The organism is Stenotrophomonas sp. YJH_SMC_58 (assembly GCF_059369635.1).
Map to the genome: position 1 here is coordinate 1 of NZ_JCAFSW010000013.1, position 94,952 is coordinate 94,952.

At 67.6% G+C, this 94,952-nt stretch carries 86 protein-coding genes; 50 read left to right on the top strand and 36 right to left on the bottom strand.

Annotated elements, in window-relative coordinates:
- From AC5P68_RS15740 to AC5P68_RS15750, 3 genes are all read left to right on the top strand, one after another.
- Positions 1 to 4,260 (top strand): hemagglutinin (locus tag AC5P68_RS15740; RefSeq protein ID WP_495217110.1); only part of this gene is annotated, 4,260 nt, incomplete at its 5' end.
- A gap of 63 nt (positions 4,261 to 4,323) precedes the next feature.
- The gene (locus AC5P68_RS15745; RefSeq protein WP_005409988.1) at positions 4,324 to 5,160 is read left to right on the top strand and encodes an OmpA family protein; all 837 of its coding nucleotides are present in this window, start codon (positions 4,324 to 4,326) and stop codon (positions 5,158 to 5,160) included.
- 121 nt (positions 5,161 to 5,281) lie between these two features.
- Positions 5,282 to 5,572: a DUF6959 family protein gene (locus AC5P68_RS15750; protein WP_019659952.1), complete on the top strand. Its 291-nt coding sequence runs from the start codon at positions 5,282 to 5,284 to the stop codon at positions 5,570 to 5,572.
- Positions 5,573 to 5,651: 79 nt separating this feature from the next.
- Here AC5P68_RS15750 and AC5P68_RS15755 read toward each other — a convergent pair whose 3' ends face one another.
- Positions 5,652 to 6,479 carry a class I SAM-dependent methyltransferase gene (locus AC5P68_RS15755; protein WP_231522957.1) on the bottom strand — a complete coding sequence of 276 codons (828 nt, stop codon included), beginning with the start codon at positions 6,477 to 6,479 and terminating at the stop codon, positions 5,652 to 5,654.
- Positions 6,480 to 6,542: 63 nt separating this feature from the next.
- Between AC5P68_RS15755 and AC5P68_RS15760 the strand changes: the two genes are divergently transcribed.
- Entirely contained in the window at positions 6,543 to 6,950 is a 408-nt protein-coding gene (locus AC5P68_RS15760) for a MerR family transcriptional regulator (protein ID WP_231522956.1), read from the top strand.
- Between the two features lie 71 nt (positions 6,951 to 7,021).
- On the opposite strand, the gene AC5P68_RS15765 is transcribed toward AC5P68_RS15760, so the two are convergent.
- From AC5P68_RS15765 to AC5P68_RS15775, 3 genes are all read right to left on the bottom strand, one after another.
- Positions 7,022 to 7,738, bottom strand: coding sequence for an MgtC/SapB family protein (locus tag AC5P68_RS15765; protein ID WP_005409984.1), 717 nt, complete (start codon positions 7,736 to 7,738; stop codon positions 7,022 to 7,024).
- Positions 7,739 to 7,865: 127 nt separating this feature from the next.
- Positions 7,866 to 9,638 carry a chloride channel protein gene (locus tag AC5P68_RS15770; RefSeq protein ID WP_231522955.1) on the bottom strand — a complete coding sequence of 591 codons (1,773 nt, stop codon included), beginning with the start codon at positions 9,636 to 9,638 and terminating at the stop codon, positions 7,866 to 7,868.
- Positions 9,639 to 9,700: 62 nt separating this feature from the next.
- Positions 9,701 to 11,782, bottom strand: coding sequence for a TonB-dependent receptor family protein (locus tag AC5P68_RS15775; protein WP_231522954.1), 2,082 nt, complete (start codon positions 11,780 to 11,782; stop codon positions 9,701 to 9,703).
- Between the two features lie 131 nt (positions 11,783 to 11,913).
- Between AC5P68_RS15775 and AC5P68_RS15780 the strand changes: the two genes are divergently transcribed.
- Complete coding sequence (locus tag AC5P68_RS15780; protein WP_231522953.1) at positions 11,914 to 12,834, top strand: M14 family metallopeptidase; 921 nt, start codon at positions 11,914 to 11,916, stop codon at positions 12,832 to 12,834.
- A gap of 68 nt (positions 12,835 to 12,902) precedes the next feature.
- Here the strand turns inward: AC5P68_RS15780 and AC5P68_RS15785 are convergent, their stop codons facing one another.
- A complete protein-coding gene (locus AC5P68_RS15785) occupies positions 12,903 to 13,754 on the bottom strand; it encodes a LysR family transcriptional regulator (protein WP_111108725.1) in 852 nt (283 codons plus the stop codon).
- A 160-nt stretch (positions 13,755 to 13,914) separates the two neighbouring features.
- Here AC5P68_RS15785 and AC5P68_RS15790 point away from each other — a divergent pair, with 160 nt between their 5' ends.
- The 4 genes from AC5P68_RS15790 to betT all read left to right on the top strand — a co-directional run bounded on the left by AC5P68_RS15790 (position 13,915) and on the right by betT (position 17,244).
- The gene (locus tag AC5P68_RS15790; RefSeq protein WP_231522952.1) at positions 13,915 to 14,268 is read left to right on the top strand and encodes an SMR family transporter; all 354 of its coding nucleotides are present in this window, start codon (positions 13,915 to 13,917) and stop codon (positions 14,266 to 14,268) included.
- Complete coding sequence (locus AC5P68_RS15795; protein ID WP_049432057.1) at positions 14,268 to 14,591, top strand: DMT family transporter; 324 nt, start codon at positions 14,268 to 14,270, stop codon at positions 14,589 to 14,591. Before AC5P68_RS15790 ends, AC5P68_RS15795 begins: the two co-directional genes overlap by 1 nt.
- A gap of 96 nt (positions 14,592 to 14,687) precedes the next feature.
- A complete protein-coding gene (locus tag AC5P68_RS15800) occupies positions 14,688 to 15,068 on the top strand; it encodes a VOC family protein (protein WP_021204273.1) in 381 nt (126 codons plus the stop codon).
- A 196-nt stretch (positions 15,069 to 15,264) separates the two neighbouring features.
- Positions 15,265 to 17,244, top strand: a complete 1,980-nt coding sequence (gene betT, locus AC5P68_RS15805) for a choline BCCT transporter BetT (protein WP_231522951.1) — start codon at positions 15,265 to 15,267, stop codon at positions 17,242 to 17,244.
- Between the two features lie 66 nt (positions 17,245 to 17,310).
- Here the strand turns inward: betT and AC5P68_RS15810 are convergent, their stop codons facing one another.
- Together AC5P68_RS15810 and AC5P68_RS15815 are read right to left on the bottom strand one after the other, a co-directional pair.
- Positions 17,311 to 19,938, bottom strand: a complete 2,628-nt coding sequence (locus AC5P68_RS15810; RefSeq protein ID WP_231522950.1) for a TonB-dependent receptor — start codon at positions 19,936 to 19,938, stop codon at positions 17,311 to 17,313.
- A 350-nt stretch (positions 19,939 to 20,288) separates the two neighbouring features.
- On the bottom strand, positions 20,289 to 21,266 hold the full coding sequence (locus AC5P68_RS15815) for a zinc-binding dehydrogenase (protein ID WP_049452563.1): 978 nt from the start codon (positions 21,264 to 21,266) through the stop codon (positions 20,289 to 20,291).
- Between the two features lie 430 nt (positions 21,267 to 21,696).
- Here AC5P68_RS15815 and AC5P68_RS15820 point away from each other — a divergent pair, with 430 nt between their 5' ends.
- From AC5P68_RS15820 to AC5P68_RS15835, 4 genes are all read left to right on the top strand, one after another.
- Entirely contained in the window at positions 21,697 to 24,060 is a 2,364-nt protein-coding gene (locus AC5P68_RS15820) for a ribonucleoside-diphosphate reductase subunit alpha (protein WP_049432066.1), read from the top strand.
- 109 nt (positions 24,061 to 24,169) lie between these two features.
- The gene (locus tag AC5P68_RS15825) at positions 24,170 to 25,210 is read left to right on the top strand and encodes a ribonucleotide-diphosphate reductase subunit beta (protein WP_049432068.1); all 1,041 of its coding nucleotides are present in this window, start codon (positions 24,170 to 24,172) and stop codon (positions 25,208 to 25,210) included.
- Positions 25,211 to 25,235: 25 nt separating this feature from the next.
- Complete coding sequence (locus AC5P68_RS15830) at positions 25,236 to 25,703, top strand: flavodoxin (protein ID WP_080240911.1); 468 nt, start codon at positions 25,236 to 25,238, stop codon at positions 25,701 to 25,703.
- Positions 25,675 to 26,001, top strand: a complete 327-nt coding sequence (locus AC5P68_RS15835) for a thioredoxin family protein (protein ID WP_033833202.1) — start codon at positions 25,675 to 25,677, stop codon at positions 25,999 to 26,001. Before AC5P68_RS15830 ends, AC5P68_RS15835 begins: the two co-directional genes overlap by 29 nt.
- A gap of 86 nt (positions 26,002 to 26,087) precedes the next feature.
- On the opposite strand, the gene AC5P68_RS15840 is transcribed toward AC5P68_RS15835, so the two are convergent.
- Positions 26,088 to 27,419 carry an Nramp family divalent metal transporter gene (locus AC5P68_RS15840; RefSeq protein WP_231522949.1) on the bottom strand — a complete coding sequence of 444 codons (1,332 nt, stop codon included), beginning with the start codon at positions 27,417 to 27,419 and terminating at the stop codon, positions 26,088 to 26,090.
- Positions 27,420 to 27,536: 117 nt separating this feature from the next.
- On the opposite strand from AC5P68_RS15840, the gene mntR reads away from it, so the two are divergent.
- Positions 27,537 to 28,007 carry a manganese-binding transcriptional regulator MntR gene (mntR, locus tag AC5P68_RS15845; RefSeq protein ID WP_005413716.1) on the top strand — a complete coding sequence of 157 codons (471 nt, stop codon included), beginning with the start codon at positions 27,537 to 27,539 and terminating at the stop codon, positions 28,005 to 28,007.
- A 39-nt stretch (positions 28,008 to 28,046) separates the two neighbouring features.
- Here mntR and AC5P68_RS15850 read toward each other — a convergent pair whose 3' ends face one another.
- From AC5P68_RS15850 to fabR, 3 genes are all read right to left on the bottom strand, one after another.
- A complete protein-coding gene (locus tag AC5P68_RS15850) occupies positions 28,047 to 28,595 on the bottom strand; it encodes a thioredoxin-like domain-containing protein (protein ID WP_033833199.1) in 549 nt (182 codons plus the stop codon).
- The gene (locus AC5P68_RS15855; RefSeq protein WP_231522948.1) at positions 28,585 to 30,744 is read right to left on the bottom strand and encodes a TonB-dependent receptor plug domain-containing protein; all 2,160 of its coding nucleotides are present in this window, start codon (positions 30,742 to 30,744) and stop codon (positions 28,585 to 28,587) included. The genes AC5P68_RS15850 and AC5P68_RS15855 overlap by 11 nt, the downstream gene beginning before the upstream one ends.
- 237 nt (positions 30,745 to 30,981) lie before the next feature.
- Positions 30,982 to 31,638, bottom strand: a complete 657-nt coding sequence (fabR, locus tag AC5P68_RS15860; RefSeq protein WP_005409961.1) for an HTH-type transcriptional repressor FabR — start codon at positions 31,636 to 31,638, stop codon at positions 30,982 to 30,984.
- A gap of 92 nt (positions 31,639 to 31,730) precedes the next feature.
- Here fabR and AC5P68_RS15865 point away from each other — a divergent pair, with 92 nt between their 5' ends.
- Together AC5P68_RS15865 and AC5P68_RS15870 are read left to right on the top strand one after the other, a co-directional pair.
- Positions 31,731 to 32,801: a ferredoxin reductase gene (locus AC5P68_RS15865; protein ID WP_231522947.1), complete on the top strand. Its 1,071-nt coding sequence runs from the start codon at positions 31,731 to 31,733 to the stop codon at positions 32,799 to 32,801.
- An 11-nt stretch (positions 32,802 to 32,812) separates the two neighbouring features.
- Positions 32,813 to 33,961: a fatty acid desaturase family protein gene (locus tag AC5P68_RS15870; RefSeq protein WP_005413710.1), complete on the top strand. Its 1,149-nt coding sequence runs from the start codon at positions 32,813 to 32,815 to the stop codon at positions 33,959 to 33,961.
- A gap of 5 nt (positions 33,962 to 33,966) precedes the next feature.
- On the opposite strand, the gene AC5P68_RS15875 is transcribed toward AC5P68_RS15870, so the two are convergent.
- The 5 genes from AC5P68_RS15875 to AC5P68_RS15895 form a co-directional block, all read right to left on the bottom strand.
- Entirely contained in the window at positions 33,967 to 34,302 is a 336-nt protein-coding gene (locus tag AC5P68_RS15875) for a tetratricopeptide repeat protein (protein ID WP_005409958.1), read from the bottom strand.
- The gene (locus AC5P68_RS15880; protein WP_033833194.1) at positions 34,302 to 34,877 is read right to left on the bottom strand and encodes a flavin reductase family protein; all 576 of its coding nucleotides are present in this window, start codon (positions 34,875 to 34,877) and stop codon (positions 34,302 to 34,304) included. Before AC5P68_RS15880 ends, AC5P68_RS15875 begins: the two co-directional genes overlap by 1 nt.
- Entirely contained in the window at positions 34,874 to 35,503 is a 630-nt protein-coding gene (locus tag AC5P68_RS15885; protein WP_288418550.1) for a superoxide dismutase, read from the bottom strand. Before AC5P68_RS15885 ends, AC5P68_RS15880 begins: the two co-directional genes overlap by 4 nt.
- 245 nt (positions 35,504 to 35,748) lie before the next feature.
- Complete coding sequence (locus tag AC5P68_RS15890; protein ID WP_231522959.1) at positions 35,749 to 37,269, bottom strand: thioredoxin family protein; 1,521 nt, start codon at positions 37,267 to 37,269, stop codon at positions 35,749 to 35,751.
- A 129-nt stretch (positions 37,270 to 37,398) separates the two neighbouring features.
- Positions 37,399 to 37,848, bottom strand: a complete 450-nt coding sequence (locus AC5P68_RS15895; protein WP_288418547.1) for a GNAT family N-acetyltransferase — start codon at positions 37,846 to 37,848, stop codon at positions 37,399 to 37,401.
- 66 nt (positions 37,849 to 37,914) lie between these two features.
- Between AC5P68_RS15895 and AC5P68_RS15900 the strand changes: the two genes are divergently transcribed.
- The 10 genes from AC5P68_RS15900 (at position 37,915) to AC5P68_RS15945 (ending at position 49,617) form a co-directional block, all read left to right on the top strand.
- Complete coding sequence (locus AC5P68_RS15900; protein WP_231523041.1) at positions 37,915 to 38,850, top strand: TIGR03571 family LLM class oxidoreductase; 936 nt, start codon at positions 37,915 to 37,917, stop codon at positions 38,848 to 38,850.
- 125 nt (positions 38,851 to 38,975) lie between these two features.
- Positions 38,976 to 39,287, top strand: coding sequence for a DUF3817 domain-containing protein (locus AC5P68_RS15905; RefSeq protein ID WP_231523042.1), 312 nt, complete (start codon positions 38,976 to 38,978; stop codon positions 39,285 to 39,287).
- Positions 39,288 to 39,440: 153 nt separating this feature from the next.
- Positions 39,441 to 40,637, top strand: coding sequence for an MFS transporter (locus AC5P68_RS15910; protein ID WP_231523040.1), 1,197 nt, complete (start codon positions 39,441 to 39,443; stop codon positions 40,635 to 40,637).
- Positions 40,634 to 41,827, top strand: a complete 1,194-nt coding sequence (locus AC5P68_RS15915) for an isochorismate synthase (protein ID WP_231523039.1) — start codon at positions 40,634 to 40,636, stop codon at positions 41,825 to 41,827. The genes AC5P68_RS15910 and AC5P68_RS15915 overlap by 4 nt, the downstream gene beginning before the upstream one ends.
- The gene (locus AC5P68_RS15920; protein ID WP_231523038.1) at positions 41,824 to 43,476 is read left to right on the top strand and encodes a (2,3-dihydroxybenzoyl)adenylate synthase; all 1,653 of its coding nucleotides are present in this window, start codon (positions 41,824 to 41,826) and stop codon (positions 43,474 to 43,476) included. The genes AC5P68_RS15915 and AC5P68_RS15920 overlap by 4 nt, the downstream gene beginning before the upstream one ends.
- Positions 43,476 to 44,108: an isochorismatase family protein gene (locus AC5P68_RS15925; RefSeq protein WP_231523037.1), complete on the top strand. Its 633-nt coding sequence runs from the start codon at positions 43,476 to 43,478 to the stop codon at positions 44,106 to 44,108. Before AC5P68_RS15920 ends, AC5P68_RS15925 begins: the two co-directional genes overlap by 1 nt.
- A complete protein-coding gene (locus AC5P68_RS15930) occupies positions 44,108 to 44,365 on the top strand; it encodes a phosphopantetheine-binding protein (RefSeq protein ID WP_049452224.1) in 258 nt (85 codons plus the stop codon). The genes AC5P68_RS15925 and AC5P68_RS15930 overlap by 1 nt, the downstream gene beginning before the upstream one ends.
- Positions 44,362 to 48,252 carry an enterobactin synthase subunit F gene (locus AC5P68_RS15935; RefSeq protein ID WP_414497963.1) on the top strand — a complete coding sequence of 1,297 codons (3,891 nt, stop codon included), beginning with the start codon at positions 44,362 to 44,364 and terminating at the stop codon, positions 48,250 to 48,252. Before AC5P68_RS15930 ends, AC5P68_RS15935 begins: the two co-directional genes overlap by 4 nt.
- Positions 48,243 to 49,001 (top strand): 2,3-dihydro-2,3-dihydroxybenzoate dehydrogenase, encoded by a 759-nt coding sequence (locus AC5P68_RS15940; RefSeq protein ID WP_231523035.1) that lies wholly within the window; start codon positions 48,243 to 48,245, stop codon positions 48,999 to 49,001. Before AC5P68_RS15935 ends, AC5P68_RS15940 begins: the two co-directional genes overlap by 10 nt.
- Before the next feature lie 169 nt (positions 49,002 to 49,170).
- Positions 49,171 to 49,617: an REP-associated tyrosine transposase gene (locus AC5P68_RS15945; protein WP_231523034.1), complete on the top strand. Its 447-nt coding sequence runs from the start codon at positions 49,171 to 49,173 to the stop codon at positions 49,615 to 49,617.
- Between the two features lie 260 nt (positions 49,618 to 49,877).
- Here AC5P68_RS15945 and AC5P68_RS15950 read toward each other — a convergent pair whose 3' ends face one another.
- The 4 genes from AC5P68_RS15950 to AC5P68_RS15965 are packed head-to-tail and all read right to left on the bottom strand — an operon-like array spanning position 49,878 to position 53,799.
- On the bottom strand, positions 49,878 to 50,318 hold the full coding sequence (locus AC5P68_RS15950) for a DUF2894 domain-containing protein (RefSeq protein WP_414497964.1): 441 nt from the start codon (positions 50,316 to 50,318) through the stop codon (positions 49,878 to 49,880).
- Entirely contained in the window at positions 50,236 to 50,874 is a 639-nt protein-coding gene (locus tag AC5P68_RS15955; protein WP_005409939.1) for an OmpA family protein, read from the bottom strand. Before AC5P68_RS15955 ends, AC5P68_RS15950 begins: the two co-directional genes overlap by 83 nt.
- Positions 50,871 to 53,135, bottom strand: coding sequence for a DUF802 domain-containing protein (locus AC5P68_RS15960; RefSeq protein ID WP_288418531.1), 2,265 nt, complete (start codon positions 53,133 to 53,135; stop codon positions 50,871 to 50,873). The genes AC5P68_RS15955 and AC5P68_RS15960 overlap by 4 nt, the downstream gene beginning before the upstream one ends.
- 10 nt (positions 53,136 to 53,145) lie before the next feature.
- Entirely contained in the window at positions 53,146 to 53,799 is a 654-nt protein-coding gene (locus tag AC5P68_RS15965) for a DUF3348 family protein (protein ID WP_010485248.1), read from the bottom strand.
- 146 nt (positions 53,800 to 53,945) lie between these two features.
- Here AC5P68_RS15965 and AC5P68_RS15970 point away from each other — a divergent pair, with 146 nt between their 5' ends.
- On the top strand, positions 53,946 to 54,866 hold the full coding sequence (locus tag AC5P68_RS15970) for a M14 family metallopeptidase (protein WP_043396360.1): 921 nt from the start codon (positions 53,946 to 53,948) through the stop codon (positions 54,864 to 54,866).
- Here the strand turns inward: AC5P68_RS15970 and eptA are convergent.
- From eptA to AC5P68_RS16020, 10 genes are all read right to left on the bottom strand, one after another.
- Positions 54,770 to 56,578 carry a phosphoethanolamine transferase EptA gene (gene eptA, locus AC5P68_RS15975; RefSeq protein ID WP_495217111.1) on the bottom strand — a complete coding sequence of 603 codons (1,809 nt, stop codon included), beginning with the start codon at positions 56,576 to 56,578 and terminating at the stop codon, positions 54,770 to 54,772. The genes AC5P68_RS15970 and eptA overlap by 97 nt on opposite strands.
- A 73-nt stretch (positions 56,579 to 56,651) precedes the next feature.
- Positions 56,652 to 57,038: a diacylglycerol kinase gene (locus AC5P68_RS15980; RefSeq protein WP_005409934.1), complete on the bottom strand. Its 387-nt coding sequence runs from the start codon at positions 57,036 to 57,038 to the stop codon at positions 56,652 to 56,654.
- Positions 57,039 to 57,098: 60 nt separating this feature from the next.
- Positions 57,099 to 58,331: a sensor histidine kinase gene (locus AC5P68_RS15985; RefSeq protein ID WP_288418526.1), complete on the bottom strand. Its 1,233-nt coding sequence runs from the start codon at positions 58,329 to 58,331 to the stop codon at positions 57,099 to 57,101.
- Entirely contained in the window at positions 58,328 to 59,002 is a 675-nt protein-coding gene (locus tag AC5P68_RS15990) for a response regulator transcription factor (protein WP_032962486.1), read from the bottom strand. The genes AC5P68_RS15985 and AC5P68_RS15990 overlap by 4 nt, the downstream gene beginning before the upstream one ends.
- A gap of 104 nt (positions 59,003 to 59,106) precedes the next feature.
- Positions 59,107 to 59,640, bottom strand: coding sequence for a Cif family virulence factor (locus AC5P68_RS15995; protein WP_414497965.1), 534 nt, complete (start codon positions 59,638 to 59,640; stop codon positions 59,107 to 59,109).
- A gap of 68 nt (positions 59,641 to 59,708) precedes the next feature.
- Complete coding sequence (locus AC5P68_RS16000) at positions 59,709 to 60,056, bottom strand: RcnB family protein (protein WP_049432801.1); 348 nt, start codon at positions 60,054 to 60,056, stop codon at positions 59,709 to 59,711.
- A gap of 134 nt (positions 60,057 to 60,190) precedes the next feature.
- Positions 60,191 to 61,627: an efflux transporter outer membrane subunit gene (locus tag AC5P68_RS16005; protein WP_288418525.1), complete on the bottom strand. Its 1,437-nt coding sequence runs from the start codon at positions 61,625 to 61,627 to the stop codon at positions 60,191 to 60,193.
- Positions 61,624 to 62,508, bottom strand: a complete 885-nt coding sequence (locus AC5P68_RS16010) for an HlyD family secretion protein (protein ID WP_049403418.1) — start codon at positions 62,506 to 62,508, stop codon at positions 61,624 to 61,626. The genes AC5P68_RS16005 and AC5P68_RS16010 overlap by 4 nt, the downstream gene beginning before the upstream one ends.
- A gap of 1 nt (position 62,509) precedes the next feature.
- On the bottom strand, positions 62,510 to 62,719 hold the full coding sequence (locus tag AC5P68_RS16015; RefSeq protein ID WP_049403417.1) for a DUF1656 domain-containing protein: 210 nt from the start codon (positions 62,717 to 62,719) through the stop codon (positions 62,510 to 62,512).
- A gap of 4 nt (positions 62,720 to 62,723) precedes the next feature.
- Positions 62,724 to 64,598 (bottom strand): FUSC family protein, encoded by a 1,875-nt coding sequence (locus AC5P68_RS16020; protein ID WP_288418517.1) that lies wholly within the window; start codon positions 64,596 to 64,598, stop codon positions 62,724 to 62,726.
- A gap of 166 nt (positions 64,599 to 64,764) precedes the next feature.
- Here AC5P68_RS16020 and AC5P68_RS16025 point away from each other — a divergent pair, with 166 nt between their 5' ends.
- Complete coding sequence (locus AC5P68_RS16025; protein WP_014647399.1) at positions 64,765 to 65,559, top strand: AraC family transcriptional regulator; 795 nt, start codon at positions 64,765 to 64,767, stop codon at positions 65,557 to 65,559.
- 35 nt (positions 65,560 to 65,594) lie between these two features.
- Here AC5P68_RS16025 and AC5P68_RS16030 read toward each other — a convergent pair whose 3' ends face one another.
- Entirely contained in the window at positions 65,595 to 66,416 is an 822-nt protein-coding gene (locus AC5P68_RS16030) for an alpha/beta fold hydrolase (protein ID WP_231522983.1), read from the bottom strand.
- Between the two features lie 1,124 nt (positions 66,417 to 67,540).
- Between AC5P68_RS16030 and AC5P68_RS16035 the strand changes: the two genes are divergently transcribed.
- A complete protein-coding gene (locus tag AC5P68_RS16035) occupies positions 67,541 to 67,930 on the top strand; it encodes a hypothetical protein (protein ID WP_495217112.1) in 390 nt (129 codons plus the stop codon).
- A gap of 10 nt (positions 67,931 to 67,940) precedes the next feature.
- Entirely contained in the window at positions 67,941 to 68,276 is a 336-nt protein-coding gene (locus tag AC5P68_RS16040; protein ID WP_231522985.1) for a DUF6984 family protein, read from the top strand.
- Between the two features lie 45 nt (positions 68,277 to 68,321).
- Here AC5P68_RS16040 and AC5P68_RS16045 read toward each other — a convergent pair whose 3' ends face one another.
- Positions 68,322 to 68,696, bottom strand: coding sequence for a hypothetical protein (locus tag AC5P68_RS16045; protein WP_044570359.1), 375 nt, complete (start codon positions 68,694 to 68,696; stop codon positions 68,322 to 68,324).
- 566 nt (positions 68,697 to 69,262) lie between these two features.
- Between AC5P68_RS16045 and moaA the strand changes: the two genes are divergently transcribed.
- The 11 genes from moaA (at position 69,263) to AC5P68_RS16100 (ending at position 77,231) form a co-directional block, all read left to right on the top strand.
- Positions 69,263 to 70,243, top strand: coding sequence for a GTP 3',8-cyclase MoaA (gene moaA / locus AC5P68_RS16050; RefSeq protein WP_231522986.1), 981 nt, complete (start codon positions 69,263 to 69,265; stop codon positions 70,241 to 70,243).
- An 8-nt stretch (positions 70,244 to 70,251) separates the two neighbouring features.
- Complete coding sequence (moaCB, locus tag AC5P68_RS16055; RefSeq protein ID WP_049452505.1) at positions 70,252 to 71,250, top strand: bifunctional molybdenum cofactor biosynthesis protein MoaC/MoaB; 999 nt, start codon at positions 70,252 to 70,254, stop codon at positions 71,248 to 71,250.
- On the top strand, positions 71,247 to 72,500 hold the full coding sequence (locus AC5P68_RS16060; protein WP_231522987.1) for a molybdopterin molybdotransferase MoeA: 1,254 nt from the start codon (positions 71,247 to 71,249) through the stop codon (positions 72,498 to 72,500). The genes moaCB and AC5P68_RS16060 overlap by 4 nt, the downstream gene beginning before the upstream one ends.
- Positions 72,500 to 72,760: a MoaD/ThiS family protein gene (locus AC5P68_RS16065; protein WP_123958652.1), complete on the top strand. Its 261-nt coding sequence runs from the start codon at positions 72,500 to 72,502 to the stop codon at positions 72,758 to 72,760. The genes AC5P68_RS16060 and AC5P68_RS16065 overlap by 1 nt, the downstream gene beginning before the upstream one ends.
- Positions 72,761 to 72,763: 3 nt before the next feature.
- A complete protein-coding gene (locus AC5P68_RS16070) occupies positions 72,764 to 73,264 on the top strand; it encodes a molybdenum cofactor biosynthesis protein MoaE (protein ID WP_111687368.1) in 501 nt (166 codons plus the stop codon).
- A gap of 105 nt (positions 73,265 to 73,369) precedes the next feature.
- Entirely contained in the window at positions 73,370 to 73,912 is a 543-nt protein-coding gene (gene mobA / locus AC5P68_RS16075) for a molybdenum cofactor guanylyltransferase (RefSeq protein ID WP_231522988.1), read from the top strand.
- Positions 73,909 to 74,274 (top strand): hypothetical protein, encoded by a 366-nt coding sequence (locus AC5P68_RS16080; protein WP_231522989.1) that lies wholly within the window; start codon positions 73,909 to 73,911, stop codon positions 74,272 to 74,274. Before mobA ends, AC5P68_RS16080 begins: the two co-directional genes overlap by 4 nt.
- 68 nt (positions 74,275 to 74,342) lie before the next feature.
- A complete protein-coding gene (locus AC5P68_RS16085; protein ID WP_005409910.1) occupies positions 74,343 to 75,119 on the top strand; it encodes a helix-turn-helix domain-containing protein in 777 nt (258 codons plus the stop codon).
- Between the two features lie 23 nt (positions 75,120 to 75,142).
- Positions 75,143 to 75,886, top strand: a complete 744-nt coding sequence (modA, locus tag AC5P68_RS16090) for a molybdate ABC transporter substrate-binding protein (protein WP_288419908.1) — start codon at positions 75,143 to 75,145, stop codon at positions 75,884 to 75,886.
- Between the two features lie 3 nt (positions 75,887 to 75,889).
- Positions 75,890 to 76,573 (top strand): molybdate ABC transporter permease subunit, encoded by a 684-nt coding sequence (gene modB / locus AC5P68_RS16095; RefSeq protein WP_005409908.1) that lies wholly within the window; start codon positions 75,890 to 75,892, stop codon positions 76,571 to 76,573.
- Positions 76,563 to 77,231, top strand: coding sequence for a sulfate/molybdate ABC transporter ATP-binding protein (locus AC5P68_RS16100; RefSeq protein WP_049403403.1), 669 nt, complete (start codon positions 76,563 to 76,565; stop codon positions 77,229 to 77,231). The genes modB and AC5P68_RS16100 overlap by 11 nt, the downstream gene beginning before the upstream one ends.
- A gap of 297 nt (positions 77,232 to 77,528) precedes the next feature.
- On the opposite strand, the gene AC5P68_RS16105 is transcribed toward AC5P68_RS16100, so the two are convergent.
- Entirely contained in the window at positions 77,529 to 79,058 is a 1,530-nt protein-coding gene (locus AC5P68_RS16105) for a diflavin oxidoreductase (RefSeq protein ID WP_231522991.1), read from the bottom strand.
- The gene (locus AC5P68_RS16110; RefSeq protein ID WP_049403401.1) at positions 79,055 to 79,483 is read right to left on the bottom strand and encodes a PAS domain-containing protein; all 429 of its coding nucleotides are present in this window, start codon (positions 79,481 to 79,483) and stop codon (positions 79,055 to 79,057) included. The genes AC5P68_RS16105 and AC5P68_RS16110 overlap by 4 nt, the downstream gene beginning before the upstream one ends.
- 442 nt (positions 79,484 to 79,925) lie before the next feature.
- Between AC5P68_RS16110 and glgA the strand changes: the two genes are divergently transcribed.
- From glgA to glgX, 7 genes are read left to right on the top strand one after another with little or no spacing between them, the layout of a single operon-like run.
- The gene (gene glgA / locus AC5P68_RS16115) at positions 79,926 to 81,452 is read left to right on the top strand and encodes a glycogen synthase GlgA (protein WP_080356455.1); all 1,527 of its coding nucleotides are present in this window, start codon (positions 79,926 to 79,928) and stop codon (positions 81,450 to 81,452) included.
- Positions 81,449 to 83,683 (top strand): 1,4-alpha-glucan branching enzyme, encoded by a 2,235-nt coding sequence (locus AC5P68_RS16120; RefSeq protein WP_288417194.1) that lies wholly within the window; start codon positions 81,449 to 81,451, stop codon positions 83,681 to 83,683. The genes glgA and AC5P68_RS16120 overlap by 4 nt, the downstream gene beginning before the upstream one ends.
- Entirely contained in the window at positions 83,680 to 85,398 is a 1,719-nt protein-coding gene (treZ, locus tag AC5P68_RS16125) for a malto-oligosyltrehalose trehalohydrolase (protein ID WP_231523047.1), read from the top strand. The genes AC5P68_RS16120 and treZ overlap by 4 nt, the downstream gene beginning before the upstream one ends.
- Complete coding sequence (locus AC5P68_RS16130) at positions 85,395 to 87,239, top strand: 4-alpha-glucanotransferase (protein WP_231523046.1); 1,845 nt, start codon at positions 85,395 to 85,397, stop codon at positions 87,237 to 87,239. The genes treZ and AC5P68_RS16130 overlap by 4 nt, the downstream gene beginning before the upstream one ends.
- Positions 87,236 to 89,809, top strand: a complete 2,574-nt coding sequence (treY, locus tag AC5P68_RS16135) for a malto-oligosyltrehalose synthase (RefSeq protein ID WP_231523045.1) — start codon at positions 87,236 to 87,238, stop codon at positions 89,807 to 89,809. The genes AC5P68_RS16130 and treY overlap by 4 nt, the downstream gene beginning before the upstream one ends.
- On the top strand, positions 89,778 to 89,948 hold the full coding sequence (locus AC5P68_RS16140; RefSeq protein ID WP_005413658.1) for a DUF2934 domain-containing protein: 171 nt from the start codon (positions 89,778 to 89,780) through the stop codon (positions 89,946 to 89,948). Before treY ends, AC5P68_RS16140 begins: the two co-directional genes overlap by 32 nt.
- A complete protein-coding gene (gene glgX, locus AC5P68_RS16145; protein WP_049454377.1) occupies positions 89,935 to 92,055 on the top strand; it encodes a glycogen debranching protein GlgX in 2,121 nt (706 codons plus the stop codon). The genes AC5P68_RS16140 and glgX overlap by 14 nt, the downstream gene beginning before the upstream one ends.
- Positions 92,056 to 92,110: 55 nt before the next feature.
- Here the strand turns inward: glgX and AC5P68_RS16150 are convergent, their stop codons facing one another.
- Entirely contained in the window at positions 92,111 to 92,425 is a 315-nt protein-coding gene (locus tag AC5P68_RS16150) for an AzlD family protein (RefSeq protein WP_005409898.1), read from the bottom strand.
- Positions 92,422 to 93,150, bottom strand: coding sequence for an AzlC family ABC transporter permease (locus AC5P68_RS16155; protein ID WP_049403395.1), 729 nt, complete (start codon positions 93,148 to 93,150; stop codon positions 92,422 to 92,424). The genes AC5P68_RS16150 and AC5P68_RS16155 overlap by 4 nt, the downstream gene beginning before the upstream one ends.
- A gap of 127 nt (positions 93,151 to 93,277) precedes the next feature.
- Here AC5P68_RS16155 and AC5P68_RS16160 point away from each other — a divergent pair, with 127 nt between their 5' ends.
- Both AC5P68_RS16160 and AC5P68_RS16165 read left to right on the top strand, forming a co-directional pair.
- On the top strand, positions 93,278 to 93,742 hold the full coding sequence (locus tag AC5P68_RS16160; protein ID WP_049403394.1) for an Lrp/AsnC family transcriptional regulator: 465 nt from the start codon (positions 93,278 to 93,280) through the stop codon (positions 93,740 to 93,742).
- Positions 93,743 to 94,215: 473 nt separating this feature from the next.
- Positions 94,216 to 94,896 carry a TonB C-terminal domain-containing protein gene (locus tag AC5P68_RS16165; RefSeq protein WP_049454580.1) on the top strand — a complete coding sequence of 227 codons (681 nt, stop codon included), beginning with the start codon at positions 94,216 to 94,218 and terminating at the stop codon, positions 94,894 to 94,896.
- Positions 94,897 to 94,952 lie beyond the last annotated feature (56 nt).

Below are 94,952 nucleotides of genomic sequence, written 5' to 3' on the forward strand. Positions count from 1 at the left end.
CTGAACGGCGCCGTAGGCAGCGTCGGTGGTACGGTCGGTGGTGCGCTTAATGGCACGGTCGGCAGCGTGGGCGGTGCCGCGGGCGGCACGCTCAACAACACCGTGGGCGCCGTAGGCGGCGCACTGAACGGCGCCGTAGGCGGCGTCGGTGGCGCGGTCGGCGGCGCCCTCAATGGCACGGTCGGCAGCGTCGGCAGTGCCGTGGGCGGCGCGCTCAACAACACTGTAGGCGCCGTGGGTGGCGCGCTGAATGGCACCGTCGGCAGCGTGGGCGGCGTCGTTGGCGGCACGCTCAACAACACTGCAGGCGCCGTGGGCGGCGCACTGAACGGCGCCGTAGGCAGCGTCGGTGGTACGGTCGGTGGTGCCCTGAATGGCACGGTTGGCAGCGTGGGCGGCGCCGTGGGCGGCACGCTCAACAACACCGTGGGCGCCGTAGGCGGGGCACTGAACGGCGCCGTGGGCAGCGTCGGTGATGCGGTCGGCGGCGCCCTCAATGGCACCGTCGGCAGCGTGGGTGGCGCAGTCGGCGGCACGGTTGGCAGCGTCGGCACCGCGGTCGGCGGCACGCTTAACAACACCGTCGGTTCCGTCGGCGGTCTGCTCAATGGCGCCACCGGCTCCGGCACTGGCCTGGGTGGCCTGCTGGGCAACACGCTCGGCAACGTCGGCAGTGCCGTGGGCAACCTGCTCAACGGCAACCTCAATGGCACCCTCGGCAATCTGGGCAGCGCGGTCGGCGGCCTGGTCGGCGGCACGCTCGGCGGCCTCGGCCTGACCAAGCCCTCGGCGATCCCGCCCACCAGCCCGAAGGCGCCGGCTCCGGCCGATCCGAACGCGGGCCTGATCATCGGCACCGGCGGCCTGGTCGGCAATGTCGGGCAACTGATCGGCCCGACCACCACCAGCCTGTTCGGTGGCGATGGCTACCTGAGCAACGGCAACCTCAAGCTCAGCAATGCCAACGTGATGCAGACCTACTCGACGGTCAATGTGCTGGGCCTGCCGGTGGTCAACCTGTCGCCGGTCGGCAGCACCCTCAACGGGCTGGGCGGTGCCGCTACCGGTGGCAGCTCGCACCTGACCCTGATCGGTGGCGTCACCTCCGACAGCTACATCTACAACATCAACAACGGCAATCCGGGTGGCCTGCTGGGCCTGCTGCTGCCGAAGGACTCGCCGGCGTGGGCCGCCAAGTGCCTGGACGTCGCCCTGGCTGACATCTCGTGCTGGGCCGTGAACGCCGCGCAGGACTACCAGGTGCTGATGGGCGATGGCGCCTTCGCCAACGGTTCGAAGGAAGTGGTGATCGGTGCCAATGCACGGCACGAACTGCCGAAGGTCGATGCCAACGTCGCCTTCCCGGGTGATGGGGTCAACGACCCGAGCAATCCGACCGGTGTGCCGACCGCCGACTACGCTGCGCGCATGGGCCATTCGGTGATCGTCGGCGACAGTGCCGTCGGTACCGCAAACGGGCAGACCCTGCTCGGTGCTGAAGCCACCTCCAACCAGGCCAACTCGGTCGCACTGGGTTACCGCTCGGCCGCACTGCGCGGCGCGCAGGCCAGCTACAGTGCTTACGGCCTGACTGCTCCGCAGGTTTCGGCGGGCGAAGTGTCGGTGGGCACCGCCGGTGGTGGCGAGCGCCAGATCACCAACGTGGCTGCCGGTAGCGTCAACACCGATGCGGTCAACGTAGCCCAGTTGAAGGGCGCGATCAGCCTGATCAACGGCGTGGCCGATGCCGCCGTCACCTACGACCTGGATGCTGGCGGCAATCCGAACTACCGTCGTGTCACGCTTGGCGCGGGCACCGGCACCACCACCATCGGCAACCTGGCCGGCGGTGCGGTCACGGCCGGCAGCCTGGAAGCGGTCAATGGCGGCCAGCTGGCGGCGACCAATGCTGCCATCGCCAGCTTCTTCGGCGGCCGCGTGGCCTTCGACCCGGCCAGCGGCGCGTTCACTGCACCGCTGTTCGAGATCAGCACCATCTCCACCGGCGGCGCCATCGCCAAGGGCCTGTATGAGAACGCCACCGATGCTTTCGCCGCGGTCGACGGCTCGCTGGTCAATCTCAACACGCAGATCACCGATATCCGCAACGGTGGCACCAAGTACCTGCGGGTGAACTCGACCGGTACCGAGGCGCTGGCCACCGGCGCCGACTCGATCGCGGTCGGTACCAACGCCCGCGCCACCGCCGCCAACAGTATCGCGGTGGGTGCCGGCAGCCTGGCCGACCGTGCCAACAGCGTGTCCATTGGTGCGGCGGGTGCCGAACGCCAGGTCACCAACATGGCCGCCGGTACCGCCGCGACCGATGCGGTCAACCTGGGCCAGCTGCAGGCGTCGGAGCAGGGCGCCCTGCGCTATGACCTCAACGGCGACGGCAGCGTCAACTACGCCAGTGCCACGCTGGGCCAGAGCGGCACCGCCACCACGCTGCGCAACCTGGGCCCGGGCCAGGTCAGTGCCACCAGCAGCGAGGCCATCAACGGTGCCCAGCTGTTTGCGGCCAACCAGGCCGTTGCCACCCACCTCGGAGGTGGCGCGGCGGTCAACGCCAGCGGCGTGCTGACCGCACCGACCTACTCGATCAACAACGTCGCCGCCAACGGCACGATTACCAAGGGCAACTACAACGACGTCGGTACCGCCTTCGACGCGGTCAGCAATTCGCTGGCCAACGTTGCCGACCAGACCGGCGAGATTGACAAGCTGGCCGTGAAGTACGACGTTGACGCCAGCGGTAACGTGCTCAACAGCGTGACGCTGACCGGCACCGGCACCGGCGCAGTGAAGATCACCAACGTCGCCGCCGGCAGCATCCTGGCTGGCAGCAGCGATGCCATCACCGGCGACCAGCTGTTCAGCACCCACAGCACCATCGCCAACTACTTCGGTGGCACCACCGCGTATAACGGCACCACCAACGTGTGGACCGCGCCGAAGTTCAGCATCTCCAGCATCGCCACCGATGGCACTTTCACCAGCGGCGACTACAACAATGTCACCGCCGCCTTCACTGCGGTGGACGGCTCGCTGAAGGTCCTCAACCAGCGCATCACCAACGGCGGCGGTGGCAGTGCCTACCTGGCGGTGAACTCGACGGCAGCGGCCGCAACGGCGGCCGGGGCGGAGGCGGTGGCGGTCGGCCCGCAGGCCAGTGCGGCCGGTGCCAACAGCGTGGCGGTCGGCAACGGCGCCAGCGCCAGTGCCGGCAACAGCGTGGCACTGGGTGCAGGTTCGGTGGCCAGCGTCGGTGCGCAGAGCGGCTACACCGGTGCCTACGGCCAGACCGGTGCCAGCAACTCGGCCGGTGAGGTCTCGGTCGGCAGTACTGGCAGTGAGCGCAAGATCACGCATGTCGCCGACGGTTCCGATACGTACGACGCAACCAATGTCGGCCAGCTGAAGAACGGCGTGAACTACGCCATCGACGAATCGAAGAAGTACACCGACCAGAAGATCCAGAACATCACCAACGTGGCCGGCAGCTTCCGCGCCAACAATACCAACAACCTGGCCGACCCGTCCGCCAGCGGTGCCAACTCGGCCGCCGGTGGTGCAGGCTCAACCGCAGCCGGCGCCAACTCGACCGCGCTCGGCAATGGTTCGCAGGCGCAGGCCGACAACTCGGTGGCGCTGGGTGCGGGTTCGGTGGCGAACCGGGCCAACACCGTCTCGGTGGGTGCCGCTGGTGCCGAACGCCAGGTGGTCAACGTGGCCGACGGTTCGCAGGCCACCGATGCGGTCAACGTACGCCAGCTGCAGGCCTCGCAGCAGGGCACGATCCGCTACGACACCACGGTGAACGGTGCGACCAACTACAACAGCGTCACCCTGGGCAGCACCAGCAGCGGCCCGACCACGGTGCGCAACGTCGCCGCCGGCACCGCCGGTACCGACGCGGTCAACGTGGACCAGCTGAAGTCGGGCATGGCGCAGACCCTGGATTGGTCGAAGGCGTACACCGACGAGCGCATGGGCGGCTTCGAGCGCGACCTGCGCAAGACCGACAACCGCGCCTCGGCCGGTATCGCTTCGGCGATGGCCACCGCAGCGCTGCCGCAGCCCAGCGAAGCGGGCCGCAGCATGGCCTCGGTCGCCGCTGGCAGCTACAACGGCGAGTCGGGCGTGGCGATCGGTATCTCCGGTGTCTCTGAAGGTGGTCGCTGGATCTACAAGTTCAGCGGCTCCACCAACAGCCGTGGCGAGGCCGGTGTGGCCGTCGGTGCCGGCATCCAGTGGTGATCCCCGCGGCCGGGCCGCACGTGCGGCCCGGCATCGCGGAAACGTCCAAAGGGGGGGAATGACATGAAACAGCATCGCATCGCCCGCACCGGCCAGATGGCCGCAGTGCTGGGCCTGGTCCTGGGGATGGGCCTGCTGGCCGCCTGCCGCAGCCATGCGCCGGCCGCCGACCGTCCTGCCGACACCACCGCCGTGCAGTTCCCGGAGGCGTCGAAGGCTTCGTTGAAGGAGGGCATCTATCCCGACGTCGCCGACCTGCGCAGATTCGCGCCGGGCATGAGCAAGCGGCAGCTGTATACCTTGCTGGGCACGCCGCACTTCAACGAAGGCATGTGGGGCGTGCGCGAGTGGAACTACCTGTTCAACTTCCGCACCGCGCAGGGCGCGGAGTATTTCACCTGCCAGTTCCAGGTGCGCTTCGACAGCAAGGGCATCGCCCAGGGGGGCTACTGGAAGCCGGAATCGTGCGCGGCGGTGATCGAACCGCCACGGCCACCGGCGCCGCCTGCACCGGCACCGCTGCCGGAGCAACCCCTGCGGCTGTCGGCCGACGCGCTGTTCGGATTCGACAGCGCGGTACTCAGTGCCGAAGGCCAGCAGGCGGTGCAGGGCATCCTGGCGCAGGTGCGCGAGGCCGCGCAGGTGCAGTCGATCCGGGTGACCGGGTACACCGACCGTATCGGCAGTGCCAGCTACAACCAGACCCTGTCGCAGCGACGTGCCGAGGCCGTACGCAGCGCGCTGGTGCAGGGCGGGGTGCCTGCGGCCAGCATCAGCGCCGAAGGGCGGGGCGCAGCCGAGCCGATCGTGCAGTGCGAGCAGCGCAATCGGCGCGAGCTGATCGCCTGCCTGGCGCCGAACCGTCGCGTGCAGATCGCTGGGATCGCCCAACCGCGCTGAGAGTCCCGCACCGGGGCCATGCCCCGGTATCCCGAGTCCCCCCTGACCGTCGGCAGGACGTGGTTACGTCTCCCCCGTTGACCACGCCTGCCGGCGGCTCAGGTTTCCAATGGTGCACACGATGAACGCTCAATTCCTGCCTCTTTCCATGAAGACGGAAACCACACTCAGCGTGTACGGCCAGCTCGGCAACCATGCCGTGGTACGCATTCCCGGGCGGCGTCTGCCGGGGCTGATCCTGCAGGCAGACACCGTGGCCGGGTTCCTGGCCCAGCTGCAGGAAGCCCAGGCCTGCCTGCGCAGTGGCCGCGCACAGCGTACCGACGCCGAGCTGGACATGCTGATCGACGTGCTGCAGCAGTGGTATGCGCTGATAGAATCGCGCCTGGCCGACGCCGGCGAGGCGCTGTAGGGAAAAGGGGACGGAGGGGATTAAGTCGTTTCCGGCACACTCCGGGCAAGAGCGACTTAATCCCCTCCGTCCCCTTTTCCTAGGCGCGGGCGCGGACCAGCCAGCAGGCGGAATCCACGCGTACGCGGTCGCCCTCGATGAACGGGGTGAATGCCGCTACCGCCTTGTTCCGGAGCGAGGTGGCCCGGTCTTCCGGCATCGCGCGCAGCGCCAGGCCCAACGGGCCCAGCTGGTCGACGTAGGTCGGCAGGTCTTCGCGGGCGAGCGAGCAGGGCAGGTCGACCGCAACAACCTCCACGTCATTCCAGCCGGCGGCCTGCAGCAGGTGCTGCACGCGCTCGCCATCGGCAAAGGCGAACTGGCCCGGTGCGCCGGGCGCGCGGGGCGGAAGATCCAGTGCATCGCCGATGGCGCGCTCGGCCGTTGTCATGAACGGGTTCTCCGCTGCGCTGCGCCAGGCGATGAAACGCAGGCCGGCACCCGGTCGCGCGGCACGGTGCAGGTTGGCGAAGGCGGCCTGGCTGTCTTCGAAGAACATCACACCCAGCCGCGATTGGATCCAGTCGAAGTGCGCGGTGGGCAGCGGATGCTGCTGTGCGTCGGCGACGATGAAGTCTGCGTCCAGTCCTGCCGCCTCGGCGCGTTGACGGGCCAGCGCCAGCATCGGCGCGGAGATGTCCAGGCCGGTGCAGTGCGCCGACGGGCGTGCGGCGGCTGAGGCCAGCAGGCTGGCACCGGTCCCGCAGCCTACATCCAGCAGTTGCGTGACGGTGTCGGGCAGTTCGTCGACCAGCAGGTCGGCCAGGGGTTGGAACAGGCCGTCGAGGATGGCCTGCTGCGCAACCCAGATCTGACCGCCGGGGCCGTTCCACAGCGCGTTCTGATCAACGGGGGATGTACTGGTCATGGTCTTGCCTTGCGGGGAAGTCGCCCATAGGTTGACGCTTGAAGGTCACTTGAGGTCAAGCCCGTGCGTGAACTGGATATCGGCGAGGTGGTCAAGCGCAGTGGCGTGCCGGCCTCGACCCTGCGCTACTACGAACAGCTTGGGCTGCTGCAGGCACTGGGCCGTCGCGGCCTGCGCCGGCAGTACGACGAGCGCGTGCTGCAACCGCTGGCGCTGATCGGTCTTGGCCAGGCGGCCGGGTTGTCGCTGCAGCAGATCGGGTTGTCGCTGCCGCCGCAGGATGGATGTATCTCGCTGGACCGTGAGGCGCTGCTGGCACAGGCCGATGTGCTCCAGCGGCAGATCACCCAGTTGCAGCGGGTGCGCCGGCACCTGCAGCGCGCGGCGGCCTGCCAGGAAGCGCAGGACGCGCGGCAGTGCGGTTCATTCCGCAAGCTGCTGCGCGCACAGCAGCGCATGGCGGGTGGGTGAGAGAAGCATCCACGCATGGCGTGGATCTACTTCACCGCGACCTCGGTAGATCCACGCCATGCGTGGATGAATCAATCGCGGGTGCTGACTTCCCAGGTGGCGTGCAGCACGCCCGGCACGTGTTCCATCCGCGCCAGCACCACATCCAGCTCATCGGCACTCACGGCGGTACTGACCAGCACCGCGATCACATCGGTGGGTGCATCGGCATGCTCGACCACCTGCACGTCGCCGACCGGATACTGCGCAGCCTCCAGCGCATCGACGAGGCGCTCGCGCACCCGCGGCACGGCTTCGGCATCCACGCTCAGGCGCACTTCGTAGGTGGCTTCGGTGGCGGCCTCGTTGATCGGGATGCGGTTGATCGCATTGACCAGCGGCCGCAGCAGGGTGTTGCCGGCGATGATCAGCACGGTCAGCAGCACGCCTTCGGCCAGCATGTCCGCGCCGGTGCAGCTGCCCACCGCCGCCGAGCACCACAGGGTGGCGGCGGTGTTGAGGCCGCGAACGTTCATGCCTTCCTTCATGATCACGCCGGCACCTAGGAAGCCGACGCCGGAGACCACGTAGGAGATCACCCGCACCGCCTCGGCGCTGCCGGCGATGCGCATGCCCAGGTCGACGAAGGCCGCGGCGCCGACGGCGACCAGCACGTTGGTGCGCAGGCCGGCGGTGCGTTGCCGGTACTGGCGCTCGGCGCCGATCAGCGTGCCCAGCACGAAGGCGGCCAGCAGGCTCACCACGGTGTCGGCGAAGGGACCGGCCTGGAAGGTCTCAATGAAGCGCATGGCCGGAGTCTACCCGGTCATGGTGACAGTAGATCCACGCCACGCGTGGATTTCCAGCGGTCCACGCCACGCGTGGTTAGTCAGGTGCCAGAAACGACTTAATCCCCTCCGTCCCCTTTTTGCGGGATCAGTCGGTGTCCTCGACGCGCTCGCCCATCAGTTCGCGCTGGCGCTTGTCCAGTTCCTCGGCGTAGCGCTTGCGTACGAAGGCTTCAGAGACCACGCCCAGCACCTGGCCGTCGGCGGCGACCACGGCCAGTTCGTCGGCCTGGGTCTGGTCGAAGCGCTGCATCACGCTGACCACGTCCGCGGCCGGCGACAGCGACACACCACGGTTCTCGGCCAGCTCGCCAATCGTGGTCTCCGGCTTCACGCCGTCGCCGTAGACGCGCGGAATCTGCACGATGCCGGCGTAGTGGCCTTCGCTGTCGATCAGGATCACCCGGCTGCCCGAGCCCAGCGGGAAGCGCTGGCGGAACGCGGCGGCATCGAGATCGGCCGGCGCGGTGGCCACGCCCTTGCGCATCAGCCGGCCGGCGTTGAGGTTCTGCACCCAGCCGACGTCGCGGGCGCTCTTGATGGTCTCGCCGCGCAGGTGCATGCGCCAGGTCGAGAACGAGTAGCCGAACCACTGCCGTACCAGCGTGCTGGACACCAGCACCGCGCTCATCACCACGCTGGTCAGCAGGAAGTCGTGGGTGCCTTCCAGCACCAGCATGGCCATGGTCATGGGCGCGCCGACCACCGCCGCAGCCAACGCTGCCATGCCGGCCAGCGCAGCGGACGTGGCGTCGACCACCGGCACGCCGGTGGCCATCGCCAGCAGGCCGGCGAACAGGGCGCCGACCAGGGTGCCCATGAACAGCGAGGCGAAGAACAGGCCGCCACGGAAACCAAACCCGAGAGAGATGCCGGAGGCCAGGCACTTCAGGGTCAGCAGGCCGCCGATCCAGATCAACGGCAGGTGGGTAGTCAGGTCCAGGTGCAGCGCGCCATGGCCGGACGAGAGCACCTGCGGGCTGGCCAGGGCCAGCGGGATCAGCAGCAGGCCGCCCACCACCGGGCGACCCCACGGCGGCAATGGACTGCGCTTGACCGTGCCTTCGATCGAAGCGATCAGGCGCATGATGACAATGCCGACCATCGCGCAGCAGCAGCCGAGCAGGCCGTAGATGGCGTAGTCGGCGGCACGCACGTCGATGGTAGAGGCAGCGGGCAGCAGGTAGGCCTCGATGCCAGCCTGGTCGGCCACGAACGCACCGGCCAGCGCGGCGACGGCCACCGGTGCCAGTGCGGCCGGGGTGTAGGCGCCAATGACGATCTCGAAGGCATAGAACGCACCAGCCAATGGCGCACCGAAGGCGGCGGCGATGGCACCGGCGGCACCGGCACCGACCAGGATGCGGACGTCGTTGCGACGCAGGCGCATCACCCGGCCCAGCTGCGAGCCGCTGCCGGCACCCATCTGCGTATACGAAGCCTCCAACCCGACCGAGGCGCCGCAGCCATTGGACAGCAGGGTCTGGGTCAGCACGATCAGATTGTCGCGCATCGACATGCGGCCGCCATGCAGGGCATTGGCTTCCACCGCATCGAGCAGGGGGCGCTTGAGCCGCGTCGCGGCCAGGCTGACCAGGCCGACCAGCAGGCCGCCCAGTGGCAGCACCAGCAGCGCGGTCCAGGTCAGCGAGGGCAGGGAGCTCAGGCGCATGCCTTCGTCCAGCCCATACAGCGTGCCCTGCAACCAGCGCGCGATGCCCGACTGCAGCAGGGTCAGGTAGCCGGCGATCAGGCCGACCAGCAGCGCGAGTGCGATGAACCACAGATCACTGCCACGCAGCCGCAGGCGCAGGCCCTGGAAGGCCAGATGCAGGCGCGATGGCAAAGCAGACGGTGACATGGTGGCGGCATGATACGCCGCCACCGTGATCGCCACCGTCACTGCATCGGGCGATTACCGCTTCAGAAGCGGTAGTGGCCCTGCACGTAGAAGGTACGCGGCGCGGCCACCATGCGGCCGGCGTTGCCATCGACATTGCGGGTGTACCAGCGCTTGTCGGCCAGGTTGTTCACGCCCAGCGCGATCTCGCTGTCACCCAGTCCCGGCACCTGCCAGGCCACCTGCGCGTTCCACAGGCGAACACCCGGCACGCGGCCCACGCGCGCATCGGCGCTCTCGGCCCAGGTGTTGGCGGCGTCGGCGTACTGGCCGCTCTGGTGGGTGCTGGAGACATTGAAGGTCCAGCCGGCCAGTGCGTAGCGGGCGCCGACGCTGTCGGTGTCGCGCGCGTAGAAGGGCACGTCCAGGCCACGGTTGTCGCCGGACTGCTGGATCGCCTTGGTCCAGGTGTAGTTGGCGTACAGCTCCAGCCCGGCCAGCGCGCTGTCCTCGGCGAAGCGGTATTCCAGTGCGCTCTCCACACCCTTGTGATCGGTGGCGCCGATGTTCTGGAAAGTCGGCGGAGTGATCCCCGGCACCTGCAGGATCTGGTTGTCGAAGCGCATCTTGAACACGGTTACTTCCGCGCGCAGTGCACCGTCCTGCCAGCGCGCACCGAGTTCGGTGGTCTTGGCGATTTCCGGGTTCAGCGGATTGCTGGCGGTCTGCGAATTCAGCTGGATGTTCTGCACCGGCCCGAACGAGGTGGTGTAGTTGCCGAACACGGTCAGCTGCGGGGTCAGCAGGTAGGCGATGTTGAGCGAGGGCAGGGCCTTGTCGTTGCGGCTGCTGAAGGTCGCCGTGCCACCGGCCTGGCGGCGGTCCATGTCGATCCATTCCATGCGCACGCCCGGGGTGATCCGCCACTGGCCGATCGCAATGCGGTCGTCGATGTAGAACGCGTGGGCGTCGGTGGCGTTGTCGAAGCGGTTGGTGGCGCTTGCCACGCCGGTGCGGCGGGTGACGGTGTAGCTGCGGTCGTTGCCACGTTCGCGCAGGAAGCGGTAGCCGGCGGTGATGTCGTGCACGCTGGCGCCCCAGTGCAGGCGCTGGGTGTAGCGGGGCTCGATGCCGAGCACGCGGTAGTCACGCGGCTGCACGGTCAGCTGGGTGTTGGCGGCGTTGATCAGCGAGCTGGCGCGGCTGCTTTCGTTGTAATAGGCCAGCACCTCGAACTCGCTGTTGGCCGACAGCGTATTGGTGTAGCCCAGGTCGATGCCGGTGCGGTGGCCCTTCCAGAAATCGGTGGGGCGGGTGTTCCGGAACGGATCGGCCTCGTACTGGGCGCGGGTCAGGCCGCCCGGGGTCAGCGAACGCACATCGTAGTAGGACAGTTTGGCGCGCAGTTCCTGCTGTTCGTCGATGGCATAGGCGAACTTCAGCGCGAGGTCGTTGAAGCGGTCATCGCTGCCCTGGCGCCAGCCACGCCCGTCCTGGCCGGAGTAGAGCAGCGCCGCGCCGAGGCCGTTGCCGCCGGTGCCGCCGAGGAAGGCGTTGTACTGGGTGCTGTCACCGCCGCCATGGTCGTAGGCGCTGTAGCGCACACCCGCTTCGCCGTGCAGGCCCGCGCCGGTCGGAATGGCGCGGGTGCTGAAGTTGATGATGCCGCCCACGTTCTGTGGGCCGTAGCGCACCGCGCCGCCGCCGCGCACCACGTCGATCGATTCGATGTTGGACAGGCTGGTCGGTGCGAACGACAGCTGTGGCTGGCCATACGGCGCCACCGCCAGCGGCACGCCGTCCAGCAGTACGGTCGAGCGTGGCGAGTAGCGCCCGGTCAGGCCGCGCACGCCGATGTTCAGCGAGACCGAGCTGCCGGCCGTGCCGGAGTTGTCGGTGACCTGCACGCCGGGGATGCGGCGCATGGCATCGCCGATGCTGGCTGCGCCACTGGCCTCGATGCGCTGGCGGTCGACCACCGTGCGCGCGCCGGCGAAGCTCTTGACGCTGTCATGCAGGCCGGTGCCCAGCCAGCTGCCGGAAACCTGGATGCTGTCCAGCGTGGTGGCGCCGTCCTGGGCGAAGGCACGGGTGGCCGGGAGCAGGCACAAGGCGAGGGCGGCAGCCAGGGGCAGGCGGGCCGGTTGCAGGGCGTGGATGGGCATCGGTGCGGGTTGTGGAAGGTCGTAAATGAGAATTATTGCTGATTCCATTCGCTATTGGAATGCGCCTCCGGTTCATGCCGATGCCCCGGTGGTAGAGTGGGCGATTGCTTCCTGACCCGCTGAGATCCGCCATGTCCCAAGCTGCTTTCTACCCCGTCGGAACCCCTGGCCAGCCGTGGGGAACGGCGGAGCGGGAGGCGTGGCGTGGCCGCCAGCAGCGCCTGCGTCGCTATGACGAAGAGGTGCTGCCGCGCATCGAAGCGCTGGCCTCGCGCTTCGACACGGTGGCCTATGGCCAGCTCGACTACGCTGGCGAGACCTACACCCTGTTCGCCCTGCGCAGCCGCGACTGGAACCCGGCGTTGCCGGCCGCGCTGGTCACCGGTGGCGTGCACGGCTACGAAACCAGCGGCGTGATGGGCGCGCTGGAGTTCCTTGAGAAGCACGCCGCCGACTATGCCGGCAAGGCCAACCTGCTGGTGGCGCCATGCGTGAACCCGTGGGGTTTCGAGCGCATCAACCGCTGGAACTTCGATGCGATCGATCCGAACCGCAACTTCCGCGCCGATGGCCCGGCGCGTGAATCGACCGCCGTCATCGACCTGATCGCGCCGTACAAGGGCCAGTTCGTGCTGCACATCGACCTGCACGAAACCACCGACAGTGACGAGAGCGAGTTCCGCCCGGCGCTGGCCGCGCGCGACGGCAAGCCGTTCGAACCGGGCCTGATTCCCGATGGCTTCTATCTGGTGGACGACAGCGAGAACCCGCAGCCGGCCTTCCAGCAGGCGGTGATCGCCGCGGTGGAGAAGGTGACCCATATCGCCCCGGCCGACGACAAGGGCGAGATCATCGGTTCGCCGGTGGTGGCCCACGGCGTGATCGAGTACCCGTTGGTGAAGCTGCGCCTGTGTGCCGGCATTACCGGTGCAACGTACACCACCACCACCGAGGTCTACCCGGACAGCCCGCGCGCCACCCCGCAGCAGTGCAATGACGCACAGGTGGCGGCGGTGTGCTCGGCGCTGGATTACGCGCTCGCCCATCGTTGATCGGTAGTGCCGGCCGCTGGCCGGCAACCACGGGACACTGGGATTGCCGGCCAGCGGCCGGCACTACCTCATCCAAGCGCGTCGGCCCACCACAGTGCGGCCGGTCCGGGCGGCGTGTCGCGGCGCCACAGCAGGTCGCTGTGGATGCGCCGCGGCCACCCGGGCAGCGTCAGTTCCACCAGTTGCCCGCGGTCGTAGCGTTGCACCAGCGCGCGGGGCAGTTCGGCCCAGCCGATGCCGTCCTCGGCCATCTCCATCACCATCAGGTAGTCGGTGGCGGTCCAGGCCAGGCCGGTGACCACGCGGGACTGATCGACTTCCGCGCTCAGGCGCACCTGCCGATGCCGCGCCAGTTGTGCGGCGGCGCGACGCCCGGCGCTGGCCAGCGGATGTTCGCGCGCCACATATACCGACAGTTCGCTGTGATGGGCCAGCGGCCGAGCCATCAGGCCATCTGGATAGTGTTCCTGCCGTGGCAGCAGACCGAGCGCGGCGCGTCCGTTGCTCACCAGTTCCAGCACGTCCTCGCCCTCGGCATCCAGCCATTCCAGTTCGATCTCCGGGAACGCCTCGGAGAAGCGCTGCAGGATCCGCTGTTCGGGATCAAGCTGGTAGACATCGGAGAACACCACGGTCAGTCGCGCTTCGACCGGTGCGGCCAGGCGCACGCTCAACTGTTGCAGGCGTGCATCGGCAGCCAGGATCTCCTGCGCGTGCCCCAGCACCTGGCGCCCGGCCTCGGTCAGCTGGGGGTAGCGCCCGCTGCGATCGAACAGGCTCACGCCCAGGTCGGTTTCCAGGTGGGCAATGGCGGTACTGACCGTCGACTGGGTCTTGCGCAGCCGTCGCGCGGCGGCCGAGAACGAGCCCAGCGCCGCGGCTTCCACGAAGGCCTGCAGGGATTCAGGGGAGTAGGGCATTTATCCATCGCTCCTGTCGATGGAATCCATTTTGATCCCACCGTAAAAGGCGATGATACTAGTCGCCGTCGCCCCTGTCTGCTGGGCGTTCCGGATCCTCCACGCTCGGCGTGGATCCATTGATGAGGCGGCGTGGTCCCCGCCCTGCAAGGAGCTTCACATGTCCCGTACTGTTCCCGCCCGTGGCGCGCTGGTCGCCTGGGCCTGCCTGACCGCGGCGATCGTCGCCGAAGTGGTCGGCACCTCGTTCATGGCCCACGCCGCCCGCGATGGCGGCTGGACCGGCTATCTGGTCATGGCCGGCGCGCTGGCGCTGTCCTATTTCTTCCTGGCGCAGTCGGTGCGCCGCATCGCGGTGGGCGTGGCCTACGCGGTATGGGAAGGCCTGGGCCTGACCCTGCTGACCGTGGTCGGCCTCACCGTCTTCGGTGAAAGCCTGTCGCTGCAGCAGCTGGCCGGCCTGGTGCTGGCGGTGGTCGGCATCGTCTGCGTCACTCTCGGGGAGGCACACTGATGAACACCCTGGCCCTGTTTTTCGTGATCTGTTCGGCGCTGATCGACGTCGCCGCCAACATGATGGTGGCCAAGTCGGAGGGATTCCGCCGCTGGCGCTGGGGCGTCGGTGCGATCGTCATGGTCTGGATCGCCTTCGCCCTGCTGGGCCAGGCCGTACGCTACATGGATCTGGCCACGGCCTATGCGATGTGGGGGGCGATCGGCGTGATCGGCACCGCCACCTGCGGCCGCCTGTTGTTCGGTAACCGCCTGCGGCCGATCGGCTGGGTTGGCATCGCCCTGGTCACGGCAGCGGTACTGCTGCTCAGCACCGCTAAGTAGCAGCACGCCCGGTCGCGAGCGGGGCGGCGATGATGCAGCGATTTGCGAAGTCGCCCGCGCTCATCGACACTGCGGTTTTCCACATGGAGTGCCCGCATGTTCAGCCACATCACCGTAGGAACGAACGACATGGATGCCGCGCGTCGCTTCTACGACGCCCTGTTCGCTGCGATGGCCGCGCGTGCGGGCGTATTCGACGAGAAGGGACGGCTGCTGTACTTCAAGGATGGACGGATGTTCGGTGTAACCGCGCCGATCGATGGGCAGCCAGCGTGCCATGCCAACGGTGGCACCATCGGTTTCAGTCTGGGCAGTGCAGAGGCCGTGCGTGCCTGGCAGGAAGCTGGAGTGGCTCACGGTGGTACCGCCATCGAAGATCCGCCCGGCGTCCGCAACATGTCCGGTCGGCAGGTGTTCCTGGCCTATCTGCGTGACCCGGATGGCAACAAGCTGTGTGCGGTGCATGTAATGTCGTGATCGGACAGGATGCGCGTGGCCGCGCCGCAGGCGGTGCGCGCGGCCCGCGCAAGCAAGGGTGCGTCGCAGCGCGCGCGTGATACCACGGAATGAGCGGACGGGCCTGCGACCACAGGCCGCAACTTCATGCTCTGTCCACTGCGGTTCAGCCAGAATCGGTCGGCTAACCCATTGATCTACCGGAGAACGCCGCCCCATGGATGTACTGGAGCCGCAACAATCCCCGGTGCGCACCCTTCGGCCTGTGTTCGCCTTCGCGGCGATCGTTGTCGTGGCGTTCGCGCTGTTCGTCAGCCTGTTCCCGCTTGGTGCGGGCCGCCTTCTGCTGAAGGCACAGGACTGGGCCGCACTCAATGTCGGCTGGTATTACCTGCTGGCGATGACCCTCTACCTGGTGTTCGTGGTCGGCGTGGCGCTGTCCAAGTACGGTGGCATCAAGCTCGGCGCCGACCATGACGAGCCGGAGTTCAGCTACCTTTCCTGGGCCGGCATGCTGTTCGCTGCCGGCATCAGCATCACCCTGTTCTTCTTCTGCGTTTCCGAACCGCTGACCCACTACCTGCAGCCGCCGCAGGGAGATCCGGCCGCGGGCGAGGCCGGCGCGCGCCAGGCCATGCAGCTGCTGTTCCTGCACTGGGGCCTGCACGGCTGGGGTGTGTTCGCGCTGGCGGCGATGGCGATGGCCTACTTCGCCTACCGCCACAACCTGCCGCTGGCGCTGCGCTCGGCGCTGTACCCGCTGATCGGCAAGCGCATCAATGGCCCGATCGGCTACACCGTGGATGCGCTGGGCATCGTCGCCACCGTGTTCGGCATCGGTGCGGACATGGGCTTCGGCGTGCTGCACCTCAACGCCGGCCTGTCGCACCTGTTCAACATCCCGCACTCCAATCTGGTGCAGATCATCCTGGTGGTCAGCATGATGGGCGCGGCGGTGGCCGTGGCCGTCTCCGGCGTGGAGAAGGGCGTGCGCTGGATGGCCAACATCAACATGCTGCTGGCGATCGCGCTGGTGCTGTTCATGCTGTGCGCCGGCCCCACCCAGTACCTGCTCAGCACGTTGATGCAGAACCTGGGCGACTACCTGGGCAGCGTGGTCGGCAAGAGTTTCGATGTGTACGCCTATGGCGGCCGGCCGGAATGGCTGGGTGGCTGGACGGTGTTCTACTGGGCCTGGTGGATCGGCTGGGCGCCGTTCGTCGGCCTGTTCATCGCGCGCATCTCGCGTGGCCGCACCATCCGCGAATTCGTGTTCGGCGTGCTGCTGATCCCGCTCGGCTTCACCCTGGCCTGGCTGTCGATCTTCGGCAACAGCGCGCTGGACCAGGTGCTGCACCACGGCCAGCAGCAACTGGCGCAGCTGGCGGTGGATGATCCACCGACGGTGCTGTATGCGTTGCTGGACGGCTACCCCTGGAGCCGCGCGGTGATCACGGTGACGGTACTGGTCAGCTTCATCTTCTTCGTGACCTCGGCCGACTCGGGCGCGGTGGTGTTGTCCACGTTGTCCTCGCATGGCGGCGCACCTGAGGACGACGGCCCACGTTGGCTGCGGGTGTTCTGGGGCACCGTGATCGCAGTGCTGACGGCGGGCCTGCTGCTGGCCGGCAGCATCGACGCACTGAAATCCGCGGTGGTGCTGGCGTCGCTGCCGTTCTCGGCGATCCTGTTGTTGATGATGTGGGGGCTGACCCGCGCCTTCAGTGACGAGTCGCACCGCAAGCGCGCGCTGCAGTACCGGCCGTCGCCGTTGATCGGAGACGATCGCCACCACCAGGGCTGGCGCCAGCGCCTGAGCCAGGCCATGCACTTCCCGGTACGCGACCAGGTCTACCGCTTCATGGATGACACGGTGAAGCCGGCGATGGAGGCGGTGGCCGAGCAGCTGCGTGGGCAGGGCTGGGATGTGGCGACGCGCTTCGAAGCGGGCGACATGGAGCTGACGGTCAACCATGGCGAGCAGCAGGACTTCCTGTACCGGGTGATCCTCAGCGGCTACCTGACCCCGTCGTTCGCCGCGCAGCAGCTGCGCAACCAGCGCTACTACCGCGCCGAGGTGCACCTGTTCGAAGGCAGCCAGGATTACGACCTGGTCGGCTACAGCCGCAAGCAGATCATCAACGACATCATCAGCCAGTACGAACGGCACCTGCAGTTCCTGCACCTGAGCCGGTGATGGTAGTGCCGGCCGCTGGCCGGCAACGCGAACGGGGCGGCCCATCACCGCCGCCCTGTTGGCGCATCAGAACCGGTAGCGCGCCCCCAGCGAAATGAACTGCCCGCGCAGGTTGTACTGGCTGATGTCGAAACCATTGGAGCCACCGGCCGGGTCGAACGGCGGGTCCTTGTCGGTCAGGTTCAGCACCGACAGCGACAGCGTGGTGTTGGGAATCCCTTCGTAGGCCACGTACAGGTCCAGCTGGTGATACGGCTTGATGCGATCACGCAGGCCGGGGTTGCTGGTCGCTGTCGCCACGCGCTGGTCGTAGCCGCTCACGTACTGCAGGCTCAGCGTGCTGCTCCAGTCGCCCACTGCCCAGTTCAACGACGTGGTGCCGCGGGTGCGCGGCAGTGCGCCGTGGCGGTTGTTGCCGGCCCCTTCATACGGTGCCTGACCGGCCACCAGCGGCCGCTTGAAGCTGAGCAGGTGGGTCCAGCTGCCGGCCACGGTGAAGTTGCCCCAGCCCTCGGTGCGGAAGGTGCGGTTGGCTTCCAGATCCAGACCCGAGGTGGTCAGCTCGCCCTGGTTGGCGTACTGGTTGGTGATGAACTGGATGCGCCCCTGTGCATCACGCTGCACGCGTCCGGGGAACAGTGTCGGGTTGTCGACGATGAACTGCGCGCTGTCCGGCTTGACCAGGTTGTCCTGCTCGATGCGGTACCAGTCCAGGCCGATGCTGGTATCGCCATCGGGCGACCACACCGCGCCCACGTTGAAGTTGCGCGAGCGTTCGGCCTTCAGGTCCGGATTGCCGGTGCGGATGTTGGTCACGCCACGGCTGCCACCGGGCTGCAACGGATCCAGCGGATCGATCACCGAGCCGTAGCTGACGGTCTGGCCCGGCGCGATCTCCGGCAGCGACGGTGCACGGAAGCCACGCGAGAACGAACCACGCAGCAGCAGGCTGTCCAGCGGCTGCCAGCGCAGCGCTACTTTCGGCGAGAACGCGTTGCCGAAGTCGTCATAGTGGTCGCCACGACCGGCCACCTGCAGCTCCAGCGTGCGGTGCAGCGGCACGCTCAGTTCGGCGTAGGCGGCGCTGACCTGGCGCTCGCCGTTGACCACGTTGATGGCCGGGCGCAGTTCGGTGCCCGACAGCACCTGCGCACTGGTGCGCGCGTCCAGTGATTCCTTGCGGAACTCGGCACCCCAGGCGAAGCCGACCGCACCGGCCGGCAGCTCCCACAGCGAGGTCGAGGCCTTCACGTTCAACGAATGCAGCTTGTACCAGCCCGGACGCTTGGTCTGCAGGCGCAGTGCATCCAGTGCCCCCGGCGTGGCGGACGGGTTGAGGAAGTTGTAACTGCCATCGCGCAGGATCTGCTCGAACGCGTAGCGGTTGACGAAGTTGTCGACGTATTCGCGCTGCGCGCTCTGCGAGGTCAGCGCCGCCACTTCCCAGTCCCATCGCTCGCCGCTCCCGCGCACGCCGGCCAGCGCACGGTAGAACACCTGGGTGTTGTCCTTCAGGCGCGGGCCGAGATCGAAGAAGGTGTACTCGAACGGCAGCGGCGCGCTGCCCGGGTTGTTCGGGTGGCCGACCGGCAGCACCGCCGGCACGTCGATCAGGGTGCCGGTGGCCGGGTTGTAGGCACGCAGGCCCGGGCCGACGGTCAGCGGCGCGCTGAAGATCTGGTCGGCCTTGTTGTGGCTGTACAGCACATCGGCGAACGCCTCTACGCTGTCGTTGAAGCGGTAGGTCGCGCTCAACGACGCCTGCAGGCGCTCGGCGCCGGGCTGCAGGGTCTTGAACGGCTGCGCGTTGAAGGCGCAGGCCTGGCCGGGCAGGGTGCTGCCGAAATCGCTGTACGGGCGCAGCTGGCTGCCATCCGGGCAGTTGGCGAACGGTTGCGGTGCGCGCGGGTTGGACAGCCAGTTGCCACCGGCGGTGGACCAACCGGCCAGGCGACCGCCGGGCTTGTCGCGGAAATCGCCGCTGCGGGTGTAGGCACGCTGGTCGGCGTCGAGGCGATCACGCTTGAGCAGGTCCAGCCCGAACAGCACGTTCCAGCCCTGCTGCTCGAGGTCACCGAAGCCAGCCAGCAGGTTGGCCTTGCGCTCGTTCAGGCCGCCCTGGGTGGCGGTACCGAAGCCGCCGCCGACTTCCACGCCCTGGAAGTTCTTGCGCAGGATGATGTTGATGACGCCGGCGATGGCATCGGAACCGTACACCGCCGAGGCGCCATCCTTCAGCACTTCGATGCGTTCGACCGCGCTGATCGGCAGCGCGTTGAGGTCGACGAAGGTGTCCTGGGTGTTGAGCGCGAAACCGAAGTTGGAGACGCGGTAGCCGTTGACCAGCACCAGCGTGTTCTTCGGGGACAGGCCACGCAGGCCGATCGAGGCCGAGCCGGCGGCGAAACTGCCGGTGTACTGCTCGTCGAAGCTGTTGCCGGCATTGGCCGACAGGTTGCGCAGCACGTCGGTGAGGGTGGAGCGGCCGGTCTGCTCGATCTGTTCGCGGCTGACGATCTGCACCGGGTTCGGCCCGGCGGTATCGCTGCGCTTGATGTTGGAGCCGGTCACCAGCACGGCGCCCAAGGTGGTGCTGTCCTTGCCGGTATCGGCGGTTTCAGCGGCGCCGGCAGCGCCGGCGGTGAGGCCCAGCGCGATCGCGCCGGCAAGCAGGTTCAGGGTGGTGCGGTACATGGAAGCGACAACGCCGAACGGGGGAGGAGCCGTCAGTACCGCACGCAGGCACGTGCGCCTTCCAATGACGAAAGCGCATTCAGTTATACATCACAGGTTCTTAACGAAAGTCGGTGCCTCCGTTGGAGCAGACCCACTCGGTGGGTGCGGGACCGATCTTTGGTGGGTGCGGACCGTTGGTCCGCACACCCTGCAGGGGCAGAGCCCTTTCCCTGTGGAAAGAAGCCTCATCCCCCCGCGCTACGCGCGAGAGTCGACTGACAGTCGACTCTACCGGGACTGCGCCACTACCGGGACTGCGCCACCACCGGGACTGCGCCACCACCGGGACAGCGCAATCCGCTGAGGCATCAAGGCCGCAGCAGCACCTTGCCGTTACGGCCCGAACCGGCGCCAGCCTTCGCTGCCTGGGCGATGTCGTCCAGTGCGAAGATCTGCTCCACCGGCAGGGTCAGTTCGCCGCTCGCCGCACGCTTCAGCAGTTCGCCGACCAGCCGGCGCTTGTCCTCCACCGCCATCGCCTGGCTGACCTTGCTGCCCCAGAAACCCTTCACCGTGGCTTCCTTGTAGATCAGGCCGCCGGCGGGAATGCGCATCGGTTCGCCGCTCATCACTCCGAACGACACCAGCGTGCCGTGGTGGCCGAGCAGGTCGACCAGGTCACCGCTGGCGTCGCCGCCGATGGAATCCACCGCGGCCGCAGCCTGTGCTTCGCCGGTCGCCTCACGCACGCGATCCTTCCAGCCGCCCAGCGAGGTGTCGAATACATGAGCGATGCCCAGCGCCTGCAGCTGCGCGACCGCATCGGCATTGCGCACCAGGTTGGCCACATGCACGCCACGCGCCCGCGCCAGCATCGCCAGCGACTTGCCCACCGCGCCGTTGGCGGTGTTCTGCACGATCCACTGGCCCGGCTCGACGTGCAGGAACTCCAGCAGCATCAACGCGCTCAGCGGCATGGCAATCAGCTGCGCGGCCATTTCGTCCGGGATCGCCTCCGGCATCGGAATCACCATGCGTGCCGGCGCAATGAACGCTTCGGCCCAGGTGCCGTGCACCGAGGCAGCGGCCACCCGCTGGCCGACCTGAAGGCCGTCGACGCCATCGCCGAGTGCATCGATCACGCCCAGTGCTTCACTGCCACCGATCGCCGGCAGGGTCGGCTTGTAGCCGTACAGGCCGCGCACGGTCAGCAGGTCGTGGTTGTGGATCGAGGCCAGCACGGTGCGGATGCGCACCTCGCCGGGGCCGGGCTCGGGCAGGGCGGCGTCGGCGATGGCAAGGACGTCGGCCGGATCGCCGAAGGAGGGGTACTGGGCAGCGCGCATGGGCGGTGTTCCGGGGAAAGTTGATGTTGTACCGAACTGGGGACGCAGGCGCTGTCGACAAGGCGCCGCAGGTGCAACACGGCATCCTGCGACTGATCGTCGCGACATGTGTTGATTACCGCATCTTGTGTTGACGGGTTTGGATATCCCCACTATGTTGTGGCTGTCACTCCCGGTCAGCCGCCGCCGCCGGACATGCAGCAAACGTCCCGCGGCCCGCCCCTGAGGCTTGCCGTGTCGACGCGGCCGCCATCGTGCGGACGCAGGTCGCCCCCACGGCCCGGATACCGGCCGCAGGCGCAGGCAGATGCCGACGACCTACGTTCCCGTGCCCTGGCAATCCACCCGTTCGCCCCGTGCGCCGGTATCGCGTTCAGGGCCGCCATGGCATCGACCGCCAACGCGCGCGCGAGCCTGGAGTTTCACCACCATGACCGACAGTACCTTCCGCGTGGCCGATCTGGCCGGCGCTGGCGACGCCTTGCGCGCCGGTGGCGAGCGTGTGCCGACCTGGATCACCAAGGAGGCCGGCAACCGCCGCCTGCCGTTCGAGGCCGAGCGCCTGCAGCGCAGCATCGACGCCGTGCATGCCGAGTTCCCGCAGCTGGACGTGAGCGACTACCGCCGCGTGGTGCAGGCGATGGTCGAGCGCAAGCCCAGCATCAGCGCCGATGACCTGGTCGATCTGCTGATCCGCGAGGCCGAGTCGCGGGTGGACCTGGTCGCACCCGAGTGGGAACAGTTTGCCGCGCGCATCTACCTGCGCCGCCTGTACAAGCGTGCCAGCCGCAACCGCTTCTACGACGTCGGCCTGAAGTACGGCTCGTATGTGGGCCTGCAGGAAAGCCTGGCCGACCGCGGCATCTACAGCAACGACATCCTGCGCTGCTATTCGAAGGAAGAGCTGCAGCAGGCCGGCGAGATGATCGATCCGGAACGCGACCGCCTGTTCGCCTACAACGGCCTGTACCTGCTGGCCACGCGCTATCTGGCCAGCGATCGCAGCCGCGAGGTCTACGAGCTGCCACAGGAGCGTTGGCTGACCATCGCGCTGTACCTGATGCAGGAGGAAAAGCCACGTGAGCGGCGCATGCAGCTGGTCGGCGAGGCGTACTGGGCGCTGTCCAACCTGTACATGACCGTGGCCACACCGACCCTGGCCAATGCCGGCAAGGTGGGGGGGCAACTGTCCAGCTGCTTCATCGACACGGTGGACGACAGCCTGCAGGGCATCTATGACTCCAACACCGATATCGCCCGCGTGTCCAAGCATGGCGGCGGCGTTGGCGCCTACCTGGGCTATGTGCGCAGCAGCGGCGCACCGATCCGTGGCGTGGCCAATTCGTCCGGCGGCGTCGTGCCGTGGATCAAGCAGCTCAACAACACCGCGGTGTCGGTTGATCAGCTTGGCCAGCGCAAGGGCGCGGTGGCGGTTTACCTGGACATCTGGCACCGCGACATCGAAGCGTTCATGGACCTGCGCCTCAACAACGGCGACCAGCGCCTGCGCGCGCACGATGTGTTCACCTCGGTGTGCGTGCCCGACCTGTTCATGGAGGCGGTGGAGCGCCGCGCCGACTGGTACCTGTTCGACCCGCACGAGGTGAAGCAGGCCAAGGGCTGGTACCTGCAGGACTTCTACGACGAGAAGCGCGGCGCGGGCAGCTTCCGCGACCGCTACGCCGAACTGGTGGCCGACGAGCGCATCAGCCGCCGCACGGTGAAGGCCATCGATCTGTTCAAGCGGATCATGCTCAGCCAGCTGGAGACCGGCAACCCGTTCCTGTTCTACCGCGACGAGGTCAACCGCCGGAACCCGAACAAGCACGCGGGCATGATCTATTCCAGCAACCTGTGCACCGAGATCCTGCAGAACATGAGCCCGACGCGGATGATCCAGGAGATCGTCAGCGGCGACCAGATCGTCACCACACGCCGTGCCGGTGATTTCGTGGTCTGCAACCTGTCCTCGATCAACCTCGGCCGGGCGATCAGCGCACCGGATGACCTGCTGGCCACCGATGTACTGGAGCGCCTGATCCCGATCCAGGTGCGCATGCTCGACAACGTGATCGACCTCAATGCGTTGCCGGTGCCGCAGGCCACGATCACCAATCGCAAGTATCGCGCCATCGGCCTGGGCACGTTCGGTTGGCACCACCTGCTGGCGCAGCAGGCAATCCAATGGGAATCACCGGATGCCGAGGCGTTGGCCGACCGGCTCTACGAACGCATCAATTTCCTGACCATCCAGGCCAGCGCGCAGCTGGCGAAGGAGAAGGGCAGCTACCCGATGTTCGCGGGTAGTGACTGGCACAACGGGCGTTACTTCCGTGACCGCGACTACAGTGGCGCCGCGTGGGACAGCCTGGCCCACGAGGTGGCCACGCACGGCCTGCGCAACGGCTGGCTGCTGGCGGTGGCGCCGAACATGAGCACCGCGCAGATTGCAGGCTCCACGGCCTCGATCGACCCGATCTACAGCGCGTTCTACTACGAGGAAAAGAAGGACTTCCGGCGGCCGGTGGCGGCGCCGGGCCTGTCGCTGGAAACCTGGCCGTACTACGAGAAGGGTGCCTACAAGGTCGACCAGTTCGCCAGCGTGCGCCAGAACGCGCGCCGCCAGCGCCATGTCGACCAGTCGATCAGCTTCAACCTGTACGTGCCCAGCACCATCCGCGCGAGCACCCTGCTGGAGCTGCACCTGAGCGCCTGGCGCGAAGGCCTGAAGACCACCTACTACGTGCGCTCCAACGACATCGACATCAGCGAATGCGAGTGGTGCTCCAGCTGATCACCGGCGACCCACGGTAGTGCCGGCCGCTGGCCGGCAACCCCGCGATCTTCGGTAGTGCCGGCCGCTGGCCGGCAACACGATAGAAAGAGAACGAAGGCAGAAAACCATGGCAACTCCCCTCGACCGCATCAAGATCCTCGAGCCGCGCCATCCCAACCGCAGCACCGGCATCATCAACGGCCGCACCAGCGGCATCCTCAACTGGAACGACATCCCGTACCCGTCGTTCTATCGGGCCTATAAGGAGCTGTCGACCAACTTCTGGATTCCCGACGAGGTCGACATGAAGCTGGACGCCCGCCAGTACGGCGAGCTCGACGCGCGCGAGAAGAACGCCTACGACTCGATCATCGGCCTGCTCGCCACGCTCGACTCACCGCAGACCCGCTTCATCTACAACGTGGCCGAGTACATCACCGACCCGGCCGCGCACGCCAATGCGGCGATCATCGGGCAGCAGGAGGTGATCCACAACGAGAGCTACAGCTACGTGCTGGCCTCGATCACCGACCTGCCGAACCAGAACCGCATCTTCGAGATCGCCCGCACCCACCCGACCATCATCAGGCGCAATGCGCCGATCATGGGGGCGTATGACGATTTCATGCGCGAGAAGACCGCCGAGACCCTGCTCAAGTCGTTGATCCAGTCCTCGATCCTGGAGGGCATTAATTTCTATTCCGGGTTCGCGTACTTCTACAACATGGTGCGGCAGAACCGCATGAACGGCACCGGCAAGATCATCAGCTTCATCAACCGCGACGAGCTGGCGCATACCAAGTTCATCAGCGAGCTGATCCGCGCCATCATCGGCGAGAACCCCGAGCTGCAGACCAACGAGCTGACCGCCTACGTACACCAATCGTTCGAGCATGCCATCGAGCTGGAGACGCAGTGGTCGTCGGAGGTGCTGGATGGCATCGACGGCATCGACGTGGACGAGATGGTGCGCTACGTGAAGTACCGCGCCAACAAGATGGCCGGCATGCTCGGCATCGAACGCCTGTACAGCGACACCACCGACAACGTGATGCCGTGGATCAAGGCCTACGCCGACAACTTCACCGAAACCAAGACCGACTTCTTCGAGATGCGCAATGCAAGTTACAAGAAGACCAACGTCGACAACGGCTTCGACGACCTGTGAGTCCGGCGCCGCGCTGAGCATCCTGGTGGTGGTCGCCTCGTTGAGCGGCAACACCCGCGAGCTCGGCCGGCAGATCGCCGAGCGTTGCCGCGCCGCAGGTCATTCGGTTCACTGGCAGGAGGCTGACGACCTGCGCCAGGCGCCGCCGCTGGCGGCCGACGAGGCTGACCTGGTGCTGCTGGGTTGCTGGACCGACAACGCCGGCCGCACGCCGTCGGAGATGAAGGCATGGGTGGCCGGCATCGCCGAGCGCGGCGAGCGGCCGCGGCAGCTGGCGGTGTTCGGCACCGGCGAAACGCAGTGGGGGCAGGAGTACTACTGCGGCGCCGTGCACCGCCTGATCCGCTACTTCCGCAGCGACTATCCGCCGCTGGAAATCGAACAGATGCCGCATGGTCAACGCCATGCGGGGGCCATCGAGGCCTGGACCGACGCGGTCCTGGCCCACTATTGGAGCAACACCGATGCAGATCATCGACGCCACCACGCCTGAGCAGTTCCGGCAGCTGCTGGCCGAGCACCCGCGGGTGCTGGTGGATTTCCACAAGGACCAGTGCCCGGGGTGCCGGATGCTGGAGATGTCGTTGCACCGGGTGGCCAACAGCGCGGCGGGGCAGGGCACGACCCTGCTGCGCGTGCAGCTGGAAGTGCTGGGTGAGGCGTTCTTCAGGGAACTGGGACTGCGGCAGACGCCGACGCTGTCCCTGTTCCGTGATGGTAACGAACGCACGCGCCTGGCCGGGTTCCAGTCGCCGCAGCAGATCGAGGCCGCGATCGCGCTGCATCTGTAGAGCCGAGCCATGCTCGGCTGCTGTTCGTGCCGGGTGCGATGAGTCGAGCATGGCTCGACTCTTCAACGGCGCCCTGGCATTTCACGCTATGCGCCGTTGAAGGTATCCACCAGCAGCTTCACGTTCAACACCACGATCACAAGCGCGATCACCCAGGCGATCGCGCCTAGCCAGCGCGGTGCCACCAGCGCCCCCATCGTCACCTTGTCGGTCACGATCCGCACCAGCGGGATGATCGCGAACGGCAGCTGCATCGACAGCACCACCTGGCTCAGCACCAGCAGCTTTACCGCGCCCTGGTCGCCGAACAGCAGGATCACCACCACCACCGGAATGATTGCCAGTGCGCGCGTGATCAGCCGCCGCAGCCACGGCGGCAGGCGCAGGTGCAGGAAACCTTCCATCACGATCTGGCCGGCCAGAGTGGCGGTCACTGTCGAGTTCAGGCCCGACGCCAGCAGGGCCACCGCGAACAACGTCGCCGCCGCCCCCACGCCCAGCATCGGCGCCAGCAGCTGGTGGGCCTGCTCGATGTCTTCCACGTCGAAACGGCCATTGGCATGGAACACCGCCGCCGCCAGGATCAGGATGCTGGCGTTGATGAACAGTGCCAGGGTCAGCGCGAGGGTGCTGTCGGTCACCGCCCAGCGCAGCGCGCTGCGACGGCCCTCATCGGTGCGCGGGTAGGCGCGGGTCTGCACGATGGACGAATGCAGGTACAGGTTGTGTGGCATCACCGTGGCACCAATGATGCCGATCGCGATATACAGCGCGTGCGGATCGGTCACTACCTGCGCGCGCGGAATGAATCCGCCCAGCACGTCCATCACCGGCGGTGCGGCCAGCGCGATCTGCACCATGAAGCAGCCGAAGATCACCATCAGCAGCGCGATCACGAAGGCTTCCAGCGCCCGGAAGCCGCGGTTCATCAGCAGCAGTACCAGCAGCGTGTCGAGGGCGGTGATCACCGCGCCCCACAGCAGCGGCAGATCGAACAGCAGTTTCAGTGCGATCGCGGTGCCGATCACCTCGGCCAGGTCGCAGGCGATGATCGCCGCCTCGCACAGCGCCCACAGCGCCAGGTTCACCGGTTTCGGGTAGCGCGCGCGGCAGGCCTGCGCCAGGTCCACGCCGGTGGCGATGCCCAGCCGCGCCGAAAGCGCCTGCAGGATCACCGCCATCAGGTTGGAGATGAGGATGACCGACAGCAGCAGGTAGCCGAAGCGCGAACCGCCGGCGAGGTCGGTGGCCCAGTTGCCCGGGTCCATGTAGCCGACCGAGATCATGTAGCCCGGGCCGAGGAAGGCCAGCAGGCGGAACCACCAGTGACCCTTGTCGGGCACCGCCACCGAGGCGTTGAGCGCGCCCAGGCTGGCCGCAGTGGAGGCCGAAGGGTCGCGGGGTGCCAGGGTGTTCATGGGTCCGAATATAGCTCCTGCTATAGTCATTAGCAATGTGAAACAATCGTCTTTATCGCGTTACTGGTCCAGAATTCAGGTTCAACACCGGATCACCCCGGAAGGACAGGCGCAGGCGTGGGCAAGACCGACGATTCGACATCGCTGAAAAGCACCCCCTTGATCGAGGCCGAGCGCCAGGTCGAGAGCTTCCGGCAAGTGCGCGAGGCGCACCGGATGGAGCTGGTGGAGGACTATGTCGAGCTGATCTCGGACCTGCTGGCCGACGGCGGCGAGGCCCGCCAGGTCGACATCGCCACCCGCCTGGGCGTGGCCCAGCCCACCGTGGCGAAGATGCTGCGGCGCCTGGCCCGCGATGGCTGGGTGGTGCAGCGGCCGTACCGCGGCGTGTTCCTGACCCCGGAAGGCGAGGCGCTGGCCCATGCCAGCCGCCAGCGTCATCAGACCGTGGAGCGTTTCCTGCTGGCGCTGGGCGTGGACGCGGATACCGCGCGGCGCGATGCCGAGGGCATCGAGCACCATGTGAGCGAGCAGACGCTGGCGTTGTTTGAAGCGTTCGTGCGCAAGGCCGAGGGCGGGGCGCCGTAACGGTAGCGCCGGCCATGCTCGGCGGCATTTCGCGCGACCCTACAATCCAGGCGGGCAGCGTGCCTGTTCCTGCGCGCACGCCCGTTTCGTCCATTCCTTCAACACCGGCTGCAGGCCTTCATAGCGCCGGCCTTGCCAGCCATTGGCCAGCACCTGGCCGTCGGCATTGATCAGTACCAGATTCGGCGGTGCCAGCCCGGCCAATGCCTGCAGTGCCGGCATTCGCGCGGCGCGGCGCGGGTCCAGTACCGGCCACGGCATGTCCTGCGTGTACATGTAGCGGCGCAATGCAGCCTCGCTCTCATCCAGGCTGACGTACACCACTTCGGTATCGGCGCCGGCCTCGCGCAACGCGTCGCGTACGCTGCGCAAGGTGGGTACAAAGGCATGGCACGGTGCGCACCAGTCGGCGCCGAAGTACAGCGCCACCAGCCGCGGCGGCGGTGTCCACTGCATCGGCCGCAGCGAGCGCTGTTCCGGCCGCATCAGCGAGGCCGAAACCTGCGCATGCAGGTCCGTGGCCATTGCGGGTGCGCCCAGCAGCAGGGCGCTGACCAGCGACAACGTTCGCAGCAGCTCAGAACGCATAGCGCAGGTTGACGTACCACGAGCGCGCGAAACGCGGCCCGTAGACATAGTCGCTGTCGCGCAGCGCGCCCACTTCCAGATCCTTCTGGCGCTGATCGAACACGTTCTTGACGCCTGCGGCTACCGACACTTCCTGCTGCGCCTGCGCCCCCAGATGCCGGTGCCAGCGCGCCCCGAGGTCGGTGACCAGGAATGACCGCGTGCGGTGCAGCTCGCCCAGCCGGTTGTTCAGCACCGACATCGGCCCGGTATGGCGCAGCGCGACGAAGGTCTCCCACGGTTCGGCCGGCATCCAGCTGAGCTGGGCCAGGCCGGTCCAGCGCGGGGTCTTCAGGTAGTCGCGGCTTTCGATCACGGTGTCGCCACCGTCGCCGGTGTCGTCGAAGATGCGCTGCGGTTCGCGGAAGCGCGAGCGATACCACGAGGCACCGGCGGTCAGGCGCCATTGCGGTGAGGGTTGCCAGCCCAGGTTGGTTTCCGCGCCCATCACATTCGAGCCGGAAGCGTTGTAGCGCAGCTGGCTCAGCTGGCCGTCATCGCCGCGCTGGATCTCGCCCAGCGCGAAGGTATCGCGAATGCGTGCATAGGAGGCCGTAGCATCCCAGCTCCACACCGGATTGGCCGGGTCCGAACGCCAGTCGAAGCCGAACAGGGTGGTCAATGCGCGCTCTTCCTTCAGGCCATCGGTATTGCGCACGCGTACCTGTTCGCCGCCGAGCGTATCGACGTGCACGTCCTCGACGAAGATCTCCGGAGCACGGAAGCCGGTAGCGATGCCGGCGCGCCATTTCAGGTTCGGGTTAGCCTGCCAGGCCAGCGCGATGCGCGGCGAGAACACCGCGTTGTCCAGCTCCGAGCTCTTGTCCACGCGGGCGCCCAGCACCAGGTCGACGTTGTCACGCAGGCTCCATTCGTCCTGGATGAAGGCGCCCAGGTTGTGGAAGGTGGCGTCCTCGAGCACCGCAAGGCGCTGGCCGTCACCGGTGCGATTGTCGTCGCGCAGCGCCTCGTGCTTGTACTGCACGCCGAAGGCCAGCGCGTGCGCACCGAACCGCCAGTTCAACTGGCTGTCGATGTAGTGCAGCGGGTTGTGGGTGCGGCCGTACTGGCGCCACGAACGCGAGGCCGCACTGCCGGCCACGTCGGGGTCCAGCTGCAACGGGTCATAGCCGGGCGCCGAGGGATCGGTGACCACGTCGCCTAGGCCGCCATAGAAACTGTCGCGGTCGATGTCGGCGAAGGCATAGGCCAGGCGGAAATCGACGTCGGCAGTGATCTCCTGGTCCCACGACACGCTGCCGCGCCGGTATTTCGTATCCAGCGATTCGGCGATGTTGGCCAGGTATTCGGGCTGGTCCAGGCGGTTGCCGCCGCGGCGGGTTTCATCGGTCATCTGTAGGTCCAGGCGCAGCCGCGTGCCCGGCGTGGGCGCGTACCAGGCCTGCAGTCCGCCGACCTTGAGGTTCTTGCGGGTGATTTCGGTGTAGCCGTCGCCGTTGTAGTCGATGCCACTGTTCCAGTTGCGCTGGGCAATCACCGACAGACCGGCGTCTGCGTCCTTGGCAACCAGGTCCAGCCGCACGTCGGCGTTCTTCTGCGGCGTACCCTTCAGCACATCCACGCCGGCCTGTACATGGCCACCGCTGCGCGCCGGCAGCGGCGGAATCAGGTTGATCACACCGGCAACCGCGCCCGGGCCGTACAGCGCCGAGCCGCCGCCCTTGACCACTTCGATGCGGTCGACGAACCCGGCCGGGATCTGTTCCAGACCGTACACGCTGCCCAGCGTGGACAGCAGCGGAATGCCATCGAACAGGAGCTGGTTGTAGGCGCCGGGCAGGCCCAGCAGCTGTACTTCGCTGGTGTTGCAGTTCTGGCAGTTGCTTTCCACGCGCAGGCCGTTGATCAGCTCGGCGGCGCGCGAGAAGTCGGTGGCCGCGCGCAGCGCGATGTCTTCCTTGCGCAGCACTTCGGTGCGGATCGGCACGTCCGACAGCAGGCGTTCGCTGCGCGTGGCAGTGCTGACCTTGACCTGCACACGGTCCAGTTCGGTCGGTTTCGGAGTGTCGGCCAGTGCAGGCAGCGGCAGAGTCAGGGCAATGGCGGCGGCCAGCGGCAACCGACGGAAGCGGTGGGGCATGGAGCACATGAGGGCGTCGTCCTTGGGGGAAGAAAGGCGGCGAGGGCGACCTGGCTGACGCATATGAAAGCAGCGGCTCATGAAGATAGCAAGTGCTATATAAGGAAGCCTAAGCAATTACGACTGGGCGCTGGTCGAGTCAGATTATGGTTGTGTTATAACATTACATAAAACGACCGCAACCCTGCCGGTGGTCATGTCCGCAGGATGGAGTTGCCGTACAGGCGGGGAGGCGGGGTCGGATCGTCAGCCGCGGCGGAACGCGGCGGGGGTGCGGGCGCCGACGATGATCATGCGGATCATCGTGGAGATCTGCTCGACCAGTTCCGGATCCTTCTCCGGCGGCAGGTCCATGGCGGTCGCGCCCATCGCGAACACCAGCCGGGTGATGGCCTTGGCCACCAGTTCCGGGGCATGCAGTACGGCGCCATCCAGTGCGGCCAGTCGCACCAGGTCGTGCTGCAACTCTTCTTCGAAGTAGTGCAGCTCGCGTTCGACCGCGTGCTTGAAGTCGTCCGAGCCGACCGCGCCTTCGCGCAGCAGCACGTGCAGCAGCTTGTCGTCGGCGCGCAGCTGCTCCATGAAGGTCTCCACCGAGACCCGCACCACGCTGGTGGCGGTGGAGGTGGCGCGCTGGCGGGCCTCGCCGATGATGGTGCGCAGCGAGCGGCCGGCGGCATCGATCAGCGCCACGGCCAGTTCATCCATGTCGCGGAACTGCCGGTAGAAGCTGTTCGGCGCGATGCCTGCCTCACGTGCCACTTCGCGCAGGCTGAGCGTGGACAGGCTGCGGTGCGGCCCGATCAGTTTCAGGGCGGCGGCCAGCAGATCCTCGCGGCTCACCGTACGGCGGGCCGGGCTGTTGGCATCTTCGGGCGTCGACAAGGCGGTGGCGGCGGCCATGGGGGTTCCGGTGGGGCGAGGCTGAATCATACCCAATCCGGTTCAATATACACATGTATACACAGGTGTATGTGCGCCCGTATAGTTCGCTCATGAGCGCTGTCGTCCGTCCGTCCCTGTTCTCTCCGTATCGCTGGGTCTCGCCGTCGCTGTTCGATTTCTGGGCGGGCCAGCTCAATCCCCTGTGGACCCTGCGCGAGCCGGTGGCCCGCCTGGTCCGGCGTGAGCCGGCGGGCGAGGGCGTGGCGACCCTGGTCCTGCGCACCAACCGGCACTGGGCCGGCATGCGCGCTGGCCAGCACATCACCCTCGGCGTCGAGATTGAAGGACGCCTGTGGCAGCGCAGCTACAGCCCCACCGCACTGGGGCGGCGCGAGCTGGCGATCACCGTCAAGGCGATCGACGGCGGCCGGGTCAGCCAGCATCTGGTCAACCACGCGCAGCCGGGCGAACTGTTCCGCCTCGATGCCGCCTTCGGCGAGTTCCATATGCCGGCCGCGGCGCCGGTGCTGCTGCTGGCTGCCGGCAGCGGCATCACGCCGATGCGCAGCCTGTTGCGCGACGCCTGCCAGCGCCCGCTGGCAGCGCCGGTGGACCTGTTCTACTGGGAGCGCACCGCCGCCCATCTGCAGTTCCGTGATGAACTGCAGGCGCTGGCTGCAGCGCATCCGAACCTGCGCGTACACCTGCTGACCACCCGCGAGGGTGAGGTGCCGGCAGCGCGAATCGATACCCATGATCTGCAGGTGGCCGGCGATGACACGCCGCTGGCGCAGCGCCATGTGCTGGCCTGCGGCCCGGACGGCTTCGTTGCTGCCGCGCGTGAGCGCCTGGCGCACCAAGTGGCTGGCTTCCAGGCCGAAGCCTTCACCCCGCCGGCGCCGCTGCGCGATGCCAGCAGCGAAGGCGAGGTGTCGCTGACGCTTGCGCGCAGTGGTCGCCAGCTGAGCGTGCCGCGTGGCCGCTCGCTGCTGGAAAGCCTGGAAGCCCATGGCATCAAGCCCAAGCATGGTTGCCGCATGGGCATCTGCAACACCTGCACCTGTGATCGCGTCAGTGGCGCCACCCGCCATCTGCGCACCGGCGACCTGCAGTCCGAATCGGCACAGCCGGTGCGGATCTGCGTGAGCGCACCGACCACCGACCTGACTTTGGATCTCTGAGGACGCCTGCCATGACCCGCGCTACCGACCGTGCCCTGAGTACTGCCGAGATGCATGCCTTCGGTGAGGAGCTCGACGCGATCCGCGACCGTGTGATCGGCAGCCTCGGCGCCTCCGATACCCGCTACATCCGCCGGGTGGCTGCCGCCGTGCGCTGGTTCGGCGTGGGCGGCCGTGGCCTGCTGTTCCTGGCGGCATTCTCGCCGCTGTTCTGGATGCCGCTGCTGTGGCCGGCTGCGATCACCGGCACGCTGCTGCTGGCGCTGTCGAAGATCCTGGAGAACATGGAGCTGGGCCACAACGTCATGCATGGCCAGTTCGACTGGACCGGCGACCCCAAGCTCAATGGCAACACCTACGAGTGGGACATCGTTGCCACCGCCGACAACTGGCGCAAGACCCACAATTTCCGCCACCACACCTACACCAACGTGCGTGGCATGGACGATGACATCGGCTACGGCCTGCTGCGCATCTTCCCGGAACAGCGCTGGAAGCCGTTCTACCTGCTGCAGCCGATCATTGCGCCGATCTTCGCGTTGCTGTTCCAGTGGGGCGTGGCCGCGCAGGACCTGCGCCTGGGCCGTTGGCTGAAGGGCCGCATCAGCGGCCGTGCGATGTGGATGCAGACCCGCCCGGTGGCGCGGAAAATGGCCCGCCAGGTGCTGAAGGACTACGTGTTCTTCCCGCTGCTGGCCGGCCCGTTCTTCCTCACCGTGATGCTGGGCAACATGGTGGCCAACGGCCTGCGCAACATCTGGACCTACGTGATCATCTTCTGCGGCCACTTCACCGCCGAATCGGAAACCTTCCCGAAGGAATGCCTGCGCAATGAATCGCGCGGCCACTGGTACCTGCGCCAGCTGCGTGGATCGTCCAACATCAGTGGCGGCTTCCTGATCAACGTGCTGTCGGGCAACCTCAGCCACCAGATCGAGCACCATTTCTACCCGGACCTGCCGGCCAACCGCTATGCGGCCATCGCCAAGGAAGTGAAAGACATCTGCCGCCGCTACGGCCAGCACTACAACAACGGCTCGCTGCCGCGCCAGTTCGGCCAGGTGGTCTGGCGCATCCTGCGCCACGCGTTCCCGAGCAAGCCGCGCCGCCTGCCGATGTCGGACATCATGTCCGCACCGGCATCGGCCAACGCGGGCTGATCGACTCAGCCCGCTTTCGCCAGGTCCGCCTGCTCGCGGTCCAGGCGTCGCAGGAACACCTGCATTTCCTTGCGTGCCTGCTGGTCGCCCTTGCTGCCGGCCACGCTCAGGCCGCGTTGCCATGCTTCGCGCGCCGCCTGCGGCTGGCCACTGGCCAGCCAGGCCTTGCCCAGCAGCTTCCACGCCGCCGAGTACTGCGGATCAAGCACCACGCAACGGCCCAGATGGGTGGCCGCGCGCACCGGGTTGCCGGCGTCCAGCCAGCCCTTGCCCAGGCCGAAGCGCAGCAGCGCGCCGTCCTTGCCGGCGGCGAGCATGCATTCCAGAGCCTCGATGTTCATCAGCGCACCTCCACCAGCAGCTCGGCCGGGCCGGGCTGGAAGCGGCCGCGATGAAACAGCAGCGGCGCGCCGCCGTTCTCGTGCACCTCGATGATGCGGCCGGCCAGTAGCAGGTGATCGCCCACCGGCCACTGTGCGTGGCGGGTACAGGTGAGATGGGCGACCGCACCGGCGATGCGCGGTGGGGCGTCCTCGTCGTCATCCAGCAATGCCAGGCCATCGAAGCGGTTGCGCACCTGCGGATCGGCAAAGCGCCGGGCCAGCGCTTCCTGGTCGGCCGCCAGCACGCTGATCGCAAAGCGGGTGGCGCGCTGGAAGGTGGACAGGCTCTGCGCGTGCAATGCCAGGTTCCACAGCACCAGGGGCGGCTGCAATGACACCGGCACGAACGAATTGATGGTCAGGCCGATGGGCTTGCCCTGCGCATCGCGCGCGCAGACGATGGCCACGCCGGTAGGAAAGTGGCCGAGCAGCCGCCGCAGTGCGCGCGGCGGCATCTCGACCGACGGCACCGGGGCCGGGGCGGGGAAGACCCCCGCCCACGGCCCGGCGTACGGCAGTGTCTCGCCGCTCATGAGGCCCTGGCCTGGCGGTAGCGCCGGCCAACCTCGGCCCAGTTGATGATGTTGAAGAACGCACCGATGTAGTCCGGGCGACGGTTCTGGTAGTGCAGGTAGTAGGCGTGTTCCCAGACATCCAGTGCGAGGATCGGGGTGTTGCCCGACAGGCCCACGGCTGCGCCCATCAACGGGCTGTCCTGGTTGGCGCTGCTTTCCACCTGCAGGCGGCCATCGCGATCGCTGGTCAGCCAGGCCCAGCCGCTGCCGAAGCGGGTCTGAGCCGCCTTGCTGAAGGCGTCCTTGAAGGCATCGAAGCCGCCAAGATCGCGGTCGATGGCGGCGGCCAGCTCACCATCGGGTGCACCACCGTGGGGGCTGAGCACGGTCCAGAACAGGCTGTGGTTGGCGTGGCCACCGCCGTTGTTGCGGACCGCGCCACGCTGGGCCTCGGGCACGGCATCGAGGTTGGCGATCAGCGCCTCGACCGGCTGCTCGGCGATGCCAGCCTGCTCGATGGCGGCGTTGAGATTGTTGACGTAGGTCTGGTGGTGCTTGCTGTGGTGGATTTCCATCGTGCGCGCATCGAAATGCGGCTCAAGGGCGTCGTAGGCGTAGGGGAGCGGGGGAAGCGAGTACGACATCGAAGCAATCTCCGTGGGGAAGGCCAGAGGGCTGGCCGTGGGGAGACTGTTATCGCACCTCAACATTGGTTGAGGTCAAGGGGCGGGGGGAGGAAATGCGTGAAAGGGAGCAGGAGCGGCATGGTAGTGCCGGGCGCTGGCCGGCAATCAGCTAAGGTCGGGTTGCCGGCCAGCGGCCGGCACTACCAGAACCCGCTTTTCGAATCCTCACCGGCGCGGTGACGTGCCCGTCGCCAGCGTTTTCATCAACTCAACCAGTCCTTGCACGCGCCATCCACCTGATCGCCGCAGGCCTGCTGCATCCGCTGCTGCAGTCGCGCCAGTGTTTCGGCGCCCTGGTGCTTGCCGCTCCACGCCTTCAACTGCCCGGCCAGGCGCTCGAAGCGCTGGCGGGTGCGCTGGTGGTAGCCCGACGGCTGCGCTTCCAGTTCGGCGATCAGCGAGGCGGTGGCCTGCTCGATGCGTGGTGCGTCGTCCGGCGCCAGCTTCAGCAGGCCCTCCACGTACAGCACGCCCCACTGCACGCGGGTGGCCGGGCCCTGCGCGCCATCGTAGGCACGCTTCAGCCACTCCAGTGCCCCGGCGGTGTCGCCGCGCTGTTCGGCCAGCTCGGCCAGCTCGGGCATGTAGTAGTACGGCTGTTCGCTGCGCTTCAGCTCGGCCAGCAACAGCGCTTCGGCGCCCGCGTCGTCGCCGACCTCGCGCAGGGCATAAACCGCGCTGCTGATCGTGGCCTGGCGTGCATGCGCATCGGTGGCGGCGGCATCGGCAGCGGCCACGCGCTGCTTGACCCGATCAACCAGGGCCACGGGCAGTGCGCCCTTCGGCTGCTGCTGGCGGGCCAGCGATACTTCGGTCAGCGCACGCGACAACGCGTCGTCGGCGCGGTCACCGCGCTCGGCATCTGCGCGCTCCAGTGCGACCAGCAGCTGCTGCCCAAGCGTGTTGCTGGTGGCTGGGCCGGCGCTGGCCTGCTTGACCAGCGAGGCGCCCGCGTAGCCCAGCAGTTCGCGGTTGCGACGGACTTCCGCCGGTTGCGCCAGTACTGCCTGCAGCAGCTCACGTACCTCGGTAGGCGAGGCATCAGGCTTTTCAGCCGTTGCCAGGGCGAGCAGGGCGAAGCGGCGTTGCAGGGCGGCATCCGGTGCCGCCTTGGACAGCTGGCGCAGCACATCCTGGCTCTTGCGCTCGCCGGCCAGGCGGTTGGCGTCGACTTCCCAGCCGTAGTCGCCCAGCACCTGCCAGTCTTCGGCGGCCAGGCGGTCCGGCGTCGCCAGCGCGGTGGCCAAGGTGGCGGCGACGGCACTGCGGCGGCCTGCGGCAACGGTCAGTGCACGGGTCAGTTCGGCGGCGTCGTTGCCGCCGGCCACGCGGGTGATTTCGTTGCGCTGTGGGTCCAGCACGATCAGGGTCGGATAGCCGCGTACGCCGAAGCGCTCACCCCAGGCCTGCGCTCCTTCCTCGTCGCCATCCAGATAGACGGGCACGAATTTGCTGGTCAGCGCGATGAAGGCCGGGTCCTTGAACAGGCCCGCCTTGAGCTGGTTGCACGGCGGGCACCAGACCGCGCCCCAGTACAGCAGCACCGGCTTGCCGCTGTCGGCGGCTTCGGCGAAGGCATCGTCCACATCGCCCTGGCGCCAGGCGATGGCGGACGCCGGCGCGGGTGCCTCGGCGGAGTTGGCGGTGGAAACCGGGGCCGGGGTGCAGGCGCTCAGCGCCGAAGCCAGCAGCAACACGGAAAGCGCGACGCGCATCGGCAGCATCTCGAAGGGCAGGGTGACAGGCCATTGTAGGAACCGCCGGGGAGCCCGCTGATTCAGTTTGCTCATGACGGGCGTGCTGCAGGGCATGACGCCCACCGGGCATTGCCGGGCAACGCCGGGCGGATGCCTTCAGGCCGCTGCCCGCACCATCTGCTGATGCACCAACCCATTGAACTCGCCGACGTCACCGTCCAGCGCAAAGCCATAGCGCAGGTAGGTCGGTACCGCATTGAGCGAGGCGCGCACGGTAAGGACCGGCTCGCGCACCTGTGGAAGCACCGCCTCGAACAAAGCATGGCCGATGCCCTGGCCCTGGCAGGCGGGATCGACGAACAGCATCGCAAGATGCCGGCCTTCCTTCAGTTCGATCACGCCGACGACGCGACCGTCCTGCTCGGCCACCAGGATGTGGTTGTCACCGTGCAGGCGCGCGCCGAACGCTTCGGCAGCGGCGACACTGCCGAAGGTGGCGATGCCGGCCGCGCTGAGCGAAGGCGCGACCGCCGCAGTGAACGCAGCCAGGCACACCGCACTGATCGCGGGCAGGTCATCGACGTGGGCAGGGCGGATCGTCGGCATGCAGTGTTCTTCCGGTAGTGGGCGGCGCGTCATCGTTGCCGCAGGCCTGCACGCTAAGCTGGCGGCATGAGTGAGTTCAATCCTGCTTACGCTGCCTTGTTTCCGCAACAGGGCCTGAGCCTGGGCCTGATGACGCCTGTCGCCGCACATGGACTGGCCGATCCGCATGAGGCGCGGCGCATTGCGCGACTGGCCGATGATCTGGGCTTTGCCGCGTTGTGGACGCGTGATGTCCCGTTGATGGTGCCGCAGGGTCCGGACGCGACAGCAAGCGCGCTGGATGACCCGTTCCTGTGGCTGGGCATGCTGGCCGCTGCGACCGAGCGCATCGTGGTCGGCAGCGCGGCCATCGTGCTGCCATTGCGGCAGCCGCTGCAGGTGGCGAAGTCGGCCTTGAGCCTGGACCGGATCAGCGGCGGGCGCTTCGTGCTGGGCCTGGGTTCGGGTGACCGACCGGAAGAGTTCGCCGCATTCGGCGAGGATCTGGAGGGCAGGGCGGCGACCTTCCGTGCGCGTTGGACCTTGTTGCGCGCGGCGCTGTCACCGGAGGCCGATGAGCGGACCGCCGTACTGCAGGCGACGGGTGGCTTTGACGTGCTGCCGGCGCCGGCAATCCGCATCCCGATGCTGGTGGTGGGTACCGCGCGGCAGAGCCTGCAGTGGATCGCGCGCGAGGCCGAAGGCTGGGCCACCTATCATCGCGAGGAGGCCGCACAGGAAGGGCGCATCGGCCTGTGGCAGCAGGCGCTGGTGCAGCGTGGTGGGCCAGCCAAGCCGTTCGTGCAGTCGATGCTGCTGGATCTGCAGGCCGATCCGCAGGCGCCAGCCGAGCCGCTGCCGCTGGGCCTGAAGGTCGGCCGCGATGGCCTGCGTGACTACCTGCTGCGCGTGCATGCGCAGGGCGTGGCGCACGTGATGTTCAACCTGGTCGACAACGGGCGGCCGATGGACGCGGTGCTGCGTGAGATCGGGGAGCACGTTCTGCCACACACGCTCCGGTAGCTGTCCACCTCGGTGGGCACGCTCCAGCGGTCGAGCACGGCTCGACGCTACATGGGGTTCGCATCTGCGTATCATTCGTATTTGATACCCCGATGCCGGAGCCCCACGTGACCCAACGTTCCCCCATGCACCCGACCGGACGTCTGTTCGCCGCGGTCGCTTTCATCGAGGCCGTGACCTGGGCCGGCCTGCTCATCGGCATGTGGATGAAGTACGGCCCGATGGCCAACGTGGCGCTGGTGAAGGTGTTCGGGCCCCTGCACGGCTTGGCCTTCCTGGTCTATGTGACAGTCACCCTGTTTGCGGCGGTGCGCCTGCGCTGGCCGTGGTGGGCCAGTGCCCTGGCCCTCCTGGCAGCCATCCCGCCGCTGGTGACGCTGCCGCTGGAGTGGTGGTTCAAGCGCCGTGGCCTGCTCGGCCTGCGTGCAATGCGCTGAACCCGCTGTTGCATGCCCATTCAAGAGAATGGGTATCAAATGCAAATACGAGCCGTTATCATTTAAGGGTGGTGCCTGGTCCTGAGCAGGGCCGGTGCCGGGTGGGGCGCGCAGGTGCGCCCGCCCATCCTTTCCTGTTACGGCTGGTGTTCCATGCACGCACGTCCCGTCGTTCCCGGCTTGCCGGCGCTGGTGTTGGCTGCCCTGATCGGCACCATGGCGATGATGTCCTTCGTCGCCGTGATCGGCCCGGTGGTCCGCATGCTCGGCCTGTCCGAGTGGCATGCCGGCCTGTCGGTCACCGCCGCAGGCGTGTTGTGGATGCTGGCCGCGCGCCCCTGGGGCCAGCTCAGCGACCGCATTGGGCGCAAGCGCGTGCTGATCCTGGCGATGAGTGCCTATACGGCGGTCTACATCGCACTGGCGGTGTTCATCGACGTCGCCCTGCAGGCGGTGCCGCCGGTACTGGTGTCGGTGCTGGTGCTGGTCGGCGCGCGTGGCCTGATCGGCCTGTTCTACGCGGCGGTGCCTCCTACCGCAGCCGCGCTCATCGCCGACAAGGCACCGACCGGCCAACGTGCGAAGTTCCTCGCCCGCCTGGGTAGCGCCAACGCGCTGGGCATGGTGCTCGGCCCGGCCGCCGCGGGCTGGCTGGCCTATACGAACCTGTCGTTGGCGCTGTACGTGGCCGCGCTGCTGCCGTTGCTGGCACTGGCGTTGCTGGCCTGGCGGCTGCCGGCCACGCCGCCGGTGGTGGGTGTTTCCGCGCAGCGCCGCGCGCCGATGAGCCGTCTCGACGCGCGCCTGCGCCTGCCGCAGCTGGCAGCGTTCATCGCGATGGTCTCGGTGACCATCGCGCAGGTCACGGTCGGCTTCTTCGCGATTGATCGCCTGGGCCTGGATGCGGCGGCCGGTGCACGCATGGCCGGCATCGCACTTACCGCCGTTGGTGTCGGCCTGATCCTGGCGCAGGCGCTGGTGATGAAGCTGGAGGTGCATCCACGCCGTTGGATCGTCCTTGGCGCCCTGATTTCCGGCATTGGCTTTGCTTCGGTGGCGGGCGTGCAGCAGGGCTGGCAGTTGCCGGCGGCGTATGCGTTGGCCGCGTTTGGCATGGGCTTCGTATTCCCCTCGTTCCAGGCGCTGGCCGCCGATGCGGTGGAGGCGCACGAGCAGGGCGCCGCCGCCGGCACCGTCGCTGCCGCGCAGGGGCTGGGCATGGTGGCCGGGCCGATGCTCGGCACGCTGTTGTATCGCGGCGGGCCAAGCCTGCCTTACCTGCTGGTCGGTGCGCTGCTGCTGTTGCTGTGCGCGCTGGCTGCAGCGCATCGGATGAAGGAGACCCCATGAACGATTCCCTGATGCAGGGCGCGTGGCCGGAGGCTGCGCCAGCGCCACTGGACAGCACCGACGACGCGTCGCTGTTCCTGCTGCAGCATGCCGGCCAGCACGTGCATGCACGCGGCTGCCGCGCCACGCTGCCGGCCGGTGCACTGGCGACATTGGCAGAACGCGTCTCGGCGTTCTTTGCCCGGCAGCGTGGCGGCCCGGGCCTGCTGGTTGGCGCAGTGCCGTTCGAACCGCGTGCGGACGATGCGCTGTTCCAGCCCGAGCGCCTGCTGCCGGCGCTGGCACTGCAGCCGCAGGCCGCACCGCCGCTGGACGGTGCCCTGCGCGCCGAGCCTGCGCCGCAGGACTATGCGTCAGCGGTTGCCGCGGCGGTGCAGGTACTGCGCGCGCCCGAACTGAGCCTGCAGAAGGTGGTGCTGGCGCGCAGCCTGCTGGCACGCACCCGCCAGGCGCTGTCTCCGGACGTGCTGCTGGCACGCCTGGGCGCGGATCCGTCGGTGGCGACCTACGCGGTGCCGTTGCCGGTGGAGCTGGGCCAGGCACCGGCCTGGCTGGTGGGGGCGACGCCGGAACTGCTGCTGCGCAAGCGCGGCGCCGAGCTGTTGTCGCATCCGCTGGCCGGTTCCGCGCGGCGCAGCGCCGATGCCGCCGAGGACGAGCGTGCGGCGCAGGCGCTGCTGGCCTCGGCCAAGGACCACGACGAGCACCGCCACGTGGTCGAAGCCATCGTCGAGGGCCTGGCACCGTACTGCAGCCACATCGATGCGCAGCCGCGCCCGGTGCTGCATGCCACCGCCAGCATGTGGCACCTGGGCACCCGCATCCACGCCACCCTGAAGGATCCGCAGGCGTCTGCCGCCGAACTGCTGGCGCAGCTGCACCCCACGCCGGCAGTCTGCGGTACGCCACGGTTGGCGGCGCTGCAGCGCATCCGCGAGCTGGAACCGGTGCCGCGCGGCTTCTACGCCGGTGCCGTGGGCTGGTTGGACGCGCAGGGTGACGGCGACTGGTACGTGGCGATCCGCTGCGCGTGCCTGCAGGGCACGCAGCTGCGCCTGTATGCCGGTGCCGGCATCGTCGCCGAGTCACACCCCGAGGCCGAGGTGGCCGAAACCGCAGCGAAGTTCGCTGCCCTGTTGAACGCGCTGGGTGTCCATGAATCCGCGCCCGCCATCGAGCCTGCCGCATGAGTACCTCCACTGACTCTTCCCGCCTGCCGCTGCAGCAGGTGTGGCCCGATACGCTGGTGGCGCGCTATCGCGAAGCCGGTCACTGGCGTGGCGAGACCTTCCCGGGTTTCCTGCGCGAGCGTGCAGAACGCTATGCCGATGACATCGCGGTGGTCGCCGGCGACGTACGCCTGAGCTATGCGCAGCTGTGGCATGAGGCAGGCCGCATCGGTGCCGGCCTGCTGGCGCTCGGCCTGCAGCCTGGCGAACGGGTGCTGGTGCAGCTGGGCAATACCGCCGCGTTCATCACCACGGTCTGCGGCCTGTTCCGCGCCGGCCTGGTGCCGGTGTATGCGTTGCCGGCGCACCGCATCACCGAGCTGGTCCACTTCGCCAGCAAGGCGGAAGCCAGTGCCTACATCACCACCACGCTGCACGATGGCTTCGATCATCGCGGGTTGGCAAGGGCGCTGCAGGCCGAAGTGCCAGCGGTTTGCCATGTGGTGATCGACGGCGATGCGGCGGAGTTCATCGCGCTGGAGGCACTGCAGGGCGATCGCAGCCAGCTGCCGTCCGATCCGGACCCGCAGTCGGTGGCGTTCCTGCAGATTTCCGGAGGCAGCACCGGGCTGTCCAAGCTGATTCCGCGCACCCACGACGACTACATCTACTCGTTCCGCGCCAGCAATGACCTCTGCGGCATCGACCGCGACAGCGTCTATCTGGTCGCGCTGCCGGCCGCGCACAATTTCCCGATGAGTTCGCCGGGCTTCTTCGGCGCACTGTATGCCGGCGCCCGCGTGGTGCTCAGTCCCGGCCCCGGTCCGGATGCGGCCTTCCCGCTGATCGCCCGCGAGCAGGTGACCTGCTGTGGGCTGGTGCCGCCGCTGGCGTTGCTGTGGGCACAGGCCGCCGCCACCAGCAAGCATGACCTGTCCAGCCTGCAGGTACTGCAGGTAGGCGGCGCCAAACTGGTGCCGGAAGCCGCACGGCGGGTGATCGATGGCCTTGGCTGCACGCTGCAGCAGGTGTTCGGCATGGCCGAAGGCCTGGTCAACTACACGCGGCTGGATGACCCGGAGGAGCTGATCGTGGCCTGCCAGGGCCGGCCGATCAGTCCGGATGATGAAGTGCGCGTGGTCGATGACCATGACCAGCCGGTGGCCGAAGGCGAGGTGGGGCATCTGCTCACCCGTGGGCCGTACACCATCCGCGGCTACCACAACGACGCGGTGGCCAATGCGCGCTCGTTCACCGATGACGGCTTCTATCGTACCGGTGACCGTGTGCAGCAGCTGCCCGGAGGCTACCTGGTGGTGCAGGGCCGCGCCGGTGACCACATCAACCGTGCCGGCGAGAAGATCTCCGCCGAAGAGATCGAAGATCACCTGCTGGCCCACCCCGGTGTGTTCGATGCGGCCGTGGTCTCCATTCCCGACGAGTACCTGGGCGAGCGCAGCTGTGCCTTCGTGATTCCGCAGGGCGAACCGTTCAAGGCGCCGGCGCTGAAGTCCTGGATGCGCGGGCGCGGCCTGGCGGCGTTCAAGGTGCCCGACCAGGTCGTGTTCGTCGACAGTTTCGATACCACCGCGGTCGGCAAGATCAGCCGCCGCGAACTGCGCGCGCAGTTGCGTGCGCGTCATCTGCAACAGACAGGAGGAACGCGCTGATGGCGCTGCCCCGTATCACCGATTACCCCTTGCCGACCGCCGCCGAACTGCCGCAGGCACGCGGCCCGTGGCGCCCGCAGCGCGATCGTGTCGCCTTGCTGGTGCACGACATGCAGCGCTACTTCCTGGCCGCATTCGACGCCGGCAATGCACCGCTGCGGCCGGCCGTGGACAACATCGCACGCCTGCTGGCGTATTGCCGCGCGCGCGGTATTCCGGTGTTCTACACCGCCCAGCATGGCGACCAGGATCGCCGTGACCGTGGCCTGCAGGCCGACCTGTGGGGACCGGGCATGCGCCGCAGCGCCGACCATGAACCGATCATCGACGCGCTGGCACCGCAGCCGGGCGAGCACGTGCTGGTCAAGCACCGTTACAGCGCGTTCCAGCGCAGCAACCTGGAGACGCTGATGCGGGTGCGTGGCCGCGACCAGTTGCTGGTGACCGGCGTGTACGCCCATATCGGCTGCACCGCGACCGTGGTCGAAGCGTTCCAGCGTGATATCGAGGCCTTCATTGCCGCCGATGCCGTGGCGGACTTCTCGCGCGCCGATCACGATCAGGCGCTGCATTGGATCGCACGCACCTGTGGCGTGCCGATGACCACCGACCAGTTGCTGGAGGTGCTGTGATGGCTGCCACCGCTGAGGTGCTGGATCTGGAGCGGATGCGCGCCGACGTGGCACGCATTCTGGAATGTACGCCGGCCGAGATCGGTGACGACGACAACCTGATCGACCTGGACCTGGACTCGATGCGCATGCTCGGCCTGGTCCTGGCCTGGGGCAACACCGGCCTGCCGATTGAGTTCTCGCAGTTGGCCGAGCACACCACGCTGCGCCAGTGGTGGAACGTGGTGCAGACGCTGCAGGCCGCGCAGAACGCATGAACGCCGCTGCGCTGGCCACGCCGGTGGCATTGACCGAGGCCCAGACCGGACTGTGGTTTGCACAGCGGCTGGCGCCGGACAATCCGTCATTCAATACCGCGCACGCGGTGTGGATCGATGGCCCGCTGGACGTGACCGCGTTCGTCACAGCGGCAGACCAGGCTGCGGGCGAAGCCCAGGCCTTTGCGCTGCGCTTTGCCGAAGGGGCCGATGGCCAGCCGCTGCAGTGGTACGACCCGGCACATGTGCCGCTGCTTTCGGTGCGTGATGTGTCCGTCGAGGCTGATCCAGCCGCTGCGGCACGCAGCCTGATGCACGCCGACCGGCTGAGCCCGGTCGACCCCGCCCGCGACCGGATCAGCCAACAGGTGCTGCTTGAGCTGGGCGGGCAGCGCTGGGTCTGGTACCTGCGGGTGCATCATCTGGCGGCCGATGGCTATGGCATGGCGCTGTTCACCGATCGCGTGTGCGCGTTGTACGCCGGCCGCATGGGTGAGCCACTGCCGGGGCTGGCGGGCGTGCTGGCCGATGATGCCGCTTATCGTGCCGATCCGCGCCGCGCGCTGGCCGGGCAGTGGTGGCGTGAGCACATGCAGGGCGCACCGGCAGGCGTGGGCCTGGCCGGCACGCTCGCGGCCAGTGACGACGCGCTGCGCTGGGTGCAGCCGCTCGATGCGGCCTTCCGTGAGCAGCTGCTGCAGGCCTCGGTGCGTTGGCTGCAGCCCTGGCCGGATGTGCTGGCCGCGTTGTCGGCCGAGTACCTGCGGCGGATGAGCGCGGCCGATGAAGTGGTGCTGGGCGTGCCCTACATGGGGCGGCTCGGCAACGCGTCGGCGCGGGTGCCGGCGATGGTGATGAATGTGTTGCCGCTGCGCGTAGCGGCCGGCGAGGGCAGCGTCGAGGCCTTCACCCGCGGCCTGGGCCGGAAGCTCAGCCAGGGGCGCAAGCACGGCCGTTACCGCGGTGAGCAGCTGCGCCGGGACCTGGGCCTGGTCGGCGCGCAGCAGCGCCTGCACGGTCCGCTGGTGAATGTGCAGCCGTTCTACAACGCGCTGGCGCTGCCCGGCGTGCAGGCGACGCCGGAGGTGCTGTGCACCGGGCCGGTGGATGACCTGACGCTGGGCTTCCGTGGCGATGGCCAGGCGCTGCTGGATCTGGAAATCGAGGCCAATCCCGCGCTGTACAGTCGCGAGGATGTCGAGGCGCACGCGGCGCGGCTGCTGCATTTCGTATCGGCGGCGCTGCAGGCTGACGATATCGCAGCCGTGCCCCTGGCGACGCCCGAGGAGGCGCAGCAGGTGCTGCAGGAATTCAATGCCACCGCGCACGCGCTGCCGGAGACGACCCTGGTCGAGCTGCTGCAGCAGGGCATGGATCGGGACCCACACGCGCCTGCGCTGGTGTTCGGCGACGCTGCTTTGGATTACGCAACGCTGGAAGCGCGCAGTTTCGCGCTGGCGGCGCAGCTGCGGGCGATGGATGTCGGCCCGGGCAGCGTGGTGGCGGTGGCATTGCCGCGCTCGCTGGAGCTGGTGATCGCGCTGGTCGCGGTGCTGCGCGCAGGCGCGGCCTATCTTCCGCTGGACCTTGCCCATCCCGATGAGCGGCTGGCGCGTATTCTCGCCTCGGCACAGCCTGTGTGCGTACTGGCTGTGGCCGAGGATTCGGCGCGCATGGCCGGCGTACCGGTGCTCGCGCCGGAGCAGTGGACCGCGCTGAGCTTCGCCGCGCCATGGGCCGATCCGGCGCCCAGCGATGCGGCGTATGTGATCTATACCTCCGGTTCGACCGGCGAGCCGAAGGGCGTGGTCATCGAACATCGTGCCATCGTCAACCGCCTGCTGTGGATGCGCGAGCACTACAGCATCCGTGCCGACGACCGCGTGCTGCAGAAGACCCCGGCCACCTTCGATGTCTCGGCCTGGGAATTCTTCCTGCCGCTGCTGTGTGGAGCCACGCTGGTCGTCGCCGGGCCGGACGGGCATCGCGATCCCACTGAACTGGCGCGGCTGATCCGCGAGCATGGCATCACCACGGCGCATTTCGTGCCATCGATGTTGGATGCCTTCCTCGCTGCACCGGCCTCCGAAGAGCTGCAGCTGCGACGGGTGTTCACCAGTGGCGAGGCGCTGGATGCTTCGTCCCGCGACCGCTTCCACGCGCGTGTGCACGCCGAGCTGCACAACCTGTATGGCCCGACCGAAGCTGCGGTGGACGTCAGCTACTGGCCGGCGTCGGCGCAGGATCGTTCGCGGCCGGTGCCGATCGGGTTCCCGGTCTGGAACACCCGCCTGTACGTGCTGGACGCCCGGATGCAGCCGGTGCCGGTGGGCGTGGCCGGTGACCTGTACCTGGGTGGTGTGCAACTGGCACGCGGCTATCTCGGTCGCGATGACCTGACTACCGAGCGCTTCCTTGCCGATCCTTTCCTGCCGGGCGAGCGTATCTACCGCACCGGCGACGTGGCACGCTGGCGGCGCGATGGTGCGGTCGAGTACCTGGGCCGCAGCGACCACCAGGTGAAACTGCGCGGCCTGCGTATCGAGCTGGGCGAGATCGAGGCGGCACTGCGCGAGCTGCCTGGCATGGAGCGGGTGGAAGTGCTGCTGCGCCAGGACGCGCCCGGCGATGCTCGGTTGGTGGCCTATGTGCCAGCGGCGCTTGCCGATGCCGTAACGCTGCGCAGCCACCTGGCCACGCGTGTGCCGGACTACATGGTGCCCTCGGCGTTTGTCGGCGTGGACCACTGGCCGGTGACCGCCAACGGCAAGCTCGATCGCAACGCCTTGCCGAAACCACCACAGCATGAGGTCGCTGGATTGGCACCGCGCACGCCGTTGGAACAGGAACTGGCGTTGCTGTTCGCACAGGCGCTTGGGCGTGAGGCGCCGGTGGCAGTGGATGCAGATTTCTTCAGTCTCGGCGGTGATTCGCTGTCGGCGGTGCACCTGCTGCTGGCGATCGAGCAGCGCTGGCGCTGCGATCTGGGTCTGGGTGCCTTGTTTGCCCAGCCCACCGTGGCCGCGCTGGCAGTTCGCATTGCCGAGCCGCCCGCGCTGGCCGATCACGCACTGGGGCCAGTGATCGCGCTGGCCGCGACCGACGTTGCCGGGCCCACGCCGCTGTTCGTGCTGCACCCGGCCGGGGGCATCGCCTGGAACTACCGCACCCTGGCCCGGGCACTGCAGCCGGCACGCCCGGTGTATGGCCTGCAGTCGCCGGCCCTGGACGCGCGGCTGCCGCTGCCAAGCAGCATCGAGGCGATGGCTAACGACTACGTTCAGCGCGTGGTCGCATTGCAGCCGAAGGGGCCGGTGCATCTGCTGGGCTGGTCGGTGGGTGGCATCCTCGCCCAAGCGATGGCGGTGCGCCTGCATGAGATCGGCCGCGACGTCGGCGAGCTGGTGCTGCTGGACGCTTATCCCAGCGAGTGCTGGCGGGCCGAGCCGGAACCCGATGCCATCGCTGCATTGCGGGCACTGCTGGCGATTGCCGGTCATGACCCGGATGCGCATCCGGAACTGGACAGCCGTGATCGCATTCTCGCGTTCCTGCGACGTGGTGGCAGTACACTCGGCAGCTTGCCGGATGTGGTGCTCGATGGCGTGGTGCGCGCGGTGACCGGCACCAATCGATTGATCCGCGAACACATCCACCAACCGTTCGACGGCACGCTGGTGCACGTCCGCGCGGGCCGGGATCACCAGGCGCGACCACAGCTGCAGTCGGCGTTGTGGCGGACCCACGCGCGCAAGGTGCAGGCCCTGGAACTGCCGTTCCTGCACGCCGAGCTGACCGGCCGCGATGCGGTGGCGCAGCTGGCGCCGTGGTTGTCGGCGCGACTGCGCCAATGGGACGAGCAACAGGAGATCGCAACATGCAGCTGACCGGTTTTGAAGGCCGTGTAGCGTTGGTGACCGGTGCCGCCGGCGGCATCGGCGAGGCACTGGTACGGCTGTTGGCCGAGGCCGGCTGCACGGTGGTGGCGACCGATCGTGAGGCGCCACACGTGGCCGATACGCGGGTCAGGTCGTTCGCACTCGACGTGACCGACAGCGCAGCGGTGGACGCCCTGGTGGATCAGGTCGAATCCAGCATCGGGCCGATCACGCTGGCGGCTAGCGTGGCCGGCGTGCTGCACGTGGGCAGCGTCGCCGAGACCGGCGACGCCGACTGGCGCCGAGTGTTCGCGGTCAACGCCGATGGCGTATTCCACGTTGGGCGTGCCTTGGCGCGGGTGATGTCGCCGCGCCAGCGGGGCGCGATCGTCACCGTCAGTTCGAATGCCGCCGGCGTGCCGCGGCACGGCATGGCCGCCTATGCCGCGTCCAAGGCCGCCGCCACGATGTTCACCCGCTGCCTCGGGCTGGAGCTGGCGCCGCTGGGCATCCGCTGCAACATCGTCGCCCCGGGGTCCACGTTGACCCCGATGCAGACCGGCATGTGGCAGGACGCGCACGGTGCCGAGCGGGTGATCGCCGGCAGCCTGGAGACGTACAAGGCCGGCATCCCGCTGCGCAAGCTGGCCACCCCCGAGGACATCGCGCACTCGGTGATGTTCCTGCTCTCCGAACAGGCCGGGCATGTGGCGATGAGCGACCTGTACGTGGACGGCGGCGCCACCCTGCGCGGCTGAGCCCCGACCGCCGCCTGCGGGCAATGGTAGTGCCGGCCGCTGGCCGGCAACCCACAGCACCGGTAGTGCCGGCCGCTGGCCGGCAACCTCATTCAACTTCAGACATCTCCCAACACCCATCGAGGCATGGCCTGACAGCCAACACCCCATGATCGACCCACCATGGCGCATGAGCAGCCATCGCCTCCGTCTGGGCCGTCACTCGATCATCGGCCAGTCCTACGTTCTGACAACCACGACACACCAGCGCCGCCGGCTCTTTGAAAGCGAAGCTGCAGCAGCATGTGTAATCGACCAGTTCCACTACATCGAACAGCGCGGGCTCGTACAGTCACACGCATGGGTCGTCATGCCGGATCACGTCCACTGGATGTTCGCGCTGCGCGCAGCTCACCTTCCCGACATCGCGCGCCGGATGAAGTCGTCGAGCGCGCTTGCGCTGAATCGCTTGGTGGGGCGTCGATGTACGGTCTGGCAGCCTGGTTACTTCGATCACGCAGTGAGGGCCGAGGAGTCGCTGGCGCGACAGGCGCTGTACATCCTGGGGAATCCGGTACGCGCCGGTATTGCTGGGCAGATTGGTGAGTATCCGTATGCGTGGTCGGTCTGGTTGTGATGCCGGCCAGCGGCCGGCACTACCAAAGCAAGGGCGAAGCGCAGATTGCGTTCCGGCGCACAGAGCACCCTCAGTGGTAGTGCCGGCCGCTGGCCGGCAACCTCATGACCTGCGCGGAGTTGCATGGCTGCCGGCCAGCGGCCGGCACTACCAGTCAATGTTCAGCACGGCCATTCGTTGTTCAGCGCCGCTTGCGCGCGCCTCGGCCGTGGTCGGCCTGGTTGTGATGCGGGCCAGCGGCCGGCACTACCAATTCGTGTTCAGCGCGGCTTGCGTGTCCGCTTCGGCTTCGCGGTATCTGCACCGCTGGCGGCACCGTCCTGCAGCGCCTGCAGCCACGACAACGTATCCACATAGTCGATGAAATGTCGCAGGTAACCTGGACTGGTGGCCTGCATCGTGTCCAGCATGCGCTGCACCAGCACCGCTGAGTTCAGCGGGCCGCCGTCGGCCGGGGCCTCGGTGCGCAGTGAGCGGCGCACCTGCAGTTCACTGCGCAGCTCCGACCACTCGCGCTGCACCTGCTGCAGCATCGGCACCTGCGGGTAATGCGGCAGCGAGCGCGACCCCGCATCGAGGTCACGCACCAGTGCGCGCAGGCCTTCGAGCGCTGAAAGGTTACTTGGCATCCGGAGCCTTGGGCTTGGGAATCGGCGCGATCTCGACGCGACGGTTGCGTGCTCGGCCTTCCTCATTGGCATTGGAACTGACCGGCTGCTCGCTGCCGAACGCGGCGGCGAACACGGCGTCAGCCGGTACGCCATCGGCGATCAGGGTGCGGGTCACGGTCAGCGAGCGCTGCGCGGACAGCTCCCAGTTGTCGGCGAAACGCCGATTGCCTTCGCGCACCGGTGCGTCATCGGTGAAGCCGCTGACCATCAGGATCTCTTCGCGGCTGCCCAGGTAGGCGGCCAGCGGTGCGGCCAGACTGCGCAGCAGCTCCTGGCCTTCCGGCTGCAGCTGGTCGGAGTTCAGCGCGAACAGCACGCTGCCGCTGATGCCGATGCGGCCATCCACCAGCGTCACGCGGCCGGCGGCCAGCGGTCCAGCCAACGCCTGTTCCAGGGTCTGCAGGCGCTTGGCTTCGGCCTGGCGCTGTTTCACTTCCTGGTCCAGCCGCTGCGACAGCTCCAGCTGCACCGCGACCACACCGACCAGTATCAGCACGAACGCGCCCAGCAGCACCGACATCAGGTCGCCGAAGGCGGCCCAGATCGGGGCGTGCGAACCGCCGTCGACCTCCAGCTCGTCGCTCATGCGCTGCCGGCCTTGCCGCGACGCGTGGCCAGCTGCTGCAGTTCTTCCATCACCTGCTTCTGCGACAGCAGGCTGAGGTCGACCACCTCGCGCGCCTGCGCCACGTAGTAGGCCAGCTGCTCGTCGCTGCGGGCCAGCGAGGCATCCAGTGCGCCGCCGATCTGTTCCAGGCGGCCGGACAGCTCGGTGGAGGCGCTGCCGAACTGCGCGACCGCTTCGCCGAAGGTGCTGGCCAGCTGGCCGACTTCACCGGCGCTGTCGTGGAGCGCTGCGGCGATACCGTCCAGCTTTCCGGTCTCGGCGGCGATATGGTCGGTGAAGCGGTTGCCAACGCGTTCCAGCAACTCGGCCGAGCCACCGACCAGTGCGTCCACAGCGGTGCGCTGTTCGTTCGAGGCATGGTTGATCGCATCCAGCAGGGTCTGCACGGTGGCCAGCAGGCGTCCGCGCTCCTCCAGCATCGCGTTGTCACGCACCAGGCTCTCGGACAGCGTGCTGCGCAGCTCGTTGATGACGTCGGCAGCGGCCTTGGGCGCGGCGGCGGCGGTCTGCAGCAGGGTGGACACTTCGGCCAGCGTGGCGCTGGCCTGTGCGCGACCGTTCTCGCCGATCTGCTGTGCGGTCTCCGCCAGCGTGTCGCAGACGCGCTGCTGCTGCGCGGCCAGGCGTTCGCCATTGGCCTGCAGGCGCTCGGCCAGCTCGGTGGAAACGTGCTGCAGAGCATCGCTCCAGCGCTGCAGGCGCTGTTCGTCGCCGGCCTGCAGCTGCGCCTGCAGGGCGGCGTGGGCCTGCTGCAACTCGGCGCTGACCGCGTCCCAGCGCGCCTGGCGTTGCTGCTCGCGGCTGTCCAGGCTGGCCTGCAGTTCGGCGTGCGCGGTGGCAGCGGCGGCCTGCACGGCCTGCCAATCCTGCAAACGCTGCAGTTCGTGATCCTGCAGCAACGACTGGCTGGCGCTGTGCTGCTGCTCCAGTGCCTGCAGCAGCGCCTGCGCGTGCTCGTTCAGCTGCTGACCAGCTGCGAGCAGCGCCTGCTGCTGGCGCTCGACCAGTGCGCTGTTCAGGGCCTGCTGCTGTTCGGCGCCAGCACGCAAGGCCTCCGCATTGTCCTGTGCATCGGCCTGCAGGCGCTCGCCGATACGTGTGACCAGCGCTTCGGCATGCGTGGCCTGGCCATCGCTGAAGGCCTGCAGGTGCTGGCGCAGGTCGCTCACCAGTGCCTGCTGTGCCTGGGTCTGTTCACTCACCACCTTGGCCCAGCTGGCCTCGGTCGCGACGCGACTGCGTTCGAAACCGTCGCTCAGGCCGGCCAGCTGCTGCTGCACGGCCTGCTCGACGCGGGCATGCAGTGCTTCGCCGTGATGGGCCAGGCCAGCCAGGGTGGTCTCGGCCATCGGTTGCAGCGCGCCACCGATGGCGGCGGCGCTGGCTTCGGCGCCTTCGCGCAGCGACTGCTGCAGCGAGACCGCCAGACGCTCCTGCAGCGCCTGGCTCTGGGTCAGGAATTCGGCCTGGCCGGCCAGCAGGCGCTCGTTGGCGGCCGTGCTGTGCTGTTCAAAGGTCTGTGTCATCGCCTGTAGGCGGTCGACCAGTGCCGGCAGCGCGGCGGACTGTGCCTGCAGCAGGCGCAACGACTCGGCGCGCTGCCAGGCCTGCGAGTAGGGATGCAGGTCGCCTGCAATGGCCCGGTCCAGCTGCTGCACGGCCTGCAGCCGATCCCGACGCAGCAGCGCCGCCAGCAGGCCGAGCATGGCTGAGCTGGCCACACCGGCGATCGAGGTACCGAATGCCACCGCCAGTCCCTGCACCGGCGAGGCCAGCGAGCCGCGGATCGCGGCCATGTCGGTCGCGCTCTGCAGGGCCAGTCCGGTGCCACGCAGCGTGTCCATCATGCCCAGCAGGGTACCGAGCATGCCCAGCAGCACCAGCAGGCCAACCAGGTAAGGGGTCAGCACCGGTGCGGGCAGGGCGGTGCGCTCGCCTTCCACGCGCAGGCGCACGGCGTTGCGCAGGGCTACCGGCACGCGCTCCAGCCAGGGGGCGAGGCTTTCCTTCGCGCTGGACAGGTCGTTCAGTGCGGCGCGCAGGCCGTTGCTGGCCTGGCGGTAGCGGTACAGCTCCACGCCACCGGCGATGTAGCAGGCCGCGATGATCGCCGCCACCGCTGCACCCAGCGGATGCACCGAAACGTAGCCAATGCCGATCCAGCACACGGCCAGCAGGCCGACAAGGAAGACAACGACATGGAAAGCAGTTCTGGACATGGTGTTCCGGTCAGTGGGAGCGCAGGGCGTCTTGCAGCCCTTCGATCGGGTGGAAGCGCAGCTGCAGCTCGGCGAGCAGCAGCGTGCGCATGTCATGGCGGAAGGCCGTGCGCCAGCCGGGCTGGCCGTGCACGCGTTCAAATCGGGCGCCGAGCACGGCCGGCGCAGTGGCCAGCAGGCTGTGCTCGCGCGGGGTGAGGGTCTGTTCCATCACCGCATCGACCTCGGCCAGCCGCGCCAGCTCGGGCGAAACCTGCACCAGCTGGTCGCGCAGGCGGCCGCGCAGGCGGCCCGTGGCGGTCTGGATGGCCTGCTGCAGTACCCGGTAGCGCTGGCGCAGCGAGGCGAAGTTGGGTGCGGCGGCAGCTTCGGCCAGGTCCAGCAGGCGCTCGGCCTCGGCATCCTCACTGATCGAGGCGAGCAGGCTGGCGTGCGCCTGGGCGCAGTCGGCCAGTACATCCTCGACCGCTTCGGCGGCTTCACCGGGCTCGGGCAGGCGTCCGCCGAGCGCTCCGGACAGGGCCACGGCACGGCTCCAGTCCACCCACTGGCCGAGGCGATCGGTCAGGGCGGGACTGGTGGCCGGCATCGCGCCGTCGCTGAGACGGGCGAGCAGGCGGAGGAACTCCGGTCCACCCAGGACCGGCTGCGCTGCGTTCGCCATCAAGGGGTGAGGGGCCAAAAACCATTGATTTTACAACCAGATGACCCCGGCTGGATGAAGGCGGGGCGGGGCGGGGGCGCCCGCAGGCGCGACAAGGCTTAGAATGTCCGGCTGCACCCATCCCGTTCGACCCCTGGAGTTCCCCAATGACCGTTGCGCAGTTCTACCCGATCGGCACCCCCGGACAGCCCTGGGGCGACGCGGAACGCGCACAGTGGCGGGCCCGCCAGCAGCGCCGGCGCAGCTACCACGACGACGTGGTGGCCGCGCTCGAGCGCCTGGACGACAGCTTCGATGTGATCCAGTACGGCCAGCTGGACTATGCGCCGGACCATTACCCGCTGTTCGCCGTGGTCAACCACGACTGGAACCCGGCGCTGCCGACCGCGCTGATCACCGGTGGCGTGCATGGCTACGAGACCAGCGGCGTGCACGGTGCCCTGCAGTTCCTGGAGCAGCAGGCGGAGCGTTACCTGGGCCGGCTGAACCTGATCGTGGCGCCGTGCGTCAGCCCGTGGGGCTACGAGCGCATCCAGCGCTGGAACCCGGATGCCATCGACCCCAACCGCAGCTTCCGTGACGGCGGCCAGATCGTGGAAGCCGCCGCCCTGATGGCCTGGGTGGCCGAGCGTAAGCCGAACCTGCTGGTGCACCTGGACCTGCACGAGACCACCGACAGCGACCTGCAGGAGTTCGATCCGGCGCGTTGTGCCCGCGACGGCAAGCCGTTCGAGCGCGACACCATTCCGGATGGCTTCTACGTGATCGGCAACAGCGAAGATCCGCAGGCCGAGTTCCAGAAGGCATTGATCACCGCCGTGGCCCCGGTCACCCATATCGCCCCGGCCGATGCCGAAGGCAACCTGGTCGGCCTGCCGCTGCAGTCGCCGGGCGTGGTCTGGGGTGAATCGCGTTCGATCGGCGCCTGCGCCGGCTTCACCGACGCGCGCTTTGCCACCACCACCGAGGTCTACCCGGACAGCCCGCGCACCAACCCGCAGGAATGCAACGACGCCCAGGTGGCGGCGGTTTGTGCGGGCCTGGATTTCGCCCTGGCGGCGCAGTAGCGCGCCACGTTCCGGGCAGCGACCGGCATCAACCGGCGCCGTTCTTTGGCTGGCGAGGTGGCCACAGCCGGCGAAGCCGACGCGCGGCAGCCGGCGAAGACATCCAGATCGCGCCGGTAAACCGTACTGTTGACCCCGAACAGGCCCAGCAGTGAGTGGAAGACATTGTCGTGGCTGTGCGCCCGGTGCAGGGCATTCCCGCGCAGGCAGGCCAGGTCCACGCCCGCGTTGCGGCTGAACTCCGGTGAGAACCACATCACCATCGGCACCTGGGTCTGCTCGCGCGGCGCGATGAAGTAAGGCGTGCCGTGAAGGTACATGCCACGTTCGCCGAGCGACTCGCCATGGTCGGACACATAGATCAGCGCGACATCACGCTGGTCCGAATAGCCCTGCAGCAGGTCGATGGTCTTGCCAAGCATGCGGTCGGTGTGGACCAGGGTGTTGTCATAGGTGTTGACCAGCGCCTCGTTGCTGCACTGCTGGATCTGGTTGCTGTCGCAGGTCGGACTGAATGCCCGCGACTGTGCCGGGTAGCGTTCGAAGTAGGTCGGGCCGTGGCTGCCAAGCTGGTGCAGCACGACCAGGGCGTCGCCGTTCATGGCATCAATGCGGGTACCGAGTTGATGCAGCAGCACCTCGTCATAGCAGGTGCCGTCGGCATTGACACATTGGCCGGCCACCTTCAGCGCGGGCATGTCCTCGGTCGGCACGCGTTCGCACACGCCTTTGCAGCCCCCGTTGTTGTTGCGCCAGAGCACGCTGATGCCGGTGCGCTGCAGGATGCCGAGCACGTTCTCCTCGGTCGCTGCGCGTACATCGTCATACTGGCGGCGGGTCATCTGCGAGAACATGCACGGCACCGAGATCGCTGTTGCGGTTCCGCATGAGGAAACATCACTGAAGCTGATGACGCCTTCCTTGCGCGAGAGCCGGGGATTGGTCGCGCGTGGGTAGCCGTTGAGCTGGAAGTTCTGTGATCGCGCGGTCTCGCCGACGACCATGACCACAAGCTTCGGACGCGGGCCCGGTACGCGCCGTGCGTCCATGCCGATCGGGCGCAAGGGTTGCTGGCGGGCGCTGTAGAGGCCTTTCAGATAATCGTGGGTATGGCGCACGACATTCAACGGCAGCACCTGGTCACGGAGATAGCGGTTGTTGCGCAGCAGCGAGGAGTAGTCCTTGTAGAACGCGAAGCCGATTGCCAGCAGTACCAGCAATGACGCCAGAGCGCTGGCCGGCCACACCAGCAGCGAACGTATCGAACCGGCCCCGCTGGTGGTGCGCACCAGGGCGAGCCCGGCAGCAGGCAGCACGCCCAGCGCCAGCAGGGTCAACAGTAGTGGCAGCGACAGATAGGCGTTCAGTTCGGCCTGGTTGGTCTCGAACACGTTCTGCACCATGCTGCGATCGATCAGCACGTTGTAGTGCAGCATGAAGTAACTGCAGGCGGCGCTGACGACAACGAGCAGCGCCAGCAGCGGCCTGCGCAGGAATGGCAGTGCCAGCAGTGGCGTCAGCATCAGGTTGAACAGGCAGAACAGCACCACCGGCAGGCTGACCAGGAACAGCACGCTGCGCACGCTGTTGAGGTCGACCAGCCCCCACAGCGTCTTCCAGAGGGCGATGTTTCCAATCGTGGTGAAGAACAGTGCGACGGCCCAGACCAGAACGATCGGATGGGGCCGTGGAAAACGGCGGCATTGACGCACGAGCAGGTTCCGTGGAGCGGGAGTGCGCGCAGTATCGAAACCGCTTTATCAGGAAGTTGTCAGGTTGGGCGGACTAGCCCAGCAGGATCACGCCCCACACCGCGCCCACCATCAACAGTGCGGTGGTCTGCGCGGCGCTGCCCATATCCTTGGCGTTCTTTGACAGGGGATGCTGTTCCAGGGAGATGCGATCAACCACCGCTTCGATCGCCGAGTTGAGCAGTTCCACCAGCAGGCTGATGAAGCAGACCGCCAGCACTATCGCGCGCTCGACCGCGCTGATGTCCAGTACGAACGCTGCAATGATCAACAGCGCGTGCAGAAGCAGCAGTTGACGAAAGGCTGCCTCGCCGCGGAAGGTGGCGACGAATCCATCGCGCGAATGGATGAGGGTGTGGAAGATGCGGCTCAGGCCGGTCTTCCCGTGCGGGTACTTGCCGCTGTCCTTGGGGTGCTGCATGCGGTTTTCCGCCGTGAAGTGAGCAATTCCCAGCATGTGCGCGCGTGCGTCAGGAAATCGTCAGAGGGGCCACTCCAGGCTGAACCGGCATCCCTGCTGCGATGAATGCACCGTCATCCTCCAACCCAGGTGCTCGACGATGCGCTGCACGATCGACAACCCCAGCCCCTCGCCGCTGTGCACGCTAGCGGGTACGAAGCGCTGGAACAGCTGTGGATCGATACTGGAGGGCAGGCCGGGCCCCGTGTCGGCGACGACGAGTGCGGCGTCGTGAAGGGAGATCCGGACTTCGCCGCTTTCGGTGTACTGGCAGGCGTTGCGCAGAAGGTTCCAGATCACGCTGTGCGCAAGATCCGCGTTGGTGTGCAGCACGGTGTCATGCAGGGCATCAAACGCAACGATCACCGGCTTGCCGGAAAGCCAGGGCTGGCACCGCTCCATGCAGCATTCAACCAGCGCACGCAGGGCCACCTCGTTGCGTGGCACGGTGCTGGGGGCGCGAGAGAGCAGCAGCAGGCAGGTCAGCTGGCGCTGCATCTCCTGGGTGGTGCGCAGGATGCGCTCGGCACTGGGAACCAGGTGGCTGTCGGCCGGAAGCTGGCAGGCCAGCGTCTCGGCAGCACCACCGATGATGGCCAGCGGCGTGCGCAGCTCGTGGCTGGCATCGCCACTGAAGCACTGTTCGCGATGCAGGAACCGTTCGAGCTCGTCGCTGTGCCGGGCGAAGGCGCGGGCGAGTACACCAATCTCGTCGCGCGCGTCCTGATAGGGAAAGGGCTTCTGGCCGTCCTGCACCGCATCGGCCAATCGTGTGATGGGTGCGATGACGTGGGTCGCTACCTTGCGACCGATCAGGAAGGCGCCAAGCACGCAGATCGAAATGACCAGTGCCGCAAAGGCATTGATCAGGTATTCCAGATAGCCATAGGGGGCTGCGTCCTGCAGCAGGTAGTAACGTTGGCCGGCACTGTCGAAGACGCGCAGGTGCCACTCGTTGGGTGCTGCTTCGCCGTGATATCCCGGGCCATATTGGCGCAGCACGACAGGCACGTCCTGGGCATCGAACAGTGCGCTGCCGGAGGGCAGGTCGGGACGCCGACCACGGGCGAGTTCGTCCTGCAGGCGGCGTACTTCATTGTCCTGGGTCCGCGCGACGACAGCGGCCCGGACCTGGTCGTAGTCCACCTGTTCGGCCAGTACGATGAAGCCCATGGCACCGGCCATCAACAGCACGAACGAGATCGTGATGCGGGTACGCAGGCTCAGGCGGCGGTAGAGGGAGGCAGGGGTCACGCCTGCATGCGCCAGCCGACGCTGTGCACCGTGGTGATCAGCGCGGTGTCGAAGCTGCGGTCCACCTGCAGGCGCAGCTCATGGATGTGGGTTCGCAGCGCACCGCTGTCCGGTGGCTCGTCGCCCCAGACCAGGTATTCCATCTCCTGCTTGCGCACCACGGCCGGCGCCGCACGCACCAGGCACATCAGCAGCTTGTGCGACGTGGGCGTCAGCGCAATGCAGCGGCCTTGCCGCCAGGCTTGTGGCGAGCGCGTGTCCACCTGCAGGTCCTTCCACGCCAGCACGCTCTGGACCTGGCGACCCTGCGCCCGTCGTACGAGGGCCTTGATCCGCGCATCCAGTTCCGTCAGCGAGAACGGTTTGACCAGGTAGTCATCCGCGCCCAGGGCCAGGCCCTGCACGCGGTCTTCGACCGGATCGCGCGCGGTCAGCATCAGGATCGGCACCGGGTTCTGGAACTCCTGGCGCAGCTTCTGGCACAGCGTCATGCCGTCCAGCCGCGGCAGCATCAGGTCCAGCAGGATGGCGTCGTAGTCGTGCTGCGTGGCCCGGCGCAGTCCGCTGGCGCCGTCGCGGGCGTCGTCCAGTACGTAACCCAGCGGTTCAAAGAAGGCATACAGGTTGGCAACCAGCTCGGGGTTGTCTTCGATGATCAGCAGGCGGGTCATGGCATGCGTCCTTGCGCGTGGCTGAACTCTGCCCGATCGCTGGCCGAATGCCAATGCCCTTGCTGAATGGATCGCGGCCTGGGTTCGGCCCCGTCAAGCGACGTTCAATCGGCCGGGCTGCGTGAATCGCGGACCGAGTAGATCACCGAGAAGATCTTCCAGCCTTGTTCGGTGCGGATCAACTGCCACATCTCCTTGCCCCAGTTGGTCTTCACCCCATCGTCGTGGAAGCTGTAGTCAAACGAGACCGAAGCCACATCACCATCCGTCTCGATCTTCGTGTTGGAGAACTTCTCTTCCTTCGGCTTCGGCGAGGCCACCGCCCCGTCGATCAGCGCGATGAAGTTGTTTGCAGGAATCTGCCGCGCCTTGATTGCATCGGGCTTGGCCTTGCGGATGTCCTGCAGGCGCGCGTCCTCGGAAACGAACTGCCAGCCGATGTCTTCTGGTTTGTCCGAGAAGAACAGGCCCATGTAGGTCGGCTTGTCCTTGTTGATCAGCGAGGTGCGGAACGCTTCGACCACCTGTTCGATCGCTTTTACATCCGCCGCTGATGGTTGCTGGCTAGCGTGGGCCGGCTGGCCTGCGATGAGGCCAACAATGAGAAACGCGCTCTGGAATCCGGTGGTTCGCATCATTCATGTCGGCCGCAGTGTGGTGGGAGCGCGCCAGGGCCACGGCTACAGGGCCCCGGCGCGCTCCGCATTCAACGATGCAGCGCGTCAACAATCAAGCCGGTGGCGATCTCCACCAGCAGGTACTCGTTATCGGACTGGCGCACCCAGCGTCGGTCGCGGCCCGGCTCGCGCAGGTCATAGCGCGCGTAATCGTCTACCCAGTAGCGGCGGTCCACTTCGGCCCACGGCAGGCGCTCGCCACGTCGCCAGGCCTTCTTCTGCCAGCCCGGCGGCGGCGCATCGCGGTGGTGCGGGCCGCCTGCGTGCGGCGGCGGGCCGTTGCCTCGGGCGTGGTGCGGCGGATCGGCGAAGGCGGGGACCGCGGCCAACGCGGTGGCTGCGCTCAATGCGATGGCAAGCAAACGTGTGGTCTTCATGGGGATGCCTCCGTCATGGCCGCAGCATGCGGCGCTGTGGCGGGAATATAGGGCAATCCATGTGAATGAATGCGGGTGTAGGCGGTAATTTCCTGAACAGACGGCGGGGCCTGAAGTCGTCGCCAGGCAGCGGGTCATTGGACCGCGCCCGGGGCCGAATCCGTTGCGGCCCAGCCTCCGCCCAACGACAGGAAAAGATCCATCTGCCGGTCAATGCGCTCCGCGCGCGAGGCGGCCAACGCGGACTCCGCATCTGCCAGCTTGGCCTGGGCCGAAAGCACGTCGAGAAAATCGATCCTGCCGAAGCGGTAGAGCTGCTGTGCCTGTTCGGTGGCCCGGGCTGCGTCCCGACGCGCGTGCGCCAGGCTGCGCTCGCGTTCAAGCTCCTGCGTGCAGGCAGAAAGCGCGGTCTCGGTCTGGCGCAGTGCCTGCAGCACGATGCCGTCAAAGGAAGCGAGAGCGGTCTCCGCATTGGCACCGGCCGCCGCGATGCGGGCCTTGGCTACGCGGCGGTTGGGCCAGTGCCATGACAGTATGGGGCCGATGCTCGCACCGAAGCCGTCGGCAGACAGCAGATGCGCCGGTGTGCCGGCCACGCCCGAAGAGGCGCCCAGGGTGATCTGCGGATAGAGAGCCGCCGTCTCGAGACCGATCATTGCAGTCGCGGCGGCCAGGCTGCGTTCGGCTGCGCGTACGTCAGGGCGCCGCTGGAGCAGCTGCCAGCCGTCACCGATCGGCAATGCTTGCTGCAGCTCAGGGGGCTGTGGGCACCCTTCTGCTTCCCTGGGATAGTCTGCCGGGACTTTGCCCATCAGTGCGGCCAGTTCGAACAGTGAGGCCTGCCGTTCCGCCAGCAGGTGCGGTATCGCCGCCGCGCTGCGATTGACGGCGGCACCGGCACGGCTGACATCGAAGTCCGTTCCGCGCCCGCCGGCAGCCAGCCGTCGGGTTGCCTCCAGCGTGGCGCGCTGTATTGCCAGCACTTGCCGGGTTGCAGTGAGCGTGTGATTGCTTGTGCACACCTGGAGATAGGCACGGGTGACGGCCGCAGCGACGACCACGCGGACCTGGTCGCGTGCCGCAGCAATCGCCTCCGTGTCCGCGTTGGCGGCTTCGATGCCGCGGCGGATGCCACCTGCGAGATCCAGCGGATAGGAGAGGTGGAGGCCCAGCGCGTACGACTGCGGCGCGGCCGACGCCTGGGTGTAGCCACCGGCATGGACGAGCGTGCCCGATGCATCCACGTCCCCTTGCACGGCACCGCGCGCGCGGTACTCCAGCACGGTCGCGCTGGCGCGCCGGAGGTTGGCATCGGCGGCGCGCAGGTCGGTATTGGCCGCCAGAGCATCGCGTACGTAGGCGTCAAGCTGAGGGTCGCCATACAGTCGCCACCACCGATCCGGTGGCGCGTCGTGGCTGAACGATGCGTCCTGGCCCGAGACGAACGCCCGCGCCGCTCGTGGGGAGGCTGCGACAGCGCTCGCCGGCAGGTGATAGTCGGGGCCGGACACGCAGGCCGTCATCGGCAGCAGCAGGGCAAACAACCCACAACGTACTGTCCGCACGCTCACTTGCAGGCTCCCGCTGCCGAGGGCGTGATGGTCACATTTGCGGTGCGACCTACGATCAGGCGCGTATCCGGCGGCGCATCATCGATACGGATGCGTACCGGGATGCGCTGTGCCAGCCTCACCCAGGTATAGGTCGGCGCCACGGCGGGCAGCAGGTTGTGCGTGCTTGAGCGCTGATCGTCGGCAATGCCGGCGGCGATGCTGTCAACGTGTCCGCGGACATCGCGGGTGTCGCCCATCAGCCGGGCCACGGCGGCATCGCCCTCGGTGATGCAGGTCAGTTTGGTTTCCTCGAAGTAGCCTTCGATACGCAGGCTGTGGGTGTCGATCAGCGCCAGTGCCTGCGCACCGGGTTGCAGGTAGTCGCCCGCGTGCAGGTCCAGGTTGGTGACGATGCCGTCGGTGGTTGCGCGCACCTCGGTGCGTTGCACGTTGAGCTGGGCGACGCGCTGTTCGGCTCGTGCCTGGGCCAGGGCGGCCAGTTCGGTATCGACCTTGGCGGCATTGCGTTCGCGTGTTTCCGAGGCGACCAGGTTGCCAAGTGCGTTGTCCCGTGTCGATTCGCGGCGGGCCAGCGCCAGCGTGGCGCGAGCGCTGCTGACCGCTGCATCGGCCTTCTCAAGCGCGGCAGTGAAGCGCGGTTGATCCAGCACCAGCAGCAGCTGTCCGGCGCTGACCCGCTGGTTGTCGTGCACCAGCACCTGGGTGACCAGCCCCCCCATGTCCGATGCAACGCGCACCACATCGGCGCGCACCCGCCCATCCCGCGTCCACGGGCGCATTTCGTAACGCTTCCAGATGGACAGTGCGGCGACGACAGCAATCGCGAATACAACCAGCGTAGCGCTCCAGCGCCCGATGACGGCAAGCAGGTGTTTCATTTCATTTCTCGAGCAGGGGCGAGAGCCGGATCATCAGCTCCACCAGGGTCACGAACAGGGACAGGCCCACCAAGGGCCGCGCGGCGAACAACCGGTACAGGCCGAGGCTGGCGAGCAGGCGTGAGGTCAGCATCGACAGCGCCAGCGCGGCGGCGGCCACGGCGAGCAGGCCGGGAATGAGCACGCCATCAATGGAAAGATCAGAGAGCATGTGGTCAGTGCCGATGGTTAAGCGGGGATGCCAGCAGGTCGCGGCGCAACCCGCTGAGCAGGTGCGACAGATGCTCACGATCAGCCCCGGTGCTGGCCGCAGCTGCCTCGCGCATGCGGTCCAGCAGTTCCAGAAGATGGATGTCGACACTGCGTGCCGTGTGGGCGCGAACCCCGAAATGTGCAGCGATGCGTTCGACCAGCGCAGCATGAAGCGCCCGAACCTGCGGGTTGTGCAGCCGCTTTTCCAGCGCGCGGAGTTGGCTGGATGCACATGCCGCACGAACGTCCGCAAACAACGCCCGCAGGTCGTGCGCGGCGCTGGAACGGCCCTGCAACCTGGGAGCGAGCAGCCCGATTCGATCCAGCATTCGGCTAAGCCACGCGCGGGTCACATCACCTTGTCCGGCGGCGTGTCGTGCGATATCCCGACGGATGGAACCCTCCAACCGCGTGCGGTTGCGGCCCGCATCGGCGGTCTGGAACAACTGCATGCTGCACAGTGCCATTGCCGTACCGACGAACAACGCAACGCTGTTGTTGAGTGCGCCGACGATGTTGGTCGAATTGGTCGCGCCCAGGCCGGCGATGAGCGGAAACGTCAGCACCACGCCCAGCGCAGCCATGATGAAGGGCGGCCGGGCCAGGAACGATCCGCATAGCAGCAGCGCAGGCGCCAGCGCGGCCATCAGGCCGACGAAATCGGACAGCGCGGGGAAGATCAGCAGACCGTAGAGCAGGCCGACGGCAACGCCGATGCACGATCCCACCAGGTAGCGCATGACATGCGGTGCCGGCGCTTCGATCGTGCCGAACAGCACGCACGCCGTGCCGATGATGGACACCGCCGTGGCGCCGTCCGACCAGCCCGTGATGATCCACAGCACGCAGCTCAGCAGGATGCCGACGAACGCGCCCAGCGCGCTGCGCGCGGCGTTCCTGTGATCCCGGTGAATCACTGCGCCCTGCACATTCCGCGCAAGACGGTCAGGCACATGCAGGCGCCAGTCGGGGCGGGCAGTGTGCAGCTCCGCCTGCAGTACGCGGCAATCGGCGTGGGCAAGGTCGATCTCGGCCTGTTGCGCGACCAGGCCGGCCCGCAGCAGATCGCGCCAGTCTGTTGCATCCATCGCGCTGGCCTGTGGTGAGCGCAGCCGGGCGATGGAATCTTCCACCGCGCTGGACAGCATCAGTACGTCCAGCATCCGGTCATGCAGGGCACGCAGGATCTGCACCTGGGCGACGCCGTGGGCGCTGTCGAAGGGCAGGTGGATCGACAGCACATGCAGCTCGAGCAGGTCGGCGGCCACTTTCGAGCGGTCCGTCGCCAGCACCGTGTCCGATGCACTGGCGCGCATGTCGCGTGTCCATCGTTCCGCATCGTCCAGCACGGCAGCAACCCGTGCGTGCACGCGTATCGAGACCCGGCGCGGCAGCACCAGCCCATGTACCAGCGTGGCGGCCAGGATGCCGATGGCGATTTCCTGCACCCGCGTGATGGCGATGGTGAACACCTCTCCCGGCACCATCACCGCAGGAAACCCGATCAGGCTGGTGGTATAGCCGGCCAGCAGGAACGCGTACGCACGTGGCGTGCGGTCGAGCATCGCCAGGTACAGGCACAGCGCCATCCACGTGGCGAGTGCGGCGCTCAGCACCAAGGGTGCATTGGCGAAACGTGGCACCAGCGCGACGGTGGCGACGGCCCCGCCCACGGTACCGAGCAGGCGGAACAGGCCGCGGCTGAGTGTTGCCCCGGAAAGGGGCTGCGACACCAGATAGACCGTGCCGACCACCCAGAACGGGCGGTTCAGGCCGATCCGCAGAGAGACATACAGCCCCAGCGACGCGGCGAGCAGGCATTTGAGCGAGAACAGCACCGCCTCCTGGTCGGTCCTGAGGGCAGGGCTTTTAAACCGGGCAAATGCCTGGAGCAGGTGGGGGCGGAGCGGGGTGGGGGAGTGCATGCAGCTCATGCTAGTGACCGGCCGCACTGGCGAATTTCGCTACAATGACAATCAATCACTAAAACCGGTCAATGTGAGAATGGCTCGCATTTCGCTCCCCGGCTTTGACCTGGACCCGGACGAGACCGATCGCCCGGCGGTTGCCAGCCGCCTGCAGGTGGCCGAGCACGACGCGGAAATTCCGGTGCATGAGCATCGAAAGGGTCAGCTCATTCTTGCGCTGCATGGGGCGGTGACCTGCGAAGTGGCCAATGCGCTGTGGATCGTGCCGCCCCAGTGTGGCGTCTGGATTCCGGGCGGCATGCCGCACAGCAACCGCGCCACCGCCAACGCGCGCCTGTGCTACCTGTTCGTCGAGCCCGGCATCGTCGACCTGCCGGCGCAGTGCGTGACGCTGGCCATCTCGCCGATGCTGCGCGAGATGATCCTGCACCTGGCCGACGCGCCGCTGGACTATCCGCATGGCAGCCACACCGACCGGCTGGCGCGGGTGTTGCTGGACGAGCTGGTACAGATGCCGGCCGAGCATCTGTCGCTGCCGGTCAGCCATCACCCGAAGGTGCGTGCGCTGGCGGCGGCGCTGTCGGCGGATCCGGCAGACCGCAGCACCATCGGCCAGTGGGCCGTGCGCCTGGCCCTGGGCGAGCGCACGTTGACCCGCCTCATCGAACGGGAAACGGGATTGTCCTTCGGGCGCTGGCGGCAGCAGCTGCACCTGCTCATCGCCATTCGTGAACTCGCCGCCGGTGCACCGGTACAACGCGTTTCCGAGACGCTGGGCTATGAGTCGGTGACGGCCTTCATCACGATGTTCAAGAAAGCGCTTGGCCTTTCCCCGGCGCGGTACTTTGCGGTGCGCCTGCGTGGGCAGTAGCCGGGAACAACGGGGGAGGCCGTTGCCTGGAACGGCTACTTCAAGGTGCCGGAGACTGATTGAATCGCGGCCACCACCGCAGCGGGATCCTCGCGCTGGAGGGTGTGGCCGGTTGCCAGGTAGCGGTGCGAGCCGCGCGTGAACCCCGAGAAGAGCAGGGCGTGCTGCGCCTTCCAGAGCGCCTTGCCCGCTGCGGTTTCCTCGAAGAACAGCGGTTCGGCAGCCAGCTGCGTTGCAGTCAGCAGCGCTACCGGCACGTCCGGCATCGTGCGCGGGGTTTCCGCACCGGGTGCATCCAGCTGTTCGGTCAGCACGGCGTAGTCGGCGGCCATGGCTGGCGGCAGCATCGCCCGCAGCTGGGCATCATCTGCCTGCACGCGGGCACTGTCGGCCTGCTTGAACGCATGGCGCTGACCCATCGTGGCCGGGTCCACCAGCACCAGGCCCTGCAGGCGCTCCGGATGGCGGCGTGCAAACTCCGTGGCCAGCAGGCCGCCATAGGAGTGACCCACCAGCACAACGCGGCGACCGGGGGCGAGCGTATCGATCACGGCCGTGAGGTCGGCCAGATGCGCATCGATGCGCTTGGGGTGACCGTCGCTGCCGGACTTGCCGAGTCCCGCACGGGCGTAGGTGATGCTGTGGTAGTCGCGCCCCAGACCGGCAACCACCTCCTTCCAGGCCCCCGCGCCCTGCCCGAAACCGGATTCAAAGACCACGGTGATCGGGCCGGCCCCCATCTCTTTGGCCTGCAGTGTGTAAGCGCCTCGATCCACCTGGATTTCCCCTGCGTGCGCGGTGCCCACTGCGGCCATCATGGCAGCCAGCGCCCACAACGTCACTCGGCTGCTTTTCATTGCCATTCCCTTGGGCCGTGACGCGTGCCAGCCCTTCCGATGGGCCAGGTCTGCAGCGGAGTGCCACAGCCTGCCGACCTCGCGACAGGTCGTGCTGGTAATGTAGTGAGGTATAACACCTAATCCCTGTGTAGGAAGTCATGGTGCATGAGGTCGCTGCGCCTGTGCTGCGGGTTGTTCCGCCCGCCTATCAACGCGGCTGACCTTGCCGGCATCTGGTGCGTCGGATCTGACGCTGCTTTTGCCCATTGTCGCCGGCGTTGCAGCATTTGGAGGAAGGGATGCCGGCAATCTATTAGGTTGCATTGGCTATCGTCTGCGCTATGGTTGGAACTCAAACTGTGTATTGAGCCCTATGAAGCTGACGCGCGGATGGTTTCTTGCACTATCTGTAATGTGGCTGGCCATTTCCGCTTTGATGCTGTGGCTGGGCCGAATCTGGGATGCGTTTGGTGCCTTCCTGGCTGCGACAGCCTTCGTTCTCGTTGCCTTTAGGAGAAAGCGGCATTTTGCAGACGGGTCCCCGGAATAGCGGGCCTTCTCAACCACCTCTTTGCAAGGGAGCTTGAGATTATGACGTCATAGGTAATCGCATCGCGCTGGTCACCTCGGCAGGTACCGCCAGCTACACCATCCGGCAACTGTTGACCGTGGTGAATGCGAACGTCAGTGCGTTCAACAGGTGCATTAACAATGCGAAGAAGGGGCGAAGGTGAGGTATGCCGCAGCTGTCATTGCCGGTCTGGTTCTGGCCGGCTGTGCAACATCGGGTGGCGATATGATCGTGCGCGTCTCGGGAAGCGTGCCGCCAGGTCAGGGTGACGTTCGCGCTCTCGATTGTGAGCTGAGCATGCTCGGGGAGGGCGAAGGTGTAGTTTCGTCGAAACCGGTTGGAAGCACATTCTCGGTCCCCATGATGGTCGTTGCAGGGCCGGAACCCAGAAGCTACCAATTCGCAGTCGAATGCAGGGACGGTCGAAGGTTCGCATCCAAGGAAGTACGGATCAGTAGTCGGCGGTCCTATGCCCGGGACCTCAACCTTGGGGAGCTTCAGGAGTGGTGAGAGAGAGGAAGGGGCGACCGGGGGCGCACCTCCGTCGTATGCATCTGGCGGATTCCAGTAGATGAACCAAGATTTCAACTCCCTTGAATGGTGTGACGCCACGTTGCTGGCCTTCAACATTGACAGGAGCAATCCTGGTGTGTGCGATGAGGTAAAGGTCCGGGTGCGCTGGCCGGATGGTCGGGAGTCAATCGTTTGCTTCCCGGAAGCCTACGGTTGCTCCGCGCTCATGAACTTCGGCGTACTGGGGGAGGAGGGAATAGAGTTCGCCATGGTGGACGATGACGAGCCGGGACTTGCTCATCTTCTTGATCGTTGGAAGGCGGTCGGCTATCCGCTGTCCGGTCTGAAGTGTTTCCGTATCGAGACCAGCTCGACCGGAAGCGTCATTCTGATCTACGCCAGGACATGGCGGATCGAGCATCTGCTGATGGCGAATGCAGTGCCCTGAAGGACATTCCGTGCCCAGATTCCTCACCCCGGACGAGGTCTCCCTCATCCACAGGCTTCTGCCCGAGACGACCGAGCTGTCCGAACGGTTGTTGAAGGATCTGGCACTCGCCCAGGTGGAGGACGTGGAGGTCGTCGGATTCGGGGGCGTGGTGTTCCTGTCCAGCACGACTCAGGTCTTCGGAAGTGACATTGCCACGGCCATGCTTGCCGATGCCGACGGCGTGCCGGTGAGGGTCACCTTGTGCCTGGACAATCAGGATCAGCTCTTCGAGCTGGAGCTGTGCAAGGTGGACTTCTCGCCGATCATCGGCGTCGATCTGAGGAGCGCTTTCAGCGAGCACTGACGCCTGCTGAAAGCGATCCAAGCTGAAGGGCGTTGCGCATCGCCTTCACCCTTCGGGCTGCAAGCGCCCCACCGCCTGCGCGCACAACGACTGGCAGGCCATGACCAACCCCTCCATCACTCGGTCGCCCACGTACTCTTCGGGTTCGCCGTTCTGCCGGGTGCGTTCGGCCGCCAGCAGCATTTCCAGCACCACCCGCAACCCGCTCAACGCGCAATCGGCATCGGCCAGGGCCAGGCAGCGCCCGGGCAGCTGATGCCGCTCCGGCCACGGCTGCCCATCAGCCGCCGCACCGGAGCCGATGCGGTGGAGATTGGCAATGAAGGTGTTCCTGTCCACTGTTGGCGCAGCCTGTGGCGAACCGTCGTCGCCGGCGGTGCTGCGGTAGGCGTGCAGATGCGGGAAGTCCGATTCGTTCATGGCAAGGCTCCGTGCAGGGCAATCGGTAGCCGCCACCCATAAAAGTGGCGGACGGTACGTGGTTCGAACACCGGGTTGATGTCAGTCCGGCGGGCCCGAAGGCCCCCACGCACCGCCCGCCATAGCCGGCAGACGGATTGCCAGTCGGTGCCACGCTAAGGTGGCGCCGGCTGGCAAGCGCATACATCAACATCAACTCGGGTGTTCGAAGCCCGGCCACCCTTTTCCGGTGGCACGCCATCTGAGCCCCTGGCGCTGTGCAATGCCAATCAGAAGAGTTGCAAACATCACTCGATTGGAGACGCTTTTGACATTGTCCTACGCTGTTAAGTCCCGCCAGTGCTGGCTGGCGTAGTGATCCGCCCGCAACGCGCAATCTGCGACAGGTGTCGAGGTTGTCACGGCGAACGGGACGGGCCGGGAGGGCCTATCACGACAGGCGTTGCCAATTCAGCTGCGGGCTGTCCCGGGTTGACGCTTTCAACTCCCCAGCGCACTCTGCGGGTTGGGGTCGACAACCCGTTCAGGGGCAGGGCTGCAGGGTGGTACCAGGAGGCGGAACAGCCATGAGCCAACTCACCGACAGCTTCGGACGCAGCTTTCCGTACCTGCGCTTGTCGCTCACCGAAGCCTGCAACTTCCGGTGCAGCTACTGCCTGCCCGACGGCTACCAGGCCGACGGCCGCCCGCGTTTCCTGCAGGTGGATGAGATCGGCCGCCTGGTGCGGGCCTTCGCGGCGTTGGGCATGAGCAAGATCCGCCTGACCGGCGGCGAGCCCAGCCTGCGCAAGGATCTGGACGAGATCATCGCCACCGTGGCGGCGGTGCCGGGCATCCGCAAGGTGGCCATCACCACCAATGGCACGCTGTTGCCGAGGCGTCTGCCGGGCTGGCACCGGGCCGGCCTGACCGCGCTGAACGTGAGCATGGACAGCCTGCAGCGCGAACGCTTCAAGACCATCACCGGGCACGACCGCCTGCCGGAGATCCAGCAGGGCCTGGCGCTGGCGCAGGCGTTGGGCCTGCCGGCGATCAAGCTCAACGCGGTGCTGCTGCGTGGCCTGAACGACGACGAGCTGCCGCGGTGGATGGACTACCTGCGTGACCGCCCCTTCAGCGTGCGCTTCATTGAACTGATGCGCACCGGCGACAACGAAGCCTATTTCCAGCGCCACCACCTGCGCGCCGACGTGGTGGTCGAGCAGCTGCTTGCCGCGGGCTGGCAAGAGCGTCCGCGCGCGGCCGACGCCGGCCCGGCGCGCGAGTTCGGTCACCCCGACCATCGCGGCAGCATCGGCATCATCGCCCCGTATTCGCGTGACTTCTGCAAGGGCTGCAACCGCCTGCGGGTGACCGCCAAGGGCGACCTGCGGCTGTGCCTGTTCGGCGAGTTCGGCGTGCCGCTGCGCCCGCTGCTGCAGAGCGACGATGACCATGACGCGCTGCTGGCACGCATCACCACCCAGCTTGGCCTGAAAGCGGCCGGGCATGGACTGCACCAGGGCCAGACCGGGCTGACCCCGCACCTGGCCTCCATCGGAGGATGAGCAACACGATGAGTGGGGAATTGAATGCGGCCTTCCACATGGCCGATGTCCGCGACAAGCGCATTACCCGCCGCCGTGCGGTGGCGGTGGGCGAGTTGCATGCCGGTCCGGTGGCCTATCCGCTGATCGTCGAGCGCCGCCTGCCCAAGGGCGATGCGCTGGTGATGGCCGAGATTGCCGGCCTGCAGGGCGCCAAGATGGCGTCGATGCTGATGCCGCTGTGCCATCCGCTGCCGCTGGAGCTGGTGCAGGTGTTCTGCGCGCCGGTGCCGGAACGGCAGGCGATCCGCGTGTGGTGCGAGTGCGCGAGCGAGGCGCGCACCGGCGTGGAGATGGAGGCGCTGGCTGGCGTCAACGCGGCGCTGCTGACCCTGTACGACCTGAGCAAGCCGGTGGAGCCGGCGTTGCGCATCGAAGGCATCCGCCTGCTGTTCAAGGAGGGGGGCAAGCGCGGTGTCTGGCTGCACCCGGACGGCATGGACGAGGCCGAGCGCGCGCGTTTCAAGCCGCGTGCGCCGAAGGGCCTGGAGGGCGCGGCCTGCGCGGTGATCACGCTGAGCGACCGCGCCAGCGACGGCACCTATGAAGATCTCTCTGGCCCGACCCTGGTGACCGGGTTGAACACACTGGGCGGAGAGGTGGTGGCCGCCGAAGTGTTGCCCGATGGCATCGAGCCGTTGGCCGGCCGCCTACGGGCCTTGGCCGCCGACGGCGTGCGCCTGTGTCTGTGTACCGGCGGTACCGGGCTGGGCCCGCGTGACCTGACCCCGGAGGCGCTGCGTTCCTTGAACGCGCGGCCGGTGCATGGCCTGGCGCAGATGGTGCGGGCGCTGAGTGCGCAGCACACGCCGATGGCCTGGCTGAGCCGCGCCGAGGTGGTGCAGCTGGGCAAGATGCTGGTGTTCGCATTGCCGGGCAGCCCGAAGGCGGCGGCGCAGTGCCTGGACATCCTGGCGCCGGTACTGGGCCACGCCCTGGCGATGGTCGAGGGGGATGGCCACGCATGATCCCCTACAGCGAAGCCTTGCAGCACCTGCTGGTCGCGGCCTCGCCGCTGCCGGCCGAGCGCCTGCCGCTGCATGAGGCTGGCGGCCGCACTCTGGCCAGCGACATCCACAGCGCGCAGTCGCTGCCGCCGTTCGACAATTCGGCGATGGACGGCTTCGCGCTGCGCGCCAACGGTACGGCGTTCGAGGCCGGTACCGAATTCGCGGTGCAGGGCTGGCAGGCGGCCGGCGATGCTGGCGCCGAAGGCGGGGAGGGGGCCTGGGAAATCATGACCGGTGCGCGCATGCCGGCCGGGCTGGATACGGTGGTACCGGTCGAGAACGTGGAGATCCTCGCCAGCGAGGATGGCCGCCCGACCCGCATTGCCCTGAAGGCATTGGTGAAGCCGGGCCAGAACGTGCGCCTGCGCGGCGAGGATGTAAGCGACGGCGAGCGCGTGCTGCAGGCCGGGCAGGTGCTGGACATCAACGCGCGCACCCTGCTGCATGCCATCGGCGTGGGCGAGGTGGCGGTGGTGGCGCGGCCAAAGGCGGCGGTGATTGCTACCGGCAAGGAGCTGGTGACCGAGGCGGCGCAGGCGCTGGAATCCGGTCAGATCCGTGACAGCAACCGGCCGTACCTGGTCGGCCGCCTGCAGGCCGCCGGTGCCGGGGTGGTCTGGCAGGGCACGGTGGGCGATGACGTGGCCGCGTTCAATGCGGTGCTGGATGCAGCGCTGGACGCGGGTGCGCAGCTGTTGATCAGCACGGGCGCGGTGTCGGCCGGCCGCTACGATTTCATTCCCGACGCGCTGCGCGGCCGGGGGGCGCGCATCGTGTTCCACAAGGTGGCGATCCGCCCCGGCAAGCCGTTGCTGTTCGCGGTGCTGCCCAATGGCGCGCTGTATTTCGGCCTGCCGGGCAACCCGGTCTCCGCTGCCGTGGGCCAGCGCTTCTTTGTCGAGCCGGTGCTGCGCCGCCTGCTGGGGCTGGCACCCGAGCAGATGCTGACGTTGCCGCTGCAGGCCGACGTGCGCACGCCGCCGGGCCTGCGCTTTCATGCGCGGGCCCGGGTGGAAGTGGACGCGCAGGGCCGCCTGAGTGCGCGCGTGCTGGCCGGGCAGGAGTCGTTCCGTTTGATGTCCATGCTGCAGGCCAATGCCTGGGTGGTGCTGGAAGGCGAGGGCGGCGTGGCCGCTGCCGGCACGCCGGTGCGCGTGCAGGGCTGGGGTCATCAGGACCCGGTGCAACTGGCGAGCCAGGAGTCATGATGAGACAGGTGAATCTGCAGTTGTTCGGTGCGTTTTCCGATCTGGATGCCAGCCGCGAGATTGCCGTGGACGTGGCCGGTGGCACCGTGGCCGACCTGCGCCAGGCGTTGCGCGAGCTGCTGCCGCTGCGTTGGCCCGGTTTCCGCGCCGGCCTGCTGGACTATTCGGCATTCGCCGACCAGCAACGTGTGCTGCGCGACCATGACGCGCTGCCAGACGATGGCCGGGTGGCGATCCTGCCGCCGGTGAGCGGGGGCTGAGCGATGAGCGAGATGATCATCGCGAAGGTGGTGGACCGCGCGCAGGCGGCGATCGATCCGGCCGAGGGCATCGCGGCGGTTTCCGATCCGGGCTTCGGCGGCATCGATGTGTTCATCGGCAAGGTGCGCGACGTCAATGTGGGCCGGCGGGTGACCGGGATCACCTACGACCTGTTTGAACCACTGGTGCTGAACGAATTCAAGCGGCTGGCCGCCGAGGTCGAGTCGACGTTCGGTCCGAAGCTGAAGCTGTACGTGGCCCATGCCAAGGGCCGGCTTGGCATCGGCGATGTGGCGGTGGTGGTGGCCGCCGGCAGTCCGCACCGTGACGAGGCGTTCCGCGCCTGCCGGCAGTTGATCGAGGTGGTCAAGCACCAGTGCCCGATCTGGAAGCAGGAGCATTACGAGGACGGCGACAGCCAGTGGAGCGAAGGTTGCAGCCTTTGCCATGCGGAAAGTGAACCTTCGCACTCCCATGGCCATACGCATGACCACGGGCATTGACCGCGCCCTTCAGGGCGCGGGATTCAGTAGATCCACGCCATGCCTGGGAGAGGCCTTTCCCGCGCATCCGGCCGGCGCAGCCACGCCTGGCGTGGCTCTACTGCGATGAGCATCAACGGCATCGTGCTGGCCGGTGGCCTGTCCGCCCGCATGGGCCGCGACAAGGCACTGCTGCCCTGGCAGGGCCGCACATTGCTGGAACACATGCGGGGGCTGTTGCTGCAGGCGGGCGCCGGGCGGGTGTGGGTGAGCGGTGACTACCCGGCGCTTGGTGGCATCCCGGACCGGGTCGCACGCTGCGGCCCACTGGGCGGCCTCTACAGTGTGGCGATGCAGATGCCCGATGGCCCCGCCTGGGTGGTGCCGGTCGATACGCCGCGGGTGACACCCGCGCTGTTGCAGCGCCTGCAGGCCGATCAAGCGCGCGCCTGCACGGTATTCGACGATGAACCGTTGCCGATGCGGTTGCAGATCGATGATCATTGCCGCCGCGTGCTGCAGGCTTTGATCGATGACCCGACGGCGCGCCGTTCACTGCGCGCCCTGCAGGAACGCCTCGGCGTGACACGGTTGCCACTGGCGCCGGAGGATCAGGCGTTGCTGCTCAACTGCAATACCCCGTCGGAATGGGAGTCCATCACAGCATGAAGGTCCAGCTGCAACAGCAATCGATGCGCCTGCGCGTGGATGAAGAAGAACTGGCACGATTGCTGGCCGGTGAATCGGTGGAGAACCTGACGCGCTTTGGTGGCAGCGGTGGCTGGGGCGTGGCGCTGTCGCTGCATGCCGGCGACCAGGCCGTGCTGCTCGATGGCGGTACATTCTGCCGGTTGGTACTGCCGCGCCAGGCCGTCGAGTCGCTGGCGGGGAGGCTGCCCTGCCGCGATGGCCTGGGCTTCGGTATCGCGTTGGATGACGACAGCATGCTGCAGCTGCAGTTCGACGTGGACGTGCGCGACAGCATGCGGCAGCGTGGCCTGCAGCGGCGTTCTGAACCTGCGCCCGAGTAGGCGCAGGTTGCACAGGGCCGGGTGGTGCGCTGTCGTATGATGAGGGCCTTCGTTACTGCGTCGCTGCAATGCCCCTGAACCCCTCCGCTCCGCCCGCGTCCCGACCGGCCACGCCCAATCCGGCAGCGGCCGACGACGGAGACGCGCTGCACTTCTGCAGCACCTGCGCGTTCTCCGATGCCTGCATGTCGCAGGGCTACGACAAGACCGCGCTGGGCGAACTGCATGTGCTGGTCGACCACGTCGGCCCGTTCCAGGCCGGCGACTATCTTTTCCGTGCGGGCGATCCGTTCGACTCGATCGCAGCGGTCCGCGCGGGCATGGTCAAGACCTTTGTCGATGACAGCCAGGGCAACGAGCAGGTGCTGGGTTTCAGCCTGCCGGGCGAGGTGATCGGGCTCAATGCCATCCATGGTGCGCGCTTTCCCTGCAACGCCGTGGCGCTGGACACCGTCTACCTGTGCCGGATCTCGTTCCCGCGATTGAGCCTGCTGGCCACCCGCATGCCGGGGTTGCAGGCGCGGCTGTTCAGCCTGCTCAGTGCCGAGATCGGCAAGGTGGCCACGCTGGCTGCCAACCATCGCACCGAGGAGCGCATGGCGGCGTTCCTGCTGGATCTTTCCGAGCGCTATGCCCGGCGCGGATTCTCCGCCACCCGTTTCAACCTGAGCATGGCCCGTACCGAGATTGCCAACTACCTGCGGATGGCGCCGGAGACAGTGAGCCGGGTACTGCGCCGCTTGAGCGACGAGGGTGTGATTGCGGTGAACCAACGTGAGATGCTGTTGCTGCAACCCGAACGGCTGGCGGCGTTGGCCGTGGCTCGGGAATCCGGACTGGACTGATCAGGCAAGCGAGGGGCCGACCCATGATGCGAGCGGGGCTGTTGGTGCTGGGAATGCTGGCTGCAGTACCGGCCTGGGCGGCCGACCTGACGGTGTCGGCGGCTTCGAGCCTGACCGAGAGCTTCCGCGAGCTGGGCGCGGCGTATGAGAGGGCGCACCCGGGTGTCAGGGTCGATTTCAACTTCGCCGCATCCGGCGTGCTGCTGCAGCAGATCAGCCGTGGCGCACCGGTGGATGTGTTCGCGTCGGCCGATGAAACCACGATGGACCAGGCCCAGCAGCAGGACCTGCTGGCGGCCGGTACCCGCGAGGTGTTCGCGGTGAACGCGCTGTGGGTGGTGGTGCCACCGCAGGCCAAGGCCGCGCCGCGCACCTTGAAGGACCTGGCTGGTGCCGGTGTGCGGCGCGTTGCGCTGGGCAACCCGGACAGCGTGCCGGTCGGCCGCTATGCCAAGGGCGCGCTGGAAGCGGCGGGCCTGTGGCCGTCGGTGCAGGGCAGGATCATCACGACGCAGAACGTGCGCCAGTCGCTGGATTACGTGGCGCGCGGTGAAGTGGATGCGGGCTTCGTCTATGCCACAGATGCACAGGCGATGCCCGACCGGGTGCGCCGCGCCTTCGCGGTTCCGGTGGCGGGGCGCATTGCTTATCCGCTGGCGGTGACCAGGGCCAGCGCGCAGTCGGCCGAAGCCAGGCGCTTCACCGCCTTCGTGCGTTCGGCGCCGGGCCAGGCGATCCTGGCCAAGCACGGGTTCGGCAAGCCCTGACGCATGGATCTGGACTGGAGCGCACTGGGGTTGTCGCTGAAGGTGGCCGGCTGGGCCACCGCGATCAATCTGGTGCTGGGCGTGGCACTGGGCGCGCTGCTGGCGCGGCGGCGCTTTCCCGGCCGCGAGCTGCTGGATTCGCTGCTGACCCTGCCGATGGTGCTGCCACCGACGGTGCTGGGCTATTACCTGCTGGTGCTGATCGGCCGTAACGGCCCGATCGGCGCGTGGCTGCAGTCGTGGTTCGGCATCAACCTGGTGTTCACCTGGCAGGCCGCGGTGATCGCCGCGGCGGTGGCTTCGCTGCCGCTGGTGTTCAAGCCGGCACGCGCGGCGTTCGAGGAAGTGGACGGGCAGTTGGAACAGGCTGCACGCACGCTGGGTGTGTCCGAAGCAGCGGTGTTCTTCCGCGTCACACTGCCGCTGGCATGGCGTGGCATCCTGGCCGGCCTGTTGCTGGCGTTTGCGCGCGCGATGGGTGAATTCGGCGCGACGCTGATGGTGGCCGGCAGCATTCCGGGCCGGACGCAGACGCTGTCGATCGCCATCTACGAGGCGGTGCAGGCCGGTCAGGATGGCAAGGCCAATGCGCTGGTGATCCTGACTTCGGTGGTGTGCATCGTGATCCTGTTGCTGGCAGCGCGGCTGGTGGGCGGGCGTCGCCGGGAGCTGCGCGATGTGGCTTGACCTGCAGGTGCAGCGCCGCCTGCAGGCGGCCGGCCAGGATTTCGTGTTGGACGTATCGCTGCAGTGCACGCAGCGGCAGGTGGTACTGTTCGGGCCTTCAGGCGCCGGCAAGAGTCTGACCCTGAAGGCGGTGGCCGGGCTGCTGCGGCCGGACCAGGGCCATGTGCGCGTGCAGGGGCGGACCCTGTTCGACGCGGCCACCGCTGTGGATCTGCCGCCGCAGCGCCGCCGGCTGGGCTACGTGTTCCAGGATTACGCGTTGTTCCCGCACCTGAGCGTGCGCCAGAACGTGGCGTTCGGGCTGCAGAAGGGATGGCTGAATCCGCGGGTCGGCCAGCGTTTCGATGCGGTGGAGCAGTGGCTGCACGCATTCCGCATCGACACGGTGGGCGATCTGCTGCCCTCGCAGGTCTCCGGTGGCCAGCGCCAGCGCACTGCATTGGCGCGCGCCCTGGTGACGCAGCCGCAGGCGCTGCTGCTGGATGAGCCGTTCTCCGCACTGGACCATGACCTGCGCCAGCATCTGCGCCAGGAGCTGGAAACGGTGCTGGACCGGACCGGCATCCCGTTGCTGTTGATCAGCCACGATCCACAGGACGTGGCCATGTTCGGTCAGCAGGTGGCGCGCATGGTGGATGGTCGCATTGTCGGCGGTTGACCCGTGATGGACGCACCGGCGATGGTTGGTCACATCTGATGGTAGTGCCGGCCGCTGGCCGGCAACCAAGGAATACTGGGCAGCCGGCCAGCGGCCGGCTCTACCGTGATGCACGGGCGATGGTTGGCTACATATTCTGGTAATGCCGGTCAGCGGCCGGCTCTACCGTGATGCACAGGCGATGATTGGCTACATGTTCTGGTAGTGCCGGCCGCTGGCCGGGAACCAAGGGATACTGGGCAGCCGGCCAGCGGCCGGCTCTACCGGTCCAGGATTCGTGCGGTCCAATGGGAGGGATCAATACAACTCACAGTGCGTGCGGCCTTCACTGCGCAGCGCATCCCAGCGCCCTTCGCCACCAATGGCATCGATGGCCTCGCGCACCGCGCCTTCCAGATGGCGCTTGTTGCCGCACAGGTAAAGATGCCCGCCGCGGGCCAGCACGTCGCGCACTTCGCTGGCGCGCTGCTGCAGCACATGCTGCACATAGATCTTTTCAGCGCCATCGCGCGAGAACGCGGTATGCAGGCCGGCCAGCACGCCTCGCGTGTGCCAGTCCTGCAGCTGGTCGCGGTACAGGTAGTCGTGCTGGCGGTGCTTCTCGCCAAACACCAGGTGCACCTCGCGTTCGCAGCCGTTGGCCTGCAGCTCCTGCATCAGGCCCATCAGCGGTGCGATGCCGGTGCCGGTGCCGACCAGCAGCAGCGGTGCCTGGCCGGTATCGGGCAGGTGGAAGCCAGGGTTGGCGCGGCTGTACACACGGGCGTGGTCGCCGCCATGCAGCAGGCTGCCGGTGGCGGTGCCGAAGCGCTCGCGGCCGCGCAGGGTGTAGCGTACTTCGCGCACGCACAGGCTCAGCTGGTCGTCGCACGGGTGCGAGGCGATCGAATAGGCGCGCGGCAGCCGCGGTGAAAGCAGTTCGCGCAGTCGGGCCAGCGGCACGCTGTCCGGCGTGGCGTGGTCCTGCAGCACGTCCAGCAGGTCCAGGCCGTGCAGGTAGGCGTCCAGCTCGCGCTTCTGGCTGACCTTCAACAGGCCCTTCAATACCTCGCTACCGCCGAGCCTGGCCAGTTCGCGCAGCACGCCCTTGCTCAGCAGGCGCAGCTCGCGGTCGTGCAGGGCGGCCACGGCGGCGGTGTCTCCGTACCAGGTAGCCAATGCCTGCAGCAAGGCAGGGTCGTTCTCGGGTACTACGTGCAGGGTGTCGCCCGCGCGATAGGCCATGCCACTGCCGGCAATGTCCAGTTGCAGGTGCCACGCGGCCGGGTCGCTGCTGTTCAAGCGGCGGCGTTCGAGGATGCGGGCGGAAAAGGCGTTGTCTTCGCCATAGGCGGTGACCTGCAGGTACAGATCCTGGCCAGCGCTCAGGTTGCCGTTCAGCACCTGGCCAAGCACCGGCTGCCATTGCTGGAAGAACTGCTCGTAGGTCAGGTCGGCATCCACGCGGCGCAGCAGTGGCTGCGCCTGGCGCTCGCACAGCGCGGCATCCAGCGCCTTGGTGAAGCCGCAGAAGCTCGGGTAGCCGGTATCACCGAGGCCGAACACTGCATAGCGCAGGCCGCTCAGCGTCGGGATCTGGCGCAGCGTTTCGAAGAACTGCCCGCCGTTGGCTGGCGGCTCACCGTCACCGAAGGAACTGGAGATCGCCAGCAGCACATCGCCTTGGCCGAGACTGGCTACGTCGATGTCGTTGAACGGGAGCACCTGCGGCCCATGCGGCTGCAGCTCCGCGCCCAGGCGCTGGGCCAGGGCGCGGGCGTTGCCCGACTCGGACGCGAAACCCACCAGCAGACGGCTGAAGGGCGCACTGGTCGGGAGAGCGTTCACGCGGCCTCGTAGAAGTCGTCGAACTTTTCCTTGCTGAACTCGACCAGGTCGTAGTTCTGCATCAGGTCGTTCACCACGCGGCGGATGCTGATGTACGAAGTGATGTTGCCATCGGCGTCGAACAGCGGCTGCACGGTGGTGTCGACCACGTAGAGCACGCCGCCTTTGCCAAGGTTGGGCACGATGCCGGTCCAGGTCTTGCCGGCCTTGATGGTGTCCCACATGTCCTTGTAGACCGCCTTGGGCACATCCGGGTGGCGCACGATGCTGTGCGGCTGGCCGATCAGTTCCTCGCGGGCGAAGCCGGTGAGCGTGCAGAACAGGTCGTTGGCATAGGTGATGTTGCCCTGCAGGTCGGTGGTGGAGATCACCATGACGTTCTGCATGGCGTTCAGCAGCTGGGTGTTGTCGGGGGTGTAGCTCATCGCAGGGTCCTTGTAGATGCCGGTAACGCCGGCGTGTTCGGGTCCTGCGTAGAGATACGCCCGCACGGGAGCGGGCGGTTTGACATTGGTCAAGCGCTTCGCTCGATGGCCTGCGACCGGGTGTCGCAGGAAGAATCTCTGTAGAGCCGAGCCCATGCTCGGCTCACGGGGCAAACGGGATTGCCAGCAGCCGGGCGTGGGCTCGGCCCCATGGCAGGAGACACGGGCGGGAGGCGGGCGCCTGTCATGTGTACTGAGCTCATGACGCCTTGTCACAAAGAAATCGCCATGGCTTCACGGTTGATTGATCGCATGCAGGGCTATTGTCGTCCTGAGCCTCTCGCTGGCGTCCCCCACGTCCTGCGTCGACTTCCTTCCCAGCATCAGCGCCCGTCCGGGCGCCGCTGGCGTCTGTCTGCCTGAAGCATCCGAGATCATCCCCATGGCCCGCGCCGCCCAGTCCGCTTCACCCGTTGCGATCTCTCCGGTCACGCCCGTGCCGATCGGCACCCGCCGTGGCCACTCGCAACCACTGCAGCTGCCGGAACTGGTACAGCGTGTGTTGTTCGTCGCGACCGAGATGGCCGACTTCATCAAGGCCGGAGGCCTGGGCGACGTGGCCGCAGCCCTGCCGCGTGCGGTGCGCGGCGCCTGTGATTCGCGCGTGCTGCTGCCCGGCTACCCGGAAGTACTGCAGCGCCTGCCACAGCTGCGGCGGGTGGGACAGGTCAACGCGAGAGCGGGCCTGCCTGCGTGCGGGATCGGCATGGCAGTGCAGGCCGACGGCCTACCGATCTACGTGCTGCTCTCGCCAGAGCTGTACGAGCGCGAAGGTTCGCCTTACGTCGATGGGCAGGGCCAGGAGTGGAAGGACAATGCGGTTCGCTTCGCCACGCTCTCACACGCGGCGGCGGAGATTGCGGCCGGGCGTGCCGGGCTGGACTGGTCGCCGCAGCTGCTGCACCTGAATGATTGGCCGGTGGCCATGGCGGCCGCCTACGTGCGTTGGGACCGGACCACCGTGCCGACCCTGCTGACCATCCACAACCTGGCTTACCAGGGGTTGTTTCCGTACGCGCTTGCACCGGTGCTGGGCGTACCGGCCGAACACCTGGATGAACTGCACTTCCACGGGCAGATGTCGTTCCTGCAGGGCGGGATCACCAACGCCACGCGCCTGAACACGGTCAGCCTGCGCTACGCGCAGCAGATCACCGCCCCGGATGACGGCTGCGGGCTGCATGATCTGTTGGCGCGTCGCGCGGCCGGCGGACACCTGAGTGGCATCGTCAACGGCATCGACGCCAGCTGGGACCCGCGCCGCGATATCCATCTCAAGGCCCACTTCGGCATTGGTGAGTGGACCGGGCGCGCCACCAATGCGCATGCGGTGCGCAAGGCGTTCGGCCTGGCGCCGTCGACCGGCCCGCTGTTCGCGGTGGTCTCCCGCCTGGTGCACCAGAAAGGCCTGGACATCACCTGCGACGTGGCGCCACAGATCGTGGCGGCCGGCGGCCAGTTGTGCATCATCGGTGGCGGCGAGCCGCAGGTGGAAGCGCAGGTGCAGGCGCTGGCCCGGCGCTACCCCGGACGGGTGGGCGCATTCATCGGTTTCGAAGAGGCGCTGGCCCGCCAGATGTTTGCCGGCGCCGACTTCCTGCTGATGCCCTCACGCTTCGAACCCTGCGGGCTGAGCCAGATGTACGCGCAGCGCTTCGGCTGCCTGCCCATCGCGCACGCGACCGGCGGGCTGGTCGATACCGTCGAGGATGGCGTGACCGGATTCCTGTTCCACGGCGCCAATGCCGATGGCCTGCGCCGCTGCGTGGAACGGGCGATGCGCACCTTCCGCCTGCCCGGCCTGCTGCAGGCCATGCGCCGCGCGGCCATGCTGCGGCCGGGCGGTTGGGATGCGGCGGGGCGCGCTTATCTGGCCCTGTACCAGCAGACCTGCCAGGTGGCCGCATGAGTCACGACAGCCTGCATCTGGCCGCCCTGGAGGATGAAACGATCCCGGAGACGGGATTGGATCAGCGCATCGCGTCGGCGCTGGAGGACCTGGTCCATGCGCGGCCGGCCGATGCGTTTGCCTGGCTCGGGCCGCACCAACAGCCCGATGGCCAGCGCCAGCTGCGCGTTCTGGTGCCCCACGCGCGTCGCGTGGAGGTGATTGCGGGCCCGGATCGGCGCTGGGACCTGCAACCGGGCCCCTTGCCCGGCCTGTTCGAAGGTGCAGCAGGTGAAGCGCCCGTACCGCTGCTCGCCCTGCATTTCGAGCAGGGTGTGGAGCAGGTGCACGATGCCTATTCCTTCGGTCCGCTGCTGGATGAGGCGCTGCTGGAGCATTTCCATGCCGGTGATGCTGATGCAGCGCGGCAGTTGGGCGCAGTAGCGATGCAGGTACAGGGGATCGACGGGGTGCGCTTCGCGGTGTGGGCCCCCAACGCACGGAGGGTTGCCGTGGTCGGCGATTTCAACGGGTGGGATGGCCGGCGCCATCCGATGCGGCTGCGCCACACCGCCGGCGTGTGGGAGCTGTTCCTGCCTGGCGTGCAGGCCGGCGCCCATTACAAGTTCCGCATTGTCGGCGCCGACGGCAGGGTGATGCCCGACAAGTTCGACCCGATGGCGCGCTGGGCCGAGCTGCCACCGGCCACCGCCTCGCGGGTGCCCTCGGCCGAGCCGATACAGTGGCACGATGATGCATGGCTGGCGGCCCGGCGGCAGGCGGGAACCTGCACGCCGCTGTCCATCTACGAAGTGCATGCGGGCTCCTGGCAGCGCAGCGACGATGGTTCGCCGCCGGACTGGGATGCCTTGGCCGACCGGTTGATTCCGTACGTGGCAGGGCTTGGTTTCACCCACATCGAGCTGCTGCCGGTCAGCGAGCATCCCTTTGGCGGTTCCTGGGGCTATCAGCCACTGGGGATCTACGCGCCGACGGCGCGCCATGGCACGCCACAGGCCTTCGCACGCTTCGTGGACCGCTGTCATCAGGCCGGCGTAGGGGTGATCGTGGACTGGGTGAGCGCGCACTTCCCGAACGATGCGCATGGCCTGGCCGGGTTCGATGGCACCGCGCTGTACGAGCATGCCGACCCGCGCGAAGGGGTGCACGCCGACTGGGACACGCTGATCTACAACTATGGCCGCAACGAAGTGGCCGCCTACCTGATCGGCAGTGCATTGGAGTGGGTGGAGCGGTTCCACATCGACGGTCTGCGCGTGGATGCCGTGGCGTCGATGCTGTACCGGGATTACAGCCGTGCCGAGGGCCAGTGGATACCCAACGAGCAGGGCGGGCGCGAGAACCTGCAGGCGGTCGCTTTTCTACGGCGGATGAACCAGACGCTGAGGGAGCGCTTCCCGGATGTGCTGGTGATCGCCGAGGAATCCACCGCATGGCCAGGGGTGACCGCGCCGGTGGAGCATGGCGGGCTTGGTTTCACCCACAAATGGAACATGGGCTGGATGCACGACACCCTGCAGTACCTCGGGCGCGATCCGGTTCATCGCCAGCATCACCATAGTGAGATCAGCTTCGGCCTGGTCTACGCCTTCTCCGAACGGTTTGTGCTTCCGCTTTCGCATGACGAGGTGGTGCACGGCAAGGGAGCGCTGCTGGCCAAGATGGCGGGCGAGCCGGCGCAGCGGCTGGCCCAGCTCCGCGCGTACTACGGTTTCATGTGGGCGCACCCGGGCAGCAAACTGCTGTTCATGGGCGGCGAGTTCGGTCAGGGACAGGAGTGGTCGCACGATGCGGCACTGGACTGGGCACGGGCGGCAAGCAACGAGGGCCAGGGCCTGTCGCGCCTGGTGGGCGACCTCAACGCCGTGCTGCGCGCCGAACCTGCGTTGCATCGCGACGAACGCGACGAACGCGGTTTCGACTGGAGCGTGGCCGACGACAGCCGCAACAGCGTCTACGCCTTCATCCGCCGGGATCCGGCCGGTAGCGGCCGCACCCTTCTGGTGGTGAGCAACTTCACTCCGGTACGTCGCGAGAGTTACCGGGTCGGCGTGCCGCAATCGGGGTGTTGGAGCGAACGGCTCAACACCGACAGCGGTTACTACGGTGGCGGCAATGCGGGAAACCTCGGCGCAGTGCATACCGAGCCGAGGCCGATGCATGGTCACGCGCAGTCGCTGCGGCTGACCCTGCCGCCGCTGTCCACGCTGTATCTGCAGGTTGATGCATGACCACAGTGGCGCCGCGCCTGGGCGCTTGGCCGGTGGCCGGTGAAGGTGTCGAGTTCCGCGTGTGGGCACCGGACGCAGGCACCGTGGCGCTGTGCCTGCAGGGCGTGCTGCGGCCGATGCACCGCGACCCGGACGGCTGCCACTGGCTGCGGACGCAGGCGTCGCATGGTGACCGCTACCGGTTCCGCCTGCCGTCCGGCCAGGACGTGCCCGACCCGGCCTCGCGCTGGCAACCGGACGGCGTCGATGGTGACAGCGCAGTGGTGCTTGGCACGGATGGAGCACAGCCCACCTGGCAGGGGCATGCCTGGCAGGACCTGGTGATCTATGAAGTGCATATCGAGGCCGGCGGCGGGTTCGCGGCGTTGACCGCGCAGCTGCCGATGCTGGCGGCCCTGGGCATCACCGCCATTGAACTGATGCCGGTCGCGCAGTTTCCCGGTGGCCGCAACTGGGGCTACGACGGCGTGTTCCCGTATGCACCCGCGCAGGCCTATGGCGGTCCGTCCGCGCTGAAGGCCTTTGTCGACGCGGCGCACGATGCAGGGCTCTCGGTGCTGCTGGATGTGGTCTACAACCACTTCGGGCCGCAGGGGAACCGTCTGCGCGACTATGCACGGGGGTTTTTCCGTGACGACCGCACCACTCCTTGGGGCGAGGCCATCGACTTCCGCCAGTCATGGGTGCGGCGCTTCTTCATCGACAATGCGTTGATGTGGTTGTGCGATTACGGCTTCGACGGCCTGCGCCTGGATGCTGTGCACGCCATTGATGATGACCGGTTCCTGCAGCAGCTGGCCGATGAGGTACGCTCGGCGGTGCCGCAGGCGCACCTGGTGCTGGAGAACGAACGCAACCAGGCGCGGTGGCTGCGCGGCGCCTATCAGGGGCAGTGGAACGACGACTTCCACAACGCGCTGCATGTGATGCTGACCGGCGAGCAGGAAGGCTATTACGCGGCCTATGCCGGTCGCGCCGAAGCACTCCTGGCGCGGTGCCTGGCCGAAGGATTCGCCTGGCAGGGCGAGCCGGACCTGCACGGCCATCCCCGTGGCGAGCCCAGTGTCGACCTGTCGCCTGCGCGTTTTGTGGTATTCGCGCAGAACCACGACCAGGTGGGCAACCGCGCCTTCGGCGAGCGCCTGTCGATGCTGACCGATCCTGCGCCGCTGCGCGCGGCGCTGGCCCTGACCCTGCTGACGCCGATGATCCCGCTGCTGTTCATGGGCGAACCGTGGCAGGCGCAATCGCCATTCCTGTTCTTCACCGACTACGCGCCACCGCTGGACGAAGCCGTGCGCGAGGGACGTCGCCGTGAATTCGCGGGTTTCAGCGCCTTTGCCGATGTCGCCTCGCGCGCGTGCATTCCGGACCCGAACGATCCGGCGACCCTGCAGGCCTCGTACACACTGCCACCCGGCGATGATCCCTGGTCGCAGCACTGGCTGCGCTGCACGGGTGAGTTCCTCGGCCTGCGCAGGCGCTATCTGCAGCCTGGCCTGCTGCAGGCGCGGTCGCTGGGCGCGCGCGTGCTGGGCCATGGCGCGGTGCAGGCGGGCTGGCAGATGCCATCGGGCCAGTGGTGGATCGCGATCAACGTGGGTCCGTCGCCGGTGGCCCACGCGATGCCGGCCGGCGAGTGCGTCGTGGGGCCGGATGCGGCCGCGATGCTGCCGGCAGGCGGCGGTGCGCTTGCGCGCTGGATCGCCGCATGAATACGGATGCGGCGGTGCGGGAGGCGGCTCGCCGTGCGGGCCTGCTGGTCCGCTGGACCGACGTGGCCGGAGCAGAGCGCGAGGTTGCGCCCGACGTGCTGCGCGCCGTGCTGTCGGAGTTCGCGTGCGACGGTGTGCCGGTGGTCCACCCGTTGCTCACCGCCTGCTGTGGTCAGCTCCTGGCCATGCCTGAGGCAACGGGCGCGGCGTGCTGGGTGGACGAGCAGGGCACAGCGTTGCCTGCACGTGCGGATGCGCAAGGGCGCTGGCGGGTTCCGGATCAGCCAGGCTATTGGCAGTGGCGCCAGGGCGGGCAGCAACAGGCGGTTGCGGTGGCACCGCAGCGTGCCTGGTGGCCGCAGGGCCTGCTGCGCGGTTGGGGTCTGTCGGCGCAGGTCTACAGCCTGCGCGCGCCCGATGATGCCGGCATCGGTGACAGCGCCGGCTGTGCGCGGTGGCGCGAGCTGCTGCACCGTCACGGCGGCGATGCACTGGCGTTGAGTCCGCTGCACGCCGGCCTGCCACCGGGTCCGGGCTACAGTCCTTACTCACCCAGCGACCGGCGCTGGCTTGACCCGCTGCAGGTGTCGCTGCCGCAGGTTCTGCCGGAGGCCGCCAGCAGCGTGTTGCGCGAGGACGAAGCACTGGCGATGGCCGTTGAAGCGGCTACCGCAGCACGCCGCATCGACTGGCCGCACTCGGCGGCAGTGAAGTGGCGCTGGCTGCGCCAAGGGCGCCAATGGCTGCGGCAGCAGGCGCCGGCACAGTACGAACAGTTGCAGACGTGGTGCGATGCGCAGGGCGAACCCCTGCTGCGGTATTGCGAGCACGCCGCTGACGGCTTCACTGGAAGCGCCGACGACCATGCGTTTGCGCAGTGGTTGGCGCGGCAAGGCTGGGCGCAGGTGCAGGCGGGACTGCGCAGCGACGGCGCGTCGATCGGACTGATCGCGGATCTGGCAGTGGGTTGTGCACCGCAGGGCGTCGAGGCCCGGACCGGCGGCGACCGCCTGCTGCAGGGCCTCGAGCTGGGCGCGCCGCCGGATGCGTTCAATCCGCTGGGCCAGGCCTGGGGTATCACCAGCTGGTCACCCTCTGCGTTGCAGCGTGAGGGGTTTGAACCGTTCATCCGCGTGTTGCGCGCCGTGATGGCGGGTCGCGGTGGATTGCGCATCGACCACATCCTGGGCCTGCAGCGGCTGTGGGTGCTGCCTCGTGGCGCAGGCGCCGGGCAGGGGGTGTACCTGCGCTATCCGTTCGATGATCTGATCAACCTGCTGGTGCTGGAATCGTGGCGCCATCGCTGCGTGCTGATCGGTGAGGACCTTGGGGTGGTTCCTCCGGGTATCCGCCAGCGACTGGCAGCCCGTGGCGTGCTGGGGCTTGAGGTGCTGCCGTTCGCCCGCAACGGTGAGCGCTTCCTGCCGGCGCCACGGTGGCGCCGCGATGCGGTGGCCATGCCCTCCACCCATGATCTGCCGCCGCTGGCCGGCTGGCTGCGTGGGCGCGACCTGCGCTGGCGTGCACGCCTGGGTGAGCTGACCGAGCTTCCCGCGGCGCTGCACGCGCGTGCCAGCGAGGTACAGGCGCTGTCCGCAGTCGCCCGGGGCGAGGGCGCGACGCTGGAAGCGCGTGCGCTGTCACTGGTGGCGCACGCACCTTCACGGCTGGCGCTGCTCCCGCTGGAAGATGCGCTGGGCAGCCGCGCGCAGGTGAACCTGCCGGGTACCGTCAATGGTCACCCGAACTGGCGCCGACGCTTGCCGCTTGCGTGGGATCCGGACGCGGCCGATGCGCGCATTGCCCGGTTCAGCGCCACGCGACGCAAGGCGGGACGATGACCCGGTTGCGTGCCACCGCTCGCCTGCAGCTGCATGCAGGCTTCAACTTCGAGGCCGCTGCGGCGCAGCTGCCGTACTACGCCGCGCTGGGCCTCAGCCACCTTTACCTGTCGCCGATCAGCGCTGCGATGCCAGGGTCCATGCATGGCTACGATGGCATCGACCCGGCCCGCATCAATCCGGAACTGGGCGGCGAAGAAGGCTTCCAGCGGCTGGCGACAGCGGCGCGTGCGCATGGCATGGGCCTGATCCTGGACATCGTACCCAACCATCTTGCGGCATCCCCGCAGACGCCCTGGTGGAGCGATGTGCTGCTGCACGGGTGCAGAAGTCCCCATGCAGGATGGTTCGACATTGACTGGGAGGCGCCGGGCTGCGAGGGCCGGCTCTGGCTGCCAGTGCTGGACCGGCCACTGCACGACGCCGTGCGCGATGGCGTGTTGCGCGTAGCAGTGGACGATGAGCGGCCGACGCTGCGTCATCACGGGCTGGCATTGCCGTTGTCTCCGCGCAGCCATCCGCTGGCACCCGCGCAGTGGCCGGCATGGGCGGAACGCTGCAACCGCAGCGTGGAACGGTTGCACACGCTGCTGCGGCGTCAGCACTACCGGCTGGCTTGGTGGCGCACGGCGGGCGATCAGGTGAACTACCGGCGCTTCTTCGACATCAACGAACTGGCCGCACTGCGGGTAGAGCGCGACGGTGTGTTCGCGGCGGTGCATGTGCTGCCGTTGCGGCTGGTGCGTGAGGGATGGGTTGACGGCCTGCGCATTGACCATGTGGATGGCCTGTCGTCACCCGGGCCGTACCTGCAACACCTGCGTGCGGCGCTCGACGCGGCCTGCGCGGCAGGCGGTCGCGACCCACAGGCAGTGAGCGTGCATGTGGAGAAGATACTGGCGGAGGACGAACAGCTGCCCGATGGCTGGGCCTGCGACGGCACGACGGGCTATGACTTCATGGACCAGGTTGGCGCGTGGCTGCATGATCCGGCAGCTGCACCCGCGCTCTCCCGCGCCTGGCAAGCGGCGAGTGCCGACGCGCGCAGCTTTGACGACTTGCAGCAGGATGCCCGCGGCATGCTGCTGCGCACGTCGCTTCACACCGACTTCCAGCGACTGCTGCGCAGCGCGCAGCGGGTCCTGCAGCCCCGGCTGGCCGAAGCCGATATCGGAGCCGCTGCGCTGGCCCGTGCATTGGCCGCGCTGCTGCGGCACTACCGTACCTACCGCCCCTATTCGCTGCAGGATGCAGGTGAACGGAAGGCCTTGGTGGACGCTGCCGTGGCAGCACGCGAGGCACTGGACGGTACGGCACACGCGGCACTGGATCTGCTGCTGCGGGCACTTCCCGGCGAGGCGGAGGCCGAGCGCGCGCTGCGGGTGAGATTCGGGCAATTGGCCGCGCCGTTGAATGCCAAGTCGGTGGAGGACACAGGCTTCTATCGTTACTTCAGGCTGCTGTCGCGCAACGAAGTCGGAAGTGATCCGCAGCGGCTGGGCATGGAGGGACGCGAGCTGCTGGAACACGCAGTGGGACGCCTGCAGCGCCATCCGCGGGCATTGCTTGCGCTGGCGACCCACGATCACAAGCGCGGGGCCGACAGCCGGGCGCGGCTGGCGGTTATCAGCACCTGCACGGTCGAGTGGCGGGAGGCTGTGCGGCGCTGGAGCCGGATGTCGACCCGCGCGGGCGCGTCGATGCCGTTGCCGGGTGCCGAGGCCTATGCGCTTTGGCAGGCGCTCGTGGCCGCGTGGCCGATGCACGGTAACCCGGGCGCCGACTTCGCATCGAGGATGGTGCAATGGCTGACCAAGGCGTTGCGCGAGGGCAAACGGGTCAGCAGCTGGTCCGATCCCAACGTGGCGGTGGAGGAGGCCGCCGCGCAGTGGCTGCACGCACTGCTGGATGGAGCGCCATTGCAGCCGGTGCGGGAGGCGCTGGCGACGTTCGTGGCGCGCATTGCGCCGGCCGGCGCCTGCAACGGCCTGGCACAGCTGTGCCTGCAGCACTGCCTGCCCGGCGTGCCCGACCTCTACCAGGGCGGAGAAGGCTGGGACCTGAGCCTGGTGGACCCGGACAACCGGCGTGCCGTGGACTATCCAGTGCGGCAGGCGTGGCTGCGTGATACGCGCGGGTGGCCCGCCCTGCTGGAGGACTGGCGGGACGGTGGCATCAAGGCATTTCTGCTCAGGCGCTTGCTGGAGTGCCGCCGCAGGCACCCGCAGCTGTTCCTGCACGGCCCACTGCAGCCGCTGTCCGCACCGGCGCGTTCGCCCTGGCTGGCATTCGCGCGCAGGCATCAGGCGCAGGTGCTGCTGGTGATCGTGCGGCGTGGTTCGCCCACCGCCGTGCCCGGGCCCAGCCTGCACGCAGCACACGACGTCGGCACTGGCGTGATGCTGCGCGGGCTGCCGACAGGTCCCATGCGCAACCTGCTGGACGGGCGCATCGAACATTTCAAGGCAACCGAGGACGCGGCACGGCTTCTGGCTGGCAGCCCGTTGGCGGTATGGATCAACGAGGAGACGGACAGGAATGGACAGCAGGGAACGACGGCAGCGGATTGAGGCACTGGCCCACCAGATATGGGAAGCGGAAGGGCGGCCGGACGACCAGCAGCAGCGGCATTGGCACATGGCCGAGCGCCTGGTGGAAGCCGAGATTGCCGCTGCGCGCGACGAGGAGGGAACCGATGGCCAGCCGTAAGTGGACGCAGACCTCGCGGGTGCGCGAAGGCCGGCCGTTCCCGCTGGGGGCGACCTGGGACGGATTGGGTGTGAACTTCGCGCTGTACTCGCGGCACGCCACCCGGGTGGAACTCTGCCTGTTCGACGCGCGCAACCGTGAAGTCGAGCGTATCGCGCTGCCCGAGTACACCAACGAGATCTGGCACGGCTACCTGCCGGACGTGCGGCCCGGGCAACGTTACGGCTACCGGGTGCACGGCCCGTATGCGCCGGAAGAGGGCCATCGCTTCAATCCCAACAAGCTGCTGCTGGACCCCTACGCCAAGCAGATCGTCGGCGAACTGAAGTGGGCCCCACACCTGTTCGGCTACACCCTGGGTCACCGCGATGGCGATCTCAGTTTCGACCGCCGCGACAGCGCCGGTTACATGCCACGCTGTGCCGTGATCGATCCGGCTTTCAGCTGGGGCGTCGAGCGTGCACCTGCCACGCCCTGGGACCGGACCGTGATCTACGAAGCCCACGTGCGCGGACTGACCATGCAGCATCCAGACGTCCCGCAGGCCGAGCGCGGTACCTTCTCCGCGTTGCGGCACGATGCGGTGGTCGACCACCTCAGCCATCTGGGGGTTACCGCCATCGAGCTGCTGCCGGTGCATGCCTACGTGGATGACCAGCAGCTGCTCGAGCGCGGGCTGCGCAACTACTGGGGATACAACACCATCGGCTTCTTCGCGCCGCAGGCACGCTATCTGTCGCTGGGCACCGTGGCCGAGTTCAAGCAGATGGTCGCGCGCCTGCACAACGCGGGCATCGAGGTCATCCTGGACGTGGTCTACAACCACACGGCCGAAGGCAACGAGCTGGGCCCTACGCTGTCGTTCAAGGGCATCGACAACGCCAGCTACTACCGTTTGGCCGATGATCGCCGCTATTACATCAACGATACGGGTACCGGCAATACGTTCGACCTGACCAATGCCGGTGCGCTGCGCATGGTCATGGACTCCCTGCGCTACTGGGTGACCGAGATGCGGGTGGATGGGTTCCGCTTCGACCTGGCAACCATCCTCGGCCGCGAACGGCATGGCTTCGACGCCTCGGGCAGCTTCCTCGATGCGGTACGCCAGGACCCGATCCTGAGCCAGGTGAAGCTGATTGCCGAGCCATGGGACATCGGCCCGGGCGGCTACCAGCTGGGCCAGTTTCCGCCGGGCTGGGCCGAGTGGAACGACCGCTTCCGCGACACGGTGCGCGCGCTGTGGCGTGGCGATGGCGGGCAGCTGCCAGAGTTTGCCACGCGCTTCACCGGCTCGGCCGACCTGTTCGAACACCACGGCAGGCGACCGTCGGCCAGCATCAATCTGGTGACCGCGCATGATGGATTCACCCTGCACGATCTGGTCAGCTACAACGATCGCCACAACGAGGCCAACGGCGAGGACAACCGTGACGGACACTCGCACAACCTCTCCAGCAACCACGGCGTGGAGGGAGACACCGATGATGCGGCGGTCCTTTCGTTGCGTGCGCGGCAGATGCGCAACCTGCTGGCCACGCTGCTGCTGGCGCAGGGGACGCCGATGCTGCTGGCAGGCGATGAGTTCGGCCATTCGCAGCAGGGCAACAACAACGCCTACTGCCAGGACAATCCACTGAGCTGGATCGACTGGGAGCGCGCAGCATTGCCGGCTGCACAGGCGCAGGTGGCGTTCGTGCGGCGGGCGCTGTCGCTGCGCCGGCGCTACGGCCTGCTGCGCCGGAACCGGTTCCTGCGCGGCGAGTACGATGAGGCGCTGGGCCTGCGCGATATCGACTGGCGGCATCCCGATGGTCGCGGCATGGAGGAAGCGGACTGGCATGAAGCAGGGCTGCGTGCGCTGGCGATCGTGCTGGACGGTCGCAGTCCGGACAGTGGCCTGCGCGAGCCCGGGCGGCATGTCAGCCTGGCCCTGCTGTTGAACGCCGGGGAGCAGCCGCAGCGGTTCTGTGTGTCAGACGACGCCCTGTCGTTCCGGCGCGTGCTCCTGCAGACCGACGAAACGCCGTTGGAGCCGGATGAGGAAGGCGCCTGGACGCTGCCGCCGCGCAGCCTGTGCCTGTTGGCGGCAAGCAGCAGCGCGTGATTGCACTGCTGCGCCGCCACTACGGTACGCCGGGCGTTGCCCGGCGTACCGGTAGCTACCCCATCAGATAGCGCAACACACCCGCCGAGACCACGCCGATCAGCACGGTCGGCAGCATCGACAGCCGCGTGGCGGCCAGCAGGGTGATCGCCAGCGCGGCCAGGTCGGCCGGCTTGTCGGCGACGAAGTCCGGGGCGATCACCGAGATCAGCACGCAGCCCGGCGCGGCTTCCATCACCGTCACTGCGCGTTTGCTCAGTGTGCGGTTGCGCAGCGCGAGGAAGCCGACGATGCGGGTCAGGTAGGTAGCGGCGGCCATCAGCACGATGGTCAGTACCGAGGTCCAGTGGATCAGGCCATTGAAGATCATGCGTCCTCCGCCAGCAGCCAGGCTGCGGCCAGGCCGGCCAGTGCGCCGCTGGCCACGTACCACGCACCTGGCACCAGCAGGTAGGTAGCAGCGGCTACAGCCAGGCTGACCAGCCACGGTCGCGCGGCCTTCATGCCCTGCCACATGCCGCGCAGCAGCACCAGGAACACGGCGGGGAAGGCCATGTCGAAACCATAGGCGTGGATGTCGCCCAGCATCGGGCCAACGATCGCGCCGAGCGCGGTGCAGGCCACCCAGACCGTGTATAGGCCTGCCGATACGCCCAGGTAGTAGGCCAGGCTGAAGCCAAGCGCGCGTCTGCGCGCATCGGCCACGCCCATCGCCCAGCTTTCGTCGCACATGAAGAACAGCGCCGGCAGCACCCGGCGGCGCGGCAGGTGCTGCAGCAGCGGGGCCAGGCTGGCGCCCATCAGCAGGTGACGGCTGTTGACCAGCGCGGTGATGGCCACGATCAGTGCAATGTGCGGTGGCGAGGTCCACAGTTCGACGGCGGCGAACTCCGAGCCGCCAGCGAAGTTGAGGCCGGTCATCAGCGGCACTTCCAGTGCGCTCAGGCCTTTCTGAGCTGCCTGCGCGCCGAGCACCAGGGCGAAGGGAATGAAGCCGATCATCACCGGCACGGCGGCGCGCAGGCCGCGCAGGAATTCGGCACGCGGCGCGGTATCGCAGGTGTCAGGCAGGGGGAGGGTGGTACGGGCGTCCATCGAACGGCACAACAAGGTGGGGGTGGCCCATGCTAGCGGTCCAATCGCGAAATCGGGTTGCGTTGATACCACTTGATTCTGGATGATTGATATTCCATGCGGTCAAAAGTGAAAGAGGTGAAATTCCATGCAGTACCAGCTGGACAACCTCGATCGGCGCATCCTCGACGCCCTGCAGCGCGACGGCCGCCTGCAGAACCTGGAGCTGGCACGCCTGGTCGGGCTGTCGCCGTCGGCCTGCCTGCGCCGGGTGCGTCTGCTGGAGGAGGGCGGCTACATCGACCGCTATGTGGCCTTGTTGAACGAGGCCAAGGTGGCCCGTGGCTTCACGGTGTTCGTGCGGGTGTGGCTGCGCGGGCAGGACGAGGACACTACCAATCATTTCATCAACAGCATCAAGTCGTTCCCGGAAGTGCTTGAATGCCATCTGATGGCCGGTGACTGCGATTTCCTGCTGCGGGTGGCGGTGGCCGACCTGGATGCCTACCGGCAGTTCCAGATGCAGCACCTGAACCGGATTGCGGGGGTGCAGAACACCAAGACCGAGATTCCGATGCAGCGGATCAAGCAGACGACCCAGCTGCCGCTTTGAGGGATGGGGTTTGCGGCCGGGTTGCACCCGGCACCCGCGGGTAGTGCCGGCCGCTGGCCGGCAACCTCAGAAGCAACAGCGTGCATTCCGTGGGACGGCGGGGTGGGTCCGGGTGCAGGGGACGCCGTAAAAGCCACCCCGCCTTCGACAGATTTCCACGATCTGGTGGAACGGCATGAGCTGCTCTTGGTGGGTGTCGACCTTGGTCGACACGTCTGGGTCGGCACGGGGTCGGGTCCCGTTGCTGCGCAACGGGCTCTGACTCCGTGCGTAGATAGCGCGGTCTGTTCGATTCATTGATTCCTGATGGGTGACTGGGTTTACGGAGCCTGGCTTCACGTCGGCTGTAGGCAGCGGTCATCGCAATGACATGTGGGCCCGGTACGGTTTGAGCCCGCTTGCGGGTCGCGCGCGGGCCGGGGTTCCGGTAGTGGCGCGCGTCCACTGCAGCTGCTGTCGCTGCCGAGGGTCATGTGTTCTACGTCAGGGGGCTGAATGGACACCATGCGGTCAGAACTTGGAAGGTGGCCATCGCCGCATGGCTGCTGCTGTCCTTTGCCGCTGCCGCGCAGGACGCTGTTCATGCCTACGACATCCCTGCGCAGCCGCTGGAACAGGCGGTCGAGCGCTTCAGCGTCATCAGTGGGTGGTCAGTGATGTACCCGGGTGACCTGGCCGCCGGCCGCAGCAGCCATGCACTGCGCGGCAGCCTGGCGCCGCTGCCTGCGTTGCAGGTGCTGCTGCAGGACTCCGGTATCGAGGCCGAGGTGATCGGCGAGCAGCGCGTGGTGCTGCGCCGGGGCGCGCCCTCGGCAGGCGAACCCGGTGTTGGCGCCGAACTTCCCGAGGCCGAGCGTCGGCGTCGCTACGGCGGCCTGCAGCAGCGGCTGCGTGCGGCGTTCTGTGACGACCCGGAGATCGCGCCCGGCCGCTATGCCGCAACGCTGCGCTTCCGCATCGACGGCGCGGGCCAGGTGAGCGAGCCCGAGCTGCTGTCAGGCAGTGGCAGCGCCCGCCGCGATGCGCGCCTGCTGCAGGCGCTGCAGGGCCTGGTGCTGGCGCCCGATGCCGCTGCGCTGCCGCAGCCGGTGACGCTGCAGATCCGTCCTTCCGGGACCGACCACGACTGTGGCCGGCGCGCGCCCCTTCCATGACTTCAAGGATTCGAACATGAGCAACGGTACGGCTGGGGCAGTTGACCTGATGGACC

Excerpts from the sequence above, each read along its gene's own strand:
- AC5P68_RS15745 (WP_005409988.1), top strand. The coding sequence starts at position 4,324 with ATGAAACAGCATCGCATCGCCCGCACCGGCCAGATGGCCGCAGTGCTG.
- AC5P68_RS15750 (WP_019659952.1), top strand. The coding sequence starts at position 5,282 with ATGAACGCTCAATTCCTGCCTCTTTCCATGAAGACGGAAACCACACTC.
- AC5P68_RS15755 (WP_231522957.1), bottom strand. The coding sequence starts at position 6,479 with ATGACCAGTACATCCCCCGTTGATCAGAACGCGCTGTGGAACGGCCCC.
- AC5P68_RS15765 (WP_005409984.1), bottom strand. The coding sequence starts at position 7,738 with ATGCGCTTCATTGAGACCTTCCAGGCCGGTCCCTTCGCCGACACCGTG.
- AC5P68_RS15770 (WP_231522955.1), bottom strand. The coding sequence starts at position 9,638 with ATGTCACCGTCTGCTTTGCCATCGCGCCTGCATCTGGCCTTCCAGGGC.
- AC5P68_RS15775 (WP_231522954.1), bottom strand. The coding sequence starts at position 11,782 with ATGCCCATCCACGCCCTGCAACCGGCCCGCCTGCCCCTGGCTGCCGCC.
- AC5P68_RS15780 (WP_231522953.1), top strand. The coding sequence starts at position 11,914 with ATGTCCCAAGCTGCTTTCTACCCCGTCGGAACCCCTGGCCAGCCGTGG.
- AC5P68_RS15785 (WP_111108725.1), bottom strand. The coding sequence starts at position 13,754 with ATGCCCTACTCCCCTGAATCCCTGCAGGCCTTCGTGGAAGCCGCGGCG.
- AC5P68_RS15790 (WP_231522952.1), top strand. The coding sequence starts at position 13,915 with ATGTCCCGTACTGTTCCCGCCCGTGGCGCGCTGGTCGCCTGGGCCTGC.
- AC5P68_RS15795 (WP_049432057.1), top strand. The coding sequence starts at position 14,268 with ATGAACACCCTGGCCCTGTTTTTCGTGATCTGTTCGGCGCTGATCGAC.
- AC5P68_RS15800 (WP_021204273.1), top strand. The coding sequence starts at position 14,688 with ATGTTCAGCCACATCACCGTAGGAACGAACGACATGGATGCCGCGCGT.
- betT (WP_231522951.1), top strand. The coding sequence starts at position 15,265 with ATGGATGTACTGGAGCCGCAACAATCCCCGGTGCGCACCCTTCGGCCT.
- AC5P68_RS15810 (WP_231522950.1), bottom strand. The coding sequence starts at position 19,938 with ATGTACCGCACCACCCTGAACCTGCTTGCCGGCGCGATCGCGCTGGGC.
- AC5P68_RS15815 (WP_049452563.1), bottom strand. The coding sequence starts at position 21,266 with ATGCGCGCTGCCCAGTACCCCTCCTTCGGCGATCCGGCCGACGTCCTT.
- AC5P68_RS15820 (WP_049432066.1), top strand. The coding sequence starts at position 21,697 with ATGACCGACAGTACCTTCCGCGTGGCCGATCTGGCCGGCGCTGGCGAC.
- AC5P68_RS15825 (WP_049432068.1), top strand. The coding sequence starts at position 24,170 with ATGGCAACTCCCCTCGACCGCATCAAGATCCTCGAGCCGCGCCATCCC.
- AC5P68_RS15835 (WP_033833202.1), top strand. The coding sequence starts at position 25,675 with ATGCAGATCATCGACGCCACCACGCCTGAGCAGTTCCGGCAGCTGCTG.
- AC5P68_RS15840 (WP_231522949.1), bottom strand. The coding sequence starts at position 27,419 with ATGAACACCCTGGCACCCCGCGACCCTTCGGCCTCCACTGCGGCCAGC.
- AC5P68_RS15850 (WP_033833199.1), bottom strand. The coding sequence starts at position 28,595 with ATGCGTTCTGAGCTGCTGCGAACGTTGTCGCTGGTCAGCGCCCTGCTG.
- AC5P68_RS15855 (WP_231522948.1), bottom strand. The coding sequence starts at position 30,744 with ATGTGCTCCATGCCCCACCGCTTCCGTCGGTTGCCGCTGGCCGCCGCC.
- fabR (WP_005409961.1), bottom strand. The coding sequence starts at position 31,638 with ATGGCCGCCGCCACCGCCTTGTCGACGCCCGAAGATGCCAACAGCCCG.
- AC5P68_RS15865 (WP_231522947.1), top strand. The coding sequence starts at position 31,731 with ATGAGCGCTGTCGTCCGTCCGTCCCTGTTCTCTCCGTATCGCTGGGTC.
- AC5P68_RS15870 (WP_005413710.1), top strand. The coding sequence starts at position 32,813 with ATGACCCGCGCTACCGACCGTGCCCTGAGTACTGCCGAGATGCATGCC.
- AC5P68_RS15875 (WP_005409958.1), bottom strand. The coding sequence starts at position 34,302 with ATGAACATCGAGGCTCTGGAATGCATGCTCGCCGCCGGCAAGGACGGC.
- AC5P68_RS15880 (WP_033833194.1), bottom strand. The coding sequence starts at position 34,877 with ATGAGCGGCGAGACACTGCCGTACGCCGGGCCGTGGGCGGGGGTCTTC.
- AC5P68_RS15885 (WP_288418550.1), bottom strand. The coding sequence starts at position 35,503 with ATGTCGTACTCGCTTCCCCCGCTCCCCTACGCCTACGACGCCCTTGAG.
- AC5P68_RS15890 (WP_231522959.1), bottom strand. The coding sequence starts at position 37,269 with ATGCTGCCGATGCGCGTCGCGCTTTCCGTGTTGCTGCTGGCTTCGGCG.
- AC5P68_RS15895 (WP_288418547.1), bottom strand. The coding sequence starts at position 37,848 with ATGCCGACGATCCGCCCTGCCCACGTCGATGACCTGCCCGCGATCAGT.
- AC5P68_RS15900 (WP_231523041.1), top strand. The coding sequence starts at position 37,915 with ATGAGTGAGTTCAATCCTGCTTACGCTGCCTTGTTTCCGCAACAGGGC.
- AC5P68_RS15905 (WP_231523042.1), top strand. The coding sequence starts at position 38,976 with ATGCACCCGACCGGACGTCTGTTCGCCGCGGTCGCTTTCATCGAGGCC.
- AC5P68_RS15910 (WP_231523040.1), top strand. The coding sequence starts at position 39,441 with ATGCACGCACGTCCCGTCGTTCCCGGCTTGCCGGCGCTGGTGTTGGCT.
- AC5P68_RS15915 (WP_231523039.1), top strand. The coding sequence starts at position 40,634 with ATGAACGATTCCCTGATGCAGGGCGCGTGGCCGGAGGCTGCGCCAGCG.
- AC5P68_RS15920 (WP_231523038.1), top strand. The coding sequence starts at position 41,824 with ATGAGTACCTCCACTGACTCTTCCCGCCTGCCGCTGCAGCAGGTGTGG.
- AC5P68_RS15925 (WP_231523037.1), top strand. The coding sequence starts at position 43,476 with ATGGCGCTGCCCCGTATCACCGATTACCCCTTGCCGACCGCCGCCGAA.
- AC5P68_RS15930 (WP_049452224.1), top strand. The coding sequence starts at position 44,108 with ATGGCTGCCACCGCTGAGGTGCTGGATCTGGAGCGGATGCGCGCCGAC.
- AC5P68_RS15935 (WP_414497963.1), top strand. The coding sequence starts at position 44,362 with ATGAACGCCGCTGCGCTGGCCACGCCGGTGGCATTGACCGAGGCCCAG.
- AC5P68_RS15940 (WP_231523035.1), top strand. The coding sequence starts at position 48,243 with ATGCAGCTGACCGGTTTTGAAGGCCGTGTAGCGTTGGTGACCGGTGCC.
- AC5P68_RS15945 (WP_231523034.1), top strand. The coding sequence starts at position 49,171 with ATGAGCAGCCATCGCCTCCGTCTGGGCCGTCACTCGATCATCGGCCAG.
- AC5P68_RS15950 (WP_414497964.1), bottom strand. The coding sequence starts at position 50,318 with ATGCCAATGAGGAAGGCCGAGCACGCAACCGTCGCGTCGAGATCGCGC.
- AC5P68_RS15955 (WP_005409939.1), bottom strand. The coding sequence starts at position 50,874 with ATGAGCGACGAGCTGGAGGTCGACGGCGGTTCGCACGCCCCGATCTGG.
- AC5P68_RS15960 (WP_288418531.1), bottom strand. The coding sequence starts at position 53,135 with ATGTCCAGAACTGCTTTCCATGTCGTTGTCTTCCTTGTCGGCCTGCTG.
- AC5P68_RS15965 (WP_010485248.1), bottom strand. The coding sequence starts at position 53,799 with ATGGCGAACGCAGCGCAGCCGGTCCTGGGTGGACCGGAGTTCCTCCGC.
- AC5P68_RS15970 (WP_043396360.1), top strand. The coding sequence starts at position 53,946 with ATGACCGTTGCGCAGTTCTACCCGATCGGCACCCCCGGACAGCCCTGG.
- AC5P68_RS15980 (WP_005409934.1), bottom strand. The coding sequence starts at position 57,038 with ATGCAGCACCCCAAGGACAGCGGCAAGTACCCGCACGGGAAGACCGGC.
- AC5P68_RS15990 (WP_032962486.1), bottom strand. The coding sequence starts at position 59,002 with ATGACCCGCCTGCTGATCATCGAAGACAACCCCGAGCTGGTTGCCAAC.
- AC5P68_RS15995 (WP_414497965.1), bottom strand. The coding sequence starts at position 59,640 with ATGATGCGAACCACCGGATTCCAGAGCGCGTTTCTCATTGTTGGCCTC.
- AC5P68_RS16000 (WP_049432801.1), bottom strand. The coding sequence starts at position 60,056 with ATGAAGACCACACGTTTGCTTGCCATCGCATTGAGCGCAGCCACCGCG.
- AC5P68_RS16010 (WP_049403418.1), bottom strand. The coding sequence starts at position 62,508 with ATGAAACACCTGCTTGCCGTCATCGGGCGCTGGAGCGCTACGCTGGTT.
- AC5P68_RS16015 (WP_049403417.1), bottom strand. The coding sequence starts at position 62,719 with ATGCTCTCTGATCTTTCCATTGATGGCGTGCTCATTCCCGGCCTGCTC.
- AC5P68_RS16025 (WP_014647399.1), top strand. The coding sequence starts at position 64,765 with ATGGCTCGCATTTCGCTCCCCGGCTTTGACCTGGACCCGGACGAGACC.
- AC5P68_RS16030 (WP_231522983.1), bottom strand. The coding sequence starts at position 66,416 with ATGAAAAGCAGCCGAGTGACGTTGTGGGCGCTGGCTGCCATGATGGCC.
- AC5P68_RS16035 (WP_495217112.1), top strand. The coding sequence starts at position 67,541 with ATGAACCAAGATTTCAACTCCCTTGAATGGTGTGACGCCACGTTGCTG.
- AC5P68_RS16045 (WP_044570359.1), bottom strand. The coding sequence starts at position 68,696 with ATGAACGAATCGGACTTCCCGCATCTGCACGCCTACCGCAGCACCGCC.
- moaA (WP_231522986.1), top strand. The coding sequence starts at position 69,263 with ATGAGCCAACTCACCGACAGCTTCGGACGCAGCTTTCCGTACCTGCGC.
- moaCB (WP_049452505.1), top strand. The coding sequence starts at position 70,252 with ATGAGTGGGGAATTGAATGCGGCCTTCCACATGGCCGATGTCCGCGAC.
- AC5P68_RS16060 (WP_231522987.1), top strand. The coding sequence starts at position 71,247 with ATGATCCCCTACAGCGAAGCCTTGCAGCACCTGCTGGTCGCGGCCTCG.
- AC5P68_RS16065 (WP_123958652.1), top strand. The coding sequence starts at position 72,500 with ATGAGACAGGTGAATCTGCAGTTGTTCGGTGCGTTTTCCGATCTGGAT.
- AC5P68_RS16070 (WP_111687368.1), top strand. The coding sequence starts at position 72,764 with ATGAGCGAGATGATCATCGCGAAGGTGGTGGACCGCGCGCAGGCGGCG.
- mobA (WP_231522988.1), top strand. The coding sequence starts at position 73,370 with ATGAGCATCAACGGCATCGTGCTGGCCGGTGGCCTGTCCGCCCGCATG.
- AC5P68_RS16080 (WP_231522989.1), top strand. The coding sequence starts at position 73,909 with ATGAAGGTCCAGCTGCAACAGCAATCGATGCGCCTGCGCGTGGATGAA.
- AC5P68_RS16085 (WP_005409910.1), top strand. The coding sequence starts at position 74,343 with ATGCCCCTGAACCCCTCCGCTCCGCCCGCGTCCCGACCGGCCACGCCC.
- modA (WP_288419908.1), top strand. The coding sequence starts at position 75,143 with ATGATGCGAGCGGGGCTGTTGGTGCTGGGAATGCTGGCTGCAGTACCG.
- modB (WP_005409908.1), top strand. The coding sequence starts at position 75,890 with ATGGATCTGGACTGGAGCGCACTGGGGTTGTCGCTGAAGGTGGCCGGC.
- AC5P68_RS16100 (WP_049403403.1), top strand. The coding sequence starts at position 76,563 with ATGTGGCTTGACCTGCAGGTGCAGCGCCGCCTGCAGGCGGCCGGCCAG.
- AC5P68_RS16110 (WP_049403401.1), bottom strand. The coding sequence starts at position 79,483 with ATGAGCTACACCCCCGACAACACCCAGCTGCTGAACGCCATGCAGAAC.
- glgA (WP_080356455.1), top strand. The coding sequence starts at position 79,926 with ATGGCCCGCGCCGCCCAGTCCGCTTCACCCGTTGCGATCTCTCCGGTC.
- AC5P68_RS16120 (WP_288417194.1), top strand. The coding sequence starts at position 81,449 with ATGAGTCACGACAGCCTGCATCTGGCCGCCCTGGAGGATGAAACGATC.
- treZ (WP_231523047.1), top strand. The coding sequence starts at position 83,680 with ATGACCACAGTGGCGCCGCGCCTGGGCGCTTGGCCGGTGGCCGGTGAA.
- AC5P68_RS16130 (WP_231523046.1), top strand. The coding sequence starts at position 85,395 with ATGAATACGGATGCGGCGGTGCGGGAGGCGGCTCGCCGTGCGGGCCTG.
- treY (WP_231523045.1), top strand. The coding sequence starts at position 87,236 with ATGACCCGGTTGCGTGCCACCGCTCGCCTGCAGCTGCATGCAGGCTTC.
- AC5P68_RS16140 (WP_005413658.1), top strand. The coding sequence starts at position 89,778 with ATGGACAGCAGGGAACGACGGCAGCGGATTGAGGCACTGGCCCACCAG.
- glgX (WP_049454377.1), top strand. The coding sequence starts at position 89,935 with ATGGCCAGCCGTAAGTGGACGCAGACCTCGCGGGTGCGCGAAGGCCGG.
- AC5P68_RS16150 (WP_005409898.1), bottom strand. The coding sequence starts at position 92,425 with ATGATCTTCAATGGCCTGATCCACTGGACCTCGGTACTGACCATCGTG.
- AC5P68_RS16155 (WP_049403395.1), bottom strand. The coding sequence starts at position 93,150 with ATGGACGCCCGTACCACCCTCCCCCTGCCTGACACCTGCGATACCGCG.
- AC5P68_RS16160 (WP_049403394.1), top strand. The coding sequence starts at position 93,278 with ATGCAGTACCAGCTGGACAACCTCGATCGGCGCATCCTCGACGCCCTG.